This window comes from Pseudomonas sp. A (assembly GCF_056270345.1).
Genome location: NZ_CM149873.1, coordinates 5,632,573 through 5,744,664, shown reverse-complemented (window position 1 = coordinate 5,744,664; position 112,092 = coordinate 5,632,573). Strand labels below are relative to the sequence as shown.

Annotated in this window: 104 protein-coding genes, 1 tRNA gene and 1 pseudogene (2 of these 106 cut by a window edge); 64 read left to right on the top strand and 42 right to left on the bottom strand. The window is 65.3% G+C overall.

The window, feature by feature from the left end; translation table 11 throughout:
- On the bottom strand, positions 1-95 hold the 5' end (the start) of the coding sequence (locus AC0MAZ_RS25635) for a putative antibiotic biosynthesis monooxygenase (protein ID WP_203650577.1). The gene continues 478 nt to the left of window position 1, outside the view; the window shows 95 of its 573 coding nt (coding positions 1-95); the start codon lies at positions 93-95; its stop codon lies beyond the left edge, outside the window.
- Between the two features lie 148 nt (positions 96-243).
- On the bottom strand, positions 244-867 hold the full coding sequence (locus tag AC0MAZ_RS25630) for a hypothetical protein (protein ID WP_203650579.1): 624 nt from the start codon (positions 865-867) through the stop codon (positions 244-246).
- 184 nt (positions 868-1,051) lie between these two features.
- Between AC0MAZ_RS25630 and AC0MAZ_RS25625 the strand changes: the two genes are divergently transcribed.
- Positions 1,052-1,507, top strand: a complete 456-nt coding sequence (locus tag AC0MAZ_RS25625; RefSeq protein ID WP_203650581.1) for a flavodoxin — start codon at positions 1,052-1,054, stop codon at positions 1,505-1,507.
- A gap of 147 nt (positions 1,508-1,654) precedes the next feature.
- Here the strand turns inward: AC0MAZ_RS25625 and AC0MAZ_RS25620 are convergent, their stop codons facing one another.
- Positions 1,655-2,536, bottom strand: a complete 882-nt coding sequence (locus AC0MAZ_RS25620; protein WP_475859645.1) for a LysR substrate-binding domain-containing protein — start codon at positions 2,534-2,536, stop codon at positions 1,655-1,657.
- 100 nt (positions 2,537-2,636) lie between these two features.
- Between AC0MAZ_RS25620 and AC0MAZ_RS25615 the strand changes: the two genes are divergently transcribed.
- The 4 genes from AC0MAZ_RS25615 to AC0MAZ_RS25600 all read left to right on the top strand — a co-directional run bounded on the left by AC0MAZ_RS25615 (position 2,637) and on the right by AC0MAZ_RS25600 (position 5,809).
- Positions 2,637-3,023 carry a CidA/LrgA family protein gene (locus tag AC0MAZ_RS25615; RefSeq protein WP_203650585.1) on the top strand — a complete coding sequence of 129 codons (387 nt, stop codon included), beginning with the start codon at positions 2,637-2,639 and terminating at the stop codon, positions 3,021-3,023.
- Positions 3,013-3,699 (top strand): LrgB family protein, encoded by a 687-nt coding sequence (locus AC0MAZ_RS25610; protein ID WP_203650587.1) that lies wholly within the window; start codon positions 3,013-3,015, stop codon positions 3,697-3,699. The genes AC0MAZ_RS25615 and AC0MAZ_RS25610 overlap by 11 nt, the downstream gene beginning before the upstream one ends.
- 173 nt (positions 3,700-3,872) lie before the next feature.
- Positions 3,873-4,778 (top strand): alpha/beta fold hydrolase, encoded by a 906-nt coding sequence (locus AC0MAZ_RS25605; RefSeq protein ID WP_110736894.1) that lies wholly within the window; start codon positions 3,873-3,875, stop codon positions 4,776-4,778.
- A gap of 116 nt (positions 4,779-4,894) precedes the next feature.
- Positions 4,895-5,809, top strand: a complete 915-nt coding sequence (locus AC0MAZ_RS25600; RefSeq protein WP_475859641.1) for an SDR family oxidoreductase — start codon at positions 4,895-4,897, stop codon at positions 5,807-5,809.
- 543 nt (positions 5,810-6,352) lie between these two features.
- Here the strand turns inward: AC0MAZ_RS25600 and AC0MAZ_RS25595 are convergent.
- Positions 6,353-7,135, bottom strand: coding sequence for an IclR family transcriptional regulator (locus AC0MAZ_RS25595; protein ID WP_232855712.1), 783 nt, complete (start codon positions 7,133-7,135; stop codon positions 6,353-6,355).
- A 189-nt stretch (positions 7,136-7,324) separates the two neighbouring features.
- Here AC0MAZ_RS25595 and hmgA point away from each other — a divergent pair, with 189 nt between their 5' ends.
- The 4 genes from hmgA (at position 7,325) to AC0MAZ_RS25575 (ending at position 12,098) form a co-directional block, all read left to right on the top strand.
- Complete coding sequence (gene hmgA / locus AC0MAZ_RS25590) at positions 7,325-8,626, top strand: homogentisate 1,2-dioxygenase (RefSeq protein WP_203650594.1); 1,302 nt, start codon at positions 7,325-7,327, stop codon at positions 8,624-8,626.
- 3 nt (positions 8,627-8,629) lie between these two features.
- Positions 8,630-9,922, top strand: coding sequence for a fumarylacetoacetase (gene fahA / locus AC0MAZ_RS25585; protein ID WP_475859638.1), 1,293 nt, complete (start codon positions 8,630-8,632; stop codon positions 9,920-9,922).
- Positions 9,923-9,933: 11 nt separating this feature from the next.
- Positions 9,934-10,563: a maleylacetoacetate isomerase gene (maiA, locus tag AC0MAZ_RS25580; protein ID WP_234561633.1), complete on the top strand. Its 630-nt coding sequence runs from the start codon at positions 9,934-9,936 to the stop codon at positions 10,561-10,563.
- A gap of 185 nt (positions 10,564-10,748) precedes the next feature.
- Positions 10,749-12,098 (top strand): MFS transporter, encoded by a 1,350-nt coding sequence (locus AC0MAZ_RS25575; RefSeq protein ID WP_475859636.1) that lies wholly within the window; start codon positions 10,749-10,751, stop codon positions 12,096-12,098.
- Here AC0MAZ_RS25575 and AC0MAZ_RS25570 read toward each other — a convergent pair.
- Positions 12,087-12,893, bottom strand: a complete 807-nt coding sequence (locus AC0MAZ_RS25570) for a SirB1 family protein (RefSeq protein ID WP_475859635.1) — start codon at positions 12,891-12,893, stop codon at positions 12,087-12,089. The two genes, AC0MAZ_RS25575 and AC0MAZ_RS25570, sit on opposite strands and share 12 nt — an antisense overlap.
- Positions 12,894-13,016: 123 nt before the next feature.
- Between AC0MAZ_RS25570 and AC0MAZ_RS25565 the strand changes: the two genes are divergently transcribed.
- The 3 genes from AC0MAZ_RS25565 (at position 13,017) to AC0MAZ_RS25555 (ending at position 15,608) form a co-directional block, all read left to right on the top strand.
- On the top strand, positions 13,017-14,036 hold the full coding sequence (locus AC0MAZ_RS25565) for a Leu/Phe/Val dehydrogenase (protein WP_475859633.1): 1,020 nt from the start codon (positions 13,017-13,019) through the stop codon (positions 14,034-14,036).
- Positions 14,037-14,151: 115 nt separating this feature from the next.
- On the top strand, positions 14,152-14,793 hold the full coding sequence (locus AC0MAZ_RS25560) for an MBL fold metallo-hydrolase (protein ID WP_475859631.1): 642 nt from the start codon (positions 14,152-14,154) through the stop codon (positions 14,791-14,793).
- Between the two features lie 95 nt (positions 14,794-14,888).
- On the top strand, positions 14,889-15,608 hold the full coding sequence (locus AC0MAZ_RS25555; RefSeq protein ID WP_028689530.1) for a YiaD family glycine zipper/OmpA-like lipoprotein: 720 nt from the start codon (positions 14,889-14,891) through the stop codon (positions 15,606-15,608).
- 145 nt (positions 15,609-15,753) lie between these two features.
- Here AC0MAZ_RS25555 and pta read toward each other — a convergent pair whose 3' ends face one another.
- The gene (gene pta / locus AC0MAZ_RS25550) at positions 15,754-17,844 is read right to left on the bottom strand and encodes a phosphate acetyltransferase (RefSeq protein WP_203650604.1); all 2,091 of its coding nucleotides are present in this window, start codon (positions 17,842-17,844) and stop codon (positions 15,754-15,756) included.
- A gap of 32 nt (positions 17,845-17,876) precedes the next feature.
- Positions 17,877-18,179 (bottom strand): DUF3565 domain-containing protein, encoded by a 303-nt coding sequence (locus tag AC0MAZ_RS25545; RefSeq protein ID WP_062572837.1) that lies wholly within the window; start codon positions 18,177-18,179, stop codon positions 17,877-17,879.
- Between AC0MAZ_RS25545 and AC0MAZ_RS25540 the strand changes: the two genes are divergently transcribed.
- Both AC0MAZ_RS25540 and AC0MAZ_RS25535 read left to right on the top strand, forming a co-directional pair.
- Complete coding sequence (locus AC0MAZ_RS25540; protein ID WP_050706853.1) at positions 18,178-18,663, top strand: FKBP-type peptidyl-prolyl cis-trans isomerase; 486 nt, start codon at positions 18,178-18,180, stop codon at positions 18,661-18,663. The genes AC0MAZ_RS25545 and AC0MAZ_RS25540 overlap by 2 nt on opposite strands.
- Positions 18,664-18,809: 146 nt before the next feature.
- Positions 18,810-19,292 (top strand): glutathione peroxidase, encoded by a 483-nt coding sequence (locus AC0MAZ_RS25535; RefSeq protein ID WP_050706852.1) that lies wholly within the window; start codon positions 18,810-18,812, stop codon positions 19,290-19,292.
- Positions 19,293-19,492: 200 nt separating this feature from the next.
- Here the strand turns inward: AC0MAZ_RS25535 and fecA are convergent, their stop codons facing one another.
- From fecA to AC0MAZ_RS25520, 3 genes are all read right to left on the bottom strand, one after another.
- Entirely contained in the window at positions 19,493-21,802 is a 2,310-nt protein-coding gene (gene fecA, locus AC0MAZ_RS25530) for a TonB-dependent Fe(3+) dicitrate receptor FecA (protein WP_475859629.1), read from the bottom strand.
- 148 nt (positions 21,803-21,950) lie between these two features.
- Positions 21,951-22,877, bottom strand: a complete 927-nt coding sequence (locus tag AC0MAZ_RS25525; RefSeq protein WP_475859627.1) for a FecR domain-containing protein — start codon at positions 22,875-22,877, stop codon at positions 21,951-21,953.
- A 214-nt stretch (positions 22,878-23,091) separates the two neighbouring features.
- A complete protein-coding gene (locus tag AC0MAZ_RS25520) occupies positions 23,092-23,586 on the bottom strand; it encodes a sigma-70 family RNA polymerase sigma factor (protein ID WP_232855701.1) in 495 nt (164 codons plus the stop codon).
- A gap of 179 nt (positions 23,587-23,765) precedes the next feature.
- On the opposite strand from AC0MAZ_RS25520, the gene AC0MAZ_RS25515 reads away from it, so the two are divergent.
- The 6 genes from AC0MAZ_RS25515 to AC0MAZ_RS25490 all read left to right on the top strand — a co-directional run bounded on the left by AC0MAZ_RS25515 (position 23,766) and on the right by AC0MAZ_RS25490 (position 30,063).
- Positions 23,766-24,071 (top strand): DUF3649 domain-containing protein, encoded by a 306-nt coding sequence (locus AC0MAZ_RS25515; protein ID WP_186712930.1) that lies wholly within the window; start codon positions 23,766-23,768, stop codon positions 24,069-24,071.
- A complete protein-coding gene (locus tag AC0MAZ_RS25510) occupies positions 24,068-25,630 on the top strand; it encodes a PepSY-associated TM helix domain-containing protein (protein WP_203650609.1) in 1,563 nt (520 codons plus the stop codon). The genes AC0MAZ_RS25515 and AC0MAZ_RS25510 overlap by 4 nt, the downstream gene beginning before the upstream one ends.
- Positions 25,630-25,956, top strand: a complete 327-nt coding sequence (locus AC0MAZ_RS25505) for a DUF3325 domain-containing protein (RefSeq protein WP_475859623.1) — start codon at positions 25,630-25,632, stop codon at positions 25,954-25,956. Before AC0MAZ_RS25510 ends, AC0MAZ_RS25505 begins: the two co-directional genes overlap by 1 nt.
- A 4-nt stretch (positions 25,957-25,960) precedes the next feature.
- Positions 25,961-26,512 carry an RNA polymerase sigma factor gene (locus tag AC0MAZ_RS25500; RefSeq protein WP_244670957.1) on the top strand — a complete coding sequence of 184 codons (552 nt, stop codon included), beginning with the start codon at positions 25,961-25,963 and terminating at the stop codon, positions 26,510-26,512.
- Entirely contained in the window at positions 26,509-27,480 is a 972-nt protein-coding gene (locus AC0MAZ_RS25495) for a FecR family protein (RefSeq protein ID WP_254464510.1), read from the top strand. The genes AC0MAZ_RS25500 and AC0MAZ_RS25495 overlap by 4 nt, the downstream gene beginning before the upstream one ends.
- Before the next feature lie 180 nt (positions 27,481-27,660).
- Complete coding sequence (locus tag AC0MAZ_RS25490; RefSeq protein ID WP_475859621.1) at positions 27,661-30,063, top strand: TonB-dependent siderophore receptor; 2,403 nt, start codon at positions 27,661-27,663, stop codon at positions 30,061-30,063.
- 115 nt (positions 30,064-30,178) lie between these two features.
- Here AC0MAZ_RS25490 and AC0MAZ_RS25485 read toward each other — a convergent pair whose 3' ends face one another.
- Positions 30,179-31,054, bottom strand: coding sequence for a helix-turn-helix domain-containing protein (locus AC0MAZ_RS25485; protein WP_475859619.1), 876 nt, complete (start codon positions 31,052-31,054; stop codon positions 30,179-30,181).
- A gap of 222 nt (positions 31,055-31,276) precedes the next feature.
- Between AC0MAZ_RS25485 and AC0MAZ_RS25480 the strand changes: the two genes are divergently transcribed.
- Positions 31,277-32,179: a DMT family transporter gene (locus AC0MAZ_RS25480; RefSeq protein WP_475859617.1), complete on the top strand. Its 903-nt coding sequence runs from the start codon at positions 31,277-31,279 to the stop codon at positions 32,177-32,179.
- 112 nt (positions 32,180-32,291) lie between these two features.
- Here AC0MAZ_RS25480 and AC0MAZ_RS25475 read toward each other — a convergent pair whose 3' ends face one another.
- Both AC0MAZ_RS25475 and AC0MAZ_RS25470 read right to left on the bottom strand, forming a co-directional pair.
- A complete protein-coding gene (locus AC0MAZ_RS25475) occupies positions 32,292-33,266 on the bottom strand; it encodes a 2-hydroxyacid dehydrogenase (protein WP_475859615.1) in 975 nt (324 codons plus the stop codon).
- Between the two features lie 225 nt (positions 33,267-33,491).
- Positions 33,492-34,439: a LysR family transcriptional regulator gene (locus AC0MAZ_RS25470; RefSeq protein ID WP_028689548.1), complete on the bottom strand. Its 948-nt coding sequence runs from the start codon at positions 34,437-34,439 to the stop codon at positions 33,492-33,494.
- 180 nt (positions 34,440-34,619) lie between these two features.
- Between AC0MAZ_RS25470 and AC0MAZ_RS25465 the strand changes: the two genes are divergently transcribed.
- The 4 genes from AC0MAZ_RS25465 to AC0MAZ_RS25450 are packed head-to-tail and all read left to right on the top strand — an operon-like array spanning position 34,620 to position 39,381.
- Positions 34,620-36,146 carry an efflux transporter outer membrane subunit gene (locus AC0MAZ_RS25465; protein ID WP_475859613.1) on the top strand — a complete coding sequence of 509 codons (1,527 nt, stop codon included), beginning with the start codon at positions 34,620-34,622 and terminating at the stop codon, positions 36,144-36,146.
- Positions 36,143-38,320 carry an FUSC family protein gene (locus tag AC0MAZ_RS25460; protein ID WP_475859611.1) on the top strand — a complete coding sequence of 726 codons (2,178 nt, stop codon included), beginning with the start codon at positions 36,143-36,145 and terminating at the stop codon, positions 38,318-38,320. The genes AC0MAZ_RS25465 and AC0MAZ_RS25460 overlap by 4 nt, the downstream gene beginning before the upstream one ends.
- Entirely contained in the window at positions 38,310-38,510 is a 201-nt protein-coding gene (locus AC0MAZ_RS25455) for a DUF1656 domain-containing protein (protein WP_028689551.1), read from the top strand. The genes AC0MAZ_RS25460 and AC0MAZ_RS25455 overlap by 11 nt, the downstream gene beginning before the upstream one ends.
- Positions 38,511-38,520: 10 nt before the next feature.
- Positions 38,521-39,381 (top strand): efflux RND transporter periplasmic adaptor subunit, encoded by an 861-nt coding sequence (locus tag AC0MAZ_RS25450; RefSeq protein WP_475859609.1) that lies wholly within the window; start codon positions 38,521-38,523, stop codon positions 39,379-39,381.
- A 44-nt stretch (positions 39,382-39,425) separates the two neighbouring features.
- Here the strand turns inward: AC0MAZ_RS25450 and AC0MAZ_RS25445 are convergent, their stop codons facing one another.
- The 3 genes from AC0MAZ_RS25445 to AC0MAZ_RS25435 all read right to left on the bottom strand — a co-directional run bounded on the left by AC0MAZ_RS25445 (position 39,426) and on the right by AC0MAZ_RS25435 (position 40,803).
- Complete coding sequence (locus AC0MAZ_RS25445; protein ID WP_203650632.1) at positions 39,426-39,923, bottom strand: type II toxin-antitoxin system YhaV family toxin; 498 nt, start codon at positions 39,921-39,923, stop codon at positions 39,426-39,428.
- A complete protein-coding gene (locus AC0MAZ_RS25440; protein ID WP_050704328.1) occupies positions 39,920-40,246 on the bottom strand; it encodes a type II toxin-antitoxin system PrlF family antitoxin in 327 nt (108 codons plus the stop codon). Before AC0MAZ_RS25440 ends, AC0MAZ_RS25445 begins: the two co-directional genes overlap by 4 nt.
- 110 nt (positions 40,247-40,356) lie before the next feature.
- Positions 40,357-40,803, bottom strand: a complete 447-nt coding sequence (locus AC0MAZ_RS25435) for a universal stress protein (RefSeq protein WP_475859606.1) — start codon at positions 40,801-40,803, stop codon at positions 40,357-40,359.
- A 241-nt stretch (positions 40,804-41,044) separates the two neighbouring features.
- Here AC0MAZ_RS25435 and AC0MAZ_RS25430 point away from each other — a divergent pair, with 241 nt between their 5' ends.
- The 4 genes from AC0MAZ_RS25430 (at position 41,045) to AC0MAZ_RS25415 (ending at position 46,374) form a co-directional block, all read left to right on the top strand.
- Entirely contained in the window at positions 41,045-41,980 is a 936-nt protein-coding gene (locus AC0MAZ_RS25430) for a LysR family transcriptional regulator (protein ID WP_234561618.1), read from the top strand.
- 237 nt (positions 41,981-42,217) lie between these two features.
- On the top strand, positions 42,218-43,741 hold the full coding sequence (locus AC0MAZ_RS25425) for an MFS transporter (protein ID WP_475859605.1): 1,524 nt from the start codon (positions 42,218-42,220) through the stop codon (positions 43,739-43,741).
- A gap of 27 nt (positions 43,742-43,768) precedes the next feature.
- Entirely contained in the window at positions 43,769-44,830 is a 1,062-nt protein-coding gene (locus tag AC0MAZ_RS25420) for an HlyD family secretion protein (RefSeq protein WP_475859603.1), read from the top strand.
- Positions 44,831-44,979: 149 nt separating this feature from the next.
- Entirely contained in the window at positions 44,980-46,374 is a 1,395-nt protein-coding gene (locus AC0MAZ_RS25415; protein ID WP_232855759.1) for an efflux transporter outer membrane subunit, read from the top strand.
- 75 nt (positions 46,375-46,449) lie between these two features.
- Here AC0MAZ_RS25415 and AC0MAZ_RS25410 read toward each other — a convergent pair whose 3' ends face one another.
- The 15 genes from AC0MAZ_RS25410 to yaaA all read right to left on the bottom strand — a co-directional run bounded on the left by AC0MAZ_RS25410 (position 46,450) and on the right by yaaA (position 65,860).
- Entirely contained in the window at positions 46,450-47,262 is an 813-nt protein-coding gene (locus tag AC0MAZ_RS25410; protein WP_203650642.1) for an SDR family oxidoreductase, read from the bottom strand.
- 134 nt (positions 47,263-47,396) lie between these two features.
- Positions 47,397-47,861, bottom strand: coding sequence for a multidrug transporter (locus AC0MAZ_RS25405; RefSeq protein ID WP_203650644.1), 465 nt, complete (start codon positions 47,859-47,861; stop codon positions 47,397-47,399).
- 166 nt (positions 47,862-48,027) lie between these two features.
- Positions 48,028-49,482, bottom strand: a complete 1,455-nt coding sequence (locus AC0MAZ_RS25400) for a mannose-1-phosphate guanylyltransferase/mannose-6-phosphate isomerase (protein WP_203650646.1) — start codon at positions 49,480-49,482, stop codon at positions 48,028-48,030.
- Between the two features lie 34 nt (positions 49,483-49,516).
- Positions 49,517-50,164, bottom strand: a complete 648-nt coding sequence (locus tag AC0MAZ_RS25395; RefSeq protein ID WP_203650648.1) for an alginate O-acetyltransferase AlgF — start codon at positions 50,162-50,164, stop codon at positions 49,517-49,519.
- Positions 50,165-50,184: 20 nt separating this feature from the next.
- Complete coding sequence (locus tag AC0MAZ_RS25390; protein ID WP_203650650.1) at positions 50,185-51,336, bottom strand: alginate O-acetyltransferase; 1,152 nt, start codon at positions 51,334-51,336, stop codon at positions 50,185-50,187.
- Between the two features lie 10 nt (positions 51,337-51,346).
- A complete protein-coding gene (locus AC0MAZ_RS25385; RefSeq protein ID WP_232855685.1) occupies positions 51,347-52,804 on the bottom strand; it encodes an MBOAT family O-acyltransferase in 1,458 nt (485 codons plus the stop codon).
- A gap of 178 nt (positions 52,805-52,982) precedes the next feature.
- On the bottom strand, positions 52,983-54,086 hold the full coding sequence (locus tag AC0MAZ_RS25380) for a mannuronate-specific alginate lyase (protein ID WP_475859599.1): 1,104 nt from the start codon (positions 54,084-54,086) through the stop codon (positions 52,983-52,985).
- 7 nt (positions 54,087-54,093) lie between these two features.
- Positions 54,094-55,539, bottom strand: coding sequence for an alginate O-acetyltransferase (locus AC0MAZ_RS25375; RefSeq protein WP_203650669.1), 1,446 nt, complete (start codon positions 55,537-55,539; stop codon positions 54,094-54,096).
- A 13-nt stretch (positions 55,540-55,552) separates the two neighbouring features.
- The gene (gene algG / locus AC0MAZ_RS25370) at positions 55,553-57,109 is read right to left on the bottom strand and encodes a mannuronan 5-epimerase AlgG (RefSeq protein ID WP_186712910.1); all 1,557 of its coding nucleotides are present in this window, start codon (positions 57,107-57,109) and stop codon (positions 55,553-55,555) included.
- Between the two features lie 19 nt (positions 57,110-57,128).
- Positions 57,129-58,607 (bottom strand): alginate export family protein, encoded by a 1,479-nt coding sequence (locus AC0MAZ_RS25365; RefSeq protein WP_203650671.1) that lies wholly within the window; start codon positions 58,605-58,607, stop codon positions 57,129-57,131.
- The gene (algK, locus tag AC0MAZ_RS25360; RefSeq protein WP_475859597.1) at positions 58,604-60,136 is read right to left on the bottom strand and encodes an alginate biosynthesis TPR repeat lipoprotein AlgK; all 1,533 of its coding nucleotides are present in this window, start codon (positions 60,134-60,136) and stop codon (positions 58,604-58,606) included. Before algK ends, AC0MAZ_RS25365 begins: the two co-directional genes overlap by 4 nt.
- A 12-nt stretch (positions 60,137-60,148) precedes the next feature.
- Positions 60,149-61,315 (bottom strand): alginate biosynthesis protein Alg44, encoded by a 1,167-nt coding sequence (locus tag AC0MAZ_RS25355; RefSeq protein WP_232855682.1) that lies wholly within the window; start codon positions 61,313-61,315, stop codon positions 60,149-60,151.
- 34 nt (positions 61,316-61,349) lie between these two features.
- The gene (locus tag AC0MAZ_RS25350) at positions 61,350-62,831 is read right to left on the bottom strand and encodes a glycosyltransferase family 2 protein (protein ID WP_203650674.1); all 1,482 of its coding nucleotides are present in this window, start codon (positions 62,829-62,831) and stop codon (positions 61,350-61,352) included.
- Between the two features lie 71 nt (positions 62,832-62,902).
- Entirely contained in the window at positions 62,903-64,219 is a 1,317-nt protein-coding gene (locus tag AC0MAZ_RS25345; protein WP_050704345.1) for a nucleotide sugar dehydrogenase, read from the bottom strand.
- Positions 64,220-65,080: 861 nt separating this feature from the next.
- On the bottom strand, positions 65,081-65,860 hold the full coding sequence (yaaA, locus tag AC0MAZ_RS25340) for a peroxide stress protein YaaA (protein WP_254464519.1): 780 nt from the start codon (positions 65,858-65,860) through the stop codon (positions 65,081-65,083).
- A 149-nt stretch (positions 65,861-66,009) separates the two neighbouring features.
- On the opposite strand from yaaA, the gene AC0MAZ_RS25335 reads away from it, so the two are divergent.
- Positions 66,010-67,128 carry a polysaccharide deacetylase family protein gene (locus tag AC0MAZ_RS25335; RefSeq protein ID WP_475859595.1) on the top strand — a complete coding sequence of 373 codons (1,119 nt, stop codon included), beginning with the start codon at positions 66,010-66,012 and terminating at the stop codon, positions 67,126-67,128.
- A 116-nt stretch (positions 67,129-67,244) separates the two neighbouring features.
- Here AC0MAZ_RS25335 and AC0MAZ_RS25330 read toward each other — a convergent pair.
- Positions 67,245-68,129 (bottom strand): annotated as a pseudogene (locus AC0MAZ_RS25330) (bestrophin family protein); the annotation flags it as partial.
- Between the two features lie 232 nt (positions 68,130-68,361).
- Here AC0MAZ_RS25330 and AC0MAZ_RS25325 point away from each other — a divergent pair.
- Together AC0MAZ_RS25325 and AC0MAZ_RS25320 are read left to right on the top strand one after the other, a co-directional pair.
- Positions 68,362-68,658, top strand: coding sequence for a type II toxin-antitoxin system RelE/ParE family toxin (locus AC0MAZ_RS25325; protein ID WP_475859593.1), 297 nt, complete (start codon positions 68,362-68,364; stop codon positions 68,656-68,658).
- On the top strand, positions 68,655-68,951 hold the full coding sequence (locus AC0MAZ_RS25320) for an addiction module antidote protein (RefSeq protein ID WP_046854241.1): 297 nt from the start codon (positions 68,655-68,657) through the stop codon (positions 68,949-68,951). Before AC0MAZ_RS25325 ends, AC0MAZ_RS25320 begins: the two co-directional genes overlap by 4 nt.
- On the opposite strand, the gene AC0MAZ_RS25315 is transcribed toward AC0MAZ_RS25320, so the two are convergent.
- Together AC0MAZ_RS25315 and AC0MAZ_RS25310 are read right to left on the bottom strand one after the other, a co-directional pair.
- A complete protein-coding gene (locus tag AC0MAZ_RS25315) occupies positions 68,940-69,446 on the bottom strand; it encodes a GNAT family N-acetyltransferase (protein WP_475859591.1) in 507 nt (168 codons plus the stop codon). The genes AC0MAZ_RS25320 and AC0MAZ_RS25315 overlap by 12 nt on opposite strands.
- 407 nt (positions 69,447-69,853) lie before the next feature.
- Positions 69,854-69,938 (bottom strand) — tRNA-Leu (locus AC0MAZ_RS25310).
- Positions 69,939-70,046: 108 nt separating this feature from the next.
- On the opposite strand from AC0MAZ_RS25310, the gene queA reads away from it, so the two are divergent.
- The 6 genes from queA to AC0MAZ_RS25280 all read left to right on the top strand — a co-directional run bounded on the left by queA (position 70,047) and on the right by AC0MAZ_RS25280 (position 76,119).
- Positions 70,047-71,096, top strand: coding sequence for a tRNA preQ1(34) S-adenosylmethionine ribosyltransferase-isomerase QueA (gene queA / locus AC0MAZ_RS25305; protein WP_203650703.1), 1,050 nt, complete (start codon positions 70,047-70,049; stop codon positions 71,094-71,096).
- Between the two features lie 14 nt (positions 71,097-71,110).
- On the top strand, positions 71,111-72,226 hold the full coding sequence (gene tgt / locus AC0MAZ_RS25300; RefSeq protein WP_023629281.1) for a tRNA guanosine(34) transglycosylase Tgt: 1,116 nt from the start codon (positions 71,111-71,113) through the stop codon (positions 72,224-72,226).
- A 43-nt stretch (positions 72,227-72,269) separates the two neighbouring features.
- Complete coding sequence (yajC, locus tag AC0MAZ_RS25295; protein ID WP_110735801.1) at positions 72,270-72,605, top strand: preprotein translocase subunit YajC; 336 nt, start codon at positions 72,270-72,272, stop codon at positions 72,603-72,605.
- A gap of 64 nt (positions 72,606-72,669) precedes the next feature.
- Positions 72,670-74,532 carry a protein translocase subunit SecD gene (gene secD, locus AC0MAZ_RS25290; protein ID WP_203650709.1) on the top strand — a complete coding sequence of 621 codons (1,863 nt, stop codon included), beginning with the start codon at positions 72,670-72,672 and terminating at the stop codon, positions 74,530-74,532.
- A gap of 10 nt (positions 74,533-74,542) precedes the next feature.
- Positions 74,543-75,451, top strand: coding sequence for a protein translocase subunit SecF (gene secF, locus AC0MAZ_RS25285; RefSeq protein ID WP_110735797.1), 909 nt, complete (start codon positions 74,543-74,545; stop codon positions 75,449-75,451).
- Positions 75,452-75,570: 119 nt separating this feature from the next.
- A complete protein-coding gene (locus tag AC0MAZ_RS25280; RefSeq protein WP_050704355.1) occupies positions 75,571-76,119 on the top strand; it encodes a glycine zipper 2TM domain-containing protein in 549 nt (182 codons plus the stop codon).
- 201 nt (positions 76,120-76,320) lie between these two features.
- Here the strand turns inward: AC0MAZ_RS25280 and suhB are convergent, their stop codons facing one another.
- Complete coding sequence (suhB, locus tag AC0MAZ_RS25275) at positions 76,321-77,139, bottom strand: type III secretion system regulator SuhB (RefSeq protein WP_110735793.1); 819 nt, start codon at positions 77,137-77,139, stop codon at positions 76,321-76,323.
- A gap of 151 nt (positions 77,140-77,290) precedes the next feature.
- Between suhB and trmJ the strand changes: the two genes are divergently transcribed.
- The 21 genes from trmJ (at position 77,291) to AC0MAZ_RS25170 (ending at position 96,074) form a co-directional block, all read left to right on the top strand.
- Entirely contained in the window at positions 77,291-78,046 is a 756-nt protein-coding gene (gene trmJ / locus AC0MAZ_RS25270) for a tRNA (cytosine(32)/uridine(32)-2'-O)-methyltransferase TrmJ (RefSeq protein ID WP_203650711.1), read from the top strand.
- Between the two features lie 3 nt (positions 78,047-78,049).
- Positions 78,050-78,838: a serine O-acetyltransferase gene (gene cysE, locus AC0MAZ_RS25265; protein ID WP_028689587.1), complete on the top strand. Its 789-nt coding sequence runs from the start codon at positions 78,050-78,052 to the stop codon at positions 78,836-78,838.
- A 168-nt stretch (positions 78,839-79,006) separates the two neighbouring features.
- The gene (gene iscR / locus AC0MAZ_RS25260; protein ID WP_050704358.1) at positions 79,007-79,498 is read left to right on the top strand and encodes a Fe-S cluster assembly transcriptional regulator IscR; all 492 of its coding nucleotides are present in this window, start codon (positions 79,007-79,009) and stop codon (positions 79,496-79,498) included.
- Between the two features lie 44 nt (positions 79,499-79,542).
- Complete coding sequence (locus AC0MAZ_RS25255; RefSeq protein ID WP_232855676.1) at positions 79,543-80,757, top strand: IscS subfamily cysteine desulfurase; 1,215 nt, start codon at positions 79,543-79,545, stop codon at positions 80,755-80,757.
- 46 nt (positions 80,758-80,803) lie between these two features.
- Positions 80,804-81,190 (top strand): Fe-S cluster assembly scaffold IscU, encoded by a 387-nt coding sequence (iscU, locus tag AC0MAZ_RS25250; RefSeq protein ID WP_007929523.1) that lies wholly within the window; start codon positions 80,804-80,806, stop codon positions 81,188-81,190.
- A 28-nt stretch (positions 81,191-81,218) separates the two neighbouring features.
- Complete coding sequence (iscA, locus tag AC0MAZ_RS25245) at positions 81,219-81,542, top strand: iron-sulfur cluster assembly protein IscA (protein ID WP_023630636.1); 324 nt, start codon at positions 81,219-81,221, stop codon at positions 81,540-81,542.
- Positions 81,543-81,550: 8 nt separating this feature from the next.
- On the top strand, positions 81,551-82,072 hold the full coding sequence (gene hscB, locus AC0MAZ_RS25240; RefSeq protein ID WP_110735787.1) for a co-chaperone HscB: 522 nt from the start codon (positions 81,551-81,553) through the stop codon (positions 82,070-82,072).
- A 43-nt stretch (positions 82,073-82,115) separates the two neighbouring features.
- On the top strand, positions 82,116-83,978 hold the full coding sequence (hscA, locus tag AC0MAZ_RS25235) for a Fe-S protein assembly chaperone HscA (protein ID WP_203650716.1): 1,863 nt from the start codon (positions 82,116-82,118) through the stop codon (positions 83,976-83,978).
- A gap of 3 nt (positions 83,979-83,981) precedes the next feature.
- Positions 83,982-84,323: an ISC system 2Fe-2S type ferredoxin gene (gene fdx / locus AC0MAZ_RS25230; RefSeq protein WP_028689592.1), complete on the top strand. Its 342-nt coding sequence runs from the start codon at positions 83,982-83,984 to the stop codon at positions 84,321-84,323.
- 10 nt (positions 84,324-84,333) lie between these two features.
- Positions 84,334-84,534 (top strand): Fe-S cluster assembly protein IscX, encoded by a 201-nt coding sequence (gene iscX, locus AC0MAZ_RS25225; RefSeq protein WP_028689593.1) that lies wholly within the window; start codon positions 84,334-84,336, stop codon positions 84,532-84,534.
- Positions 84,535-84,623: 89 nt separating this feature from the next.
- Positions 84,624-85,049, top strand: coding sequence for a nucleoside-diphosphate kinase (gene ndk, locus AC0MAZ_RS25220; RefSeq protein WP_011532343.1), 426 nt, complete (start codon positions 84,624-84,626; stop codon positions 85,047-85,049).
- 28 nt (positions 85,050-85,077) lie between these two features.
- Entirely contained in the window at positions 85,078-86,220 is a 1,143-nt protein-coding gene (gene rlmN / locus AC0MAZ_RS25215) for a dual-specificity RNA methyltransferase RlmN (RefSeq protein ID WP_028689594.1), read from the top strand.
- 14 nt (positions 86,221-86,234) lie between these two features.
- The gene (gene pilW / locus AC0MAZ_RS25210; RefSeq protein ID WP_203650719.1) at positions 86,235-86,996 is read left to right on the top strand and encodes a type IV pilus biogenesis/stability protein PilW; all 762 of its coding nucleotides are present in this window, start codon (positions 86,235-86,237) and stop codon (positions 86,994-86,996) included.
- On the top strand, positions 86,993-88,024 hold the full coding sequence (locus AC0MAZ_RS25205) for a RodZ domain-containing protein (RefSeq protein WP_234560413.1): 1,032 nt from the start codon (positions 86,993-86,995) through the stop codon (positions 88,022-88,024). The genes pilW and AC0MAZ_RS25205 overlap by 4 nt, the downstream gene beginning before the upstream one ends.
- Before the next feature lie 3 nt (positions 88,025-88,027).
- Positions 88,028-89,137, top strand: a complete 1,110-nt coding sequence (ispG, locus tag AC0MAZ_RS25200; RefSeq protein WP_011532347.1) for a flavodoxin-dependent (E)-4-hydroxy-3-methylbut-2-enyl-diphosphate synthase — start codon at positions 88,028-88,030, stop codon at positions 89,135-89,137.
- Positions 89,138-89,161: 24 nt separating this feature from the next.
- A complete protein-coding gene (gene hisS / locus AC0MAZ_RS25195) occupies positions 89,162-90,448 on the top strand; it encodes a histidine--tRNA ligase (RefSeq protein ID WP_186712888.1) in 1,287 nt (428 codons plus the stop codon).
- A gap of 38 nt (positions 90,449-90,486) precedes the next feature.
- Complete coding sequence (locus AC0MAZ_RS25190) at positions 90,487-91,128, top strand: tetratricopeptide repeat protein (RefSeq protein WP_203650721.1); 642 nt, start codon at positions 90,487-90,489, stop codon at positions 91,126-91,128.
- Positions 91,103-92,272 (top strand): outer membrane protein assembly factor BamB, encoded by a 1,170-nt coding sequence (gene bamB, locus AC0MAZ_RS25185; RefSeq protein ID WP_189656930.1) that lies wholly within the window; start codon positions 91,103-91,105, stop codon positions 92,270-92,272. Before AC0MAZ_RS25190 ends, bamB begins: the two co-directional genes overlap by 26 nt.
- Before the next feature lie 117 nt (positions 92,273-92,389).
- The gene (gene der / locus AC0MAZ_RS25180; protein WP_203650724.1) at positions 92,390-93,853 is read left to right on the top strand and encodes a ribosome biogenesis GTPase Der; all 1,464 of its coding nucleotides are present in this window, start codon (positions 92,390-92,392) and stop codon (positions 93,851-93,853) included.
- A 293-nt stretch (positions 93,854-94,146) separates the two neighbouring features.
- Positions 94,147-95,295, top strand: a complete 1,149-nt coding sequence (locus AC0MAZ_RS25175) for a pyridoxal phosphate-dependent aminotransferase (protein ID WP_203650726.1) — start codon at positions 94,147-94,149, stop codon at positions 95,293-95,295.
- Positions 95,283-96,074, top strand: coding sequence for an amidohydrolase (locus AC0MAZ_RS25170; RefSeq protein ID WP_203650728.1), 792 nt, complete (start codon positions 95,283-95,285; stop codon positions 96,072-96,074). The genes AC0MAZ_RS25175 and AC0MAZ_RS25170 overlap by 13 nt, the downstream gene beginning before the upstream one ends.
- Before the next feature lie 101 nt (positions 96,075-96,175).
- Here AC0MAZ_RS25170 and AC0MAZ_RS25165 read toward each other — a convergent pair whose 3' ends face one another.
- Positions 96,176-98,731, bottom strand: coding sequence for a PepSY domain-containing protein (locus tag AC0MAZ_RS25165; protein WP_475859583.1), 2,556 nt, complete (start codon positions 98,729-98,731; stop codon positions 96,176-96,178).
- A 216-nt stretch (positions 98,732-98,947) separates the two neighbouring features.
- Positions 98,948-101,227, bottom strand: a complete 2,280-nt coding sequence (locus AC0MAZ_RS25160) for a TonB-dependent receptor (protein WP_203650735.1) — start codon at positions 101,225-101,227, stop codon at positions 98,948-98,950.
- Between the two features lie 222 nt (positions 101,228-101,449).
- Here AC0MAZ_RS25160 and AC0MAZ_RS25155 point away from each other — a divergent pair, with 222 nt between their 5' ends.
- The gene (locus tag AC0MAZ_RS25155) at positions 101,450-102,130 is read left to right on the top strand and encodes a Fe2+-dependent dioxygenase (RefSeq protein ID WP_232855669.1); all 681 of its coding nucleotides are present in this window, start codon (positions 101,450-101,452) and stop codon (positions 102,128-102,130) included.
- Between the two features lie 3 nt (positions 102,131-102,133).
- Positions 102,134-102,892 (top strand): tetratricopeptide repeat protein, encoded by a 759-nt coding sequence (locus tag AC0MAZ_RS25150; protein WP_475859582.1) that lies wholly within the window; start codon positions 102,134-102,136, stop codon positions 102,890-102,892.
- A gap of 163 nt (positions 102,893-103,055) precedes the next feature.
- Here the strand turns inward: AC0MAZ_RS25150 and AC0MAZ_RS25145 are convergent, their stop codons facing one another.
- Positions 103,056-104,219 carry a type III PLP-dependent enzyme gene (locus tag AC0MAZ_RS25145; RefSeq protein ID WP_110735754.1) on the bottom strand — a complete coding sequence of 388 codons (1,164 nt, stop codon included), beginning with the start codon at positions 104,217-104,219 and terminating at the stop codon, positions 103,056-103,058.
- Positions 104,220-104,832: 613 nt separating this feature from the next.
- Between AC0MAZ_RS25145 and AC0MAZ_RS25140 the strand changes: the two genes are divergently transcribed.
- The 3 genes from AC0MAZ_RS25140 to AC0MAZ_RS25130 all read left to right on the top strand — a co-directional run bounded on the left by AC0MAZ_RS25140 (position 104,833) and on the right by AC0MAZ_RS25130 (position 108,827).
- Positions 104,833-105,321, top strand: coding sequence for a sigma-70 family RNA polymerase sigma factor (locus tag AC0MAZ_RS25140; RefSeq protein ID WP_203650742.1), 489 nt, complete (start codon positions 104,833-104,835; stop codon positions 105,319-105,321).
- 17 nt (positions 105,322-105,338) lie between these two features.
- Positions 105,339-106,301, top strand: coding sequence for a FecR family protein (locus tag AC0MAZ_RS25135; RefSeq protein ID WP_475861499.1), 963 nt, complete (start codon positions 105,339-105,341; stop codon positions 106,299-106,301).
- 108 nt (positions 106,302-106,409) lie between these two features.
- Entirely contained in the window at positions 106,410-108,827 is a 2,418-nt protein-coding gene (locus tag AC0MAZ_RS25130; protein WP_475859580.1) for a TonB-dependent siderophore receptor, read from the top strand.
- Between the two features lie 114 nt (positions 108,828-108,941).
- Here the strand turns inward: AC0MAZ_RS25130 and AC0MAZ_RS25125 are convergent, their stop codons facing one another.
- The 4 genes in view from AC0MAZ_RS25125 to AC0MAZ_RS25110 are tightly spaced (at most 13 nt apart) and all read right to left on the bottom strand, a layout consistent with a single transcriptional unit that may run on beyond the window.
- Entirely contained in the window at positions 108,942-110,099 is a 1,158-nt protein-coding gene (locus tag AC0MAZ_RS25125; RefSeq protein WP_234560403.1) for an osmoprotectant ABC transporter ATP-binding protein OsmV, read from the bottom strand.
- Positions 110,096-110,749, bottom strand: a complete 654-nt coding sequence (locus AC0MAZ_RS25120) for an ABC transporter permease (RefSeq protein ID WP_203650748.1) — start codon at positions 110,747-110,749, stop codon at positions 110,096-110,098. Before AC0MAZ_RS25120 ends, AC0MAZ_RS25125 begins: the two co-directional genes overlap by 4 nt.
- Positions 110,746-111,657 carry a glycine betaine ABC transporter substrate-binding protein gene (locus AC0MAZ_RS25115; RefSeq protein WP_475859578.1) on the bottom strand — a complete coding sequence of 304 codons (912 nt, stop codon included), beginning with the start codon at positions 111,655-111,657 and terminating at the stop codon, positions 110,746-110,748. The genes AC0MAZ_RS25120 and AC0MAZ_RS25115 overlap by 4 nt, the downstream gene beginning before the upstream one ends.
- 13 nt (positions 111,658-111,670) lie before the next feature.
- Positions 111,671-112,092 carry the 3' portion of an ABC transporter permease gene (locus AC0MAZ_RS25110; RefSeq protein WP_475859577.1) on the bottom strand. Its footprint extends 292 nt past the window's final position, so 422 of the gene's 714 nt are visible here — the last part of the coding sequence; its start codon lies off the right edge, out of view; its stop codon occupies positions 111,671-111,673.

Sequence of the window (112,092 nt, the reverse complement as noted above, 5' to 3'; positions counted from 1 at the left end):
AGCTGCTCGCCTTCGTGCAGCCAGGCCAGCAGGTCCTGGTAGCGGCCACAGGCGGCGCGGCGCGACACCATCAAGGTGACGGGTGGGGTAGACATCGTGTATCTCCTGGCGACGGGGCTGGCGGGTAGCCGGCCCCTTGGCATGCGGCCCGGGGTGGTGGGCGGCGCAGGCGTGCTTGCAAGAATCGGGCGCAGATTATGCGCGAACACGCATGACCGGTCAGTTTCAGCGGCTGGACGGTCGTCAGAAGGCGGCAGGGGCCTGGGCGTGCAGCTCGGGGTGAGCCTGGCGGTGGGCCTGCAGGATGTACTCGCGCAGGCGTTCGATTTCTTCGGCCGGGCTATGTGACAGGTCATAGGCGGCCAGGCGCGGGCCGATGCGTCGGCGCAGCACGCCGTGCAGGCCGATCGGCGGGATATCCGCGGCGGCGAAGCGCAGCTTGAAGCGGGACGGCGCCTCGCGCTGGCCACGGACTTCCAGCAGCACGCCCTTGAACGAGATGTCCCGCACCCACAGGTCGCTGGCCTGGCCATGGTCGTCGAGCAGGGCGCTCGGCCGCTCCAGCGACAAGCGCCAGGGCCGCAGCATGGGGCCGTCCTCGTAGATGTCCGGCGAGCCCAGTTGCAGGTGCAGGGCGTGGAATTCATCCTCGACCAGTTGCAGAGGGAAGCTCAACTGCTGGTTGTTGAAGCTGGCCTGCAGGGTCACCTGCTCGTTGGCCACCAGGCGGGTGAGCAGGTCCTTCAGACGACGGTCGCCATTGACCAGCAGGCTCGACATGGGGTCGGCCAGGTTCAGCTGGGGCGAATGCTGCATGTCCTGGATGAAATCCAGTTCGTCCTGGGAGAGTAGGGCGTCTGCTTGCATGGTCGAACTCGAAGGGGCGATCGGTAAGGGCGATTTCTTCACGGTGGTGGACAGTGGGCAATACGCTTCGTTCCGGTCATTCGTCGGATAATCCTGAAGTGTGTGACTTTAGGCATAGGCGGCCTTTTGCCACTGTCGAGTGTTAGTATCCTACGTTTTCACTCAGTTTCGGAATCCTCACCCGATGAAAGTCGCCATTATTTCCGGTTCGGTATACGGCACCGCCGAAGAAGTCGCCCGTCACGCCGAGTCGCTGCTCAAGGCCGCCGGCCTTGAAGCCTGGCACGCCGCCCGCGCCACCCTGCAGGACATCGAGGGCTTCGCCCCGGATGCGCTGCTGGCGGTGACCTCGACCACTGGCATGGGTGAGCTGCCCGACAGCCTGATGCCGCTGTACAGCACCATTCGTGACGTGCTGCCGGCGACCTGGCGTGGTTTGCCGGGGGCGGTGATCGGCCTGGGCGACTCGAGCTATGGTGATACTTACTGCGGCGGCGGCGAGCAGATGCGCGAGCTGTTTGCCGAGCTGGGGGTGAACGAGGTGCTGCCGATGCTGCGGCTCGATGCCAGCGAGACGGTGACGCCGGAGACCGATGCCGAGCCGTGGTTGGCGGAGTTTGTGGCTCTACTCAAAGGTTAAACGACCCTTGTAGGAGCGGCCTTGCCGAGGCGTCGGACCGGCCGGAAAGGGGCGCGAAGCGGCCCCTGGTTCTGAGCGTCTGCACATAAATTGCTGGGGCCGCTTCGCGGCCCTTTCGCGGCACAAGGCCGCTCCTACACGTTCGTGTCATTCGTTCTGTTCGCGCAACAACGCCAGCCACGCCTGCGCCGCCCGCGACAGGTAAGCCCCGCGCCGCCAGATGAAGGCGATGTCCCAGCGCAGGTAATCCGGCGCCCGCAATGGCAAACGCACCACCCCGGGCCGCTCCAGCGCCCGCGCGACGATCGCCGGCAGCAACACCACGCCTTGCCCGGCCGCCACCAGCGCGGCAAGAAAGTCCGCCTGGCCGCTGCGTCCGCCTTCCCTGGGCGTGAAACCCTCCTGCTGGCAGGCACTGAGCAACCGATCATTCAACACGAAGCTGCGCTGGTACAGCAGGAACGGCGTGTCGGCCAGTTGCGCCAGGGCGACGTCGGCTTGCCCGGCCAGCGGGTGGCCGGCGGGCAGCAGTGCCTCCAGCGGCTCATTGCAAAAGGGTTGGTAATCGAACGCCGGATCGCTCGGCGTCAGGCTGCCGCCCAGTTCCAGCTCGCCGCTTCTCACCGCCTGCTCGACCATGCGGCTGCCGCCTTCGAGCAGTTGGATCGAGATGTTCGGATGCCGCCGCCGGTACTCGGCGAACAACCCGGCGAACAACGCGTCGCTGCCCAGCAGCGGCAGGCCCAGGCGCAGCTCGCCGCGGGCCATCTGGCTGAGGTCGTCCAGTTCGCTCTGCAGCTCCTGGCGCTGGCGCAACAGCGCCTCGCCCCGCTCCAGGACGATGCGCCCGGCGGCGGTCAGCAGCAATTGCGAACCCTGACGTTCCAGCAGGGGCTGGCCGATAGCCTGTTCCAGCTGGGCGACCTGCTTGCTCACCGCCGACTGGCTGATGTGCAGGGTGGTCGCCGCCTGGGTGAAGCCGCCCTTGTGAACGACCTCGATAAAACTGCGCAGCTGTTTGAATTCCATGATCGCTCGATTCCATTCTGGAATGGCTGTCAGTCTAACAATTCGCTTCTGGCCTAGGTGCGCGACTTCTACAATGGGCACGTTGTCGAGGAACCCCGCCATGAATCCTGAATTGCTGAAGAAAACCCTGCGCCTGCTCGCCGAGCTGACGGTGTTGCTGGGCCTGTTCCTGATCGGTGGCCAGCTGGCCGCCTGGCTGGCCTGGCCGATCCCCGCCGGGGTGATGGGCCTGGCGCTGCTGCTGGTGCTGTTCGCGACCGGCGTGCTCAAGCCGGCCACCCTGCAACTGGGCGCCGGCTGGCTGATGGCCGAGATGTTGCTGTTCTTCATCCCGGCGCTGATGAGCCTGCTGGACTACGGCAGCCTGCTGCGCAGCGAAGGCTGGCGCATCTTGCTGGTGATCGCCCTGAGCACGCTGCTGGTTATGGTCGTTACCGCGCTGACCGTGGAACTGGTGTGCCGCTGGAGGTTGCGCCATGAGCCTTGAACCCATGCCGCTGTTCTGGCTGGCGCTGACCCTGGGCGCCTACCTGGGCAGCCGCTGGCTGTACCGGCGCAGCGGGCGCTACCTGCTGTCGCCGCTGATCCTGGTGCCGGCGCTGCTGCTGGCGGTGGCCGTGCCGCTGCACACCGCCTACGCCGAATATGCCCGCAACACCCACTGGCTGATGGGCGTGCTGGGCCCGGTCACCGTCGCCTTCGCGGTGCCGATCTGGCAGCAGCGGGCACTGCTGGCGCGCCACTGGCCGGCGCTGCTGGTGGGCATGCTGGCCGGCAGCGTGGCCTCGATCGGCAGTTCCTGGGCGCTGGCGCACCTGCTGGCGCTGGACGATGCGGTCAGCCTGTCGCTGCTGCCGCGCTCGATCACCACGCCGTTCGCCATGCCGGTGGCCCAGGACCTGGGCGGCGTGCCGGAGCTGACGGCGGTGTTCGTGATGTTCACCGGCGTGCTCGGGGCGATGTTCGGCGGCATCCTGCTGCGCTGGCTGCCACTGCGCACGCCGTTGGCGCGGGGCGCGCTGTTCGGCGTCGGCGCCCATGGCGCGGGCGTCAGCCGGGCCCAGGAGGTCGGCCGCGAGGAGGGCTCGGTGGCCGGCCTGGTCATGGTCCTGACCGGGCTGCTCAACCTGCTCGCGGCGCCGCTTTTGATGAAGCTGATCTGACCGTTCGTGCCACTGACTCGCACGGTCATCAGGCTGGCTGCCAAGGCGACTTATCACCTTCGTATAGGCTTCTAGACTGAGCCTCGACATAGAGAGCACATGTATGTGCCGAGGTGACATGCAATGAACGCAGCCTTGCCCTCTTCCGACACTTATCCACCGGGACGACCGTGATGCCACTGGCCGAGATTCCATTGTGCGTCTGGCGCACCCGGAGCCAGGGTTTCACCTTCCGGGGCCAGAGCATCCGCTACTGGACGGCAGGGCAAGGAGAGCCCCTGCTATTGCTTCACGGTTTCCCCACGGCCAGCTGGGATTGGCACTACCTGTGGGCACCCCTGACCCAGCGTTTTCGCGTGGTGGCCTGCGACATGCTCGGCTTCGGCGACTCGGCCAAGCCCGCGGACCACGACTACAGCCTGCTCGAGCAGGCCGACCTGCAGCAGGCGTTGCTGGCGCACCTGCACATCGACCAGCCGGTGCACCTGCTGGCCCATGACTACGGCGGCAGTGTCGCCCAGGAGCTGCTGGCCAGGCACCATGAACAGCGGCTGGAGGTGGCCAGTTGCGTGTTCCTCAACAGTGGGCTGTTCCCCGAGAGTTGCCGCGTGCTGCTGGTGCAAAAGCTGCTGCTCAGCCGCCTGGGCTGGCTGGTCGGGCGCTCGTTCGGGCGCGACGACCTGGTGCGCAACGTCACCCAGGTCTACGGCCCCTGCACCCACCCCAGCGAAAGCGCCCTGGACGACTACTGGAGCCTGATCGCCTCCAACCGCGGCCCACGCATCCTGCACCGGCTCATCAGCTTCCTGCCCGAGCGCAGGGCCCAGCGCGAACGCTGGGTCGCGGCGCTGCAACGCCCGGGCGTGCCGCTGCGCTTCATCAATGGCGCGGTGGATCCTTTGTCCGGCGCGCACATGGTCGAACGCTACCGCGAACTGGTGCCGGAGCCCGACACCGTGGTGCTGCAGGGCATCGGCCATTACCCGCACACCGAGGCGCCGGTGCAGGTGCTGCGCCACTACCTGGCCTTTCGTGAGCAACCGATGAGCTATGTGCCGCTGAAGGTCGCCTGGTCCTGACCGGGCGATCATCGCCGGGCGTTATCGGGCGGCATTCGCCACGGTGCGCTTGATTGCCCGGCCCCGGCGGCTGGCGGAGACTGCGTTGCATCCCTTCATTGCCAGGAGCCTTGAGCATGAGCGAACCAGTACGTCTGCAAGATCGAGTGGTGATCGTCACGGGGGCCGGTGGCGGCCTGGGCCGGGCCCATGCGCTGCTGTTCGCCGCGCGCGGCGCGCGGGTGGTGGTCAACGACCTGGGCGGGTCGACCCACGGCGAAGGCGCCAACGCAACGGCGGCCGACCGCGTGGTGGAGGAGATCCGCGCCGCGGGCGGTTCGGCGATCGCCAACCATGACTCGGTCACCGACGGTGCACGTATCGTTGAACAGGCCCTGGACACCTTTGGCCGCGTCGATGTGCTGGTCAACAACGCCGGCATCCTGCGCGACAAGACCTTCCACAAGATGGAGGACAGCGACTGGGAGCTGGTCTACCGCGTGCATGTCGAGGGCGCCTACAAGGTTACCCACGCCGCCTGGCCGCACCTGCGGGCGCAGAACTGGGGGCGGGTGATCTTCACCTCGTCCACCTCGGGCATCTACGGCAACTTCGGCCAGGCCAACTACGGCATGGCCAAGCTCGGCCTTTACGGGCTGACCCGCACCTTGGCCATCGAAGGCCGCAAGCACGGCATCCTGGTCAACGCCATCGCCCCGACCGGCGGCACGCGCATGACCGAGGGGCTGATCCCGCCGCAGGTGTTCGAGCGGCTGCAACCCGAGCTGATCAGCCCGCTGGTGGTGTACCTGGGCAGCGATCAGTGCCAGGACAGCGGCGAGCTGTTCGAGGTGGGCGGCGGCTGGGTCGGCAAGGTGCGCTGGGAGCGCAGCCAGGGCGTAGGGTTCGACCCGCGGGAAGGGTTCACGCCCGAGCAGGTGGCGGACAACTGGGCGCGGATTGGCGACTTTGAGGGTGCCGGGCATCCGCAGGACAGCCTGCAGGCGTTGCAGCAGATGATGGCGAACCTGCAAAAGCATCCGTTGGGTTGAGGCGCGCGTGTCACGGCATGGTCGGATTTGCGTGGGGGCTGGCATGCGTGCGAGCTGGCTTGCGAGCGGGGTATGCGTGGGAGCGGGCTTGCCCCGCGATGAGGCCGGTCCAGGCAACGGCGCCACATGGCACGGGCTTCGCCCGTGATCGCGGGGCAAGCCCGCTCCCACGCAGCCTCGCTCGCATACCCGCTCGTACGCAGCCCCCGCTCGCACGCAGCCCGTACCAAGCCCGCTCTCAACCAGCCCATTCCCACCAGATTTTGCCAAGCGATTCTTGCACAAATAAAAAAGGCCGCTGCAATCGCAGCGGCCAATCGAGACGTTAGATCAAGGAGCTTCAAAATCAACGTCGGTGAACCTGAGCGGGCGCGAAAGGCGGGGGGGAGAGCCCTTCGTGCCGGCCAGTGAGATCAGAATAAGCGCTTGAACCCGCGGGAAAAATAGCCGCTTATGACATTCACCTTTACGTTTCGGGTAAAAGTGCAAGGCGGACTATAGCCAGCCTGTGCAGTGAAAATCCGTAATGCTTTGTAAGCCCTTTCACTGATCCGCGCCGTATCCCATCCGCCAACTGGTGGCCTGGGTGGCGGCGAGCAGGCGTCGGGCGGCCGGGCCGTGCTCGTCGGCATGGAAGATCGAGGTCGGCCCGACCACGGTCATCACCGCGGCGACCTGGCCCATGGCGTTGAACACCGGCGCGGACAGCGCATCCACCCCCGGCATCAGCAACCCGTGCACATGGTGCAGGCCGCGCTGGCGGATCTGCTCCAGCAGGGGCGCATAGTCGTCCGCCTTCTGGCCGAGCGTGGCCAGCTCCTGGTCGCGCAGCTCCACGGTCTCCCGTTCGGGCAGATGGGCAGCGAACACCAGCCCGGTGGACGAGCTCAGCAACGGCAGCACCGAGCCGATCTGGGTCACCACCGTCACCGCCCGCACCGCTGGCTCGATGCTCACCACGGTCGCGCCCTGGTTGCCCCACACGGCGATGAAGCAGCTTTCGTTGAGCTCGTCGCGCAGCTGCGACAGCGGCAGCGCCGCGACCTTCAGCACATCGATGCTGCCCAGGGCCGCCATGCCCACCCGCAACGCCTCGCGCCCGAGCCCGTAGTGGTTGGTGGCCGGGTCCTGCTCGGCGAAGCCGCTGGCGATCAGTGCCTGCAGGTAGCGGTGCACCTTGCTCGCAGGCATCTCGACATGCTCGGCCAGGCGTGACAGCGAGGTGGAGGGGGAGAGTTCGGCCAGGGCCTTGAGGATGTCGGTGCCGACTTCCGCCGAGCGGACCTTCTGTTTGCCGTTGTCGGCACTGCTGCTGGCTTTGGCCATGGGGGGCTTCTATGCAGATTTCATGGAGTGGCGCCTTTATAGCTTGACGCCTGCGCGCGGGCAAATTACGTTATTCGTAATCTGATTACGATAAAAACAATGCAGACGCGCTGCCGCCCTTGGTGCCGGTTTCAGGATCGGGCCCGCAGCCAGCTGCCCGCAACGGCTCCCAGCAGCCCGGAGGCACCGATGACCCGCGACACTTCCCCTGAACTCGAGTACCTGAGCGGCTTCGGCAACGAATTCGCCAGCGAAGCCTTGCCCGGCGCCCTGCCGGTCGGGCAGAACTCGCCGCAGAAGGCGCCCTATGGGCTGTACGCCGAGCTGCTGTCGGGCACTGCCTTCACCATGACCCGCAGCGAACTGCGCCGTACCTGGCTGTACCGCATTCGCCCGTCGGCGCTGCACCCTCGCTTCGAGCGCCTGGAGCGCCAGCCGCTGACCGGCGCGCTGGGCGCCATCAACCCCAATCGCCTGCGTTGGAGCCCCCAGCCGATCCCGTCCGAACCGACCGACTTCATTGACGGTTGGGTGCCCATGGTGGCCAACTCGGCATCGGAAAAGCCGGCTGGCGTGAGCATCTACATCTACCGCGCCAACCGTTCCATGGAGCGGGTGTTCTTCAATGCCGACGGCGAGCTGCTGCTGGTGCCCGAGCAAGGCCGCCTGCGCATCGCCACCGAGCTGGGCGTGCTCGTGGTCGAGCCGCTGGAGATCGCGGTGATCCCACGGGGCATGAAGTTCCGGGTCGAACTGCTCGATGCCCAGGCCCGTGGCTACATCGCCGAGAACCACGGTGCGCCGCTGCGCATTCCGGACCTCGGCCCGATCGGCAGCAACGGCCTGGCCAACCCGCGTGACTTCCTCACCCCGGTCGCCCATTACGAAGAAAGCACCGGCCCGGTGCAGCTGGTGCAGAAGTTCCTCGGCGAACACTGGGCCTGCGAGCTGCAGCATTCGCCGCTGGACGTGGTTGCCTGGCACGGCAGCAACGTGCCGTACAAGTACGACCTGCGCCGCTTCAACACCATCGGCACGGTCAGTTTCGACCACCCCGATCCGTCGATCTTCACCGTGCTGACCTCGCCCACCAGCGTGCATGGCATGGCCAACATGGACTTCGTGATCTTCCCGCCGCGCTGGATGGTGGCCGAGAACACCTTCCGTCCACCATGGTTCCACCGCAACCTGATGAACGAGTTCATGGGCCTGATCCACGGCGCCTACGACGCCAAGGCCGAAGGCTTCCTGCCCGGCGGCGCCTCGCTGCACGGGGTGATGAGTGCCCACGGCCCGGACGCCGAGACCTGCGACAAGGCCATCTCGGTGGACCTGGCGCCGCACAAGATCGACAACACCATGGCCTTCATGTTCGAGACCAGCCAGGTGCTGCGTCCGAGCCGCCAGGCCCTCGAAAGCCCGCAGTTGCAGGCCGACTACGATAGTTGCTGGGCCACCTTGCCGAGCACCTTCAACCCGAACCGGAGATAACCGATGAACCACAACGCCATTGCCCGCAGCTGGGTCGAGCACGCCAACGGGCACCGCGACTTCCCGCTGCAGAACCTGCCCCTGGGCATCTTCAGCCGTCCAGGGCAGGCGCCACGTTGCGGCGTGGCCATCGGCGACGCGATCCTCGACCTCGAGGCCGTGCTGGCCGCCGGCCTGTTCGACGGTGCGGCCAAGGCCGCCGTCGAAGCCACCGCCGGCGGCGCGCTGAACGCTTTCTTCGCCCTCGGCCGTGCGGCCCGTGTGGCCTTGCGCGAGCGCCTGCTGGTACTACTGGGCGAGGGCAGCGAGCACCAGGCTGCGCTGAAGGCCGCGCTGTACCCGGCCAGCGAATGCCAGCTGCACCTGCCGGCGAAGATCGGTGACTACACCGACTTCTATGTCGGCATCGAGCACGCCAAGAACGTTGGCAAGCTGTTCCGCCCGGACAACCCGCTGCTGCCCAACTACAAGCACGTGCCGATCGGCTACCACGGCCGCGCCTCGACCATCCGGGCCTCCGGCGCCGATGTGCGCCGTCCCAAGGGCCAGACCCTGCCGGCGGGCCAGACCGAGCCGAGCTTCGGCCCTTGCGCGCGCCTGGACTACGAGCTGGAACTGGGCATCTGGATCGGCCAAGGCAATGACATGGGCCAGCCAATCCCGGTGGGCGATGCCGCCGAGCACGTGGCCGGCTTCTGCCTGCTCAACGACTGGTCGGCGCGGGACATCCAGGCCTGGGAATACCAGCCGCTGGGCCCGTTCCTGTCCAAGAGCTTCATCACCACGGTGTCGCCATGGGTCGTCACCGCCGAGGCCCTGGAACCGTTCCGTTGCGCCCAGCCGGCCCGTCCGGAGGGTGACCCGCAGCCGCTGTCGTACCTGCTGGACAAGCGCGACCAGGCCGCCGGCGCCTTCGACATCGAGCTGGAAGTGCTGCTGCTGACCGAGCGCATGCGCGAGCAGAACCTGCCGGCTCATCGCCTGACCCTGAGCAGCACCCGCAGCATGTACTGGACCGTGGCGCAGATGGTCGCCCACCACAGCGTCAACGGCTGCCAGCTGCAACCGGGCGACCTGTTCGGCTCGGGCACCCTGTCGGGCGCCGCGCCGGGGTCGTTCGGCAGCCTGCTGGAGATCACCGAAGGCGGCAAGCACCCGGTGGAACTGGCCAGTGGCGAGGTGCGCAAGTTCCTCGAGGACGGCGACGAGATCATCCTGCGCGCCCGTTGCGTGCGCGAGGGGGTGGCCAGTATCGGCTTCGGCGAGTGCCGCGGCACCATCGTCGCGGCCAACTGAGGGGCAGGGCGATGGAACTGTTCACCTACTACCGCTCCACCTCGTCGTATCGGGTACGTATTGCCCTGGCGCTCAAGGGCCTGGATTACCAGGCCTTGCCTGTGAACCTGCTCAAGGGCGAGCAGCGCGGCGCGGACTATCTGGCGCTCAACCCCCAGGGCCGGGTGCCGGCCCTGCGCCTGGAGAGCGGCGAGCTGCTGGTGCAGTCGCCGGCGATCATCGAGTACCTGGAGGAAGCCTTCCCCGAAACGCCACTGCTGCCCCGTGGACCTGAAGCCCGGGCCAGGGTGCGCGGCGTGGCGGCGATCATCGGTTGCGATATCCACCCATTGCACAACGTCAGCGTGCTCAACCAGCTGCGTCAGCTGGGGCACGAAGAGGCCCAGGTCAACCAGTGGATCGGCCACTGGATCAGCCAGGGGCTGGCGGCGGTCGAGCAATTGATCGGCGATGAGGGCTTCTGCTTCGGGGCGACGCCGGGCCTGGCCGACGTCTACCTGATCCCGCAGCTGTACGCGGCCGAGCGCTTCAACATCGACCTTGGTGGTTACCCGCGCATTCGCCGGGTGGCCGCCCTGGCCGAGCAGCACTCGGCCTTCCTCCAGGCCCACCCGGCGAGGCAGCCCGACACGCCCGACTGACCACCAACTCATTTTGTTGGCAGGGGCACTGTGGGAGCGGGTCTACCCGCGAATGCAAGGGTGAGGCCACCGACGCTTTCGCGGGTAAACCCGCTCCCACAGGTACTGCTTCAGCCCGCAGGAGCTAGCTCCTGCAACGACCATCGCGATCCCGTGGCATAACAATAAAAGACAGGTACCTTGCGATGCATAACCAGATAGCCAGCTTTCGCGCGGCGCTCGACGCGCGCCCGGTGTCACCCTACCAATGGCGCCTGCTGCTGCTGTTGATCCTGCTGTTGGTCACCGATGGTTATGACGCCCAGGTGCTGGGCTATGTGATTCCAGCGCTGGCCCAGGACTGGGGGTTGGAAAAGGCCGCCTTCGGGCCGGTGTTCAGCGCCAACCTGCTGGGGCTGACGGTCGGTTCGCTGGCAGTGACGCCACTGGCCGACCGCTTCGGCGTGCGCCGGGTGCTGCTGTGCTGCGTGCTGTTGTACGCCAGCCTGACGGTGCTGATGGTGTTCGCCTCCTCCCTCGACAGCCTGATGCTGGCGCGCTTTCTCTGCGGCATCGGCATGGGCGGCGCCATGCCCAGCGCCATGGCGCTGATGGCCGACTACGCGCCGCCTCGACTGCGCACCCTGATGGTGACCCTGGCGGCCTGCGGCTTTTCCCTGGGCGGAGCGGCGGGTGGTTTCGTCGCTGCGGGCTTCATCGACCATTACGGCTGGCAGGCGGTGTTTCTCGCCGGTGGCGTGGCGCCGCTGCTGTTGTTCCCGTTCCTGGCCTTGTACCTGCCCGAGTCGCTGCCGCGCCTGCTGCGCGATGCGCCGCCGTATGCCCGGTTGCAAAGGATTGCCACCCGCCTGCTGCCGGGCTGGCAGGTGCCGGCGGCACAGGTCGCCAGCGATGAGCCAGCGGACAGCAAGCTCACCATGGTCGCGTTGTTCCGCGACGGTTTCGCCCGGCCGACCTTGCTGCTGTGGGGCACCTTCTACGTCAGCCTGATCCTGCTGTATTTCATGATCAGCTGGCTGCCGTCGCTGCTGCAGGAAAGCGGTCTGGCGCTGAACCAGGCCAACCTGGTCACTTCGCTGTTCCTGTTCGCCGGCACATTCGGCGCGGTGTGCCTGGCCTGGTGCGCCGACCGAATGAAGAACAAGGCCCACCTGTTGGCCGGCGTATTGCTGGGGGCGGCAGTTTTCAGCGTGCTGGTCGGCCTCAACCACGACGACCCGCGCTGGCTGGTGCCCAGCGTGTTCGCCGCAGGCTTCTGCATCATCGGTGGCCAGCTGACGCTCAATGCCTTCGTCAGCAACTTCTACCCGGCCCAGGTGCGCGCCACAGGCACCGGCTGGGCCCTGGGCGTCGGGCGCTTCGGCTCGATCCTTGGACCGCTTGTCGGTAGCTTGCTGCTGACCCTGCACATGCCGGTGGAGCAGATCTTCTTCTTCTGCGCCATCCCGGCATTGCTTGGGGCGCTGCTGGTCAGCCAGGTGCGGGCGCCACGGCCACGTGAAGTGGCGCCCAAGGCTGAAGCGCTAGTGGATTGAGCGCTTGCCGCTGGGCAACTGGCCGATGCGTTCGCTGAGTTTCAGGCGTTGCAGCGGGTCGTCGGTCAGCAGCAGGGCGTGTTCCAGGTCGAAGCGTTCGGCCTGGGGGCAGTCCAGATGCTGGTACAGCGTGGCGCGGGCCAGGTAGTCGTTGACCTGCACCGGACCCAGTTGCATGACCCGTTCGGCATCGACCAGCGCGGCCAGGTCGTTGTCGTTACTGCTGTGCAACTGGCGCAGGTTGCGCGACAGGCGCTGGAGCATCTGCATCGGCGAGGCGCTGCGCAGGTGTTCGGCGGTCAGCGGCATCTGCGGGCCGAACTGGCGGGCGAGCAGTTCGCGGCAGTCGTTGGGGTAGAGGCGACGACCGCCGCAGGGGTCGAGCAGGTGATCGGCGCCGGGCACGCGCAGCAGGAAGTGGCCGGGGAAATTGACGCCTTCCAAGGGAATCGACAGGCGGCGGGCCAGCTCCAGGGCGAGAATGGCCAACAGCAACGGCTGGCCGCGACGGCGTTGCAGCACCTTGTCCATCAAGGCCGCCTGCGGTCGCAGCGGGTGGTACTCGTCCTGCTGGTAACCCAGGGCGTTGAGCTGGCGCAGCAAGGGCTGGGCCAGCTCGTTGAGCGGCAGCATCGGCAGGCTGGTGCTGACGTCGCGTTGCAGTTCGTGTAGCCGGGCCAGGCCGGCCGCGGGCTCGACGCTGCGGTCATGCTCGGCGGCGATCCACAGGGTGGCCTCCAGCAGGGCGACCGGCTCGCGTTCCAGGCAGGCCAGGCAGGCTTGGCGTGGGTTCATGGGACCTCTCCATCACGCTTAACTTGTAGCCCTGGCGCGGCTTTTCGTCCAGTGGTCCGCCCGTGCGGTGTCCGGCCTCGACCTGTTTATACTGGTAGGAGCACCTCGTTGGGGAGCCCGTCCATGTTCGAGCTCATGCAAAGCACCCGCGCCCAGTCACTGCACCTGTTCATCGACCCGCCCACGGGCCTGAAGGCCGTGGTGGTGATCCACAGCGAACAGCTGGGACCGGCCATGGGCGGCTGCCGCTACCTGCCCTATGCCGACGACGAGAGCGCCATGACCGACGCCATCCGCCTGGCCCAGGGCATGAGCTACAAGGCGGCCCTGGCCGGGCTGCCGATGGGCGGTGGCAAGGCGGTGATCGTGCGCAACCCGCACGTGGAAAACCGCGCGGCGCTGTTCGAGGCGTTCGGCCGCTTTGTCGACACGCTCCAGGGACGCTTCATCACCGCAGTGGACAGCGGCACCTCGACCCTCGACATGGACTGCATCGCCCAGTCTACCCCCTACGTGACCAGCACCACCGCCTCGGGCGACCCGTCGCCCCATGCGGCCATGGGCGTGTTCGCCGGTATCCGCGCCACCTCCATGGCCCGGCTGGGCAGCGACAACCTGGAGGGCCTGCGGGTGGCGGTGCAGGGCCTGGGCAACGTGGGCTATGCCCTGGCCGAGCAACTGCACGCGGCAGGCGCCGAGTTGCTGGTCAGCGACCTGGACGCAGGCAAGGTGCGCCTGGCGGTGGAGCAGTTCAGTGCCCAACCGGTGGCCCATGAGGCCTTGATCAGCACCCCGTGCGACATCTTCGCCCCCTGTGGCGTGGGGCCGGTGCTCAACAGGCAGAGTGTGATGCAGTTGCGCTGCGCGGCGGTGGCGGGGTCGGCGAACAACCAGCTGACCACCTTGGAGGTGGCCGACCAGTTGGAGAATCGGGGGATCCTGTATGCACCTGACTACGTGATCAATGCGGGCGGGTTGATCTATGTGGCGTTGACCCATCGGGGGGAAGCCGCTGGCACCATAACCGCGCACCTGGCGCGAATTCCCACGCGGCTGACCGAGGTGTTCGCCCATGCCCAGGCGGAGAAACGCTCGCCGGCAAGGGTGGCGCAGACGTTGGCGGAGCGGTTGCTGTATGGCTGAGGCTCAGACTGGCCGCTTGTGGTGAAGATCGTTCCTCAATACCATCGAAAGGACCTCCGTCTTATTGCGCAGGGCGACTCCGAGCGGTCGTCATCTGTGATGTTTCCAGGTAGACATGAACCCATTACCCACCCTTATCCGCGAAACCTTCCCCGTCGGCCCTTTGCAGTGCAACTGCACCCTGATCGGCGACCCGCTGAGCAAGAAGGCCATCGTCGTCGATCCGGGCGGAGACGAGCAGAAGATCCTCGCCCGCCTGCAGCACCATGGCCTGACCCTGGTGAGCATCATCCACACCCATGCCCACTTCGACCATTTCCTCGCCTCGGGCAAGCTCAAGGAGCTGACCGGTGCCACGCTGCACCTGCACAAGGCCGACCAGCCGCTGTGGGAAAACCTGGAAATGCAGTGCCAGATGTTCGGCATGCCCTACACCCCGGTGCCGTCGCCGGATCGCTGGCTGAGCGATGACGAGGAGCTGGCCTGCGGCTGTGGCGTGGCCTTGCACACCCCAGGGCATACGCCGGGCTCGATGAGTTTCTGGTTCGCCGAGCACAAGCTGCTGATCGCTGGCGATACCCTGTTCCGCCGTGGCGTCGGGCGCACCGATTTGTGGGGTGGCGATCAGCGGGCTATCGTTCGTTCCATCAAGGAACGGCTGTACCGCCTGGATGAGGAAGCCATCGTGGTGACCGGTCATGGTCCGGACACCTGCCTCGGCGACGAGATGCGCGAGAATCCGTTCGTGCGCGCCTGAGGTTTCATGGAATTTTTCCGCCGCGCTGCAATCCAAGGCTGGCATAGATCCGTAGGCGATCCGCTGCACTTTTGAATTTCAGTAGGAGCTTGTCCATGTTCACCATGCGTCGTCTGATTATCGTCGCTACCGCCGCCGCCCTGATGTCCGGTTGTGCCAGCCCCAACCCGTATGACAACCAGGGCCAGGCGCAGGGCTCCACAGGGATGAGCAAGACCGCCAAGTACGGTGGCCTGGGCGCGCTGGCCGGCGCCATCGCCGGTGCCGCCATCGATCACAACAACCGCGGCAAGGGCGCGCTGATCGGCGCCGCCGCGGTGGGCGCCGCCGCCGCCGGCTACGGCTACTACGCCGACAAGCAGGAAGCCGAGCTGCGGGCCAAGATGGCCAACACCGGCGTCGAGGTGCAGCGCCAGGGCGACCAGATCAAGCTGATCATGCCGGGCAACATCACCTTCGCCACCGATTCGGCGAACATTTCCCCGAGCTTCTACTCGCCGCTGAACAACCTGGCCAACTCGTTCAAGCAGTTCAACCAGAACACCATCGAGGTGGTGGGCTTCACCGACAGCACCGGCAGCCGCCAGCACAACATGGACCTGTCGCAGCGCCGTGCCCAGGCGGTCAGCACCTACCTGACTTCCCAGGGCGTGGACTCGTCGCGGGTCAGCGTGCGTGGCATGGGGCCGGACCAGCCGATCGCCAGCAACGCCGACGCCAATGGCCGTGCGCAGAACCGCCGGGTCGAGGTCAACCTGAAGCCGATCCCGGGTCAGCAGTATGACCAGCAGGGGACTGTGCAGCAGTATCCGTAAGTTATAGTTCTGAACTGATGGGGCTGCTTCGCGGCCCTTCGCGGGTAAACCCGCTCCCACAGGGTTTGTGCATGACTTTGGCCTTGCGCGATACCTGTGGGAGCGGGTTTACCCGCGAAGGGGCGCGTAGCGGCCCCATCTGTTTTCAGCGCTCGGTACTGGCCTGGATCGCCGTCAACGCGATGGTATGCACGATATCGTCCACCTGCGCCCCACGGGGCAGGTCGTTGACCGGTTTGCGCAGCCCCTGCAGCATCGGCCCGAGGCTGACGCAGTCGGCGCTGCGCTGTACCGCCTTGTGGGTGGTGTTGCCGGTGTTCAGGTCTGGGAACACGAATACCGTGGCGCGTCCGGCCACCGGGCTCGACGGCGCCAGTTGCCGGGCGATCTCGGGGTTGGCAGCGGCGTCGTACTGCAACGGCCCGTCGATCACCAGGTCGTGCTCGGCCTGTTGCGCCAGGCGCGTGGCCTCGCGCACCTTTTCCACTTCCTCGTCGCTGGCCGCCGAATCGCTGGAATAGCTGAGCATCGCCACCCGTGGCGCGATGCCGAACGACTCGGCGGACTCGGCGCTCTGCCGGGCGATTTCGGCGAGCTCCGCGGCACTGGGGTGCGGGTTCATCACGCAGTCGCCGTAGACCAGCACCTGGTCGGGGAACAGCATGAAGAACACCGACGACACCAGGCTGCTGCCTGGCGCGGTCTTGATCAGCTGCAAGGCCGGGCGGATGGTGTTGGCGGTGGAGTGCACCAGGCCGGAGACCAGGCCGTCCACCTCGCCGAGGGCGAGCATCATGGTGCCGATCACCACCGGGTCTTCCAGTTGCTGTTCGGCCATCGGCGCGTTGAGGTTCTTGCTCTTGCGCAGCTCGACCATGGGTTCGACATAGCGGCCACGGATCAGCTCGGGGTCGAGCACTTCCAGGTCCGGCGGCAGGCTGATGCCCTGGGCGCGGGCCACGGCCTGCACGTCCTCGGGCTTGGCCAGCAGCACGCAACGGGCGATGCCACGGGCCTGGCACAGGGCGGCTGCCTGCACCAGCAGGGGCTCGGCGCCCTCGGGCAGGACGATGCGCTTGTTGGCCTGCTGGGCGCGCTGGATCAGCTGGTAGCGGAACACCGCCGGCGACAGGCGCAGTTCCCGTGGCGTGCCGCAACGCTGGTGCAGCCAGGCGGCGTCCAGCTGGCCGGCGACGAAGTCGGTGATGAACTCGGCGCGCTCGCGGTCGTCCACCGGGATCTCGCGGTTCAGCGAGTTGAGCTGGTTGGCGGTGTCGTAGGAGCCGGTGCTCACCGACAGGATCGGCAGGCCGGCCTGCAGGGCGCCGCGGCACAGTTCGAGGATGCGCGGGTCGGGCTTGCTGTCGCTGGTCAGCAGCAGGCCTGCCAGGGGCACGCCGTTGATCGCGGCCATGCACACGGCGAGGATGATGTCGTCGCGGTCGCCCGGCGTCACCACCAGGGTGCCGGAGGTCAGCAGCGGCACGGTGTTGGCCACGGTGCGGGCACAGATGATGATCTTGCTCATGCGCCGCTGGTCGTAGTCGCCGGCGTTGAGCACCTGGGCACCGAGCAGCTCGGCCACGTCGCGGGTTCGCGGGGCGTTGAGCTCGGCCTGGTAGGGGATGCAGCCGAGCAGGCGGAAGTCGTTGCCACGCAGCAGCGGCGAATGCTCGCGCAGGCGCGTGGCGAAGTCGGCCATGCTTTCGTCGGTGCGCACTTTGTTGAGAATCACACCGAGCACCTTTGGGTCCCGCGGGCCGCCGAACAACTGGGCCTGCAGCTCGACGCGGCCGGACAGCTCGCTCAGTACCTCGTTCTCCGGCGCCGACACCAGGATCACCTCGGCGTCGAGGCTCTTGGCCAGGTGCAGGTTGACCCGGGCGGCATAGCTGGCGTGGCGGGTCGGCACCATGCCCTCGACCACCACCACGTCCTTGCCGACGCACGCCTGCTGGTAGAGGCGGATGATCTCCTCGAGCAGTTCATCGAGTTGGCCGTCACCGAGCATGCGCTCGACATGCCCCAGGCTCAGGGGCGTGGGCGGCTTGATGCCGTGGGTGCGGGCGACCAGTTCGCTGGAACGCTCCGGGCCGGTGTCGCCGGGGTGCGGCTGGGCGATCGGCTTGAAGAAGCCGACCTTGAGCCCCGCGCGCTCCAGGGTGCGCACCAGGCCCAGGCTGATGGAGGTCAGGCCGACACCGAAGTCGGTCGGCGCGATGAAAAATGTCTGCATGCGTGCTTCTCGAAATAAGCGGTGCAAGGAATTCAGCGGCCAAGGGTATCGCTAACCGCCCCTTGCGCGCACCAGCCGCAGGCAAATACCTGGCCGATGCGCCGGGCGCGCTCGTCGGCATCGAGCACCCAGGGCCGCGCCTGCCACGGCGGCTGGTGGCGCAGGTGCTGGGTGTGGCCGCAGGACAGCTCGACCACCCAGTGACCCTCCTCGTCGAGGTGAAAGCCGGTGATCCGACTGATGGGCGGCCCTTGGTCCGAGTCGCGTTCGCAATCGGTCGATGCGTTGGTTACACTTGTCCGTTCTACATTCTTTTGCAAAAGGTCTTGCCCCATGCTGATCGCCGCCAACAAGGCTGTCTCCATCGACTATACCCTCACCAACGACGCTGGTGAGGTCATCGACAGCTCCGCCGGTGGTGCGCCGCTGGTCTACCTGCACGGTGCCGCCAACATCATCCCGGGCCTGGAAAAAGCCCTGGAAGGCAAGCAGGCCGGTGACGAGCTGACCGTTGCCATCGAACCGGAAGAAGCCTACGGCGAGTACTCGGCCGAACTGGTCAGCACCCTGAACCGCAGCATGTTCGAAGGCGTCGACCAACTGGAAGTCGGCATGCAGTTCCACGCCTCGGCGCCGGACGGCCAGATGCAGATCGTCACCATCCGCGACATCGACGGCGACGACGTGACCGTCGACGGCAACCACCCGCTGGCTGGCCAGCGCCTGAACTTCAAGGTCAAGGTTGTCGACGTGCGTGACGCCAGCGAAGAAGAAATCGCTCACCGTCACATCCACGGTGAAGGTGGCCATCACCACTGATTTTCTGCGCTAAGCTCAGAGAGTCGCCAGGCGCTCGGGCAAGCCGGACTTGCCCTCCTCAGGAGGGTGGACGGTTTGGCCGCGCGCCTTTTTAGTGGGCGGGATTCGCCCCAGCGGCAATCGGGAACCTGAGAGGGGATTTCATCATGAGTGCATTTCACGACCTGACGTTGAAGGCGTTGAACGGTGAGGACCTGCCGCTGGCCCCGTTCAAGGGCCAGGTGGTGCTGGTGGTCAATGTCGCCTCCAAGTGCGGGCTGACGCCGCAGTACAAGGCCCTGGAGAACCTGTATCAGGATTACCGGGACAAGGGCTTCAATGTGCTGGGCCTGCCGTGCAACCAGTTCGCCGGCCAGGAACCTGGCAGCGAGAAGGAAATCCAGGAATTCTGCAGCCTCAACTATGGGGTGAGCTTCCCACTGGGCGCCAAGCTCGAGGTCAACGGGCCGCAGCGTCATTCGCTGTATCGCCTGCTGGCGGGCGAGGGCGCCGAGTTCCCCGGCGATATCACCTGGAACTTCGAGAAGTTCCTGGTTGGCAAGGATGGTCGGGTGCTGGCGCGTTTTGCCCCGCGTACCGCGCCGGACGATCCGACCGTGGTGCAGGCGATCGAGAAGGCGCTGGCGTGATTTGCGCTATTTGCCGGACACACGCTCTAGGCCACACCACACCCTTTGTAGGAGCGGCCTTGTGTCGCGAAAGGGCCGCAAAGCGGCCCCAGCAATATTGGCGGCGTAGCTGAAACCCTGGGGCTGCTACGCAGCCCTTTCGCGACACAAGGCCGCTCCTACAGGGGACGGCGAAAGTCGCGATTTCCCGCTCCGGTCTGTCAGAACGCTACCGACGTCTGCACATACAGCGTCCGCGGCTCACCCACGTACTTACCCTTGTTGTTGTCGTCGAACGAACGGGTGTAGTACTCGCGGTTGAACAGGTTCTTCACCCCCACCGCCACCTTCAGGTTCGACAGCGCAGGGCCGAAGTCATAGCCGGCGCGGGTGCTGACCAGCATGTAGCCGGGGATGCGCCCGGTGCTGCCGTCGGCGCTCTCGCCGCCGGTGTTGGCGTTGTCGGCGTACTGGCTGCTCTGGAAGCTGCTGTCCAGGTTCAACTGCCACGGGCCTTCGGTGTAGCCGATCCCCAGCGTGCCCTTGTGGCGGGACGAGAACGGTACCTGGTTGCCCTTGTTCGGGCCGTCCTCGCGGATGGTGGCATCGACGAAGGCATAGCCGGCGTGCACGTCGAAACCGACCAGCGCCGGGCTCAGTCCGTCGAGGGCGTAGCGCACGCTGGTCTCGATGCCCTGGTGACGGGTTTCGCCGCGGGCGATCACCGAGTCGTTGGTCTGGTTGCTTTCGTACTGGTTGTCGAAGTTGATCAGGAATGCGCCGATCTCGGCCTGCAGGTCGCCGTTGTCGTAGCGCGTGCCGACTTCCCAGGTGCGCGCCTTCTCCGGTTTCACCTCGCCGCTGCTGACCCGGTTGGGCATCTGGCTGTACTGCACGCTGCCGAACGAGCCTTCGGTGTTGGCGTAGAGGTTCCAGTTGTCAGTGAGGTGGTACATCACGTTCAGTGCCGGCAGGGCGGTGTTGTAGCTGCCCTGGTACTGCTGGCCATTGAGCTTGTTGCTCTGCTCGGAGTCGATCATCTCGTAGCGGATGCCCGGGGTGATGGTCCAGCGGCCGATGTCGATGCGGTCGTCCAGGTAGATGGCGTGGGCTTCGGTGCTGCCGCGGGTGTCACGGTCGTTGCGGCTGGCGGTGGTCGGCAGGGCGCCGTTGACCGGCTCGCGGTAGCGCAGTTCATGCCCGGCCTCGTTGACGTAGCGGTAGCCGATACCCAGCTCGTGCCAGCTGTCGCCCAGGGCCACGCCCTGCGAGAAGCGGGTCTCGATACCGCGTACCCAGTACTCGCGTGGCGACAGCGAGACGAAGCTGCCCTGGTCGAGGTAGCCGCTGCGCAGGGTCTTGGTGAAGAAGCTGTTGACGCTGAACTGGCGGTCGTCCTGCTTGTAGTCGTAGCCCAGGTTGAACAGCGTGCGACGGCCCCAGAACTTGTCCTTCAGGCGGGTCGACTGGTACGGGTCGGCGTCGAAGTCGGCAGTGCTCAGGCCGCCGGGCATCTCGGCTTCACCCTCGTAGTACTGGGCCATGGCGTGCAGGCTGTTGGCTTCATCCAGTTGCAGCTTGCCCTTGAGCATCAGGTCGTCGATCTGCGTGTCGCTGTGTTCGCGCCAGTCGCTGCCACGGGTGCCGGAGTAGAGCAGGGCGCCGCCCAGGCCGTTGGCGTTGGTGCCGCCGATCAGCAGGTTGGCGCTGTTCTTCAGGCCATCCTGGCTGGACGACGGGCTGATCTGGTTCTGCATCGCCGCCTTGAAGGTGGCTTCTTCAGGGATGGCGCGGGTGACGAAGTTGACGATGCCGCCGACGTTCTGCGGCCCGTAGCGCACCGCGCCGCCGCCGCGCACCACGTCCACGGCGTCCATGTTGCCCAGGCTGATCGGCGCCAGTGACAGCTGCGGCTGGCCGTAGGGGGCGAAGGGCACGGGGATGCCGTCCATCAGCACGGTGGAGCGCGAGGCCAGGCGCGGGTTCAGGCCACGGATGCCGAAGTTCAGCGCCAGGTCATGGCTACCGGTACCGTTGTTTTCCGGGGCGTTAACGCCGGGGATGCGGTTGAGCACTTCGCGGGCGCTGCTGGCACCGCTGCGTTCGAACTCCTCACGGCGCACCACGTCGCGGGCGCCGGCATGTTCGAAGACGTTGTCCTGGCGGGCCTCGGCCAGCCAGTCGCCGACCACGGTCGAGGCGCCCAGCTCGACCGGGGCGTTGCCGCCCATGGCCGGCAGCGGTTGCAGGCTGTAGGCGTTGTCGGTCTCCTGGCGCGCCTGCAGGCCGCTGTCGCGCAGCAGGGCATCGAGCCCCTGGCCGACCTCGTACTGGCCCTCCAGGCCCGGGCTGCTCAGGCCCTGGGTCAGGCCCGGGCTGAACGAGATCAGCGCGCCGCTTTCGCGACCGAACTGGTTCAGGGCCTGTTCCAGTGTGCCGGGCGCGATGTGGTAGGCGCGGGGCTCTCCAGCCAGGGCGAGCGGGGCGGCGAGGATCAGGGCGTAGGCGAGGGGGCTGAGGCGCAGGGGCATGTGACGGAGGTCCTGTGACAAGGGGTTCTGTCTTCTCTGTCACACGAGGTTTGGAAAATGGCTCAACTGATTTGAAATAATTTTGGGTTGGAGCCGATAATCGTGGGAGCGGGCTTGCCCCGCGATGGCCATGTCGGTTGCTTGCCTCTCAACCCGTTGACGCAGCCTCGAGCGACACCCAGTACCGGGTGAACCGCCGCACCTTTACCGGCAGTGTCACTTCCAGCATCTCCAGGATCCGCTCACTGTCTGCCAGCGGATACGATCCGGAAATCTGTAGATCGGCCACCCGCTCGCTGCATCCCAACTGACCGAGTCGATACCGCGACAGCTCGGCGAGAAAGTCACCCAGGCGCATCTGCGACACCACCAGCATGCCCTCCACCCAGGCCGCCCGGTTAGGGTCCAGCGGTGCGATTGCCTGCCAGCCGCCTTGCGCGAAACGTGCCTGATGCCCGGCCAGCAGCGGTGTGCCGGCCACGCTGGCGCTGCCGCTGAACACCGATACCAGGCTGAAACCGTCGAACTGACGGACGTCGAAGCGTCCGCTGTACAGATGCAGCTCGCCCTGGGCCGTGGCCAGGCGCAGCGGACGTGGATCGTTGATCACCTCGAGCAGCAGCTCACCCTCCTGCAAACGCACCAGGCGCTGCCGGCCATCGAAGCGCACGTCGGCGGCGCTGCGGGTGTTCAGGTGCAACTGGCTGCCGTCGTCGAGGGTCAGGCGGCGGCGCTGGCCGACCGGGCTGCGGTAGTCGGCCATCAGCCCGGGCAATGGATTGTGCGGGTGCAGGCCCAGCCCGGCGGCACTAGCCACCCCTGCCAGCAGCAGCGCCTTGAGGGCGCGGCGCCGGGCCGGCGAGGGAGGCGCCTGCAGGGTGGCGTGGACCACCGGGGCGGCGACGCCGCGCAGGCGCTGGTTGACCTGCTGGATATGGGCCCAGGCCCGCTGGTGTTCGCTGTCGGCCTGCAGCCAACGCTCCAGGGCCTGGTGTTGGTCGAAATTGTCGCTCTGCGACTCGATCAGCCAGTGTACCGCCTGTTCGGCGATCTGCGAGGAAAAGGCAGCGTTCACAGGGGCAGCCCTTCCAAAGTGTTGAAAATTGGCGTCCGGTTTGGATTTGCCGGGGCCGCTGTGCGGCCCTTTCGCGGCGCAAGGCCGCTCCTACAGGTGACCGCGCCCCCTGTAGGAGCGGCCTTGTGCCGCGAAAGGGTCGCAAAGCGACCCCGGCAATCTTGAATTGGAGCGTTCATATCCAAAAAATCGCAAAAACCTCGAAAGGCAGGATTCACAAGGCGAAATAGCAGCGCAAGGCTGCCTTGTGCAGGTAGCGCTTGACCGTCGCCAGGGAAATGCCCAGCTCGCGGGCGATATCCCCCTGGCCCAGGCCATCGACCTGGGCCAGCAGGAAGGCACGCTTGACCAGCGGTGGCAGGCTATCGAGCAGGCGGTCGAGTTCGAGCAGGGTGTCGAGGATGATGGCTTTGTCTTCCTCGCTGGGGACCACCTGCTCGGGTAACTGGGCCAAGGCCTCGAGGTAGGCGCGCTCCAGCTCCTGGCGGCGGAAGTGATTGCACAGCACGCGCTTGGCCACGGTGGTGAGGAAGGCACGGGGTTCGATCAGCTGCGGTGCCTCGCGGGCCTGGAGCAGGCGCAGGTAGGTGTCCTGGGCCAGGTCGGCGGCACTCTGCGGGCAGCCCAGGCGTCGTCGCAGCCAGCCGGTCAGCCAACTGTGATGGGCGTGGTAAAGGCCTTCGACGGTGGAAGAGAGGGCACTGGACACCGATACGACTCCGGCGCCGCAAAGCGCAACTGGAAGTAAGAATTGTTCGCATTGTATTCATGCCACCGGTGTTCGGCAATCGCTGCCGACGCAAGGCATGCCTACCGCTGGCGCCGGCATGCTTTGCTTATGAGAATTGAAATCATTAGTATTGCAACCCCAATTCCCGGACCCTCGCCATGAAGAGCAAAGCCGCCGGCCTTCCCCTGAGCTACCGCCTGGCCGTGACCTCACGCAGCCTGGCCGCGTTGCTGGGCGGTTACCTGCTGGCGTCGATGGCCAGTGTCTGCATCACCCTGCTCGCGCCGATGACCCAGGCCGACGCGACGATGACCGGGATGATGCTGTCGTTCGTCTTCTACCTGATCGCCTTCATCTGGTGCTTCGCCTGCCGCAGTGCCTGGCGCGCCTGGTTGGGCGTGCTGCTGCCAAGCCTGGCCCTGGGGCTGATCAACGCGCTGGCCTACTGGATGAACCTGCCATGAAAGAAGGCTTCCGCCAGGCCATGGCCTGGCTGCATACCTGGACCGGCCTGATCTTCGGCTGGCTGCTGTTCGCCATCTTCCTTACCGGGACGCTGTCGTACTTCAAGGAAGAAATCAGCCACTGGACCCAGCCCGAGGTGCAGAGCCATCCGCTTGACCCGGTGAGCAGCCTCGGGCTGGCCCAGCGTTACCTGGAATCCAATGCCGGCCACGCCAGCACCTGGTTCATCCGCCTGCCCAGCGAGCGCGAGGCGGCGCTGAGCGTCAGCTGGCGCGACCCGAACGGCGGCGGGCGCCGCGGTTTCACCGACAAGGAACTCGACGCCCGCTCCGGCGAGGCGGTCGAGGCCCGTGACAGCCGTGGCGGCGAGTTCTTCTACCGCTTCCACTTCCAGCTGCAGATGCCCCACCCCTGGGGCCGCTGGCTGTCGACCTTCTGCGCCTTCATCATGCTGCTCGGGCTGGTCACCGGGATCATCACCCACAAGAAGATCTTCAAGGAGTTCTTCACCTTCCGCCCGGGCAAGGGCCAGCGTTCCTGGCTCGATGGCCACAACGCCATCGGCGTGCTGGTGCTGCCGTTCCACCTGATGATCAGCTACAGCAGCCTGGTGATCTTCATGTACATGGTCATGCCGGCCAGCATCCTGGCCAGCTACGGCGACAGCAGCGGCTACTTCAACGATGTGTTCGGCCGCGACGAAGTACCCAAGACGGCGGCTCAGGCCGCGCCGTTGGCACCACTGACCGAACTGTACGCCAAGGTCCAGGAACAGGCGCCGGGTGCACGCATGGGCTACATCCAGGTGCACAATCCCGGCGACCGCAACGCCCGGGTCACCTTCACCCGCGCCTCGGCCGACAGCGTCGCCTACCAGCGCAGTGCCATCTGGACCTTCGATGGCGTCAGTGGCGAGCTGCTGCGACGTGGCGCGCCGGAAAGCGCGGCGATGACCACCTCCTTCACCTTCGTCGGCCTGCACATGGGCAACTTCGCCGGGCCCTGGCTGCGCTGGCTGTACTTCGTCTTCGGCGTGGCCGGCACGGCGGTGATCGGCACGGGGCTGGTGATGTGGCTGGGCAAGCGACAGCTCAAGCATGCCAAGAGCGAGCGAATGCCTGGCGAGCTGCGCCTGGTCGAAGTGCTGAACATCGCCAGCATGAGCGGCCTGTTGCTGGGGGTGGCGGCGTTCTTCTGGGCCAATCGCCTGCTGCCGACGGCCATGGACGGGCGGGCCGACTGGGAGATAAACGCCTTCTTCCTGGCCTGGGGTGCGTCATTGCTCCACGCCATGCTGCGCAGCGGGCGCCGTGCCTGGGGCGAGCAACTGACCCTGGGGGCGCTGGCGTTCGCCGTGCTGCCGGTGCTTAACGCGCTGACCACCGACAAGGGGCTTGATCACTCCATCGCCGCGGGTGACTGGGCGATGGCAGGTTTCGACCTGACGGCGCTGGCCACCGGCCTGTTCCTGGCCTGGGCCGCCGGCAAGATGCTGCGTGCGCCCAAGCCGGTCGCCAAGCGTGCGCCACGCGCCGCCAAGACCGTGGAGGCGAGCTGATGCTGGGTGTCGCGCTGATGGGCTTCGCCGGTTTCGCCGGCCTGTGCCTGGCCATGGAAAAGCACTTCAACGACCTGCTCGGGCGCAAGCCTACGAGCCGGCAACTGCGAGCCCTGAAGGTCGGGGGCTGGGCGTTGTTGTTGCTGTCGTTGATCCTCGCCGTGCACGGGCGCGGCTGGGCCCTGGGCCTGGTGGAGTGGATCGCCGTGCTGATGGCCGGGGTGACGCTGTGGGTGTTCGGCCTGCCTTACCAGCCGCGCCTGCTGCTCGGCGCGGCGCTCGCCAGCCTGGTGCTCGGACCGCTGCTGGCCGTGTTGGCGGTCTAGGCCCTTGAGCGACTCCGAGGCTGGCGGTGGTCGGGCGCGCTTTCTCCAGGTGTTCCTGGCCCAGCGCGCACGCATGGAGGCGCTGGTCAGCCGGCGCGTCGGCTGCCGCGCCACGGCGTCGGACCTGGTCCAGGACCTGTTCCTGCGTTTCTGGCGGCGCCCCGAGGTGAAGGTCGAGGCGCTCGACACCTACCTGCTGCGCAGCGCCAGCAACCTGGCCATCGATTATCTGCGCAGCGAAGGCAGCCGCGACCGGGCCGCCGAAGGCCTGCACGACCCCGAGGAGCCGCAGGGCAGCCAGGCTCCCGAGCAGGCCCTGGAAGTTGACCACGACCTGCAGCGTATCGAGACGGCCCTGCGGGCATTGCCCGAGCGCACGCGGCAGATCTTCCTGCTCAACCGCATCCATGGCTGCACCTACGGTGAGATCGCCAAGGCCATGCAGTTGTCCCAGAGCGCGGTGGAAAAGCATATGATGCGCGCCCTCGAAGCGTGCAAGGCGAGCGTCGCCGAACCCGCGTCCTCACTGCGCCGGCCAGGGAGCGCCCGTCGATGAGTCTTGAACAGCCAATCACTGCTGCACAGTCCCAGGCCGCCCTGCGCTGGCTGGGGCGCATCCAGCAGCAGCCGGCGCAGGCCGAGGGCGCAGCGTTCAAGCGCTGGTTGCTGGAGAGCCCGGCCCATCGCCAGGCCTATGCCGAAGCCCAGGCGTTGTGGCGCCTGAGCGAGGCACCGGCGGCGCGGCTGGCAGTCGAGGAGCGAGAGGGCCTGCAACAGTACCTGGACGCCATGCGCCGACCCGCGCGCAAGAGGCCGTGGCGCGGCCTGGCGGTGGCAGCGTGTCTTGTGCTGGCGCTGGGATGCGCGGCGGGCTGGCAGCCGCAGTTCTGGCTGCAGGACCTGCGTGCCGACTACACCAGCGGCGCGCAGGTGCGGCAGGTGACCCTGGCCGATCATTCGCAGCTGACCCTGGATGCCGGCACAGCCGTGGCGGTGGATTTCGCCCAGGGCGAGCGGCGCGTGCGGTTGTTGCGCGGCGCCGCGTTCTTCGAGGTGACCCATACCGGCGAGCCGTTCCTGGTGGATGCCCAGGGCGGTGAAGTGCGGGTGCTGGGGACCCAGTTCGAGGTACGCGGGCAGGGCGATGGCGCCCAGGTCACCGTGCGCAGCGGCCGCGTGGCGGTGACAGCGGCCGAAGGGCAGGCGGCCCGCGAGCTGACCGCCAACCAGCAACTGGCCTATGCCGACGGTGTGGCTGGTGGGGTCGAGGCGGTAGACAGCGATAGCCGCCTGGCTTGGCGCCAGGGCTGGCTGAACTATTACCAGGTGCCGTTGGCGCAGGTGGTCGAGGACCTTGGGCGTTACTACCCCGGGCGGATCCTGTTGCTTGACGGTGAGCTGGGGCAGCGCAGGGTCAGTGGCAGTTTCCCGGTGGCGGAACCACTGTCCGCGCTGGATTCGCTGGGCAAGGTGATGGGTTTCTCGCGGCAGACGCTGCTGGGGCGGCTGACCGTCTTGCGTTGACCTGAGCCGACGCCATCGCGGGGGGTGCGCGGTCCCTGTAGGAGCGGGCTTGCCCCGCGAAGACGTCGGTGCAGCAAAAATTTTTCGATCAGGTGATGAGGTATCCCCCCACGGCATCCGTGTAGTGAGTGGAAGTGCGATTCATTCGCAAACGATCATCCCTCTCACAGGTCCGCGTCCATGAAGTTCACCCCGCGTTGCGTCCCGCTCTGGTTCGGCCTCTGCTCCCTGCCCGCTATCGCCATCGCGCCCCAGGCCCTGGCCGCGCAGCAGAGCCAGGTCTACAGCTTTGCCCAGCCAAGCCAGCCGCTGGCCCAGGCACTCAACGCCTTCAGCCGCGCCACCGGGCAGAGCGTGGTCTACACCCTGGTCCTGCCGGATGTGCAGGCCCCGGCGCTGAACGGCACCTTCGACGCCGACCAGGCGCTGCAGCAGTTGCTCGGCAACTCGGGCCTGGCCTGGCGCCGCCTCGACGCCCGCACCCTGACCCTGGAGCCGGTCGACAGCTCCGGCGCGCTGAACCTGCAGGCCACCACCATCAACTCGCAGCTGGACGACTACAGCTACCAGCCGCCGGCCAGCGCCTCGATCATGCGTGGCCAGGGCGCGACGCTGGACATCCCCCAGGCCGTCAACGTGGTCCCGGCCCAGGTGATCCGCGACCAGGCACCGCGCAACCTGGACGATGCCCTGTACAACGTCAGCGGCATCACCCAGGGCAACAACTTCGGCGGTACCGCCGACACCGTGATGAAGCGCGGCTTCGGCGACAACCGCGACGGCTCGATCATGCGTGACGGCATGCCGATCGTGCAGGGCCGCGCCCTCAACGCCAGCACCGAGCGGGTCGAGGTGCTCAAGGGGCCGGCCTCGCTGCTGTATGGCATCCAGGACCCGGGCGGGGTGATCAACGTGGTCAGCAAGCGCCCGCAACTGCAGCAGTACAACGCCCTGACCCTGCGTGGCTCGACCTACGGCAGCGGCAAGAACGGCAGCGGCGGCGGCCTGGACAGCACCGGGGCGCTGGGCGACAGCAACCTGGCCTACCGCTTGATCGTCGATCACGAGGACGAGGACTACTGGCGCAACTACGGCGTGCACCGCGAGTCGCTGGTGGCGCCGTCGCTGGCCTGGTACGGCGAGGACACCCAGGTGGTGCTGGCCTATGAGCACCGCGAGTTTCTCTACCCGTTCGACCGTGGCACCGCCTTTGGCAGCGACGGCCACCCGTTGAACATTCCCGTCACCCGTCGCCTCGACGAGCGGTTCAACGACATGGAGGGCCGGTCCGACCTGTACCGCCTGGAGGTCGACCATCGCCTGGCCGATGACTGGAAACTGCACTTCGGCTACAGCTTCAACCGCGAGACCTACGACGCCAGCCAGGTTCGCGTGACCGGCGTGGATGAAAGCAAGGGCACGCTGTCACGCAGCATCGACGGCACCCAGGGCGCCCTGAGCCGCGACCAGTTCGCCACCCTCAGCCTCAACGGCAGCGTTGAGCTGGCGGGCATGCGCCACGACCTGGTGGTCGGTGTCGACCACGAAGACCGCAAGGTCTACCGCGCCGACCTGATCCGCCAGAATAGCCGCTCGACCTTCAGCTACCTGAACCCGGTCTATGGCCGCGAAGTGGAAGGCACCAGCGTGCGCGCCAGCGACAGCGACCAGACCGACAAGCTGCGCACCGATTCGCTGTTCCTGCAGGACGCCTGGCACCTGGACGAGCACTGGATTCTGGTGGCCGGCGGGCGCTTTCAGCAGTACGACCAGTACGCCGGGCGCGGCCGGCCGTTCAACGTCAATACCGACACCAGCGACCAGACCTGGGTGCCCCATGCGGGCGTGGTGTACAAGGTCGATGACCAGCTGTCGTTGTATGCCAGCTACAGCGAGTCGTTCAAGCCCAACTCGACCATCGCCCCGCTGAGCATCGGCGGTGGCCGCACCCTGACCCTGGACTCAGGTATAGCGCCGGAGGAGGGCAAGTCCTGGGAAATCGGGGCCAAGCTCGATGTGCCGGGGGCGCTGACCGGTACCCTGGCGTTGTTCGACATCACCAAGCGCAACGTGCTGGTGGCCGATGGCGACACCCAGCCGGGCACCATTCTCTACAGCAACGCGGGCGAAGTGCGCTCACGGGGCGTCGAGCTGGACCTGACCGGCCAGCTCAGCGAGCGCTGGAGCCTGATCGGCGCCTACGCCTTCACCGGCGCCGAGGTGACCAAGGACCCGCAGCTCAAGGGCAATCGCCTGCAGAATGTCGCCCGGCACAGTGGTTCGCTGTCGGCGGTGTATGACTATGGCAGCCTGTTCGGCGGCGATCGCCTGAGACTGGGGGCTGGTGCGCGTTATGTGGGGGAGCGTGCGGGGAACGCCACCAATGATTTCGACCTGCCGGCGTACACGGTGGCGGATGCCTTTGCCAGCTATGAAACGAAGTTGGACGAGCACAAGGTGCGGCTGCAGCTGAACGTGAAGAACCTGTTCGACAAGGTGTATTACAGCTCGGCGGTGAACCGGTATTTCGTCGCGGTGGGGGATGCGCGGCAGGTGAGCTTGTCGAGCACCTTGGAGTTCTAGATCGCCGGGACCGCGTTGCGGTCCTTTCACGGCACGAGGCCGCTCCTACAGGGTAACGCGGTCTCCTGTAGGAGCGGCCTCGTGCCGCGAAAGGGCCGCAAAGCGGCCCCAGGATTCAACCGGCGAACGCCGCCCGATACGCCCCCGGCGTCGCCCCCAGCGCCTGCCTGAACCGGTTGCTGAAATGGCTGGCACTGGCAAATCCGCACAACAACGCCACCTCGCCCAAAGGCAACATACCCATGCGCAGCAACCGACACGCCCGCTGCAGCCGCCGGGCCAGCAGGTACTGATGCGGCGGCAGTCCTAAGCTCGCCCGGAACATCCGCGCAAAGTGGTACTCGGACAGGTTGCAGCGCAGCGCCAGCTCCCCCAACGTCAATGGCTGGTCGAGGTTGGCCTCGATGAAGTCCACCAGTTGTCGACGCTGGTGCGGTGCCAGCCCGCCCTTGAGCTTGAGCCCCTGGCGCAGGCCGACCTGGTTGAGCACGGCATGGTCGATGATGTCGTGGGCCAGGCTGCTGGCCAGCAGCCGCTCGCCGGGCTCGGCCCAGTCCAGCCCGATCAGCTCGCGAAAGCGCCGGGCCTGCTGCGGATCGTCGAGGAAGGTCGCTTCGCGCAATTGCATCTCCCGCGGCTCGCGATCCAGCAGGCGGGTGCAGCCGAGGGCGAACTGTTCCTCGGTGATGTAAAGGTGGGCCAGGCGAATCGTGCCGTTGATTACCCAGTTCGACTCATGGCCGGCGGGCATCACGCACAGCTTGTCCGGTGCGCCGCGATCGCTGGGGCGCTGGCGGCGGAAGGTGCCGGTGCCGTCGGCGATGTAGCACGACAGCGTGTGATGGCTGGGCGCCTGGTAGTCGCGGGCATCATCGCGGTTGCTCCACAAGGCCGCCGCCAGCCCGTCGCCCAGCTGCGCGCTCAGCTCCAGCCGGGCGTGGGGCGAGGCGTTCAGGACGTTGAAGACCTGCAGGTGATCGAGTGGGGGCATGGGCGGTTCCTCTGCTGGCCATCGTACTGCGCCGGCACCGGGATGGCAGCTACCCGGGGAGGAAAAGCGCAAGTTTATGCAAGCGCCGAACAGCAATGGCGCAAGAAACTGGGCTCATGGGGTTTTCATCGCGGGGCAAGCCCGCTCCCACCGAGGTCGCATGCGCCCTGTGGGAGTGGGCTTGCCCCGCGATAGGCCTGATACCTGTCGAGGGAGTCCATCATGAACCTGTCGCTCTACCTGCTCACCGTCCTGATCTGGGGCACCACCTGGATTGCCTTGAAATGGCAGTTGGGCGAGGTCGCCATCCCGGTGTCGATCGTCTACCGCTTCGCCCTGGCCGGGCTGATCCTGTTCGCCTTCCTGCTGCTCACCCGCCGCCTGCAACCGATGAACCGGCGTGGTCACCTGGTTTGCCTGGCCCAGGGGTTGTGCCTGTTCTGCGTCAACTTCATGTGCTTCCTCACTGCCAGCCAGTGGGTCGCCAGCGGCCTGATCGCCGTGGTGTTCTCCACCGCCACCTTGTGGAATGCCATCAATGCACGGATCTTCTTCGGCCAGAAGATCGCCGCCAATGTGCTCGGTGGCGGCGCCCTGGGCCTGCTCGGCCTGGGCTTGCTGTTCTGGCCGGAACTCTGGCACCACGCCGCCAGCCGCGAGACCTTGTACGGCCTGGGATTGGGCCTGCTCGGCACGCTGTGCTTCTCGGCCGGCAACATGCTCTCCAGCGTGCAGCAGAAGGCCGGGCTCAAGCCGATGACCACCAATGCCTGGGGCATGCTCTATGGCGCCTCGATGCTGGCGGTGTACTGCCTGGCAAAGGGCATCCCCTTCGACATGGAGTGGAGCGCCCGCTACATCGGCTCGCTGTTGTACCTGGTGATCCCGGGTTCGGTGATCGCCTTCACCGCCTACCTGACCCTGGTCGGACGCATGGGGCCGGAGCGGGCAGCCTATTGCACGGTACTGTTCCCGCTGGTGGCGTTGAATGTGTCGGCATTCGCCGAGGGCTACCAATGGACGGCGCCGGCATTGCTGGGCCTGGTGGCGGTGATGGCGGGGAATGTGCTGGTGTTTCGCAAGCCGAAATCCAGGCCGGTCATAATGACGGCCATGGCCAAGTAGGGCGCTAATCTTCACTGTTTTCTTCGCGGGTAAACCCGCTCCCACACGGCTTGCACAGTCCCTGTGGGAGCGGGTTTACCCGCGAAGAGGCAGAACGGTTGGCAGCAACCTTTCAGTGTTTCCACACCTGCGGATTCACCAGATCTCGCGGCCGCTCACCCAGCAACGCCGCCCGCAGGTTGTCCAGCGCACGGTTGGCCATGGCCTCGCGGGTCTCGGCGGTGGCCGAGCCGATGTGCGGCAGGGTCAGGGCGTTGGGCAGTTTGAACAGCGGCGAGTCGGCGAGCGGCTCTTTCTCGTAAACATCCAGCCCGGCGCCGCGGATCGTGCCGTTCTGCAGCGCCTCGACCAGCGCCGCTTCGTCCACCACCGGCCCCCGGGCGATATTGACCAGAAATGCGCTGGGCTTCATCAACTGCAGTTCGCGGGCGCCAATCAGCTTGTGGGTGGCGTCGGACAGCGGCACCACCAGGCAGACGAAATCGGCTTCGCCCAGCAGGGCGTCCAGGCTGCGGAACTGCGCGCCCAGTTCCTGTTCCAGCGCGGTCTTGCGGCTGTTGCCGGTGTACAGCACCTGCATGTTGAAACCGAAGTGGCCACGACGGGCGATGGCCGCGCCGATGTTGCCCATGCCGACGATGCCCAGCTTCTTGCCGTGCACATCGCAGCCGAACTGCGCCGGGCCGACGGTGGCCTGCCAGTGGCCGGCCTTGGTCCAGGCATCCAGCTCGGCGGTGCGCCGGGCACAGCCCATGATCAGGGCGAAGCCCAGGTCGGCGGTGCTTTCGGTGAGCACGTCGGGGGTGTTGGTCAGGGCGATGCCGCGTTCGTTGAAGTAGTCCAGGTCGTAGTTGTCGTAGCCGACCGAGACGCTGGACACCACCTCCAGCTTGCCCGCGCCTTCGAGCTGCGCCCTGCCGAGCTTGCGGCCGACGCCGATCAGACCGTGGGCCTCGGGCAGGGCTTCGTTGAACTGGGCGCTGATGTCGCCGAGTTTCGGGTTCGGCACGATCACGTTGAAGTCTTGTTGCAGGCGTTCGGCCATGGCTGGCGTGATGCGGCTGAAGGCCAGGACGGTCTTTTTCATCGGGCTGCTTCTCTGCAAGGCGTGGGGTGGACTCGGGCAGAAGAGCGGGGCCGCTGTGCGGCCCTTTCGCGGCGCAAGGCCGCTCCTACAAGTGCCGGGTAACCCTGTAGGAGCGGCCTTGTGCCGCGATGGAGGGCGCAGCCCTCCCATGGCCCTGTCTGCCAGACACTGGAATCGATGGTTAGCAACCTACCATTGTCCCCACCCCCAATGCAGCCGCTTTTTTCAGTTGGCGATCAGCAGCTCATGAGTCTTCAGGTCGGCCTCATGGGCGGCAAGAATCTCCGGCAGCGAATTGCGCAGGTACTCGACCCAGGTCTTGATCTTGGCATCCAGGTACTGGCGCGACGGGTAGATCGCGTACAGGTTCAGCTCCTGCAGGCGATACTCCGGCATGATCCGCACCAGGCTGCCGTCGCGCAGGCCGTCGATGGCCGAGTAGATCGGCAACACGCCCACGCCCATGCCGCTGCGGATCGCAGTCTTCATAGCGTCCGCGGAGTTGACCTGGAACGGCGAGGTGGTGATGTTGACCATCTCCTGGCCTTCCGGGCCGTCGAACAGCCACTTCTCCAGCGGGATCACCGGGCTGACCATGCGCAGGCAGGCATGCTTGAGCAGGTCGGCCGGCTTGTGCGCACTGCCGTGGCGGGCCACGTACTCGGGCGAGGCGCAGACGATGCTGTAGGTGATGCCCAGGCGTTGCGAGACGAAGCCCGAGTCCGGCAGCTCGCTGGCCAGCACGATGGACACGTCGTAGCCCTCGTCCAGCAGGTCGGGCACGCGGTTGGCCATGGTCAGGTCGAAGGTCACGTCCGGGTGCGACTCGCGGTAGCGGGCGATGGCATCGACCACGAAGTGCTGGCCGACACCGGTCATCGAATGCACCTTCAACTGCCCGGCGGGGCGGGCGTGGGCGTCGCTGGCCTCGGCCTCGGCTTCTTCCACGTAGGTAAGAATCTGTTCGCAGCGCATCAGGTAGCGCTTGCCGGCCTCGGTCAGCGCGATGCGCCGGGTGGTGCGGTTGAGCAGGCGGGTTTGCAGATGGGCTTCCAGGTTGGAGACCGCCCGCGACACGTTCGCGGTGGTCGTATCCAGTTGCGCCGCGGCAGCGGTGAAGCTGCCGAGCTGGGCCACGCAACTGAAAGCACGCATGTTTTGCAAGGTGTCCATGGGTCACTCTCGGTTTAGAGGACAAAATTGTGACATGAAGTAACGGAGTTTTGCCTCCGACTAAAGCCGGATTATCGCTGTTTTGGTAACAAAGATTCGCAGGATTATGCGCTTATCGCCAGTGCGGGCGGCCCCTAGAATTGCCCGGCCCCTCCACCTCTTCCTCGGGAAATCGCAGCTGTGCCGCGTCGCCACATCAGAGCGCTCCATGCGTTCAGTGCCTGTGCCCTTTGTCTCACCTTGAGCGGCTGTATCGGAACCTGGGGCATCGCCCCGCAAAGCAAGACCCTCCAAGCCAACCAACTGACCACCGACGCCGCGATCCGCGAGGCCGCGCGCGACGCCCACTGGCCGGCCCAGCAATGGTGGCGCGTCTATGGCGACCCGCAGCTCGACGCCTGGATCGCCCAGGCCCTGGCCGGCAGCCCGAGCATGGCCATGGCCGCCGCCCGGGTGCGGGAAGCCAAGGCGATGGCCGGCGTGGTCGAGTCGGCGGAAAAACTGCAGGCCAATGGCAACGCCGCGCTCAAGCGTCACAACTGGCCCGAGGATCAGTTCTACGGCCCGGGCGCGTTGTCCGGCGCCAACACTTGGGACAACAACGCCGCCATCGGCTTCAGCTACGCCCTGGACCTGTGGGGCCGCGAGCGCAATGCCAGCGAGCAGGCCGTGGACCAGGCGCACGTGAGCGTCGCCGAGGCGCGCCAGGCCCAGCTGGAACTGGAGAACAACGTGGTGCGCGCCTATATCCAGCTCAGCCTGCATTACGCCCGGCGCGATATCGTCCAGGCCGAGCTTGCCCAGCAGGAGCAGATCGTCGGCCTGGCCAAGCGCCGCCTGGACGGCGGCATCGGCACCCATTTCGAGGTCAGCCAGGCCGAGGCGCCGCTGCCGGAAACCCACCGCCAGATCGACAGCCTCAACGAAGAAATCGCCCTGACTCGTAACCAGCTGGCCGCCCTGGCCGGCAAGGGGCCAGGGGAGGGCGCACAGCTGCAACGCCCGACCCTGACCCTCGGCGCGCCGCTGAAACTGCCGTCGAACCTGCCCGCCGAACTGGTCGGCCAGCGCCCGGACGTGGTTGCCAGCCGCTGGCAGGTGGCGGCCCAGGCCCGTGGCATCGACGTGGCCCACGCCGGTTTCTTCCCCAACGTCGACCTGGTCGGCGGCCTTGGCTTCATGGCCACCGGCGGCGGCCCGCTGGAGTTCCTCACCGGGCGCAAGTTCAACTACAACGTGGGGCCGGCCATCAGCCTGCCGATCTTCGATGGCGGCCGCCTGCGCTCGCAGCTGGGCGTGGCCTCGGCCGGCTATGACGTGGCCGTGGCACGCTACAACCAGACGGTGATCGGCGCGCTGAAAAACATTTCAGACCAGCTGATCCGCCGCGAGTCGATGAAGGAGCAGGCGCACTTCGCCGCCGAATCCGTGGCCGCCGCGCAGAAGACCTACGACATCGCCACCGTCGCCTTCCAGCGTGGCCTGACCGATTACCTCAACGTGCTCAACGCCCAGACCCTGCTGTTCCGCCAGCAGCAGGTGCAGCAGCAGGTGCAGGCCGCGCGCCTGACCGCCCACGCCGAGCTGGTCACCGCCCTGGGCGGCGGCCTGGAGGCGGGCAAGGATGTCCCTGAGCAAGAGCGCCAGGCCGCCCCGAAAACGCCGGCCACCCTGGCCATCTTCGACCAGCCGGACCACGCCGAATGAGCACATCGAGCTTGCCCCTGCGCTGGCTGCGGAGCCTGGAATGGCGCCGGGGGTTCTTCGCCTGGGCGCGCACCGACGGGGTCACCTGGGTCTACATCTTCAAGGTGCTGGCCGCCGCGTTCATCACCCTGTGGCTGGCCATGCGCCTGGAACTGCCGCAGCCGCGCACGGCGATGATCACCGTGTTCATCGTCATGCAGCCGCAGAGCGGCCATGTGTTCGCCAAGAGCTTCTACCGGGTGCTCGGCACCCTGGCCGGCTCGGCGATGATGGTCGCGTTGATGGCAATCTTTCCGCAGAACACCGAGCTGTTCCTGCCCAGCCTGGCGCTGTGGGTCGGCCTGTGCTCGGCGGGTGCCATGCGCTACCGCACCTTCCGCGCCTATGGTTTCGTGCTGGCCGGTTACACGGCGGCGATGATCGGCCTGCCGGTGCTGCAACACCCTGACCAGGCGTTCATGGCAGCAGTGTGGCGGGTGCTGGAGATCGCCCTGGGGATTCTCGTCTCGACCTTCGTCAGTGCCGCGATCCTGCCGCAGTCGGCCAGTGCCGCCATGCGCAACGCCCTGTACCAGCGTTTCGGCGTGTTCGCCGGGGTGGTGGTCGAGGCCCTGCGCGGCGACAGCCAGCGCGACCGCTTCGAGACCAGCAACGTGCGCTTTGTCGCCGAGGCGGTGGGCCTGGAGAGCCTGCGCAACGTCACCGCCTTTGAGGACCCGCACATGCGCCGGCGCTCCGGCCGCCTGGTGCGGATGAACAGTGAGTTCATGGCCATCACCACGCGCTTCAACGCCCTGCACCGGTTGCTCGAACGCCTGCGCGCCCGTGGCCCGTTGCAGATCGTCAGCGCCATCGAGCCCGGCCTGGACACCCTGGCCGAGCTGCTGCGGCCCTATGTCGGTCGGGCACTGACCGATGCCGACGCGCTGCGCCTGGCCCTTGAACTGGGCACCTACAAGGAAGGCCTGCAGGCCCAGGTGCGCGGCTTGCGCGCCGAGTACCTGGAGACCAGCCCGAGTGAGTCAGACCTGCTCGATTTCCACACCGCCTTCGAGCTGCTCTACCGCTTCGTCGATGAGATGTACAGCTACGCCGAGACCCATGCCTCGCTGGCCGTGCACAAGCACGAGCGCGAACAGTGGGACGAGCCCTACGTGGCCCAGACCAGCTGGCTGGTATCGTTGGCCGCCGGCGTGCGCGCCTCGGCAGTGCTGCTGTTGCTGGGCAGCTACTGGCTGCTCAGCGACTGGCCCAGCGGCGCCATGATGACCCTGATCGCCACCGTCACCGTGGGCCTGTCGGCGGCCTCGCCGAACCCCAAGCGCATGTCGTTCCAGATGGCCTGCGGCACGGCGATCGGCGCCTTCGTCGGGTTCTTCGAGACGTTCTTCGTGTTCCCCTGGATCGACGGTTTCCCGCTGCTGTGCATGGTGCTGGCGCCGGTGTTCGTATTCGGCGCGTTCCTCGCTTCGCGCCCGGCCTATGCCGGTTACGGCCTGGGCCTGCTGGTGTTCTTCGCCATCGGCTCGGTGCCGAACAACCTGACGGTCTACGACCCCTACACCTTCATCAATGACTACATCGGCATGGTCATCGGCATGTTTGTCTGCGCCGCGGCAGGGGCGATCATCCTGCCGCCCAACAGCCGCTGGCTGTGGAGCCGCCTGGAGCAGGAGCTGCGCGAGCAGGTGCTGTTCGCCATCGGCGGGCGCCTGCGCGGTTTGGGCTCGGCGTTCGAGAGCCGCACCCGCGACCTGCTGCACCAGGCGTATGGGCTGGCAGCGGGCAAGCCGCAGGTGCAGAGCGAGCTGATGGGCTGGATGTTCACCGTGCTGGAGGTCGGCCACGCGATCATCGAGCTGCGCAAGGAGCAGGCCCGTGCGCCGATCCACCCGGCCTACGCCGAGTCGCAGCCCTGGCGCCAGGCCATCCGCGTGATGGGCCGGGCCCTGGCGCGGCTGTTCCTGCAACCCAGCGCCAGCAACCACGAACGCGCGCTGGTGGCGGTGGACCACGCCATCAGCCGCGTGCAGGCCACCGACGAACCCTTCGCCCGGCACTTTGACACCTCGGTGCTGCGCCGGGCGCAGAGCTACCTGCACTTCATCCGTTCCTCCCTGCTCGACCCACAGTCGCCGCTGGCACCGGCGAAAGGAATGCACCATGCCCCGTGAGATCGCCTTCCATGGCGTGTACATGCCCACCATGACCTTGATGTTCCTGTTCGCCCTGGGCCTGGCCTGGGGGCTGGACCGGTTCATCGCAAGCGTTGATGGCTATCGCTTCTTCTGGCACCCGGCGCTGCTGCGCCTGTCGCTGTTCGTCTGCCTGTTCGGCGCCCTGGCGCTGTCGCTCTACTGGTGAGAATCCTGCAATGAAAAAGTTCTTCAGCCTGATCGCCACCCTGCTGGTGCTGGTCGCTGCCGTGGCGATCGGCCGTCAGCTGTGGCTGCACTACATGACCACGCCGTGGACCCGCGACGGCCGGGTGCGCGCCGACATCATCAACGTCGCCGCCGATGTGCCGGGCTATGTGGTGGACGTGCCGGTCAAGGACAACCAGCGAGTGAAGAAGGGCGATGTGCTGATCCGCATCGATGCCGAGCACTACCAGTTGGCGGTGGACCAGGCCAAGGCACTGGTGGCCTCGCGCAAGGCCACTTGGGAAATGCGCAAGGTCAACGCCAGGCGCCGCGCCGATCTGGACAACCTGGTGATCTCCAAGGAGAACCGCGATGACGCCAGCAACATCGCCAGCTCGGCACTGGCCGACTACCAGCATGCCCAGGCCCGGCTGGCGGCCGCCGAGCTGAACCTCAAGCGCACGCAGATCGTCGCCACCGTCGATGGCTACGTGACCAACCTGAACATCCACAAGGGCGACTACGCCCGCACCGGCGAGGCGGTGATGGCGGTGGTGGATGAGCAGTCGTTCTGGGTGTACGGCTTTTTCGAGGAGACCAAGTTGCCCCATGTGAAGGTGGGCGATGTGGCCGAGCTGCAGATGATGAGCGGCGAGCGGATCAAGGGGCATGTGGAGAGCATCGCCCGGGGCATCTACGACCGCGACAACCCGCAGAGTCGTGAGCTGATCGCCGATGTGAACCCAACCTTCAACTGGGTGCGCCTGGCGCAGCGGGTGCCGGTGCGGATCCATATCGATGAAGTGCCGGAAGGATTCCTGCTGGCGGCTGGGACGACCTGTACGGTGGTGGTTAAACCGGGCGAGGAATGATCCGGTTCTTGCGCTGACGCCGTTGATGGATTGGTGGGCAGGTGTCAGCGCTTGAGGGTGGCGTTGAATCGAGCTGTTGCCGCGGTCGCTTCCTGCAACAGTTGGTCCCAGTCATCAGGAGGGTGTCCGCTGCCCAGCATGCGACGGAACACTCTGTAGGCATCGTCACTGCTTTCGTAAGCGTGTTTGCTGTCGTCATCGTTCACCCACGCCAACACGATGATCTTGCTGGAGGCGTGATAGCGATAAAACAAGCGGTATTGCTGGAAGAACTTTGCACGAAACCAGTGCTTGTGTTCCGCGCCCAGTGTGCCGCCCATTCGATGGTCAGCGTTGCCAGGCGCCTGGGCAATGACGTCGAAGGCCAAGCGTCTGACGGCCTTCAATCGTTTTGCCGCATTTTTCTTTACGTAGCCGACCGGATCCTTCTTCTGAAGCACTTCGACTTCATCGATGAGTGCCTCCAGTTTGTCGAGAAAGAGGGGGTGGGCGAACACGCTCCAGCCATGCACGCAAAGAGGTTTGCGCCTCGTTTCAGTCATTCATCATCCGCCGAGAGAGGTTGATCGAGATCGATTTCAACGTCGCCCACCAGTGCATCCAGGCGAGCGACGAGCTCTGCATCGACAACCTTCAATCGTTGCGGATTCGTGGCGATATCCCGGGCCAGGAAATCCAGGAATTGCCCCACGGCGGGGTCTTCCTCGGCTGTCTCTGCGCGGGTCAGTATTACCGCTCCGTCGGGGCGGATCGAGTAGTGAATCTTGTCACGCTTTTTCAGGCCCAATGCGCGGCGAACGGTTTCGGGGACCGTCGTCTGGTAGCGCTCGGTCAGGGTCGACTCGGCTTCGAAGGTAGTGGCCATGATCAGAAGTCCGCGAGGGGATAATATCGATCAAGGTAATGCGAGTGCATTACCTGGTCAATGCAGTTGCATTACCTGGTGTGACCTGCCTGATCAACGGCTTTCCTGGCTCAAGCGGCCCCAACCAGCACTGGGACTTGTACCCGGTCGATCACCTTGGCACTGATTGACGGATCCAGCAGCCTTCCGACCCGCGACAGGTGGCGGTGGCCAATGATGATCAGCTCGCATTCAAGCTCCCGGGCCTTGGTGATGATCGCCTCCACCGGCTGGCCGGCGACCATGCAGCCCAGGCTGTCGAACCCGGCTTCGCGCAGCGTGCCCACGGCGCTGTTCACGGCGTGCTCGGCCAGTTGCTGTTCGTCGCAGGCGGCGGGGTATTCCTCCAGCTCCTCTTCGGTGTAGGCCGTACGGTGGTCGTGCACGGCAAAGGTAGCGTCGATGGCCAGCAGCACGTGCAGGGTGTGTTCACCCGGGCGACAGTAGCGACGGGCGAGGTCGAGCAGGGCGTGGCTGGCGGGGGAGGCGTCGATGGCAATCAGGACCGGGCGGGGCATGGGGGTTCCTTGCAGGGCGGTGACATTCTTAAACGCTGGATCTCCCTATCGCGGGGCAAGCCCGCTCCCACGAGTGTTTTGCGAATGGCGTGGGAGCGGGCTTGCCCCGCGAGAGGGCCGGTACAGGTTGACGCATCGACCGGCCGGGATAAATGGCCCTCCATGCACGGTGCCATTGCGCCTGACGCAATCCACCAACCTGATACCATCGCGTTTCCCACAGCTGTCACGGAAAACGGCCATGCAACTCCCGGACATGAACCTGCTCGTCGCCCTCGACGCCCTGCTCGACGAAGGCAGCGTGGTCGGCGCTGCCCAGCGCATGAACCTGAGCCCGGCGGCCATGAGCCGCACGCTGGGGCGCATCCGCGAGGCCATGGGCGACCCGATCCTGGTGCGCGCTGGCCGTGGCCTGGTACCGACGCCCCGGGCACTGGCCCTGCGCGACCAGGTACGGGCGCTGGTGGAGCAGGCCGGTCTGGTGTTTCGCAGTGGCGACGAGGTCGACCTGCCGAACCTCGACCGGGCCTTCAACATCCGTACCAACGACCTGTTCATCGCCCTGTACGGTGCGCGCCTGCTGCACATGATGCTCGAACAGGCACCGAACACCGTGCTGCGCTTCGTCCCCGAGCACCAGGGCGACGACGACCTGGTGCTGCGCCACGGGCAGATCGACCTGGTGGTCAGTTCGAGCATCGACATGGGACCGGAGATCAAGGTGCAGAGCCTGTTCGACACCTGGTTCGTCGGACTGGCCCGGGCCGACCACCCGATCTTCGACGCCGAGATCACCCCGCAGCGCTTTGCCCGCTACCCGCAGATCAGTGTGTCGCGGCGCGGGCGGGCCAATGGGCCGATCGACGTGGAGCTGGGCGCCCATGGCGTGCAGCGCAGGGTGGCGCTGATCACGCCGAGCTTTCATTCGGCAATGTTCTCGTTGCCGGAGTCGGACCTGATCCTGCCGATGCCGGCGAACATCCTCGGCAGCGTGACCAAGTTCGGCCTGCCGCTGCGCTCGTTCGAGATCCCGGTGCCGCTGGAGCGGGTGCGGGTGATGCAGGCCTGGCATCCGCGGTTCGACAACGACCCGGCGCATCGCTGGCTGCGCCAGACCATGCGCGCCTGCTGCGCGGGCGAGCCCACGCCAGCCTCAAACCCTGCGCGTTCTCGGTAGGAGCGGCCTTGTGCCGCGAAAGGGCCGCATAGCGGCCCCGGATTTCGGCGTTAACGCAAAAATCGCTGGGGCTGCTTTGCAGCCCTTTCGCGGCACGAGGCCGCTCCTACAGGGGATGCGCATTTTTCATGGATTGCGTCTGACGCAACATAAACCTTCCAACAAGTCAGTTTTCGTCAGCATTCGACCTTCATAGACTTGCTCCAGCCCTGAATTTGTTGCTGGAGATGTCTATCCATGAGTTCCCTGACCGCGCCTACTGCCGCGCTGGTCGCCCCTGCGCAGACGGCGTTCGGCCTGCGGGTGGTGGTCGGCCTGTTCGGCGTGTTGCTAGCGGTGCTGTGCGCCGGGCTCAACGAGGCGGTGACCAAGATTTCGCTAAGCGACATCCGTGGTGCCATGGGCATCGGGGCTGACGAAGGCGCCTGGCTGCTGGCGGTGTATGCCGCCGCCTCGGTCTCGGCCATGGCCTTTGCGCCCTGGTTGGCGACCACCTTCTCGTTGCGCCGTTTCACCATGAGCGCCGTCGGCGTGTTCGCCGTGCTCGGCCTGATCCAACCCTTCGCCCCCAACCTGCACAGCCTGATGCTGCTGCGCGTGCTGCAAGGCTTCGCCTCGGGCGCCTTGCCGCCGATGCTGATGAGCGTGGCGCTGCGTTTCCTGCCGCCGGGCATCAAGGTCTACGGCCTGGCCTGCTATGCCCTGACCGCCACCTTCGGACCGAACCTGGGCACGCCGTTGGCGGGCCTGTGGACCGAATACGTCGGCTGGCAATGGGCGTTCTGGCAGATCATCCTGCCGTCGCTGCTGGCGATCGCCTGCGTCGGCTGGGGCCTGCCCCAGGACCCGCTGCGCCTCGAGCGCTTCAGGCAACTGGACTGGCGTGGCGTGTTGCTCGGCCTGCCAGCGATCAGCTGTATCGTCCTCGGCCTGTCGCTGGGCGACCGCTGGGGCTGGTTCGATTCGCCGCTGATCTGCTGGTTGCTCGGCGGCGGCGTATTGCTGCTGGTGCTGTTCATGTTCAACGAATGGTCCGAGCCGCTGCCGTTCTTCCAGTTGCGCATGCTCACGCGGCGCAACCTGAGCTTCGCTCTGGTGACCCTGGCCGGGGTGCTGATCGTGCTTTCGGGGGTGGGCAGCATTCCGTCCGCCTACCTGGCGCAGATCCAGGGCTATCGCCCGGCGCAGACCAGCCCGTTGATGATGCTGGTGGCCATGCCGCAGCTGATCGCCCTGCCGTTGACCGCGGCGCTGTGCAACATCCGCGCGGTGGACTGCCGCTGGGTGCTGGCGACGGGCCTGGCCATGCTGGCGGTCTCGTGCGTGGGCAGCAGCCTGCTGACCTCGCAGTGGATCCGCGGCGATTTCTATCCGTTCTACCTGCTGCAGGTGTTCGGCCAACCCATGGCGGTGCTGCCGCTGCTGATGCTTTCCACCAATGGCATGACCCCGCAGGAAGGCCCGTTCGCCTCCGCCTGGTTCAACACGGTCAAGGGCCTGTCGGCGGTGATCGCCGGCGGTCTGCTCGACGCCCTGGGTACCCTGCGCCGGCATTTTCATTCCAACCACCTGGTCGACAGCCTGGGCAACGCGCCATTGATCGACGACAACGCCGTTGGCCTGGCCAAGCGCATCCATGAACAGGCCCTGGTGCTGACCTCGGCCGACCTTTACCTGGTGATGGCGGGCATCGCCGTCGCCCTGATCTGCCTGATCCCCTTCGTGCCTACCCGGATCTTCCCGCCGCGTGCGGTGGCCTGAATCCGTGGATGAATCCGAGACCTTGAAATGACCAACAACCGCAAGACAATCCTTATCGGCTCGGTGCTCGCCGTGGCCGTGCTGGCCGCCATCGTCGGCCCCTGGATGTTCGGCAGCGACCACCGCCAGAGCACCAACGACGCCTACGTGACCGCCGACTACACCGTGGTCGCGCCGAAGGTGGCGGGCTTCATCAAGGAAGTGCTGGTGGAGGACAACCAGCAGGTGAAGGCCGGGCAGTTACTGGCGACCATCGACCCACGGGACTACCAGGCCGCCCTCGACGCGGCCCAGGCCCAGTTGCTGGTGGCCAGGGCGCAGAGCCTGGATGCCCGCGCCACCCTCGAGCGCCAGGCGGCGCTGATCGCCCAGGCCGAGGCCGCGGTGAAGGCGGCCCAGGCCGAGGCCGCGTTCGCCGATCACGAAGTGACCCGCTACAGCCGCCTGGCCGAGCAGGGCGCCGGCACCGTGCAGAACGCCCAGCAGGCGCGCAGCGGCGTTGACCAGGCCCGTGCCCGGCTGGCCAACACCCAGGCGGCGCTGGTGGCGACGCGCAAGCAGGTGGATATCCTCGACGCCCAGGTGGCCAGTGCCGATGGCCAGCTGAAACGGGCCGAGGCCGGCCTGGAGAAAGCCCGGCTGGATCTGTCCTACACCCGCATTGCTGCGCCGGTGGACGGCATGGTCGGTGAGCGCGCCCTGCGCGTCGGCGCCTACGTCAATCCGGGCGCACGACTGTTGTCGGTGGTGCCGCTGGAGCGCGCCTACATCGTCGGCAATTTCCAGGAGACCCAGCTGACCCACGTTCAGCCGGGCCAGCCGGTGAGCATCAGCGTCGATACCTTCTCCGGCGAGAAACTCCACGGCCGCGTCGAGAGCATCGCCCCGGCCACGGGGGTGACCTTCGCGGCGGTGAAGCCGGACAACGCCACCGGCAACTTCACCAAGGTGGTGCAGCGTATTCCGGTGAAGATTGTCTTTGACGATGGCCAGCCGTTGCTGGAGCGCCTGCGGGTGGGCATGTCGGTGGAGGCGGTCATCGACACCCAGGGCGACAAGTTGGCCGGTAAAGAGGTGACGGCGCGATGAGCAATGTGGTTGAAAAAATTGAGAGTGCCGGGGCTGCTGCGCAGCCCTTTCGCGGCACAAGGCCGCTCCTACAGGCGACCGCGATCCTTTGTAGGAGCGGCCTTGCGCCGCGAAAGGGGCGCGCAGCGGCCCCCTTGCTGCTGGCCGCGATGCTGGCCGGCTGCACCCTCGGACCGGATTTCCAGAGCCCGTCCAGCGAAGCGCCTCGGGATTGGGCCTCGTTGCAAAGTGAGGCAGCGGCCAGCCAGCCGGTAGCCGAACCGCTGGAACTGCGCTGGTGGGACAGCTTTCACGACGCCCAGCTGAGCGCGTTGATCCAGCAGGTCGCCGAACGCAATCTCGACCTGCAGATGGCCAGCGCCCGCCTGCTGCAAAGCCGCGCCTTGCGTAGCACCGTGGCGGCCGACGAGATGCCTTCGGTGGATGCAAACGCAGGCTACAGCCGGGCGCGTAACAGCGCCGAAGGATTGAACGACCCCTCCGGCAAGGCCGGCAAGTCGGCGTATAACTTGTGGCAAGGCGATCTGGTCGCCGGTTGGGAACTGGACCTGTGGGGGCGTGTGCGCCGTCAAGTCGAGGCCGCCGATGCGACCGTGGCGGTCGCCGAGAACGATCGCCGTGGCGTGCTGCTGGCGCTGCTGTCGGAAACCGCCGGCAACTACATCCAGCTGCGCGCCGTGCAGCACACCCTGGACATCACCCAGGACAACCTCAAGGTTGCCCGGCACAGCCTGAAGCTGTCCGAAGGCCGCCAGGCCGAAGGTGTCGCCACCCGGCTCGACGTCGCCCAGGCCAGCGCCCAGGTGGCGTCGATCGAGGCGCGCCTGCCGACCTTGGAGGCCCGCCGCGACGACCTGATCAATGCCCTGAGCCTGCTTGCCGCCGAACCGCCGCGCAGCTTGCAGTCCCAGCTGCTGCAGGGCGGCGAATTGCCCGCGCCGCAGCAGCGCTTTGCCATCGGCGTGCCGTCGGAGCTGGCCGAGCGCCGTCCGGATATCCGCCAGGCCGAGGCCCGGTTGCATGCGGCCACCGCCAGCATCGGCGTGGCCAAGGCCGATTTCTATCCGAGCATCCGCCTGTCCGGAAGTGTCGGTTTCCAGGCCATGCAGTTGTCCGATTTCGGTGCCTGGGATTCGCGCAGGTTCGCCTTCGGGCCGCAGCTGTCGTTGCCGATCTTCGAGGGCGGACGGCTCAAGGGCCAGTTGGAACTGCGCGAGGCTCAGCAGCAGGAAGCGGCGCTGAACTACCGCAAGGTGGTGCTCGGCGCCTGGCATGAGATCGACGATGTGCTGCGCCTGTACAACGCCAGCCAGTTGCGTCGCGATCACCTGGCCGAGGCGGTGCGGCAGAACCGCATCGCCCTGGAGACCGCGCAGCGCCAGTATGTGGAAGGGGCTGTGGACTTTCTCAACGTGCTGACGGTGCAGTCGGCGTTGCTGGCCAGCGAGGAGCAGTGGATCGACAGCTCGGCGGCGGTGTCGCAGGCGCTGGTGGGGCTGTACAAGGCGCTGGGCGGTGGCTGGCAGGCGTTCGACCAGGTCTGAGCAGCATCGCGGGGCAAGCCCGCTTCCACGCATACCTGGGAGCCCCCGTGGGAGCGGGCTTGCCCCGCGACGACGTCAGAGCGGTCGCAACAATCCGAAGCGCTTGCGCAATACCCAATCCAGCAGGCGCTGTGGCAACAGCCGGGCCATCAACGGCAGGGCCGTGCTGCCATTGCCGATACGCACCAGTGCAGGCACAGGCGATTTGCGCGTCGCCGCCAGCAACCCCTGGGCGAACACCGCCGCCGACGTCGGCCGGTCCTGCGACGCTCGCGCCCGCGCCTGTACCTGTTCGCGCAACGGCCACCACGGCGAACCGCTCGCCAGCACCTGCTCGGCCTGCTGCTGCGCATTGCTGGCGAACTGCGAGGCGATCGCGCCCGGCTGCACCTCCATGACCCTGATTCCGAAAGGCGCCAGCTCCAGGCGCAGGGCATCGCTCAGCCCGTGCACGGCGGCCTTGGACGCACAATAGGCACCGGCGAAGGGCGTCACCAGCACACCCGACACACTGCCGATGTTCACCACCAGCCCACGGGAACGGCGCAGCAGCGGGAACAGCGCCTGGGTCACGCCGACCAGGGCGAAGACGTTGGTTTCGAACTGCTGGCGCATGGCTGCGACCCCGCCGTCGAGCAGCGGGCCCATGGCGCCGTAGCCGGCGTTGTTGATCAGGATGTCGAGGCTTTGCAGCTCCTCGGCCAGGCGGGCGAGGGCTTCGGCGTCGTTCACGTCCAGTTGCCGGGCATTGAAGCCGGCAGCGGCCAGTTGTTCGACATCCTGTGCCTTGCGGGCGGTGGCCCAGACTTCATGGCCGGCATCGCGGAAGGCGTCGGCCAGGGCGCGGCCGATGCCGCTGGAACAACCGGTGATCAGGACGGTGGGCATGTAAAGGGCCTGTGATCGATAGATGGAATGGGTCGTCTGTGCCGACCTCTTCGCGGGTAAACCCGCTCCCACAGGGATCACCACAACCCTGTGGAAGCGGGTTTACCCGTGAAGAGGCCAGATCGGGCAACGAATCAATTGGCGAATGTACCTTGCAGATGCTCGGCACGAAACTCCAGGGTTTGTGGCCGATAGCCCGAGCGCAGTGGCGGCAATGGCAGGCAATCGCTCCATTCGGCGCCCGGCTGCAATTCGCCGGGGCCACGATAGCGCGGGGCGGCGTAGGTGTTCTCGGCCAGGTTCACGGTATCGCCAGGCGCATAGGCGCCGACGCGCCAGCGCAGTTCGCTGAGCGGGGCCTTGTTGCCGTTCTTCATGCGCACCTGCAGGACGCGGTCGGCGGGGCACTGCTCGGGGGCGTAGGCCAGGCGGATATCGAGGCGGGCCAGTTGCGAGGCTTCGCGGGTGTCCTGCCAGACCACGTAGAGCGCCACCAGCCCCAGGCCACAAACGGCGGCCATGGAAATCGGCAGGGCCTTGGCCGGGTAGCGCAGCAGCAGGACCAGCCAGGTGAGGACGAGCAGGGCGCCGATGATCATGGTGGGGCAGGCCTTGGTGGCGGGGGTTCGATCATCGTAGCGGGAAATGGGGATTGGCTCAAAAGCGGGAGGGCTTTGCCCTCCTTTCGCGGCACAAGGCCGCTCCTACAGAGGGAACGCAACCTCCTGTAGGAGCGGCCTTGTGCCGCGAAGCGGTTCCAACGTTTTACTGCGCGATGGTCTTCACCGAAACCCCACGTTCCACCGGCGTCGAAGTCCGCCCATACACATCCTCGAAGCGCTCGATATCATCCTCGCCCAGGTAGCTCCCGGACTGCACCTCGATGATCTCCAGCGGGATCTTGCCCGGGTTGCGCAGGCGGTGCACCGAGGCGATGGGGATATAGGTGGACTGGTTCTCGGTGAGCAGGAACACGTTCTCGTCGCAGGTCACCTCGGCGGTGCCGGACACCACGATCCAGTGCTCGGCGCGGTGGTGGTGCATCTGCAGCGACAGGCTGGCGCCGGGCTTGACGGTGATGTGCTTGACCTGGAAGCGCCCGCCCATGTCCACCGAATCGTACGAGCCCCACGGGCGGTACACCTCCAGGTGGTTCTGGGTTTCCGTGCGGCCCTGGGCGTCGAGGGTGTTGACCAGCTGCTTGACCCCCTGAACCTTGTCCTTGTGGGCGATCATCATGGCGTCCTTGGTCTCGACCACCACGATGTTCTCAAGGCCAATCACCGACACCAGCTTGCCGTTGCCGTGGATCATGCAGTTGCGGCTGTCCTGCACCACCACGTCGCCCTTGGTGACGTTGCCGTCGGCGTCCTTCTCGTGCACGTCCCACAGCGACGACCAGCAGCCGACGTCGCTCCAGCCGGCCGACAGCGGTACCACGCAGGCGCGCTGGGTCTTTTCCATCACCGCGTAGTCGATGGAGTTGTCCGGGCAGCAGGCGAAGGTGGCTTCGTCGATGCTCAGCGCATCGGCGTCCTCCTGGCTGCGTTCCAGGGCCAGCAGGCAGGTGTCGTAGATGTCCGGGTCGTGCTTTTTCAGCTCTTCGAGGAAGCGGCTGGCGCGGAACAGGAACATGCCGCTGTTCCAGAAGTAGCCGCCGGCGCGGACGAACTCGTTGGCGCGCTTCTCGTCGGGTTTCTCGACGAACTGCGCGACCCGCGCCACGCCTTCGGGCAGCAGCGCGTCCTGGCTCGAGCGGATGTAGCCGTAGCCGGTCTCGGGTTTGGTCGCCGGCACGCCGAACAGCACCATCTCGCCGCGTTCGGCGGCCACGGTGGCCAGGGCCAGGGCGCGCTGCAGGGCCTTCTGGTCCTCGATCACATGGTCGGCCGGCAGTACCAGCATCAGCTCGTCACGGCCTTCGTTGACCAGTTTCATTGCGGTCATGGCCACCGCCGGCGCGGTGTTGCGGCCGAACGGCTCCATGAGGATGGCCTGGGTTTCCAGCTTCAGCGCGTTCAGCTGCTCCTGGACGATGAACTTGTGGTCCTTGTTGCAGACCACGATGGGGGTGTCCATGCCGTCGAACACCAGGCGCTGGATGGTCTGCTGGAACAAGGTGTGCTCGCCGGTCAGGGCCAGGAACTGCTTGGGGAACTGCTTGCGCGACAGAGGCCACAGGCGCGAACCGCTACCGCCAGAAAGAATTACCGGGATCATGATGTTTCTCCAATAAGGTCGTAAGGGGCAGGAATCAGTTGGTGGCTACGGGACGGGTGACCCACACCGGCGACAGGCTGCTGCCGCTGCCGGTGACGTACAGCACGGCGGCTTCGCCGCGCGCCAGGGCGACGGGTTTGACGTCGCCGACTTTCTTGTCGCCTTGATACAGGGCCAGGTTGACCTTGACCGGATTGATCTCGCGCTCGCCACGGCCCTTGGCGGCCACGGGGCTGACCACTTCGGTCTTGCCATCGGCGGTCTTCAGGGTCAGCGACTGGTCGCTGAGGTTCTGTACCCGCACCAGGGCCTTCTGCTTGTTCTTGAACGGCGGTTCCTCGATCAGCTGAGGGTTGCCGCTGGCGCTGTTGACCAGGGTGTAGTACTTGTCGGCGGCGAGTTTCACCGGGACGCTCTTGCCGCCGACCTGGGCGGTGTAGTCACCGCCGGGCAGGAAGCTGAAGTCGCTGCTGGCCTGGGCGCCGACCTGCTTGATCTGGGTGTTGCCGACCGACGCGGCGGCGGGGCTGCCGGCGGCGTTGTACAGGCGCACGAAGGTCGAGCCCTTCGGCGCGCTTGGGCCATAGAGGGCGGCATCGGCGCCGGCGAAGGCCTGCAGCGAGGCCAGGGACAGGCCGGCGGCGAGGGTGAGGGCTTTGGCAATGGAAGTCTTGGTGGTCATGTGCGTATTCCTCTCTATCTTCAGTGGTCCGTCCGATTGGACGACAGGGCCAGGTTTTCTTCGGATTGACGGGAGTTCTTCAGCTGCGCGATCCACTGCGGATCGAAAGCGCTGAGGTCGTTCTTCATTGGCAGATACCGTTCGGGGAATTCCCACACCACGACCTGTGGCGGGGCGTTCTTGAAAGCGTCGCTTTGCAGGTACTTGAGCATCGGCAGCAGCGGGCCATGGCCGTCCTCGGCGTAATTGGCGACGTCGCTGCGCAACGCCTGCTGCAGGGCGCCGAGGAAGTTCCAGTGCGGGTTGGCGCTGTAGCTGGTGCCCACCAGCGCCACCGGGATCCGGTTGTCGGCGAACAGCGCGTCATCGCCTTCGGCCTGCACCGGGTGAGTCTTGCGCTGCTGCAGGTTGTCCGGGGACGGCAACAGGTTGCTGAACAGCGGGTCCAGCGGCAGGAAGTTGGTCAGGTCGCCCTTGTACGGCGCGGTGGCGCCGGCCTCGGTGATGAACGCCTGGGGTTCGCTGTCGAGCAGGTTCTGGCGGCTGACTGCCTCGGCGATGGACTGCGCGACCACCTCGGCGCCCATCGGCGTCCAGTGAGTGTCGGTACGCAGGAACACCTGGCCGCGGGCCTTGGCCTGCTCCAGCGGCGCCAGCAGGTCGGGGGCGAACACATTGGCCTGGCGCGCCTGGGCGTGGAAGCGGTTGAACAGCTCGTCGTGCAGGCTGGCCGGCGTCTCCTTGCCGATGTACTCGGCGTACAGGCGCGCCTTGGCCGGCACGATCGCCAGCACCAGCTGGCTGCCGTGGCGTTGCAGGGCGTCGCGGATGCCGCGCACCAACGCCAGGTTGTCCTGCATCAGCTGCTCGGCGCCGGCGGTGGGCTTGAACTCCTCGTCGCTGAACAGCCACTGGTCGCGGCCCAGCACCACGCCGGGACGGCCTTCGTTGAACAGCTTGAAGTCCAGCGCGGCCCACAGGTTGGTGCCCAGACGCTTGATCGGGAACTGCTCGTCGTAGTGGGTCTCGGCGGCCTTGGCCAGCTTGCCGTCGAGCAAGGTCATCTGCCCTGTGCGGTTGAAGCTTTCCAGCCCGCCGAGCGAGGCCACTCCCAGGCCGACCAGCAGGCCCATGAACGACAGCGAATAGGTGATGCGAAGTGTCCGGTTCATGATCGGGGCCTCAGAACTGGAAGTAGAGGAACGGTGAGTAGCTCTGCGCCGAGAGCTTGAGCACCGAGGCGGTGAACAGCAGCAGGACCAGGGCGCGGGTCATGATCCGCGTCCAGTCCAGGCCTACCGAGCCGTCGGCGTTGACCTGCACCGGGGTGGCCTTGGGTGCTGGCGTTGCGTTGCGGTAGAAGTCGCGCAGGCCGAAGAACGCCAGGGTCAGGTAGGCGACGATCAGCGTGGCCACCTGCAGGCCGGTGAGGTTGGCGCGGTTGAGCTCCGACAGCTGCCAGTCGCCGAAGCTGAACATGGCGCCGTACATGCGTGCCGCCACGTGCAGGTTCTCGGCGCGGAAGATCACCCAGCCGACCACCACCAGCAGGAACGTGAAGGCCCATTTCACCGGGTTGAAACGCTGCGGGTTGGTGTCCAGGCCCAACGCCCGCTCGATCGCCAGCCACATGCCGTGCCAGGCGCCCCAGATGATGTAGGTGAAGTTGGCGCCGTGCCACAGCCCGCCCAGCAGCATGGTCAGGAACAGGTTGCGGTAGGTGTTGAAGGTGCCTTTGCGGTTGCCGCCCAGGGTGATGTACAGGTAGTCGCGCAGCCAGGTCGACAGGCTGATGTGCCAGCGCCGCCAGAACTCGGTGATCGACTGGCTGATGTAGGGCTGCTTGAAGTTCTCCATGAAGCGAAAGCCCATCATCAGGCCCAGGCCGATGGCCATGTCGCTGTAGCCGGAGAAGTCGAAGTACAGCTGCGCGGTGTACGCCAGGGCGCCGAGCCAGGCGTCACCGGTAGTGGGGTTCTCCAGGGCGAAGCAGTGATCGGCGACCACCGCCAGGGTGTCGGCGATGAACACTTTCTTGATGAAGCCCTGCATGAAGCGGGTGCAGCCTTCGGAGAACTTGTCCAGGGTGTGGGTGCGGTTGTTGAACTGGTCGACCAGGTCCTTGAAGCGCAGCACGGGGCCGGCGATCAGGTGCGGGAAGATCGCCACGAAGGCGGCGAAGTCGATCAGGTTGCGGGTGGCCGGGGTGTCGCCGCGGTACACGTCGATGATGTAGCTGATCGACTCGAAGATGTAGAACGAGATGCCGATCGGCAGCAGCACGTGGGTGAGGATGAACGGCTCCAGCCCCATCGAGGTCATGATCGCGTTGAGGCTGTCGACGCCGAAGTTGGCGTACTTGAAGTAGCCGAGGATGCACAGGTCGACACCCACGCCGAGCAGCAGCCAGCGCTGCGCGGGCTTGGTGCGCACGCCGGCGGCGCCGACCTTCAGGCCGATCCAGTAGTTCCACAGGGTGACCCCGGCGAACAGGGCGAGGAAGTCCACCCGCCACCAGGCGTAGAAGATGTAGCTGGCAACCAGCAGCAGCAGGTTGCGATAGCGGTTCCCGCTCACGTAGTACAAGCCGAGGAAAACCGGCAGGAACAGGAACAGGAACACGTTGGACGAGAAGACCATCCCGGTTCTCCTTGTTGTTCACAGCATCCGGGGCACAGCGCCCCCCAAACCCCCCACCAAAAAAGTGGGAGATACCTAGGTCCCTGTGGGAGCGGGTTTACCCGCGAAGAGGCCGGCACAGGCACCGCACATGGCAGGTCTGGCCCTTTCGCGGGTAAACCCGCTCCCACAGGGTTGTCTATTTCTTCAAAGCAGCGCCCGGGTCATAGACCCGCGTCACATCCCCACCCAGCCTGAAACTGTTGAACGGCTGCATGTCGTGCTTGCGCGCCAAGGTGTCGCCAACGCACTGGTACAGTGCGCACCACGGCTCGAGCCAGGCGTACTTGCTGTCGATCTTCAAATCCTTCAGGTCCTGCTTCACGCCGGCGCGGGTGTTGAAATGAACAGGATCGCGGGCACCGGCCAGCACGCCTTCGCCGAGGCGTTGCAGGGCGAAGTTGTTTTCCTTGCGCAGGTCCACGCCGTTGGCCTGGGCGAAGCTGGCGATCATCGCCAGCGGCGGCAGGGCGTAGTTGTGGTAGGCCAGGGCACGCTGGCGGCGCTTGAGCTCGTTGGGCAAAAAGCCCTGCTCATCGACCTGGTTGGCGCCGACCTTGTATTCCTTCACCGCCCAGTCGAAGAGGTCCTGGCGGTCGGTGGCCACCGCGGTGGCCATCACCGACCAGGCCGCCCAGTAGCTGTGGTTGTTGATCTTCTCCAGCGGCAGGTCGCTCCAGTCACGCACGGTCTGCCGGGCCAGGCGCACGAACCATTTCTCGATCTGCTCGGCCTCGGCCCGGTGCGCCGCCAGTGGCTGCGAGTTGGAGAACTTCAGGCGCAGCCACGACCCGCTCATGCTACCCAGCGCCCATTTGCGCATGGACTTGCCGGTGTGGTTGTAATCGGTGGACATCAGCGCATCGGCGCGCGCCCAGGTGTCGAGCCAGGTCAGTGCGCAGTCCAGTTGCGCCGGGCGGCCATCGCGCATGTACTGGCCGACCATCTTGCTCACGCCCTTCTCGAGGGTGGTGATGTCCTCGGTGGATTTGCGAAAGGCTTTTTCCGAGGCGGCATTGAGCGTCGCCCGGGCCTTGTCCGAGCCTTCGTACTTGCTGCGGAACACCAGCGCGCCGGTATAGGGCTTGGGTGCGGCCTCGCAGCGGAAATTGCCGTCGCCGGTCTTGAGTTTCTCGATGCCCTCGTAGTAACCCTGGGGCGGTACCAGCGCGGCCTGCGCCGCACCGCCGAACAGGGCGAGGGCGAGCAAAGCGGGTGCGGTCTTGCGGTGGATGGAAGTCATGCTTGCCTCACTGGCCGGCCTGCGCGGTGTGCTGCGCGGGGCTGGCGAAGTTGTTGCGTTTGCAGAGTTTGGCTTCGACTTTCTGCGTGCCGCTTTCCGGCCCCTGGACCTCCAGGGCGAGCAGGTTCTGGCCTGCCCAGTCTTCGTCCTCGCGCATCTGGAAGACGAAGCGTCCATCGGTGTCGGAGGTCTCGGGCTTCTCGATCTTGATGTCCTCGTGGCGGCCGTTGAGGTACCACAGAGTGGCCTGCAGCACTTTCACCGAGGTGTCCTCGAACTTGATGTCGAGCTGGTGGTTGCGGTTGACCAGGTCCTTGATCACGCCATTCTTGCCGTTGACCATCAGCTCGTTCTTGCCGGGCTTGAGGGTGGCGCTGGCGCTCATCTGCGCGGGACGGTCGTCGCAGCCGTCGTCGAGCAGGCCGAGGATCTGCCGCCAGATGGTTTCCTGGTCGAGGCGGTAGAGCGGGGAGAACTCCCAGACCAGGATCTTCGGCGGGTTGTTCTGGAACTCCTCGCTGCCCAGGTACTGGATCATCGAACCTTCCAGACCGCCCCCGGGGAAGGCGACGTTGAGCACATCGGCGCCAATGTACTGCTCGAGGAAGCCCGAGAAGTTGTAGTTCTTGCCGCTGTGGCTGGTGCCCACCAAGGTGATCTGCGCGTTGCCCGAATCACCGAACAGGTCGTCGCCGCCGCTGGCGCCGCCCTTGGGCTCGGTGGCGAACTGGTCCATGTACTGCACCGCGTAGCTGGTGCCGCACAGCTGGCCGGCGACGTTGTGCAGGGTGCCGGTCTTGCCCATGCGTCCGGACTTCCTGGTCTCGAATTCCTTGCGCGGGATGCCTTCGAAGGCCGGCATCTGGTGCACGGTGTCGGCGACGATTTTCGCCGCGCGCTCGGCGCCGTAGGGCGTCCAGTGCTGGTCGCCGCGGAAGTAGAAGTCCTTGCCCTGGTCGGCCGCGGCCAATTGCTCGTTGGTCAGCGGCGACAGGTCGGGCACGTTGTAGCCCATCTTGGCGAAGCGCTGGAGCATGGCCTGGTAGTTGCGCAGTGCCTTCTGGTAATCGAAGGCGGCCTTCTCTTCGGGGTTGAGCATGTTGCGGTTCACCAGGCCGCGAGTCGGCTGGTACACCACCACCAGCTCGACGCCGCGCTTCTTGAACGCGTCGTGCACCTGCTGCAGGCGCTTGTAGCCGCCCGGGGTGGTGTCGAATTCGGTGCGCAGGTCTTCGCGGGTACGGAACAGCCAGTCGCCCTGGGCCTGCACCAGAGTGGTGAAGTTCTGCTGGTAGCGCGTGGTGTAGCGGCTGGCGTCGTGGGCTTCGGGGCACAGCTGGCAGCAGGGCTCGGCGCTGAAGGTCGGCGCCTTGACCTCGTCGGCGCGCACGCCCTGGCTGATGGCCAGGAGGGCGGCGGACAGGCCCAGCAGTTTCATCAGGTGTGGAGTCATGGTCTGGGCTTCCTTAGTCGATCATTTCGGTCTGGCGTTCGACCGGGTCGATCAGCACGGCCTTCTGCTGGCGCACCAGCAGGTCGAGGATTTCGTCCTGGCGCTCGCCGAGCACGCCGTTGAAGCTGATGCCGTTGGCCTTGCGCGGCATCAGCATCGACACCTTGTACAGCTCCACCGACAGGGGCGAATCGATCGACAGCGGGCCGGAGCCGTTGGCCGCCAGCTCGCCGCCGACCACGATCAGCGACACCTTGGTGTCGAACGGGTCGAGGGCGATGTCGCGGTCGGTGTCGGAGAGGTCCTTGATGTGTCCGTACACGCCCACCAGACCGTTGGCCATGGCGACGTTCTCGTACAGGCGGATGTTCACGCTGTTGCGCACGCGGATGCCGTGGCGGCGGTTGTTGATCAGCTTGTTGCCCCAGATCAGGTTGTCGCCGCTCTCGTACAGGGTGATGCCGTCGGTATGGTTGCGGTAGATCTCGTTGTAGGCGATCAGGTTGTTGACGCTGTTGCGGTCGATCACCACGCCCGAGAGCTTGTTGTCGTAGCTCTTGTTGTTGATGATCCAGCTGTCGTTGACCTCGCGCGAAACGATGATCCCGTGCTTCTTCTTGGTGCCGTACACGGTGTTGCCGGCGATGATCAGGCGGTGCGAACGGTCGTGGGGGTCGATGCCGTAGACGATGTTGTCGCGGTAGGTCGAGTCCTTGATCACGAAGTCCTGGGTCTCGTAGCAGTAGAAGCCGTACCACATGTCGCTGAACTCGGAGCCGATGATCCAGCCGGTGGGTTCCGGGCGGCCCATCTGCTTGGCCATGTTCGGCGTGTACTGCGAGATGCTCACGCCGTACGACTTGGACTTGGCGTAGCCGAAGCTGGCCATCTTGCTGTTGACGATATAGGTCTCGGTGCCGCCCCAGCTGAGCAGGAACGGGCGGAATTCATCGGGCTTGCGGAAGGTTGCCGGGCCGTTGGCCTGCTCGCGCCAGCCGGTCACCCGGGTATCGCTGACGAACAGCTTGCCGTCGTTGACGATGAACGAGCCGGCCTCTTCGGACAGGCGCAGCTCCTTGACCTTGCCGTCGATCTCCAGCACGCCCTTGCGCCCGACCACGATCGGCAGGCGGGCGAGGTAGACCCCCGGCGCGGTCTCGCGCAGGTACTGGTCGGGCACCTTTTTGCTCAGTTCCACCAGGTCGACATGCCCGTCATCGACGAAGATCGCCTGGGGAATGCCGTGCTGGCGCCGCACCCACTCGGCGCCCTTATTGTCGCCGCCGATGAACTCCTTGAGGGTGTCCTCCTGGAGCATGCGGCGCACGCTGACCTTGCCCTTGTGGCGGCGGTCGATCTTCTTCTGCACGGCCTCGGCGGTGTAGCCGGAGAGGTCGGGCAGCTTGGGCGGGTCCATCAGCAGTGGCTCGATCGGCGCACTGGCAACGGTGTAGGTCTTGGCCTGTTGCAGCCCCTTGGCCATTTCCGGCTCGGCGGCCTGGGCCAGGCCTGCGGCCAGCAGCAGGGCGCTGGCCAGCAGGCTGTGGCGAAGGTTCGGGTGCAGGTTCATGTCAAATCCTCTCCCGGCCTCAGTAGCGCCAGATCACGTCGACGAAGGCGCGGTGCATGTACGAGTCGGCCTCTTTGCCATAGGCGTCGCCCGGCTTGAACACGCCGGCGCGCAGGCGCACCAGGGCCGACGGCTCGTCGATCGACTGGCTGATCGAGGCCGGCAGCAGGCCTTGCTTGAAGTACTTGGTGACGACCACGTCCATCTCCTGGCCGAGGTCTTTCTCACCCTGCACCAGCGGACGGTTGATGCCGCCGTCGTCGACCACCGCGTTGATGCCACTGGAGCCGATGTTCTGCTTGCCGTCGACGCGCCAGAACTTGTGGTAGATGAAGCTGGCGTCGTAGTCGTCGCGCAGCTGCCAGGAGGCGAACAGGGTGGCGGCCTGCAGGTTGCCCAGCTCGCCGCGGAACGCTTCGCCGAAGCGGTGCACCCGCGAGCGGGTGCCGGTGAAGTTGGAGCGGTTGCTCTCAAGGCCGGTCTGCTCGAAGTTGTTCGAACCGTCGCTGCCGCCACCGCCGCTGCCCCGGGCATAGGCCGCGCCGACCTGCCATTGCGGGTCCAGGCGCAGGCGGATGCCGAGGTCGGTGGCCCAGGCGTTGACGTCGCCGCTCTGCTTGCCGGTGGCGACCTGGTCGTTGCCCACCGCCTGGCTGCTGAGGGTGTCGCGATCGCCGGTCAGCCAGGTGACGCTGCCCCAGTAGTTGACGGTGTGGTCGTTGCGCCAGTTGTAGGCATCGCTGTTGGCTTCCAGGCCCAGCCAGGTGAGATCGCCCGTGCGAGTCTTGTCGAGGGCGTCGACGGTTTCGCCTGGGCTTTTCAGGCTGCCGCCGTCATGAGTGTGGTGGGCGCGCAGGCCGACCCAGTGGCCGGGTGTCCACTGCGTGGCGACGTTGCCATAGACGTGGGTGCGGTCCTTGTCCTCCGGGGCCAGCTCGGTGAGGTCGGTGCGGTATTCGCTGAAGCGCTGGGCCACGCCCAGGTCGGCCTTGAGCAGGGTGGTGTCGAAGGTCCAGTTCAGCGCCTCGATGTTGGTGTCGCGCCACATGCCGTCGTCGCTGCGCAGGCGCTGGCGGCCGAAGCGCAGCTGCTCGCCGGGGTAGGGGGTCAGGCCGCTGTAGCCGATCCAGAACTCGCGCATGGCCAGGTAGCTCTTGTCCGGCTTGCGGCTGTCGTCGCCGTTGTCGCTGGTGGTGCCGTCGTCGTTCTGGCGCAGAGTGTCGGTCTCGATGATGTCGGTGGCGGCCACCGCCTGGCCCATGGCGAAGGCGCTCCAGTGGCCGCGCTCACCGTACACCCAGGGTCGCAGGTCCAGGCCCAGGCCGTTGACGTCGCCGCCGGAGCGGGTGCCCAGGTCGCGGTCGTCCTCGGACTGGCCGGTGATCTTCACGTCGAGGCCGAAGTTCTTCTGCGCGGTTTCCGCCGCCAGGGTCGGCATCGACCACAGCAGGGCGAAGCCCAGGCCGATGCCGGCTTTCACGAAGGGGTTGAGCGTCATAGCGAATCCTCGGCGTCTACGTCGTCTTTCTCGTCCTGCAGTGCTTCGATGGCCAGGGTGCTGTTGGCGCCCTGGGTCATGCTGCCGCGTGCCCGCTTCTCCTGCGCCAGCAGGTCCTGCGCCTGGTTGCGCTGGTCGGGCGTGAGCTGCTGGTCGAGCTGTTGCAGCAGTTCGGTCGACTGCGGGGTCGGGTTGACCTGTGACAGCTGGGCGAACACCCAGGCATTGGTCGGTGCCGGGCGGATGCCGTGGCCTTCGCTGAACAGCTGGGCCAGGGCGTAGTCGGCGCTGTTCTGGCCGCCGCGGGCGGCGGCGAGCAGGTGGTCCACGGCTTTCTGCGGCTCGACCTGGCCCAGGTAGCCACGGCGGTAGAGCTGGCCGAGGTAGTAGTCGGCGCTGACCTCGCCGGCGTCGGCGGCGGCCTGCAGGTGCTCCTGGGCCTTCTGCGCGTCGGCGGGTACGGTCTTGCCTTCGTAGTAGAGGCGGCCCAGCAGCAGTTCGGCGCGGGGTTGCTCGGCCTCGCGGCCCTTGTCGATGTAGGCCATCAACTGGTCGGTGTCGCCCAGCTCGGGGAAGTCGTAGAGCAGTTGCGCCAGGCTCACCCACGAGGCCGGGTTGGCCGGGGCGATGTGCTCGAGCAGGTCCTTGGCGGTCTTCTCGTCGGTCTGGCCGAGGCCGCGGTCGGCCAGCACCCGGGCGACGCTGTCGACCCGGGTGGCCGGCACGGCGCCACGGGCATGGGCGGCTTTCAGTTGTTCGAGCAGGGCGGCCTGCTGGTCGGGCTGGGCGCGTTTCTGGTAGACGGTGGCCAGCTCGACGTAGCAGATGTCGGTGCTGGTCAGTGCCGCCTTGCAGATCTTCTCCACATCGCCCAGGTGCTGGTCGTAGGTGCCCTGGGTGCGGTACAGCAGGACCTGGGCAAGGCCCGCCTCGGGGTTGCCGGCGGCGCGCCACTGGTCGATCTGCTGCTGGGCGTTGACCTTGGGGAAGCTCTGCGGGTACTGCAGGTAGAGCATCGCCAGCGGGATCAGGGTGTTGCTTTCGCCCTGTTGTGCGGCGTGCTTGAGCAGGGTTTCGGCCTCCTCGCGTTCGGCCTGGGTGCTGTCGGGCTTGGCCACCAGCAGGCGGCCGAGACGCGCCTGGGCACGGGGCGAGGTGGCGGCGGCGCGGTAGGTGGCTTCGGCCTCCTTGAGTTTCGCCGGGTCGCGGGTGGCGACCTGGATATCGGCCAGGCCTACCTGGGCATCGCTGTAGCCGAGGTCGGCCAGGGCCTTGTAGTTGCGCTCGGCGGTGGCGGTGTCGCCGCGCTTGAGCGCTTCATTGGCCAGGCGCTGGTCGGGCAGGCCGGCGCAGCCGGCCAGGGTGATGGCGGCGGCCAGGGCGCACCATGCCAATGGGCGGGCGCTGCGCACCCGATCGCGGGGCAAGCCCGCTCCTACAGGGTGCGGCGCGGTCCCTGTAGGAGCGGCCTTGTGCCGCGATCCAGGCGACGCCACTCCAGCAGGAGAAAAACCATTCAAAGGTTTCATCGTCCGATCCTCTTACAACCCACGAGCCACGGCCTTGTCGATCAGCCAGTTCAGCGACGGACCACGATCACTGTTGACCGCGGCCGGGCGCCCGGCGAGCTCGGCCGGCAGGCCGCCGTCGGGCTTGATCTGCACGCGGATGTCGGAGGCCAGGTTGTCGGTGTCCAGGCTCGAGCTGCCGGTGATCCGCCCGGTGCGCACTTCGTCCTCGCCGGCGATCTGGAAGTTGACCCGGGTACCCGGCTTCACTTCGTCGAACTGGCGATAGCTGAAGCGCGCCTCGATGGTCGGGACGCTGGTGCGCGGGATCAGCGCGAACACCGGCTGGCCCTTGCTGGCGTACTGGCCGTCATCCACCAGCTGGCGCGAGACCACGCAGTCGCACGGGCTGGTGAGGGTGCCGGAGAGCTGCTTGCCGAACAGCTCCTCGACCTTGGCCGGCTCCAGCTGCGAGTCGTCCAGGTGGCCCTTGAGCAGGTCGAGCATGCTGGTGTTGAAGGTCGCCAGCGGTGCGCCCTTGGCCACGCTCGCGCCGCTTTCCACCAGGCTCTGCAGACTGCCGTCGCGGGGCATGGTGACGTTGGTGGTGGGCACCGCGACCACGCCGGCCTCGGCATGGCTGACGAAGTACAGGCCGTACAGCGACTTGGCGACGAAGCCGAAGGCCACCAGGCCGACCACGAACACCCCGGCGGTCACGGTGACCGCGCGCAGGCGGCCAAAGGCGGAAAGGCCCGAGCCTCCGTCCTTGTGCTTGCGCGCCTTGGTGAAGTTGTCGCGCTGCAGGGTACTGAGCACGTCGCCGACGCTGATCAGCTCGCCGGACAGGTGGCTGGTGATGATGTGGCGCAGGGTGGCGATGTCGCGCGGCTCGAGGTTCTGGAACTCGGCGCCGGTGCGGGCGGTCTCGCGGCTGCTGGTGCGCACCAGCAGTTCGACGTCCATCGACAGGCCGAGGTTGTCGACCACGAACTGCAGGCGACCGCGCAGCACTTCGCCTTCAGGCAGAGGCTTCTTGGCGTGGAAGGACAGGCCCCCGGCGGACAGGTCGTCAACCTTCACCTCGTGCGCTTCGCGGTTGCCGTCCAGGTAGCGCAGCTTGGCGGGGATGCGCACCCGGGCGTGCTGGCGCTGCGCTTCGGATTCATGCACGACATTGACGTTCACGGCGGTATTCATGGCGATATTCGTTCCTGTTGTCCGATCCGGGGGCTCACACGACCATGAACAGCACGGCGACGAAGATGCTCGCGGCCGAGAAGGTCATGGTCCGCGAGGACCAGGTGTTGAACCATTGTTGAAAACTTGCGAGGTCGCGTTTGAGGGCAGTGGGCTGGCGGGTCCAGGACTGCCTGTCGAGGCGGAAGAACACGTAGATCTTCATCACCGCGCCGACGATTTGGTTGTAATAGAGGATCAGCGGGTAGGCCGGGCCGACGTTGTGACCCGAGCACAGCAGCATGATGGTGAGGATCAGGCGGGTGATGCCGATCCACAGCAGGTACACCAGCAGGAACTGCAGGCCGAACTTGAAGCTGGCGATCACCGCCACGGTCAGGCCCAGCAGGCTGGTCCACATCGACACGCGCTGGTCGAGCAGCACGATGCTGGTGAACAGCCCCAGGCGCTTGAGACCCAGGCCCAGGGCGCGGGAGTTCTGCCGCAGGTTGTTGCCGTACCAGCGGTACATCAGCTTGCGGCTGGCCTTGACGAAGCTCTTCTCTGGCGGGTGCTCGACCGTGTTGATCGCGGCATCGGGCACGTAGAAGGTGTCGTAGCCCAGGCGCATCAGGCTGAACCAGCTGGACTTGTCGTCGCCGGTGAGGAACTTGAAGCGGCCCAGGCGCCAGTGCATCAGCGAGTCGCTTTCGACGTCGGCGATGAACTCGGGGTTGGTCACTACGCTTGCGCGGAACATCGACATGCGCCCGGTCATGGTCAGCACGCGCTTGGACAGGGCCATGGAGCACATGTTGATGTGGCGCTGGGCGAAGCGCAGCTTGTGCCACTCGCTCATGATGTAGCCGCCGCGCACTTCGCAGAACTCGTTGGTGGTCAGGCCACCGACGTTGGGGTACAGGCGGAACCATGGCACGGTCTTGCGCACCACGCCCTCGGCCAGCACGGTGTCGCCGTCGATCACCGCCACCACGGCGTTTTCATCCGGCAGCATCCGCGAGATGGCGCGGAAACCATAGGCCAGGCCGTCACGCTTGCCGGTGCCGGCGATACGCACGATGTCGAGGGTCACGTGGGACGGCGGGTTGTACTTGGCCCACAGGCTTTTCACCAGCAACTCGTCGGACTTCTCCACCAGCGAGCAGACCACGGTGGTGGGGAAGCCGCAGTCGATCGCCTCTCGGATTACCGAGCTGTACACCTGGGCGGTTGTCAGTGCCTCGATGCGAAAGCTGGTGACCATCAGGTACACGTGCGACGGGTCGGCGTCCTTGCCGAGTTTCTGCACCTTGCGGCGCAGGTAGGGGTAGACGATGTACAGGAAGATCATGCCGCGGATGAAATGGGTGGCGCCCATGGAGTAGCGCCAGATGCCGACGGCACCGACCAGGAAGATGAAGTGCTTCGACTGCGAGTCGAAGATATCGCTGGGCAGGGCCAGGGCGATCAGCATGAGCAGGCTCATGTAGAGCAGCCAGCCGGCGCATTGCAGCAGCATGGTCTGGAACCTTTGCATGTTCGGCATCCGTCGAGAATTCGGGGGAGGGCGGGCGGCGCGCTGGGGAGGGACGCGCCGCCCGGCCGGGTTTACCAGCAGATACCTTCGGTGCGGCTGGTGGCGCAGGTCGGCTTGCTCATGAAGCCGACCAGGTCGATCACCTGCTTGCCTTCCGGTGCCTGCTGGGCCAGGGCGCGGAACTGCTCGTCACGGTTGCCCAGGATGATGATCTCGGCGTTGTCCACCACCTGCTCGAAGTTGGCGTTGAGCAAGGAGGAGACGTGGGGGATCTTCGACTCGATGTAGTCCTTGTTGGCGCCGTGGACACGGGCGTACTCGACGTTCTGGTCGTAGATGTCGAGCTGGTAGCCCTTGCCGATCAGGCGTTCGGCCAGCTCCACCAGCGGGCTTTCGCGCAGGTCGTCGGTGCCGGCCTTGAACGAAAGGCCGAGCAGGGCGACCTTGCGCTTGTCGTGGCTCTCGATGATGTCGAAGGCGTTCTGCACCTGGGATTCGTTGCTGCGCATCAGCGAGTCGAGCAGCGGCGCGCGCACGTCGAGGCTGGCGGCGCGGTAGGTGAGGGCGCGCACGTCCTTGGGCAGGCACGAGCCACCGAAGGCGAAGCCCGGGCGCATGTAGTACTGCGACAGGTTCAGCGCCTTGTCCTGGCAGACCACGTCCATCACCTCGCGACCATCGACGCCGACGGCCTTGGCGATGTTGCCGATCTCGTTGGCGAAGGTGACCTTGGTCGCGTGCCAGACGTTGCAGGTGTACTTGATCATCTCGGCCACTTCGACCGGCTTGCGGATGATCGGCGCGTCGAGTTCTTCGTACAGGGCCTGCAGCACGTCGCCGCTGGCGCTGTCCAGTTCGCCGATGACGGTCATCGGCGGCTGGTCGTAGTCCTTGATTGCGGTGCTTTCGCGCAGGAACTCCGGGTTGACCGCGACGCCGAAGTCGACACCGGCCTTCTTGCCCGAACAGTCTTCCAGAATCGGAATGACCACGTTCTTCACGGTGCCCGGCAGCACGGTGCTGCGCACCACCACGGTGTGACGGCTGGCCTTGTCGCGCAGCACGTAGCCGATCTCGCGGCACACCGACTCGATGTACTCCAGGCCCAGGTCGCCGTTCTTCTTGCTTGGCGTGCCGACGCAGATCATCGACACGTCGCTTGCGCGGATGGCTTCGGCGAAGTCGGTGGTGCCGCGCAGGCGGCCGTTGGCGATGCCTTGTTGCAGCAGCTCTTCGAGGCCCGGTTCGACGATGGGCGACTTGCCCTTGTTGATCAGGTCGATCTTGGTGCTGGAAACGTCCACACCAATCACTTCATGGCCTCGTGCCGACAGGCAACCTGCACAGACTGCACCCACATAACCCAAACCAAAGATGCTGATACGCATCGCATTCACCTCGTGTGTTTATCACGCCAGCCCTTCAGCGAAGAGCCGACCGGGTTGATTGACCAGCAGTATTCGGGCGCACGGATCCATGGCGAATTGACACTTCACCGAACGCAGGCATGAATAAATCCGGAGCGCAAAAAGTTATGCACTCAAAGTTGGCAGTCATAGGCCAGTATTTAAAAAGGCGTGCCCTGAAATGCAGCCGTCTTTATTGCAATTCACCGTTGGTGAAGTGCTGTGCTTGTTTTTTCAAGTGGATAAATCCTTTGAAATCAACCACTAGGACGAATTTTAGGGGCGCTTGTCTCCTGCATGGATCATGGCTTTTGGCACTTCCTGTACCGCCGTTGAAGTTTTTTGGGCCGGTTGAGAATGGCGGCCCTTTGTCATCTGTAAGTCATTTCTCACGCCGGGCGCTTGAAACTCGTTACGGGTGCTATGAGCCATCTCCCTTGGCAGAAGTTCCGGGGGCGGTTTCGTCACGATGAAAGATTTCTAAATATTTTTTCAGAGGGAAATACTTTCAATCTGATAGCACACGGCAGTTTCGTCCCCGTATATAAAGGGCGAAATCGCAGGGGGATGGTTATAGGCCAGCATGCGAAATTTTTTTTCAATTTTCGTCAAAAAACTACGAACGGTCTTATGGCGTTTTGCAATAAGGATAGGGTGGTTGGTTTTTTGGCGTCTGTTATTTGGCGAATTCGAGGGTGAAAGCGTGCCCCGTTGCAGGGCAAGGGTGGGATGGGGCTGCTTCGCAGCCCTTTCGCGGCGCAAGGCCGCTCCTACAGAGAACAGCGCGGTCCCTGTAGGAGCGGCCTTGTGCCGCGAAAGGGGCGCAAAGCGCCCCCGGGGCCATCAGCCCTCAGCGTGATCGCGCAGGAACACCAGATGATCCGGCTTCGACTGCTCGGCGCTGTAGTAGTAACCCTGCACATCAAAGCGCTTGAGCTGCTCCGGGTCGCTGATCCGCTCCTGGATCACAAAGCGGCTCATCATCCCGCGGGCCTTCTTGGCGTAGAAGCTGATGATCTTGTACTGGCCGTTCTTCAGGTCCTTGAAGTCGACATCGATCACCCGCGCCTTCAGCGCGCTCTTCTTCACCGCGCTGAAGTATTCGTTGCTGGCCAGGTTCAGCAGCACGTCGTCACCCTGGTCGGCCAGGGCCTGGTTCAGCCATTCGCTGATGCGCGTGCCCCAGAAGGCGTACAGGTCCTTGCCGCGGGCATTGGCCAGCTTGGTGCCCATTTCCAGGCGGTAGGGCTGCATCAGGTCCAGCGGGCGCAGCAGGCCGTACAGGCCCGAGAGCATGCGCAGGTGGTCCTGGGCGTAGCTGAAGTCGTCCTCGCCCAGGCTCTCGGCGTCGAGCCCGGTGTACACGTCGCCCTTGAACGCCAGCAGCGCCTGCTTGGCGTTGGCCGGGGTGAAATCCGGGGTCCAGCTGCCGAAGCGGGCGGCGTTGAGGCCGGCGAGCTTGTCGGAGAGGTGCATCAGCTCGGCGATCTGCGCCGGCGCCAGTTCGCGCAGTTGCACGATCAGTTCCTGGGAGTCGTCCAGGTACTGGGGCAGGGTGTGGCGCTGGGTTACCGGCGGGGTGTCGTAGTCGAGGGTCTTGGCGGGGGAAATCACCGTCAGCATCGGGTCGGCTCCTGGAATCGTCGGGCGAATTCTACGGGGCCGCTGGCACAACGCCAAACTATGGCGACGATAGTCACCGAACATCGCCACATTAAACCGCGGGCGGTCGCGCTATAGTGCGCGCCATGCCTTCAAGGAGATTGCTCATCGTGCGTATCGCGTTTGCCCTGTTCGCCGGGCTGCTCAGCCTGGGCGCGCAGGCGGCCCCGGCGGATTTCGTCAGTTTCGACCGTGAGCTTTGGCCCGAGCAGCTGGACAGCCCGACGCTGTTCGACGTGGCGTCGCGGGCGGAGATCCTGTCGTTCGCCCGGGTGCTGCACGAAAGCGAGATGCTCGACGAGCAGGCGCTCAAGACCCGGCTGGGCTTGCGCCAGATCAACCTGCCCGTCGTGCGGGCCGTACGGGCACGTCTGTGGCAGCGCCTGTGGACAAGTTATCAACAGGCGCAGAAGAGTTGCGAGCAGGATGCCTCGTTCTGCTATCCGGTCGAATCAATGGCTGATCTGCGCACGCAGGCCGCCGTTTTCGCCGAGGATGTCGGCACGTTCTACAGCAAATGGGTCGATCCCAGTCAACAGTTTCACACCCGCTACCTGGATGAGCAGTTGCGCAAGGCCGCGCTGTTCCCGCGGACCACCAGCGAGGTGGCCAAGCTGTCCAGCCGCGAGCGCAATGGCGAGGAGCTCAACGACCGGATGTTCCTCCTGACCTTCGTCGGCGGCCCGGGGCCCCAGGGCGGCAGCACCGATGTGATGGCCGACTACCTGCGGCGGCAGAAGCTCGACGGGATTTTCTTCGTGCTCGGCAATCGCCTGCAGCAACGGCGCGACGCCGGCCCGGTGAATGAGCTGTATGCCGGCCAGTGCGTGGGTATCCAGGGTTGGGAGTACCGCTCCCACGCCCAGTGGCAGGACTGGCAGGACTCGCTGCGGCGTAGCCAGGCGCGGGTCCAGGCCGACCTGGCGGAGCAGTATGTGCCCTTGTTCCGCCCGCCCTACGGCCAGCGCCGCGCCGATGGCGAGGCATTCATGGACAGCCAGCAGTTGCGGGTATCGTTGTGGGACATCGACGCCCAGGATGACGGACCGCTGACCGCCGAAGCCTCGGCACAGCGGGTGCTGACGCTGATGCTGCTGTGGCGCAAGGGCGTGATCCAGTTCCGCGACAATCAGCCCAAGACGCAGCCGGCGCTGGAGTGGCTGTTGCAGCACACGGCCCAGAGCGGGATCGGTTGGGAGGATTGTCGGGAGTATGTCCGGCGGGGGTAGGCTTAAGAGCGGTGGGGGCGTTGCGGGGTGTTCGGCGAGATTTCTGCAGCGTCTTTGAGATCGAGCGCCGCCCGCGCGGCGCTCGATCTCACGGATGTGGGAGGACTATCGTCGAACACTTCGCGTCCACATTGCGCCTCCCGCTGCATCGACTCCAGGTTGCGTTCGATCGTCTCGCAGATCGTGTCCATCGGAATCTGGTGCTCACTGAAGCGGAACGGGCTCTGCAAGTCCGTGCCGATCCGCTCGATGGCCAGCAGCATGAAGCCGACCACCGTCGAGGCCAGCGGCGTGAACCAGCCCAGCGACTCCACTAGCCCCACCGGCACGATCAGGCAGAACAGTGTGATGAACAGCCGCGGGAAGTACACATAAGGGTAGGGCAGCGGCGTATTGGCGATCCGCTCCATCCCGCCCTGGGCGTTGGACATGTCCACCAGGGTCGATTCCAGCCGCGCCAGGCGAATGCTGTCCAGTCGCCCGGCCTGGTACTCCTGGGCCAGCAAGGCCGCCGAGCCGCCGAGGATATCGTTGGCGAAGTTGTTCGAACGATTGCGCCGCTCGAACTCCCCGGGCGGTATGAAGGCCATCAGCTCATCCGGGCATTTCTCGCCCTTGAGGTGCGCCGCCAGGCAGTTCACGTAGGCGATATGCCGACGCAGCAAGGTCGCCTTCACCGGGTTCGGCCCGTCGGCCGGGTCGTCGACCAGCGTCAGCACCTGCCGGGCGAAGCTGCGCGAACTGTTCACCAGCGCGCCCCACAGCGTGCGCGCCTCCCACCAGCGGTTGTAGGCGCTGCTGTTGCGAAAGCTCACCAGCACCACCAGCGCCGAGCCCAGCAGGGTGAGCGGGATCAGCGGCAGGCTGAACTTGCTGTTGAAGAACAGCATGAAGTCGATGGTGACCAGCACGTCCCAGATCAGCAGCCAGAACAGCGACCAGCCGATGTAGCCGAAGGTCTTGACCACCAGGCGGTATTTGCGGGCGAGGAGGGCTTTCACGTGGGGGAACCTCGATGCGGGGGATGCAGGTTCCGACGCAGGATCGGGGAGCAAGGTTCCTGAGTGGGGTGTTGCAAAAAATTTTCGAGACTTGGATGACGCGGACTTGGGAAGTCTCCCTGTATTGGATCTGGTGCCACTCCTGCATTGTGAAGGCTCGTAAGGTACCCGACACATGGTTGCCTTCAGTATTGATAGTTAGTATCTACTCGGATACAGTTCGGAGGGCCTGGTGAGCTACGAAGTCGAACAAACGAAAAGCTTTGCCACCTGGTTGGCCAATCTGCGGGACTTGCGTGCGCGAATCGCTATCGCCCGCAGGATTGAACGACTCTCACTGGGTAACCCTGGGGACTTCAAACCCGTTGGTGGCGGTATCAGTGAACTACGCATTGATGTATCAGGTGGATACCGCGTCTATTTCACCAGCAGGCAGGGCAGGTTGATTTTGCTTCTGGTGGGTGGAGACAAGTCCTCGCAGGCGGGTGATATCCTCAAGGCAAAGGCACTGGCGAAGGAGCTGAAATGAACGAGAAACTCGTACCATTTGACATGGCTGATCTGTTGGACAGCGATGCTGCGATCAGTGAGTACCTGAGCCAAGTGCTTGCGGATGGGGACACTGACGAAATTCTTCGTGCGTTGGGTCATATTGCCAGGGCACGTGGTATGTCACAGATCGCCAAGGAGACGGGCTTGGGTCGTGAGAGCCTTTACAAGGCGTTCGGTCCTGGAGCCAAACCGAGATTCGATACGGTACTCAAGGTCATTCGCGCATTGGGAATCGATTTGCAGGCTCAGCCCCACGTCCTACCGCGTTGAGTCGTGAGGCGGCGCCCAGGCTGATGGCAGTTTCATCTGAATCAGCGCCACCCGGGACCCATCCGGCGCCCGCCGCTCCTCGATCCCGAACGGCACAAAACCGAGCTGTGGATAAAGCAGCAGCCCTGCGGTGTTGTGATTGAAACACGACACCCAGACCTCCCGCGCCGCGAAATCTTCGCGAGCCAGAGCGATCATGCATTGCACAAGGTAGCGCGCCACACCCTGGCCTCGCGCGGTCGGGGCCACCACCACATTACCCAGCGCGCAGACGCCGTCATATTCAGCCTTATAGAAATTGGCGAAGCCAACGATCGCCCCGTCAGCCTCGATCACCGTCGAACCGCTGCGCTGGGCGATGGCTTCGCTTAGTTGTGCGGGTGTAAGCGGGTGAGTTGCTTTGGGGAACATATAGAAGAGTTCGTCCGCGCTTTGAGGGAAGCTACAGAGCGTGGCGATGTCGGCAGGTTGGACAGGGCGATGGCTTAGTGGCACGGGGAATGTTCCGATGGGGCTAGAAGCTACTTACCCTGTGCGGCCGGTAACATGAAGTCAATGCTGTGGCTCTACAGTAAATTGCACCAAGTGTGATTTTCTGTGCAGTCAGGAGAGTCGCCAAAGGCTTGGCTAGGTCTGGGAAATGGACTGCTGGGAGTGGGGGAAGCCTTAGAGTACTGGGCCTGAAACGAGCTCGAAGTCGCCAGGCTTGCACGTTTTTTGTAGGAGCGGCCTTGTGCCGCGAAAGGGCTGCGTAGCAGCCCCAGGATCTCGGGCATGGCGCCAAAGTGTCGGGGCTGCGTTGCAGCCCTTTCGCGGCACAAGGCCGCTCCTACAGGGATCGATGCATGGACCAATCGACAGGCACAAAAAAACCGACCATAAGGTCGGTTTCTTCTGGATCTTGGTGCCCCGAGGGAGACTCGAACTCCCACTCCTTTCGAAAACGGATTTTGAATCCGCCGCGTCTACCAATTCCGCCATCAGGGCTTGTGGCGCCGCAGTATAGAGAGGTGCCTTGGGTCGGTCAATCGGCTTTCATGGTCAATTTTCACGCATTGGGCTAAACTTTGCGGCCCTGTCGAACCGAACATCATCATGCGCGTCGCCGATTTTTCTTTCGAACTCCCCGATTCCCTGATCGCCCGCCATCCGCTGGCCGAGCGCCATGGCAGCCGCCTGCTGGTGCTCGATGGCCCCAGCGGCACGCTGGCCCACAAGCAGTTCACCGACCTGCTCGAGTACCTGCGCCCGGGCGACCTGATGGTGTTCAACAACACCCGGGTGATCCCGGCGCGCCTGTTCGGCCAGAAAGCCTCCGGCGGCAAGCTGGAAGTGCTGGTCGAGCGTGTGCTCGACAGCCACCGCGTGCTGGCCCACGTGCGCGCCAGCAAGGCGCCTAAGGAAGGCGCGCAGATCCTCATCGACGGCGGTGGCGAGGCCGAGATGGTGGCCCGCCATGACACGCTGTTCGAACTGCGCTTCAGCGAAGAGGTGCTGCCGCTGCTCGAGCGCGTCGGCCACATGCCGCTGCCACCGTACATCGACCGCCCCGACGAGGGCGCCGACCGCGAGCGCTACCAGACCGTCTACGCCGAGCGCGCCGGCGCCGTGGCCGCGCCCACCGCCGGCCTGCATTTCGACGAAGCGCTGCTGGCGAAGATCGCCGCCAAGGGCGTCGAGCGCGCCTTCGTCACCCTGCATGTGGGCGCCGGCACCTTCCAGCCGGTGCGGGTCGACAAGATCGAAGACCACACCATGCATAAAGAGTGGCTCGAAGTGAGCCAGGACGTGGTCGACGCCGTCGCCGCGTGCCGCGCCCGTGGCGGCCGGGTGATCGCCGTGGGCACCACCAGCGTGCGCTCGCTGGAAAGCGCGGCGCGCGATGGCGAGCTCAAGGCCTTCAGCGGCGACACCGACATCTTCATCTTCCCGGGCCGGCCGTTCCATGTGGTCGATTGCCTGGTCACCAACTTCCACCTGCCGGAGTCCACGCTGCTGATGCTGGTCTCGGCCTTCGCCGGTTACCCCGAGACCATGGCCGCCTACGCGGCGGCGGTCGAGAACGGGTACCGCTTCTTCAGTTACGGTGATGCCATGTTCATCACCCGCAATCCGGCGCCACGCGGCCCAGAGGATCAAGCATGAGTCGCACCTGTCGAATGTCGTTCGAACTGCTGGCCACCGACGGCAAGGCCCGTCGTGGCCGGCTGACCTTCCCCCGTGGCACCGTCGAGACCCCGGCCTTCATGCCGGTGGGCACCTACGGCACGGTCAAGGGCATGCTGCCGCGTGACATCGAGGCCATCGGCGCCGAGATCATTCTCGGCAACACCTTCCACCTGTGGCTGCGCCCGGGCACCGAGGTCATCAAGAAGCACAACGGCCTGCACGACTTCATGCAATGGAAAGGCCCTATCCTCACTGATTCCGGTGGTTTCCAGGTGTTCAGCCTGGGCGCCATGCGCAAGATCAAGGAGGAAGGCGTGACCTTCGCATCGCCAGTGGACGGTTCCAAGGTGTTCATGGGCCCCGAGGAGTCCATGCAGGTCCAGCGCGACCTGGGCTCGGACATCGTGATGATCTTCGACGAGTGCACCCCGTACCCGGCCGAGCACGACGTGGCGCGCACCTCCATGGAGCTTTCGCTGCGCTGGGCCCAGCGCTCGAAGAACGCCCACGGCGACAACACCGCGGCGCTGTTCGGCATCGTCCAGGGCGGCATGTACCAGGACCTGCGCATGCGCTCGCTGGAAGCGCTGGTCAACATCGACTTCGATGGCCTGGCCATCGGCGGCCTGTCGGTGGGCGAGCCCAAGCACGAGATGATCAAGGTGCTGGACTACCTGCCGGCGCAAATGCCTGCTGACAAACCTCGTTACCTTATGGGGGTAGGCAAGCCGGAAGATCTTGTAGAGGGTGTGCGCCGCGGCGTCGACATGTTCGACTGCGTGATGCCCACGCGCAATGCGCGCAACGGCCATCTGTTCGTCGACACCGGGGTGATCAAGATCCGCAACGCGTTCCATCGCCATGATGAATCGCCGCTGGATCCGACCTGCGATTGCTATACCTGCACCAACTTCTCCCGCGCTTATCTGCATCACCTGGACAAGTGCGGCGAAATGTTGAGCAGCATGCTGAATACCATCCACAACTTGCGCCATTACCAGCGCTTGATGGCCGGTTTACGCGAGGCTATTCAACAGGGTAAATTGGCCGCCTTTGTCGACGCCTTCTACGCCAAGCGCGGGCTTCCTGTGCCGCCCTTGGACTGACTGTTCGCATCCATTATTAGAAAACATTCATTAGGAGTGCCCAATGAGCTTCTTGATTCCCGCCGCCTACGCGGACGCAGCAGCCCCAGCCGCCGGCCCAGCCGGTACCGGTTTCGAGTGGATCTTCCTGGTCGGTTTCCTGGTCATCTTCTACCTGATGATCTGGCGCCCGCAGGCCAAACGTGCCAAAGAGCAGAAAAACCTGCTGAGCAACCTGCAAAAAGGTGACGAAGTGGTCACCAACGGCGGCATTGCCGGCAAGATCGTCAAGGTCGCCGACGACTTCGTGGTCCTGGAAGTGTCCGACAACGTCGAACTGAAGTTCCAGAAGGGCGCCATTGCCGCGACCCTGCCGAAAGGTACGCTCAAGGCTATCTGAGTTACCGGTTTCATTTTTCCAGTCGGGGCGCGCAAAGCGCCCCGCGTCTTGAACGGGCGGCGTGATGCTGAACAAATACCCTCTGTGGAAATACCTGCTGATCGTGGTGGTACTGGCGGTCGGCTTCATTTATTCCGCACCCAACCTCTACCCGGATGATCCGGCGGTGCAGATCAGCGGCGCCAGTTCCGCCCTGCATGTCAGCCAGGCCGACCTCGATCGCGTGACCAAGGCGCTGACCGATGCCGGCATCGCCGTCAAAGGCAGCAACCTGGGCGAGAAGGGCAGTGCGCTGGTGCGCCTGACCAACCAGGAAGCACAGCTGCCAGCCAAGGATGTGGCGCGCAAGGCCCTCGGCGACGACTATGTCGTGGCCCTGAACCTGGCCCAGACCACCCCGCAGTGGCTGCGCAACCTGGGTGCCAGCCCGATGAAGCTGGGCCTGGACCTGTCCGGTGGTGTGCACTTCCTGCTGGAAGTGGACATGGACAAGGCCATGACCGCTCGCATGAAAGTCTACGAAGGCGAGGTCAAGACCTTGCTGCGCAAAGAGCGCGTCCGCTACCGCAGCCTGCCCCAGCAGGACGGCGGCATCATGCTGGGCTTCGCCGACGATGCTACCCGCGAACAGGCCCGCAGCCTGATCCGCAAGAATTTCAATGACTTCGACCTGACCACCACCGAGCGCAACGAGCTCGCCGTGCTGCGTCTGGCGCTGACCCAGGCGAAAGTCGCCGAGATCCGCGAATACTCGATCAAGCAGAACCTGACCACCGTGCGCAACCGGGTCAACGAGCTGGGTGTGGCCGAGCCGCTGGTCCAGCGCCAGGGCGCCAACCGCATCGTGGTCGAGCTGCCGGGCGTGCAGGACACCGCCGAAGCCAAGCGTATCCTCGGCAAGACCGCCAACCTGGAGTTCCGCTTCGGCGCCGAGCCGGGTGCGTCCAAGGCTACCACCGAGGTGTTCGAGTTCCGCGAAGGCGGCCGCTCCGCCCCGGTCGAGCGCGGCCTGATCATCACCGGTGACCAGGTCACCGACGCCCAGGCCAGCTTCGACGAGCACGGTCGCCCGCAGGTGAACATCCGCCTCGACGGCCACGGTGGCGAGCTGATGAGCCGCGCCACCCGCACCAACGTCGGGCGCAGCATGGCGGTGATCTTCATCGAGCAGAAGCCGGTCACCCGCTACCAGAAGCAGATGGTCGATGGCGTCGAGAAAGAAGTCGCGGTGCAGACCTTCCAGGAAGAGAAGAAGATCATCAGCCTGGCGACCATCCAGTCGCCGCTGGGCAGCCAGTTCCGCATCACCGGCCTGAACGGCCAGGGCGAGTCGTCCGAGCTGGCCCTGCTGCTGCGTGCCGGTGGTCTGGCCGCGCCGATGTACTTCGCCGAAGAACGTACTATCGGCCCAAGCCTGGGTGCCGACAACATCACCAAGGGTATCGACGCGTCCCTGTGGGGCATGCTGTTCGTCTCGCTGTTCATCATCGCCATCTACCGCGCCTTCGGTGTGCTGGCGACCATCGCCCTGGCGGGCAACATGGTGCTGCTGCTGGCGTTGATGTCGCTGCTGGGCGCCACCCTGACCCTGCCAGGTATCGCTGGTATCGTGCTGACCATGGGCATGGCGGTGGACGCCAACGTGCTGATCTTCTCGCGTATCCGCGAAGAGATCGCCGCCGGCATGTCGGTGCAGCGCGCCATCCACGAAGGTTTCAACCGCGCCTACTCGGCGATCGTCGACGCCAACCTGACCACTCTGCTGGTCGGCGGCATCCTGTTCGCCATGGGTACCGGCCCGGTCAAGGGCTTCGCGGTCACCATGTCCCTCGGGATTTTCACCTCGATGTTCACCGCCGTCATGGTGACCCGCGCACTGGTCAACCTGACCTGCGGCGGGCGTGACATCAAGAAGCTGTGGGTTTGAGGGAGCTGCGATGAAAACCATCAACTTCATGGGCGTGCGCAATGTCGCGTTCGCCATCACCGTGCTCCTCACCGTGCTGGCGCTGTTCAGCTGGTGGCACAAGGGTCTGAACTTCGGCCTGGACTTCACCGGTGGCACGCTGATCGAGCTCACCTACGAGCGTCCGGCGGACCTGGAAAAGGTCCGTACCGAACTGGTCGGTTCCGGCTTCCACGACGCCGTGGTGCAGAGCTTCGGCGCCACTACCGACCTGCTGGTGCGCATGCCGGGCGATGACCCGCAGCTGGGCAACCGCGTGGCCGAGGCGCTGCAGAAGATCGGCGGCGACAACCCGGCCACGGTCAAGCGCGTTGAGTTCGTTGGCCCGCAGGTGGGCGAGGAGCTGCGTGACCAGGGCGGCCTCGGCATGCTCCTGGCCCTGGGCGGCATCCTCATCTACCTGGCCTTCCGCTTCCAGTGGAAGTTCGCCGTGGGCGCGATCATCTCGCTGATCCACGACGTGGTGGTCACCCTGGGCATCCTGTCGTTCTTCCAGATCACCTTCGACCTGACGGTGCTGGCGGCGGTGCTGGCGATCATCGGCTACTCGCTCAACGACACCATCGTCGTGTTCGACCGGGTGCGCGAGAACTTCCGCGTGCTGCGCAAGGCCTCGCTGATCGAGAACATCAACATCTCGACCACCCAGACCCTGCTGCGGACCGTCGCCACCTCGGTGTCGACCTTGCTGGCCATCGCGGCGCTGCTGTTTTTCGGCGGCGACAACCTGTTCGGCTTCTCCCTGGCGCTGTTCATCGGTGTCATGGCGGGTACCTACTCGTCGATCTACATCGCCAACGTGGTGCTGATCTGGCTGAACCTGAGCAGCGAAGACCTGATCCCGCCGGTCAAGACCGAGGGTGTGGACGAGCGTCCGTAAGGCTTGTTCCGCGCCATTTGGCGTAAAGAGAGGCGCGAGTGTTGAACTCGCGCCTTTTTTTTTGCTCCAAGGCAAGGAGAAGGCGGGCCGGAGCCCGCGGGTACGATCAGGAGGTTCACGTGAACAAATCAATGCTGGTGGGTGCGGTTCTGGGTGCTGTCGGTGTGACTGCCGGAGGTGCTGTGGCGACCTACAGCTTGGTGAACAAAGGGCCTGAGTACGCCCAGGTCACCGACGTGCAGCCGATCAAGCAGCAAGTGAAGACGCCGCGTGAGGTCTGCAAGGATGTCACCGTGACGCGCCAGGCGCCGGTCAAGGACCAGCACCAGATTGCCGGTACGGTGGTCGGTGCCATCGCTGGTGGCCTGCTGGGCAACCAGATTGGCGGCGGTACCGGCAAGAAGATCGCCACCGTGGCCGGTGCGGTCGGTGGCGGCTATGCCGGCAACAAGGTGCAGGAAGGCATGCAGGAGCGTGATACCTACACCACCACGCAAACCCGCTGCAACACGGTCAATGACATCAGCGACAAGGTGGTGGGTTACAACGTGACCTATTCCATCGGTGACCAGGTGGGCAAGGTGAAGATGGATCACGAGCCGGGCTCGACCATCCCGCTGGACAAGAATGGCAAGTTGGTCCTGGGGCAGAACCAGCCGGGGCAGTAAGCGGCAAGTGCCCCCCCCCTGTAGGAGCGGCCTTGTGCCGCGAAAGGGGCGCGAAGCGGCCCCGGGATCTTCGGCATATATCAAGATTGCCGGGGCTGCTTCGCAGCCCTTTCGCGGCACAAGGCCGCTCCTGCAGGTCATCGTGCAGGCACAAAAAAAGCACCTCGAGAGGTGCTTTTTTTTGTGCTCGGCAATCGGCGCTTAGCGCTTCATGTGCTCCGGCAGGTGCGGCTGGATAGCAGTCAGCACAGCCTTGAAGCACTTGATGTTGCCCGCGACGATGTGGCCCTTCTCGAGGAAGTCGTGGCCACCGTTGAAGTCGCTCACCAGGCCACCGGCTTCCTGGATCAGCAGTACGCCTGCGGCCATGTCCCACTCGGACAGGCCCGACTCCCAGAAGGCGTCGAAGCGGCCAGCGGCTACATAAGCGAGGTCCAGGCTGGCGGAGCCGGCACGGCGGATGCCGGCGGTCTGGCCGGTCAGGGCGCGGAACATGCCCAGGTAGTTGTCCAGGTCGGCCATCTGGTTGTCACGGAACGGGAAGCCGGTACCCAGCAGCGCGCCTTCCAGGCTGGTGCGCGAGCTGACGCGCAGGCGGCGGCCGTTGATCTGGGCGCCACGGCCACGGCTGGCGGTGAATTCTTCCTGGCGAACCGGGTCGACGATCACGGCGTGCTCGAGGCGACCGCGGTATTTGCAGGCGATGCTGACGGCGAAGTGCGGAATGCCGCGCAGGAAGTTGGTGGTGCCGTCCAGCGGATCGATGATCCACAGGTAATCCTTGCCTTCTTCACCGCTGCCTGCATGCAGGCCGGTCTCTTCGCCCTGGATCGAGTGGTTCGGGTAGGCCTTGCGCAGGGCCTCGACGATGACCTTCTCGGCGGCGCGATCAACCTCGGACACGTAGTCCTTGGACTGCTTTTCGTCGACTTTGATGCTATCCAGGCGTTCGATGGAGCGGAAAATCAGTTCACTGGCGCTGCGAGCCGCGCGCAGGGCGATATTCAGCATAGGCTGCATGGGAAGGTCACCTGGAGATGTTAAAGAGGAAAGCCGATCATTCTAGCAGAAATCTTTGACGACAGAAGTGTCACATTTGCTTTCATGGCGTTACGCTGGTCGGTTCTGTAAGATCGAACCCTCCTGTTTCCGCATCCGAGAGCACGACACCTTGCTGCAAAATATTCGTGTTGTTCTGGTCAATACCAGCCACCCCGGCAACATCGGCGGCGCTGCGCGTGCCATGAAAAACATGGGCCTGTCGCGCCTGGTGCTGGTGCAGCCAAAAGAGTTTCCGGCCGCGGACGCCAGCGCCCGCGCCTCGGGCGCCGACGACGTGCTGGACAACGCCCAGGTGGTCGACAGCCTCGAGCAGGCGCTGGTCGGCTGCAGCCTGGTCATGGGCACCAGCGCCCGTGAGCGCAGCATCCCCTGGCCGTTGATCGACCCGCGCGAGTGCGGGGCGAAGGCCGTGGCCCAGGCCATGGGCGGCGAAGAGATCGCCCTGGTGTTCGGGCGCGAGCACGCCGGCCTGACCAACGAAGAACTGCAGCGATGTCACTTCCACGTGCACATTCCCTCGAACCCCGACTTCAGCTCGCTGAATCTGGCCGCCGCCGTCCAGGTGCTCTCCTATGAGGTGCGCATGGCCTGGCTGGCAGGGCAGGGCGCGGCGGCGAAGGTCGAGAAGGTCGAAGCCAGCGAGCTGGCGACCATGGACGAAATGGAGCTGTTCTACGACCACCTGGAAAAGACCCTGGTGGACATCGGCTTCCTCGATCCCGAGAAACCCAAGCACCTGATGGCGCGCCTGCGCCGGCTGTATGGGCGAAGCTCGGTCGAGCGTCCGGAAATGAGCATTTTGCGCGGCATTCTTACCGAGACCCAGAAGGTCGCACGGGGCGAGCCGCATAAAAGGAAGGACTGACAGATGTTCGAGCGTCTGCGTGAAGATATCCAGAGCGTTTTCCATCGTGACCCGGCGGCGCGCAACGCCTTCGAGGTCCTGACCTGCTACCCGGGGATGCATGCCATCTGGCTGCACCGCCTGGGCAATGCCCTGTGGCGGCGCGATTTCAAATGGCTGGCGCGGCTGGTGTCGAACTTCGGTCGCTGGATGACTGGCATCGAGATCCACCCGGGGGCGACCATCGGCCGGCGTTTCTTTATCGACCACGGCATGGGCATCGTCATCGGCGAGACCGCCGAGATCGGTGACGACGTGACCCTGTACCAGGGCGTCACCCTCGGTGGCACCAGCTGGAACAAGGGCAAGCGTCACCCGACCCTGGAAAACGGCGTGGTGGTCGGTGCCGGGGCCAAGGTGCTGGGCCCGTTCACCGTCGGCGCCGGGGCCAAGATCGGCTCCAATGCCGTGGTCACCAAGGCGGTGCCGGCCGGCGCCACGGCGGTGGGGATTCCGGGACGGATCATCGTCAAGACCGAGGATGACGCCGTCGAGGCCAAGCGCAAGGCCATGGCCGAGAAGATCGGTTTCGACGCCTATGGCGTCAGCGGCGACATGCCCGACCCGGTGGCCCGCGCCATCGGCCAGATGCTCGACCACCTGCAGGCCGTCGACGAGCGCCTGGAGGGGATGTGCGGCGCGCTGACTCGGATGGGCAGTGACTACTGTGCCAAGGAGCTGCCGGCGCTGCCCGACGACGACTTCGCCGCGGCCTGCGCCGAGCTGAAGCAGGGCGACACTCAGTCGCATTGATTGCGCCGGGCCGACACAAGGGGCGTGTGCTTGCGCCCCTTGTCTGCTACACTCGCGCCCGCCTCCCGCATGCATACCCGACTAAAGCACTAGGTCTAATAGTTGACTTAAATGCTCGGGAATCGCATACTCGCACACATCCTGTAACTCCCGTGGTACCCATACGCCATGCGACTGACTACCAAAGGCCGATACGCCGTGACCGCCATGCTTGACCTGGCGTTGCACGCGCAGCATGGGCCGGTGTCTTTGGCCGATATTTCCGAGCGCCAGGGCATCTCCCTCTCTTATCTGGAGCAGCTGTTCGCCAAGCTGCGCCGCAGCAGCCTGGTTTCCAGCGTTCGCGGTCCGGGCGGCGGCTACCAGCTGTCGCGGGGCATGGAAACCATCCAGGTGGCCCAGGTCATCGACGCGGTCAACGAATCGGTCGATGCCACCCGTTGCCAGGGCCTGGGGGACTGCCACGCCGGTGATACCTGCCTGACTCACCACCTGTGGTGCGACCTGAGCCAGCAGATCCATGAATTCCTCAGTGGCATCAGCCTGGCCGACCTCGTCATGCGCCGCGAGGTGCAGGAAGTCGCCCAGCGCCAGGACCTGCGCCGTGTCGCAGGCCGAGTTGCCCAGCTGGACAAGATTGAGACGTCCGCCGTCGACTGAAACCGCAGCGACGAGCGACGCCACCGCCTGATAGGAGATACTCAATGAAGTTGCCGATCTACCTCGATTACTCCGCGACCACGCCGGTCGATCCCCGTGTCGCCCAGAAGATGGCCGAGTGCCTGCTGGTCGACGGGAACTTCGGCAACCCGGCCTCGCGCTCCCACGTGTTCGGCTGGAAGGCCGAGGAAGCAGTCGAGAACGGCCGCCGCCAGGTCGCCGAGTTGATCAACGCCGACCCACGCGAGATCGTCTGGACCAGCGGTGCCACCGAGTCCGACAACCTCGCCCTGAAGGGCGTGGCGCACTTCTATCAGACCAAGGGCAAGCACATCATCACCTCCAAGATCGAGCACAAGGCGGTCCTGGACACCGCTCGCCAGCTCGAGCGTGAAGGTTTCGAAGTCACCTACCTCGAGCCTGGCGAAGACGGCATCGTCACCCCGGCCATGGTCGAGGCTGTCCTGCGCGACGACACCATCCTGGTCTCGCTGATGCACGTGAACAACGAAGTCGGCTCGATCAACGACATCGCCGCCATCGGTGAACTGACCCGTTCGCGTGGCGTGCTGTTCCACGTCGATGCCGCCCAGTCGGCCGGCCGCGTCGAGATCGACCTGCAGAAGCTCAAGGTCGACCTGATGTCGTTCTCCGCGCACAAGGTCTACGGCCCGAAAGGCATCGGCGCGCTGTACGTCAGCCGCAAGCCGCGCGTGCGCCTGGAAGCCATCATTCACGGCGGTGGCCATGAGCGCGGCATGCGTTCGGGCACCCTGCCGACCCACCAGATCGTCGGCATGGGCGAAGCCTTCGCCATCGCCAAGCAGGAAATGGCCACTGAAAACGTGCGCATCAAGGCCCTGAGCGACCGCTTCTTCAAGCAGGTCTCGGACCTCGAGGAGCTGTACGTCAACGGCAGCCAGACCCAGCGCGTGCCGCACAACCTGAACCTGAGCTTCAACTACGTCGAGGGCGAGTCGCTGCTGATGTCGCTGAAGGACATCGCCGTTTCGTCCGGTTCGGCCTGCACCTCCGCTTCGCTCGAGCCGTCCTACGTCCTGCGCGCCCTGGGCCGCAACGACGAACTGGCGCATAGCTCGATCCGCTTCTCCTTCGGCCGCTTCACCACCGAAGAAGAAGTCGACTACGCCGCGCAGGAAGTCTGCAAGGCCGTGAACAAGCTGCGTGAATTGTCGCCGCTGTGGGACATGTACAAAGACGGCGTCGACATCTCCAAGATCGAGTGGGCCGCCCACTAAGCAGTCGCCGGCAAGAGCGGCTCCCTGATGAGGAAGGAATTGCACCATGGCATACAGTGAAAAGGTCATCGACCACTACGAAAACCCACGCAACGTCGGCAAGATGAATGCCGAGGATCCGGATGTCGGTACCGGCATGGTCGGCGCTCCAGCGTGCGGCGACGTGATGCGTCTGCAGATCAAGGTCAACGAGCAAGGCATCATCGAAGACGCCAAGTTCAAGACCTACGGCTGCGGTTCGGCCATCGCCTCCAGCTCCCTCGCCACCGAGTGGATGAAGGGCAAGACCCTGGACGAAGCCGAAACCATCAAGAACACCCAGCTGGCTGAAGAGCTGGCACTGCCGCCGGTCAAGATCCACTGCTCCGTGCTCGCCGAAGATGCCATCAAGGCCGCTGTTCGCGATTACAAGCAGAAGAAAGGCTTGATCTAAGTCGACTGTCGCGAGGTAAGGAGTTCCGATGGCTATCAGCATGACAGAAGCCGCCGCCAACCACATTCGCCGCTCCCTCGACGGGCGCGGCAAGGGTGAGGGCATTCGCCTGGGCGTGCGCACCACCGGCTGCTCGGGCCTGGCCTATGTGCTGGAGTTCGTCGACGAGCTCGCCGCCGAAGACCAGGTGTTCGAGAACCATGGCGTGAAGGTCATCATCGACCCGAAAAGCCTGGTCTACCTCGACGGCACCGAGCTGGACTTCGTCAAGGAAGGGTTGAACGAAGGCTTCAAGTTCAACAACCCCAACGTGCGCGGTGAGTGTGGCTGCGGCGAAAGCTTCAACGTCTGAGGCTGGCCGTGGGTACTCCTTGTCATTTCGCCCTGTTTGAGCTGCAACCCGGTTTTCGCCTGGACCTCGACAAACTGGCTGTTCGCTACCGCGAGCTGGCCCGCGAGGTCCATCCGGACCGTTTCGCCGACGCTTCCGAGCGCGAGCAGCGCGTAGCCCTGGAAAAGTCGGCGGCCCTCAACGACGCCTACCAGACCTTGCGCAGCGCGCCGCGCCGGGCCCGCTACCTGCTGGCCATCGGCGGCCACGAGGTGCCCCAGGAAGTCACCGTGCACGACCCGGACTTCCTGTTGCAGCAGATGCAGTGGCGCGAAGAGCTCGAAGAGCTGCAGGACGAAGCCGACCTCGACGGCGTCGCCGTGTTCAAGAAGCGCCTCAAGGTCGCCCAGGACACGCTGAACGAGGATTTCGCCGCCTGCTGGGATGTTGCTGCAGAGCGTGAGCAGGCCGAGCGCCTGATGCGCCGCATGCAGTTCCTCGACAAGCTCGCCCAAGAAGTGCGCCAACTCGAAGAGCGCCTCGACGATTAACCCCGGCGTTGCCCGTGATGACGCCTAAGGTACTCAGATAAGCATGGCCCTACTGCAGATCGCCGAACCCGGTCAGAGCCCCCAGCCGCACCAGCGCCGCCTGGCGGTGGGCATCGACCTGGGCACCACCAATTCTCTCGTCGCCGCCGTGCGCAGCGGGCGCAGCGAGCCGCTGCCCGATGCCCAGGGTAGTGTCATCCTGCCGTCCGCCGTGCGTTATCTCGACAACGCTGTCGAAGTCGGCCTGGCCGCGCGCGAGGCTGCCCCCAGCGACCCGCTCAACAGCATCCTGTCGGTCAAGCGCCTGATGGGGCGCGGCCTGGCGGACGTCAAGCAGCTGGGCGAGCAACTGCCGTACCGTTTTGTCGGCGGTGAATCGCACATGCCGTTCATCGACACGGTCCAGGGCCCGAAAAGCCCGGTGCAAGTGTCGGCCGATATTCTCAAGGTGCTGCGTCAGCGCGCCGAGCAAACCCTAGGTGGCGAGCTGGTCGGCGCGGTAATCACCGTGCCGGCCTATTTCGACGACGCCCAGCGCCAGGCCACCAAGGACGCCGCCAAGCTGGCCGGCCTCAATGTCCTGCGCTTGCTCAACGAGCCGACCGCAGCTGCCGTGGCCTATGGCCTGGACCAGGATGCCGAAGGCGTCGTGGCGATTTTCGACCTGGGCGGCGGCACCTTCGATATCTCCATCCTGCGCCTGACTGCCGGTGTCTTCGAGGTGCTGGCCACCGGTGGTGACACCGCCCTGGGTGGCGATGACTTCGACCATGCGATCGCTGGCTGGATCATCGAGCAGGCCGATTTGTCCGCCGACCTCGATCCGGCCACCCAGCGCCTGCTGCTGCAGACCGCTTGCGCGGCCAAGGAAGCCTTGACCGACAGTGACGCCGTCGGCGTCCAGCATGGTGCCTGGCAGGGCGAGCTGACCCGTGCCGCCTTCGAAGCCATGATCGAACCGATGATCGCCCGCAGCCTCAAGGCCTGCCGCCGCGCCGTGCGCGACAGCGGCATCGAGCTGGAGGAAGTCGGGGCGGTGGTCATGGTCGGTGGTTCGACCCGTGTGCCGCGTGTGCGCGAGGCGGTCGGCGCGCTGTTCGGCCGTACTCCGCTGACCTCGATCGACCCGGACCAGGTGGTGGCCATCGGTGCCGCCATCCAGGCCGACACCCTCGCCGGCAACCGTCGCGAAGGCGGTGAGCTGCTGCTGCTCGACGTCATCCCGCTGTCGCTGGGTCTTGAGACCATGGGCGGGCTGATGGAGAAGGTGATCCCGCGCAACACCACCATTCCGGTGGCCCGCGCCCAGGAGTTCACGACTTACAAAGATGGCCAGTCGGCCATGATGATCCACGTGCTGCAGGGCGAGCGCGAGCTGATCAGCGACTGCCGTTCCCTGGCGCGCTTCGAGCTGCGCGGCATCCCGGCCATGGTCGCGGGCGCGGCGAAGATCCGCGTGACCTTCCAGGTCGACGCCGACGGCCTGCTCAGCGTCGCGGCCCGCGAACTGGGTTCGGGGGTGGAATCGAGCATTCAGGTCAAGCCGTCCTACGGCCTGACCGACGGCGAGATCGCCCGCATGCTCAAGGACTCCTTCGAGCATGCCGGCTCCGACAAGCATGCGCGCCAGTTGCGCGAGCACCAGGTCGATGCCGAGCGCCTGCTCGAGGCGGTGCAGGGCGCCCTGGACGCCGATGGCGAGCGCCTGCTCAGCAGTGACGAGCGCGACGCGATCGAATTCCAGATGCAAGAACTACGTGATTTGCTGACCGGCACCGATGGCGCCGCCATCGAGCAACAGACCAAGCGTCTGTCGCAGGTGACCGATGCATTTGCCGCCCGTCGCCTTGATTCGACGGTCAAAGCCGCACTGGCCGGGCGCAACCTGAATGAGATCGAGGAGTAACCGATGCCGCTGGTGACATTCCTGCCGCATGAGAAGTTCTGCCCCGAGGGGTTGACCGTGGAAGTGCCGACCGGGACCAACATCCTGGAACTGGCCCACGACCATCACATCGAGATGGAAAGCGCCTGCGGCGGCGTCAAGGCCTGCACCACCTGCCATTGCATCATCCGCAAGGGCTTCGACTCCCTTGAAGAAGCGGACGAGCTCGAAGAGGACATGCTGGACAAGGCCTGGGGCCTGGAGGCGCAGTCGCGCCTGGGCTGCCAGGTGGTCGTCGGCGATGAGGACCTCACCATCGAGATCCCCAAATATTCGCTCAACCACGCCGCCGAAGCGCCGCACTGAGGGCCTGTACATGAGTCTGAAATGGGTTGATGTACTTGAGATCGCCATCCAGCTTGCGGAAAGCAAGCCCGAGGTCGATCCTCATTACGTGAATTTCGTCGATCTGCGCGCGTGGGTCATGGCTCTGCCGGACTTCGATGACGATCCGTCGCGTTGCGGCGAGAAGGTTCTCGAGGCCATCCAGGCGGCCTGGATCGAAGAAGCCGACTGAGCGCACGCCGCAGGTTAGGCAATCCCCTGGAACCCGCGTATAATTCGCGGGTTTAATTTTTCGCAACACTCAATATTCTGGAGTTTTCCATGGCTGTTCAACGTACTTTCTCGATCATCAAGCCTGACGCCGTCGCTAAAAACGTCATCGGCAAGATCACCACTCGCTTCGAAGAAGCCGGCCTGAAAATCGTCGCTTCGAAAATCAAGCAACTGTCCAAGGCCGAAGCCGAAGGCTTCTACGCCGAGCACAGCGCTCGTGGCTTCTTCGGTGACCTGGTTGCCTTCATGACTTCGGGCCCTGTCGTTGTTCAGGTTCTTGAAGGCGAAAACGCCATCGCTCTGAACCGTGAGCTGATGGGCGCCACCAACCCTAAAGAAGCTGCTCCAGGCACCATCCGTGCCGACTTCGCCGAGTCGATCGACGCCAACGCCGTTCACGGTTCGGACTCCGAAGCTGCCGCTGCTCGCGAAATCGCTTACTTCTTCGCTGCTACCGAGGTAACCACTCGCTAAGCGAAAGCTTACGGGTGAGGGTGAATCCATGACGACATCGACTGACAAGATCAACCTGCTGGGGCTGACCCTGGCGGAAATGGAACAGTTCTTCGACTCAATCGGGGAGAAGCGCTTCCGTGCCGGTCAGGTGATGAAATGGATTCACCATTTTGGCGTCGATGATTTCGCCGCCATGACCAATGTCGGCAAGGTCTTGCGCGAAAAGCTCGAGGCCGTTGCCGAGATTCGCGGTCCGGAGGTGGTCAGTGAAGACATTTCCGCCGACGGTACCCGCAAGTGGGTGGTCCGCGTTGCCTCCGGCAGCTGCGTCGAGACCGTCTACATCCCCACCGACGATCGCGGCACCCTGTGCGTGTCGTCGCAAGCCGGCTGTGCCCTGGACTGCAGCTTCTGCTCCACCGGCAAGCAAGGCTTCAACAGCAACCTCACCGCCGCCGAAGTGATCGGCCAGGTGTGGCTTGCCAACAAATCCTTCGGGACCGTCCCGGCCAAGATCGACCGCGCCATCACCAACGTGGTCATGATGGGCATGGGCGAACCCCTGCTGAATTTCGACAATGTCATCGCCGCCATGAAGATCATGATGGAAGATCTGGGCTATGGCATTTCCAAGCGTCGCGTCACCCTGTCCACCTCGGGCGTGGTGCCGATGATCGACGAGCTGGCCAAGCACATCGACGTGTCGCTGGCCCTGTCGCTGCACGCGCCGAACGACGAACTGCGCAACAAGCTGGTGCCGATCAACAAGAAGTACCCGCTGAAGATGCTGCTGGAGTCGTGCATGGGCTACATGTCCACCCTCGGCGGCAAGCGCGTGCTGACCATCGAGTACACCCTGCTCAAGGATGTCAACGACCAGCCCGAGCATGCCGCGCAGATGATCGAACTGCTGCGTGATGTGCCGTGCAAGATCAACCTGATCCCGTTCAACCCGTTCCCGCATTCGGGCTACGAGCGACCGAGCAACAATGCCATCCGTCGCTTCCAGGACCTGCTGCACCACGGCGGCTTCAACGTGACCACCCGCACCACCCGCGGTGACGACATCGACGCCGCCTGCGGTCAGCTGGTGGGTCAGGTCAACGACCGTACCCGCCGCAGCGAGCGCTACATCGCCGTACGTCAGCTGGCTGCCGACGAGCCGCAAGACAGCGCTGCGCGCCCCTGACGAGCACCTGCCCCATGAGCCTGCGCGCCGCGCTGTCGATCCTGACGCTTTCGCTGCTGGCCGGCTGCGTGTCCGGCGGCGCGGGCGACCCCCTGGCCAGCCGCCAGGGGCGTGAGGCGGCGGGGCAGGCCTACGTGCAGTTGGGGCTGGGGTATTTGCAACAAGGTTTGACCGAGCGCGCCAAGGCGCCGCTGGGCAAGGCCCTGGCCCTGGACGCCCGTGACGCCGAGGCTCATGCAGCACTGGCCCTGGTGTTCCAGGCCGAGGATGAGCCCGCATTGGCCGGCGAGCACTTCGCCAAGGCCTTGGCCATCCGCCCGGATGACACACGAATCCGCAACAATTACGGCAGTTTCCTATATGCTCAGGGCCGTTTCGACGAAGCCCGGGCGATGTTCCTCCAGGCTGGGGCCGATACCCTGTATCCTGAGCGTTCCCGCGTGTACGAGAACCTGGGGCTCACCGCCCTGAAGCAGGGGCAGGGTGATCAGGCGCGTGCCTACCTGGAAAAAGCCCTTCGGCTCAATCCGCGGCAACCGAAGGCATTGCTCGAAATGGCTGAGTTGTCCTACGAAAACAGGCATTATGTGCCGGCCCGGGATTACTACGATCGATTCAGCCAGCTGAGTGACCAGGATGCCCGCAGCCTGCTGCTCGGCCATCGCCTGGCACTCGCCCTCGACGAACAGGGCACCGCGACCCGTTTGGGCCAGCAATTACAACGACTTTATCCCGGTACGCCGGAATATCAGCAATACCTGTCGGAGCAACGATGAAAGCCGCGCACACTGAAGTAGCAGCAGCGACTCGCCAGAACCCCGGTGATGTCTTGCGCCAGGCCCGCGAAAAACGCGAATGGAGCCAGGCCGAGGTCGCTCGCAAGCTCAACCTCACGGTATCTTCGCTGAACAACCTGGAAAACGGCGCCTTCGACAAGCTGCCCGGGCACACCTTCGCCCGTGGCTACATCCGCGCCTACGCCAAGCTGATGGACATGGACCAGGCGCCTCTGGTCGAGGCCTTCGACCAGATCACCGGCACCCACGCCCAGGGCAGCGAAGTGCACGCCCTCGGCCGCATCGAAGAGCCGGTGCGCCTGTCGCACAACATCCTGCGGGTGGTCAGCCTGTTGCTGCTGGTCGCGGTGGTCGGCGGTGGTTTCTTCTGGTGGCAGGACCAGAGCAGCCTGCGCGGCAAGGACCTGGCCAAGATCGCCCTGGAGCACGTCGAGGTCGAGAGCGCCGACGGCACCACGCAGATTCATCCGCTGGACGAGCCGGAAGACCAGGCCGTGAGCGAAGGCCAGCAGCCCGAGGGCCAGGCCCTGCCACTGGAGCCGAACGCTACCGAGCAGGCGCCGGTCACCGAGGCCCAGGCGCCAGTTGCGCCTGTGGCACCCGCCGCGCCAGCCACCAGCGCGGCACCGGCACCGACGGCCGCCGCACCTGTGGCACCGGTTGTCGCGCCAGCCGCTCCTGCAGTGGCCGCGCCTGTCGCCGCCGCGCCAGCCGCCCCCGTCGCTTCGAGCGCACCGGCTGCGCCCGCTGAAGTCGCCCCGGCCGGCAGCGCCAAGGTCCATATCCAATTCACCGCCGATTGCTGGACCCAGGTCACCGACGGCAACGGCAAGGTGCTGTTCAGCGCCATCAAGCGCAAGGGCGACAACCTGGAACTGACCGGCAAGCCACCGTTCGCGGTGCGCCTGGGCTTCGCCCGCGGCGCCCAGGTGAGCTACAACGGCCAGGCGGTCGATGTCGCCCCGTTCACCAGTGGCGAAACCGCTCGCCTGAAGTTGGGACAGTAAGTCATGCACGGCGAATCTCCGATCAAACGTCGCGAATCCCGCAAAATCTGGGTCGGCAATGTGCCGGTGGGTGGCGATGCGCCCATCGCGGTGCAGAGCATGACCAACACCGACACCAACGATGTCGCCGCCACCGTGGCGCAGATCCAGCGCCTGGTCGATGCCGGCGTGGACATCGTGCGGGTCTCGGTGCCGGACATGGACGCCGCCGAGGCGTTCGGCAAGATCAAGAAGCTGGTCAGCGTGCCGCTGGTCGCCGACATCCACTTCGACTACAAGATCGCCCTGCGCGTGGCCGAACTGGGCGTCGACTGCCTGCGCATCAACCCGGGCAACATCGGCCGTGAAGACCGTGTGCGCGCCGTGGTCGACGCGGCCCGCGACCGCGGCATCCCGATCCGCATCGGCGTCAACGCCGGTTCCCTGGAAAAGGACCTGCAGAAGAAGTACGGCGAGCCCACCCCGGCGGCGCTGGTCGAGTCGGCGCTGCGCCATGTCGAGCACCTCGATCGCCTGGACTTCCAGGACTTCAAGGTCAGCGTCAAGGCCTCCGACGTGTTCATGGCCGTCGAGGCCTACCGCCTGCTGGCCAAGCAGATCATCCAGCCGCTGCACCTGGGGATCACCGAAGCCGGCGGCCTGCGCTCGGGGACGGTGAAATCCGCCGTCGGCCTAGGTATGCTGCTGGCCGAAGGCATCGGTGACACCATCCGCATCTCCCTGGCCGCCGATCCGGTCGAGGAAGTGAAGGTCGGCTACGACATCCTCAAGTCGCTGCACCTGCGTTCCCGTGGCATCAACTTCATCGCCTGCCCGAGCTGCTCGCGGCAGAACTTCGATGTGGTCAAGACCATGAACGAACTGGAAGGGCGCCTGGAAGACCTGCTGGTACCGCTGGACGTGGCGGTGATCGGCTGCGTGGTCAACGGCCCGGGCGAGGCCAAGGAATCGCACGTGGGCCTGACCGGCGGCACGCCGAACCTGGTCTACATCGATGGCAAGCCATCGCAGAAGCTGAACAACGACAACCTGGTCGACGAGCTGGAAAAGCTCATCCGCCAGAAAGCGGCCGAGAAGGCCGAGGCCGACGCGGCGCTGATCGCCCGCGGCTGAGACACAGATTCGTAAGGACTACTCGTGAGCAAATCGCTGCAAGCCATTCGTGGCATGAACGACATCCTGCCCGACCAGTCGCCGCTGTGGCGCTATTTCGAGGGCACCGTGGCCGGCTTGCTGGACAGCTACGGCTACAGCCAGATCCGCACGCCGATCGTCGAGTTCACCGAGCTGTTCAAGCGCTCGATCGGTGAAGTCACCGATATCGTCGAGAAAGAGATGTACACCTTCCAGGACAACAAGGACTCGCTTACCTTGCGTCCGGAAGGCACCGCCGCTTGCGTGCGCGCAGTGCTCGAGCACGGCATCATCGGTAATGGCCAGGTGCAGAAACTCTGGTACGTGGGCCCGATGTTCCGCCACGAGCGCCCGCAACTGGGACGCTACCGCCAGTTCCACCAGATCGGTGTCGAGGTGTTCAACCTGGCCGGCCCCGATATCGACGCCGAACTGATCATGCTCACCTGGCGCCTCTGGGCGTTGCTGGGTATTCAGGACGCGGTGACCCTGGAGCTCAACAGCCTGGGCACCAGCGAAGCCCGCGCGCGCTATCGTGATGCACTGGTCGAATTCCTGTCCCAGCGCATTGATCAGTTGGACGAAGACAGTCAGCGCCGCCTGAAGAGCAATCCGCTGCGTATCCTCGACAGCAAGAACGAAGGCACCCAGGCCGCCCTGGTGGGCGCGCCGAAGCTCGAAGAGTACCTGGACGAAGAGTCCCGCGTGCACTTCGATGGCGTGAAGGCCCGTCTTGACGCTGCCGGCATCCCGTTCGTGATCAACACCAAGCTGGTGCGCGGCCTGGATTACTACAGCAAGACCGTGTTCGAGTGGGTCACCGACAAGCTCGGTGCCCAGGGCACGGTCTGCGCCGGTGGGCGCTACGATGGCCTGGTCGAGCAGATGGGCGGCAAGCCGACCGCCGGCGTTGGCTTTGCCATGGGGATCGAGCGTCTGCTGCTGCTGATCGAAACCCTGGGCCAGGTGCCTGAGTCGATCAGCCGTACCATCGACGTTTACCTGTGCGCCTTTGGCGAGCAGGCGGAGCTGGCTGGTCTGAAGATCAGCGAGCAACTGCGTGATCGTCTGCCGAACCTGCGCCTGGCAGTCAATGCCGGTGGCGGCAACTTCAAGAACCAGTTCAAGAAAGCCGACAAGAGCGGCGCGCTGTTCGCGCTGATTCTGGGCGACGACGAGCTCGAGAAGCAGCAGATCGGCCTGAAGCCCCTGCGTGGCCAGGGCGAACAACAGAACATTGCCTGGGATGCGCTTGCCGCGCACCTGGAAACCGCGATCGCCCAGGCGTGACGCGGTCTGACAACGAATAGGCGAATAGGAGTATTGGGGTGTCGAGTACCGATGATGAGAGCCTGGCAGCAGCCAAGGACTGGTGGAACCGCAACGGCAAGCCGCTGCTGACCGGCGCCCTGCTGGCCGGCGTGGTGGTGTTGGGCTGGCAGACCTGGCACAAGTACCAGGCCAACCAGTCCCAGGGCGCCTCGGTGCTGTATCAGGCGCTGCTGGAAACCTCGTTGACGCCTGACGGCAAGCCCGACGCGAGCAAGGTTGCCGAGCTTTCCGGCAAGCTCAAGAGCGAGTTCGGCGGTACCGCCTACGCCCAGTACGGCAGCCTGTTCGTGGCCAAGGTCGCGGTCGAGAGCGGCAAGCTGGACGATGCGGCCAGCGAGCTCAAGGGCGTGCTGGACAAGCCGGCCGACGCCACCCTCGGCGAGATCTCGCGCCAGCGCCTGGCCCGCGTGCTCGCGGCCCAGGACAAGGCCGAGGACGCGCTCAAGCTGCTCGACGGCGACACCGACAAGGCCTTCCTGGCCAGCCGCGAAGAACTCAAGGGCGACCTGCTGGTACAGCTGGGCCGCGCCGACGACGCGCACAGCGCCTACGAAAAAGCCAAGGCCGCGCTGTCCGACGACGCCGCGATCGGTGGCCTGCAACTGAAGCTGGATGACCTGGCCAAAGGGGACGCCTGAAGTGAAGGGTTGGAAACAAGCAGCAGTGCTCACCCTCGCCGTGCTGGCGGCGGGTTGCAGCAGCAACAGCAAGAAGGAACTGCCCCCGGCCGAGCTGACCAAGTTCACCGAGGAAGTGGTGCTGAAGAAGCAGTGGAGCCGTTCGATCGGTGACGGCCAGGGTGAGACCTACAACACCCTGGTACCGGCCATCGAGAACGACCGCATCTACGCCTCCGACGTCAACGGCGAGGTCTTCGCGCTGAACCGCATCACCGGCGACGTGGTGTGGAAGAAGGACCTCGAGCTGCCGGTTTCCGGCGCCGTGGGCGTGGGCTACGGCCTGGTCATGCTGGGTACCCTCAAAGGCGAGGTCATCGCCCTGGATTCCAGCACCGGCGAGGAGCGCTGGCGTTCGCGCGTCAGCAGCGAAGTGCTGGCGCCGCCCGCCAACAACGGTGACGTGGTGGTGGTGCAGACCCAGGACGACCGTCTGGTCGGCTTCGATGCCGCCACCGGCGACCGTCGCTGGATCTACGAGAACAGCCCGGCCGTGCTGACCCTGCGCGGCACCGGCGCGCCGGTGGTGACCAACCGCCTGGCCGTGGCCGGCCTGTCCACCGGCAAGGTGGTGGCGGTCGACATCAGCAACGGCGTGCCGGTGTGGGAGAGCCGCGTGGCGATTCCGCAGGGCCGTTCCGAGCTGGACCGGGTAGTGGACATCGACGGCGGCCTGCTGCTGTCCGGTGGTACCCTGTACGTCGGCACCTACCAGGGTCGCGTCGCCGGCCTGGAGCTGGAAAGCGGTCGCGTGCTGTGGCAGCGCGATGCCTCCAGCTACGTGGGTGTCGCCCAGGGCTTCGGCAACGTCTACGTAAGCGAAGCGTCGGGTACCGTGCAAAGCGTCGACGAGCGTTCCTCCAGCTCGCTGTGGAGCAACGACTCGATGGCTCGCCGTCAGCTGTCGGCGCCGGAAGTGTTCTCCAGCTATGTGGCGGTGGGCGACTTCGAGGGTTACCTGCACCTGCTCAGCCAGGTCGATGGCCGTTTCGTCGGCCGTGAGCGTATCGACAGCGATGGCCTGCGCGCCCGACCCCTGGTGGTCGGCGACACCATCTACGTCTTCGGCAACAGCGGCAAGCTCGAGGCACTGACCATCCGCTGAAGCTATGCTTGAGCTCGCTCGCGGGCTCAGGCCGCGGCGCATGAAGCGTCGCCCGAACTCCGGCCGCTGCCTTGCAGCGGCCTTTGCATTTTCAAGAATTCAAGAGTGGAGAGCCGCATGGTTCCCGTAATCGCCCTGGTGGGCCGGCCGAACGTCGGTAAATCCACCATGTTCAACCGCCTGACCAAGACCCGCGACGCCATCGTCGGCGACCTGTCGGGCCTGACCCGTGACCGCCAGTACGGCGATGCCAGCTGGCAGGGTCGTTCCTACATCCTGATCGACACCGGCGGTATCACCGGTGACGAAGTGGGCATGGACGAGAAGATGGCCGAGCAGTCGCTGATGGCCATCGAGGAAGCCGACTACGTGCTGTTCCTGGTCGATGCCCGTGCTGGCATGACCGCCGCCGACCAGATGATCGCCGATCACCTGCGCAAGCGGAACAAGGAAGCGATCCTGGTCGCCAACAAGATCGACAACATCGATCCCGATATCGCCCGCGCCGAGTTCTCGCCGCTGGGCATGGGCAACGCCATTCCGGTGGCGGGCTCCCAGGGCCGTGGTATCAATGCCCTGATGGAGTCGCTGCTCGGCCATATTCCCCGTGACCCCGAGGAAGAAGCCCTCGACGAGGATGTCGCCGAAGGCGAGGAAGCCACGCGCATCCCCGGCCCGAGCGAGAAAGACGGTATCAAGATCGCCATCATCGGCCGCCCCAACGTGGGCAAGTCGACCCTGGTCAACCGCATGCTCGGTGAAGAGCGCGTGGTGGTGTACGACCAGCCGGGCACCACCCGCGACAGTATCTACATTCCGTTCGAGCGTGATGGCGAGAAGTACACCTTCATCGACACCGCCGGCGTGCGCAAGCGCGGCAAGATCCACGAGGAAGTCGAGAAGTTCTCGGTGGTGAAGACCCTGCAGGCGATCAAGGACGCCAACGTGGTGATCTTCGTCATGGACGCCCGCGAAGGCGTGGTCGACCACGACCTCAACCTGCTGGGCTTCGCCCTGGACGCCGGCCGCGCCGTGGTCATCGCCCTGAACAAGTGGGACGGCATGGAGTCGGGTGAGCGCGACTACGTGAAGACCGAGCTGGAACGCCGGCTGTTCTTCGTCGACTTCGCCGACATCCACTTCATCTCGGCGCTGCACGGCACCGGCGTGGGCCACCTGTACAAGTCGGTGCAGGCCGCGTTCAAGTCGGCGGTCACCCGCTGGCCGACCAGCCGCCTGACACAGATCCTCGAAGACGCCATCAGCGTGCACCAGCCGCCGCTGGTCAACGGTCGCCGGATCAAGCTGCGCTATGCCCACCTCGGTGGCGCCAACCCGCCGCTGATCGTGATCCACGGCAACCAGACCGACAAGATCCCCAACTCCTACTCGCGTTACCTGGAGAACACCTACCGCCGGGTGCTCAAGCTGGTCGGCACGCCGATCCGCATCGAGTACAAGGGCGGTGACAACCCGTTCGAGGGCAAGAAAAACACCCTCACCGATCGTCAGGTCAACAAGAAGCGTCGCCTGATGTCGCACCACAAGAAGGCCGAGAAGAAGCGTCGCGACAAGCGTTAACAACCGCTTGGCGTGCCTTCCCAGGCCGTGCGCCCCCTGTAGGAGCGGCCTTGTGCCGCGAAAGGGCTGCGTAGCAGCCCCAGGGTTCAGAATGCGCTGCAAGGAAGCCGGGGCTGCTTTGCAGCCCTTTCGCGGCACAAGGCCGCTCCTACAGGGATGTGCGTAAATCCTGATCTCCCCCTACACGTTGACCCACCGCAATCCCCCTATTGTTTCAACCTTTTTCCTGACTGCTCGATCCGCTATGCTCGGACCTAACCCCGTGCCGGACAAACCCCAGGAAAGAGGGCTCCATGATCCGCAGCAAACTGCCGAACGTCGGCACGACCATCTTCACCACCATGTCGCAACTGGCCATGCAGACCGGTGCGCTCAACCTCTCCCAGGGCTTCCCTGACTTCAACGGCCCCCAGGCCTTGCTCGATGCCGTCGGTCGCCATGTGGCCGCCGGGCACAACCAGTACTCGCCCATGACCGGCCTGCCGGCACTGCGTCAGCAGGTGGCGGCGAAGATTACCCGGCTGTACGGCGCGAATGTCGATGCCGACCAGGAAGTGACCATCACCCCCGGTGCCACCGAGGCGATCTTCTGCGCCATCCAGGCAGTCATCCATGCCGGCGACGAGGTAATCGTCTTCGACCCCAGCTACGACAGCTACGAGCCGTCCGTGGAACTGGCCGGCGGGCGCTGCGTGCATGTGCCGCTGACCGACGGTAGCTTCGGCATCGATTGGCAGAAATTCAGCGACGCGCTCAGCCCGCGCACGCGCATGGTCATCCTCAACTCGCCGCACAATCCCAGCGGCGCGCTGATCAGCCGCGACGACCTGGACCAACTGGCCAGGCTGATCGGTGACCGCGATATCTACCTGATCAGCGACGAGGTCTACGAGCATCTGATCTACGACGGCGTGCGCCATGCCAGCGTGCTGGCCCACCCGCAGCTCTATTCGCGGGCGTTCGTGGTCAGCTCGTTCGGCAAGACCTACCACGTCACCGGCTGGAAGACTGGCTATGTGGTTGCCCCGCCGGCCCTCAGCGCGGAACTGCGCAAGGTGCACCAGTACGTCAACTTCTGCGGCGTGACCCCCTTGCAGTGCGCCCTGGCCGACTTCATGGCCGAGCACCCCGAGCATATCGACGAGCTGCCGGCCTTCTACCAGGCCAAGCGCGACCTGTTCTGCGACCTGCTGCAGGCCTCGCGTTTCACCTTCACCCGTACGCCGGGCACCTATTTCCAACTGGTGGACTATTCGCAGATCCGGCCCGACCTGAACGATGTCGACATGGCCCTGTGGCTGACCCGTGAGCATGGCGTGGCCAGCATCCCGGTGTCGGTGTTCTACCAGCAACCCATCCCCGAGCAACGCCTGGTGCGCCTGTGCTTTGCCAAACGCGAGGAGACGCTGCGCCAGGCAGCGGAGAAACTATGCGCGATCTGAGCCAACTGCCGAACCTGAAAATCGCCCTGGTGCAGACCACCCTGGCCTGGCACGACCGCGAGGCCAACTATGCGCACTTCGAGGAACTGATCGGGCAGGCCGGCGAGGTGGACCTGGTGGTCCTGCCGGAAATGTTCACCACCGGTTTCTCGATGGAGTCCGAAAGCCTGGCGGAGCCTGAGAACGGCCCGACCTACAAGTGGCTCAAGGCCCAGGCCAAGAAAGCCAATGCGGTGATCACCGGCAGTGTGATCATCCAGGCCGCCGACGGCAGCCACCGCAACCGCCTGCTGTGGGCACGGCCCGACGGCGAGATCCTGCACTACGACAAGCGTCACCTGTTCCGCATGGCTGGCGAGCACAAGCACTACACCCCAGGCGAGCGCCAGGTGCAGTTCGAGCTCAAGGGTTGGCGGATCCGCCCGCTGATCTGCTACGACCTGCGCTTCCCGGTGTGGAGCCGCGACGCCCAGGACACCGACTTGCTGCTGTACACCGCCAACTGGCCGGCGGCGCGGCGCCTGCACTGGAACCGCCTGCTGCCGGCGCGGGGCATCGAGAACCTGTGCTTCGTCGCGGCGGTGAACCGGGTGGGCACCGATGGCAAGGGCTTCGCCTATTCCGGCGACAGCCAGGTGCTGGACTTCCAGGGCGAGAGCCTGCTGAGCGCGGGTGAGGCCGACGGGGTATTTACCGTGGTGCTGCGGGCTGCGGAGCTGGCAGCGTACCGGGCGCGGTTCCCGGCGAACCTGGATGCCGATACCTTCGAATTGCACTGATCATCGGTGTCGCCTTCTTCGCGGGTAAACCCGCTCCCACAGGATCTTCGAAACCCTGTGGGAGCGGGTTTACCCGCGAAGTAGGCGACGCCGTTGTGTGATCAATAGACGTCTCGCCGATATCGCCCATCCTCGATCAACTGCTGCACGACAGCTTCACCCAGCATCCCCTGCAACGCCGCATCCACCCCGGCAGCCATCCCTTGCAGGCTCCCACAGACATACACGCAAGCGCCGTCATCCACCCAGCGCTTGAACTCGGCGGCCTGCTGCAACAGCACGTCCTGCACATAGATTTTCTCGGCCTGGTCCCGCGAAAACGCCAGGTCCAGTCGTTGCAGATCGCCGCTTTCCACCCAGCCTTGCAGTTCCTCACCGCACAGCAGATCGTGCGCCCGGTTGCGTTCGCCGAACAGTAGCCAGTTGCGTTGTTCGCCCCCGGCAATCCGGGCCTTGAGCAGGCTGCGCAGACCGGCCAGGCCGGTGCCATTGCCGATCATTACCAAGGGCGCCGACTCGGCGGGCAAATGGAAACCGCTATTGCGACGCAGGCGTGCGCTGACACTGCCTTCCAGCGGCAGGTATTCGGTCAGCCAGCCGGAGCCCAGGCCGAGGTTGCCATCGACGTGACGCTCCTGGCGCACGATCAGTTCCAGCACGCCATCGCTGGCGATGGAGGCAATCGAGTAATCACGGGCGGTGAGCGGGATCAGTGCATCGACCAGTGCCTGGGCATGCAGGCCGACCAGATGCTCGCGGCCGATCGGCAGTTGGCGGCTGGCCAAGGCCTGCGCCAGGGTTTCCTGCAGGCCGCCGAGCTGCACCGGGCTGCGTGGGTCGAGGCCCAGACCGGCAAGGAAGGTATCGACACGAGGCTGGCCGTTGCGCGGCAGGATCTCGATCAGGTCACCGGCTTCCCAGGTCGCGGGCATTTGCGCCTGCAGGCCCAGCAGGTACACCGGCGCGCCCTGGCTGCCCAGGTTGATTCGTTCGCGGCGCGACAGGCGCCAGTTGCCGAAGCTTGGCGGCTGCCAGGCGGCGACCGGGCGGGCGCCAGTGAATTGCGTCAGTTCCTGTTGCCACAGCTGCAGCGCGGCGGGGTCGGCGTTGTCCACCTCCACCGGGCTGAAGGCGCAGGTGGCGCCGCGTTCGCCGAGCCAGGCCTGGAGCCGGCGGGCGAAGCCGCAGAAGTGCGGGTACTGGCGGTCGCCCAGGGCCAGCAGGGCGTAGTCCAGGTGATCCAGCGGCCAAGGTTGGCCGAGCACCTTGCGCTCGAAGCCACGGGCGCTGTCCGGGGCCTCGCCGTCGCCGAAGGTGCTGACCACGAACAGCGCGCGGTTGGCCTGGCGCAATTCGGCCTCGCCCAGTTCGGCCAGCGGGCGTACCTGCACCGGCAAGCCGGCGGCTTGAAGTTGGCCGGCGCTCTGCCAGGCGAGCTGCTCGGCAAAGCCGCTCTGGCTGGCGAAACCGATCAGCCAGCTGTCGCCGTCGTTCGCCTGAGCGGCCAGCGCGCCACGGGCGGTGCGCACCTGGCGCTTCTTGCGCCGACGGTCGAGGTACAGCAGCCAGCCGGTGACGAAGAACAGCGGCATGGTCAGGCTGGCGAGGGTGACGATGATTCGCCCCGGCAGGCCGAAGTAGCTGCCCACGTGCAGGGCATAGACGCTCTGCAGCAACTGGGCCTTGAACGACTTGTCGGTGTAGCGCTCGTGACGCTTGACCTGGCCGGTGGCCGGGTCGAGGGTGAGGGTGTTCAGGGCGCGCTCGTGGTCGGCGCCCTGCAGCAGGTAGAACAGGGTTGCCGGTTGCCCGCCGGCCGGCGGCAGGCGCAGGTTGTAGGTGGACAGGCCGGGGCCTGCCGCGGCCTTGAGATTGGTCCAGATGGCGTCATAGTCGACCACCAGTGGCGGGGCGTTCTTGTCCACCTTGGGCGGGCCATGGCGACCGCCGCGGCCTTCGCCACGCTTCTGCTCGCCCGCCGCAGGCTGGTCGGCCAGCAGGCGATTGAGGCCTTCGCGGTACCACTCGTAGGACCAGAACAGCCCGGTCAGGGCGAACAGCAGGTAGAACACCAGGCACCAGGTGCCGAACACCGCGTGCAGGTCCCAGTTGAAGGCACGGCCTTTCTTCGCCCAGTCCAGCGTCAGCCAGGTCCGCCAGTTCAGTGCCTTGCGCGGCCAGCGCAGGTACAGCCCGGAGAGGCAGAAGAAGATCAGCATCAGGGTGCAGGCACCGGTGATCTGCCGGCCTGTGTCGCCCATGGCCAGGAACCGGTGCAGGTTGAGCATGAGGTTGAAGAAGCCCAGCCCGGCTACATCACCTTTGAGCTCGCCGGTGTACGGGTCGGCGTAGCGCAGCGCACCGCGTCGCTCGCCGGGGGCGGGGGTGAAGAAGATCCGTGCGGCGTTGCCCTCGCGGGTATCGACCCAAAGCATGGAGACCTTGTCGCCTTGCGCGGCCTCGACCCGGCGCACCAGCTCGGCCGGCGGCAGCACGCCTTCCTGGCGTACCTCGACCTTGAGCACCTCGGCGTTGAACGCGCGCAGCAGTTCTTCCTGGAACGACCAGATCGCGCCGGTCACGCCCATCAGCGCCAGCACCAGGCCGGCGGTGATGCCAAAGAACCAGTGCAATTGGAACAGCGTCTTCTTCACCACATCGATCACCTTGTATTGCCGCCAGCAACTGCGCGGCGTGCATTATGCCTTGGTACGCAAACGCCCCGTTCACGGGAATGAACGGGGCGGGGTGTCCTGTGCCGGCCTCTTCGCGGGCAAGCCCGCTCCCACAGGTACAGCACTGACCTTCAGAGCGGTGGCGAACCTGTGGGAGCGGGTTTACCCGCGAAGAGGCCGGTGCAGGCGCCGCTTACATCAGAAGTGCACGCTGGTGGTCAGCAACGCCGTGCGCCCCGCCGCCTGGTTGGCGAAGTGGGTGGAGTACGCCTTGTCGTAGTAGACCTCGTTGGTAAGGTTCTGCACGTTCAGCTGCAGGTCGATGTTCTTGGTCAGCTTGTAGGCGGCCATGGCGTCGTAGCGTACGTAGCTGTCGACCATGGTGGTGTTGGCCACGCTGCCGTAGACGTCATCCACATAGAAAGCGCCGCCGCCGACAGTCAGCTTCGGCGTCAGCTGGTAGGTGGTCCACAGGCTGGCGCTGTTGTTCGGCGTGTTGGGCAACTGGTTGCCGTCGTTCGCCTTGCCCAGCGGGCCACCGTCGATCTGGCGGGCCTGCATGTAGGTGTAGCCGGCGAACACCTGCCACTTGTCGGTCAGCTTGCCGCTGGCCGACAGCTCGATGCCTTGCACACGGGTTTCACCGACGTTCTCGTAGGTGTTGGTGTTGACCTGGACCCGGGCGTTCTCCTTCTCGGTGCGGAACAGCGCCGCAGCCAGGGACAGGCGCTGGTCGAGCAGGTCCCACTTGGTGCCGAGCTCGTAGTTGGTGGTTTCTTCCGGCTCCATGTCACTGCCCAGCAGGTTGCCGGAACGGTCGGTGGTGTTGCCCAGCGGGTTGCCTTCGGTGCCCTCGCCGAGCATGGCGCCAGGCGGCGTGGCGGAGGTGGCGTAGGACACGTAGATGCTGCCGTTGTCCGCCGGTTTCCACACCAGGCCCAGCTGGCCGGTGATGAACTCGCTGGTGTCCGAGCCTTTGGCGGGTACGCCCTTGCTGCTCACCGCAGTACTGCCGTCGGCATTGTAGCCACGGTAATCGGTGTCGAAGTGGTCATAGCGCAGGCCCATGTTCAGCAGCCACTGCGGGGTCAGCTCCAGGGTGTCGAACACATAGAGTGCGCGAGTCTTGCTGTTGGTCCTGGTGCCGGCGTAGTTGCGCGTGACGGTGCCGACCCAGTTGTCGTCCGGGTTCGGGTTGTCCAGCGAGGTGCAGCTGCCGCCACTGCCCGGGCCGGTGCAGGTGAGCTTGCTGTTGGGGGTGACGGTGTAGCTCTGGCGGTCGGACTCTTCCTTGGTGAACTCGACGCCGGTGGAGAAGCTGTTCTTCAGGCCGCCCAGGTAGAACTCGCCGAACAGGTCGGTCTGGTTGGTGGTGGTGGCGGTGTTGCCCACACGGCTGTTGGCGCGACGCCAGACGCCGTTGTTGTTGACGTTGCCGGCGCTGTCGTCGGGCTGGGTCAGCACGTAGTCCTGCATGCTGTTGCCGTGGCGCAGGGTGTTCTTGATGGTCAGCGTGTCGGTCAGGTCGTGCTCGATGGCGAAGGTCGCGATATCGACGCGGGTCTTGCGGAAGTCGCGTCCGGTCAGGCCGTAGAAGTTGTCGCTGTCGCCACCGTCGACTGGTTTGTCCGGATGCGCCGAAGTCCGTGCGGTGCTGCCTGCACGGGGCACGCTGTAGGGGATGCCGGAGTCCGGCAGGTCGTCGCTTTCCAGGTGGTAGTAGTCGAGGTTGACGCGGGTTGGTGTACCCAGGCCGAAGGCCAGCGAGGGGGCGATACCCCAGCGGTCGTAGTTGACCTTGTCGCGACCGGCGACATTGCTTTCGTGGGTCATCAGGTTCAGGCGCCCGGCAACGCTGTCGCTGAACTGGTAGTTGCCGTCGAAGGTGTAGCGTTGAGTCTGGTCGCTGCCCCAGGTCCAGGCGCCGTCCAGCGAGTTGCCCAGGTGCGCGCGCTTGCTCACCAGGTTGATGGTGCCGCCTGCGGCGCCACGGCCACCGACCGCCGAGTTCGGCCCCTTGGCCACTTCGACAGACTCGATGGCGAAGATTTCGCGGGTCTGGGCACCCGTGTCGCGCACGCCGTCCAGGTAGGTGTCGCCCTGGGCGTCGAAGCCACGGATGAAGGGACGGTCGCCTTGCGGGTTACCGCCTTCACCGGCACCGAAGGTGATACCCGGCACGGTGCGCAGAGCATCCTGCAGGGACATGGCGTTGGTGTCCTTGATCACCTGCTGCGGGATCACGGTGACCGACCGTGGGGTGTCCACCAGCGGCGCGGTGTACTTCTGCGACGAGGCCTTGTCGACCTTGTACTCGGTGCTTGCCTGTTCGGCCTTGCCATTGACGCTGGTGGCGTCCAGGGTGATGGCGGTATTGGCGGCCGGGTCGGCGGCATAGGCCGAGGTGGCGGTGATCGCCATGCCGATGGCGGAGGCGAGCAGACGTGGTGAACTCACAGCAGATGGCACGTGACGCATTGTTGTAGACCTTCCCCAAGGTATGAAGGCCGCGGAGCATAATGTAAGTGATTGTAACTAACAATTGAGAAGAGTTTCCATTCGCCATAAATTTACATTCTTTACATTTTCGCCTTACGGTTTTTACGGTCTCATCCGTCGTGCCATGGATAAAGGGCTTGTGGTAGGTAAAAGGGAATCAATATCATTGGCGCTCCTTCAGTCATACCTGGTGCCGCCGCCATGCTGCTTCATATTCCCGGGCTGTTCGACGCCGACGAGATCTCGCGCATTCGCGAGGCCCTGGAGCAGGCCGACTGGGCAGACGGCAAGATCACCGCGGGGTACCAGTCGGCCAAGGCCAAGCACAACCTGCAGTTGCCCGAGGGCCATGCGCTGGCCAAGGAGATCGGCAATGCGCTGATCGAGCGGCTGTGGCGCAACCCGTTGTTCATGTCGGCGGCCCTGCCACACAAGGTGTTCCCGCCGCTGATCAACTGCTACCGCGAAGGGGGCAATTTTGATTTCCACATCGACAACGCCCTGCGCCAGCCCAAGGGCAGCCCGGAGCGGGTGCGTACCGACCTGTCCTCGACGCTGTTCCTCAGCGATCCGGACAGCTACGACGGCGGCGAGCTGGTGATTCAGGACACCTTTGGCGTGCGCGAGGTCAAGCTGGCCGCCGGCGACCTGGTGCTGTACCCCGGCACCAGCCTGCACAAGGTCAACCCGGTCACTCGCGGGGCGCGCTATGCGGCGTTCTTCTGGACCCAGAGCCTGGTGCGCGAGGACAGCCAGCGCACCTTGCTGTTCGAGATGGACAACGCGATCCGCCAGCTCACCGCCGATGTGCCCGAGCATCCGTCGCTGCTGCAACTGACCGGTACCTATCACAATCTGTTGCGCCGCTGGGCCGAGGTCTGAGCCGTGTCCTATCAGTTGCGTCGTGAAGATTTGGTGGATGTTGCCGGGTTGCAGGCGATGCTCGAACACAGTCCGGGCCAGGCCGCCCAGGCGATCCTGGCGGCGGCGGGGCAGGGGGTGGTCGAGGCGCAATTGTTGCTTGGGCAGATCCTGCTCGATGGGCGCGGTATCGAAGAGGATGCCGGCGTGGCCCGCCGTTGGTTCGCCATCGCCGCCCAGGGTGGCAGCGCCATGGCGCACAACATGCTCGGCCGTTGCCTGGAGCACGGCTGGGGTGGCGAGGTGGAGCTCGCGCAGGCGGCCATTCACTATGCCCGTGCGGCCGACGCCGGCCTGGACTGGGGGATGTACAACCTGGCCAACCTGTTGGCCACCGGGCGCGGGGTGCCGGCCGACCAGGCCCAGGCGTTGATGTGCTACGAGAAGGCCGCGCAGCTGGGGCATGCCAAGTCGATGAACCTGTATGGGCGCTACCTGGAGCAAGGTATTGCCACTGCGCCAAGCCCTGCCCGGGCCGTGCGCTGGTATCGGCGCTCGGCCGAGGCCGGGGATTTTCGCGGGATGTTCAGCCTGGCGCTGGTGCTGGTCGAGCGCGGGGAAATCGGCGAGGCCGGGCCTTGGCTGGAGCGGGCCAGGGTCGAGGGCAACCTGAGTTTCCTGCGCAGTGCGCTGGTGACGTTGCAGGGGGCGGGGCCGGCGCTGATGGCCCATGCGGCGCGCTATGCCGAGGAGATCGAACGAAGGCCGGCGCCACCCCTGTAGGAGCGGCCTTGTGCCGCGAAAGGGCCGCGCAGCGGCCCCAGGTTTTCAGCGTTGACGCATCAATCGCCGGGGCCGCTGCGCAGCCCTTTCGCGGCACAAGGCCGCTCCTACAGAGTGGGGCAGGGCGGCAAATGAAAACGGGGCCTTGCGGCCCCGTTGTGCATTACAGGTAGTAGGCCTTCAGCGGCGGGAAGCCGTTGAACTCCACCGCGCTGTAGCTGGTGGTGTAGGCGCCGGTGGACAGCCAGTACAGGCGGTCGCCGATGGCCAGGTTCAGCGGCAGGCCGTACTTGTAGTTCTCGTACATGATATCGGCGCTGTCGCAGGTCGGGCCGGCGATCACCACTTCCTCGGTCTCGCCTTTCTTCTCGGTCCAGATCGGGAACTTGATCGCCTCGTCCATGGTTTCGATCAGGCCGGAGAACTTGCCCACGTCGGTGTAGATCCAGCGCTCGACGGCGGTACGCGACTTGCGCGCCACTAGCACCACTTCACTGACCAGGATGCCGGCGTTGGCGATCAGCGAACGGCCTGGCTCGAGGATGATTTCCGGCAGGTCGTCGCCGAAGTCTTCCTTGAGGAAGCGGATGATTTCTTCGGCATAGGTCTCGAGGCTGTTGGTGCGGGTGATGTAGTTGGCCGGGAAGCCACCGCCCATGTTGATCAGCTTCAGTTCGATGCCGTCTTCTTCCTTCAGGCGCTCGAAGATCACCTTGACCTTGGCGATGGCCGCGTCCCACACGCTGATGTCGCGCTGCTGGGAGCCTACGTGGAAGGAGATGCCGTAGGGTACCAGGCCCAGGTCGCGGGCGAGGATCAGCAGGTCCATGGCCATGTCGGTCTGGCAGCCGAACTTGCGCGACAGCGGCCAGTCGGCGGTGGTGGAGCCTTCGGTGAGGATGCGCACATAGACTTTCGAACCCGGCGCGGCTTTGGCGATGTTGCGCAGGTCCGCTTCGGAGTCAGTGGCGTACAGGCGCACGCCCTTCTCGAAGAAGTAGCGGATGTCCTTGGACTTCTTGATGGTGTTGCCGTAGCTGATGCGATCGGCGCTGACGCCACGGCCCAGCACCTTGTCCAGCTCGTAGATCGAGGCAATGTCGAAGCTCGAGCCTTTTTCCTTGAGCAGGTCGATGATCTCGACCGCCGGGTTGGCCTTGACCGCGTAGTAGACCTTGGCGAACTCGAAACCGGCGCGCAGGTCGTCATAGGCCTGGCTGATCATCTGGGTATCGATGAGTACGAACGGGGTTTCCTGCTTGTCGGCGAACGCCTTCATTTTCTGGAAGGTGTCACGCGCAAAGTAGTCTTCGACCTGGATCGACATGCTCAAGGGCTCCATGGGCAAACTGAAAAGATAAGTGGCAGCAAACTGAACGTCCTCCGTATCCCCACTTTGGTTCGCCTACTTCCCAAGGCATGTCGCCGAAAGCAAAAAGGTCAACCGTGCCGGAAAAGGGCGGCGGGTGACCTTGCTGTCTCGTCGTCAGTACTTGAGCCGGATGGATCGTTTCCAGCATGGACGTTCGGCGCGCACTTTAGGGCGTGAAAACCGCAAGATCAACAGGCGAACCCGGTGGTTTCGCCGTGGATCGATGAGCTGTTACCTGAGTAACCGACCCTCATGGCTGGTAGATGTTCCCCAGGCTTTGGCAAGCGTAAATAATTGTGGAATGGACTGTACTGACCCCTTCGCGGGCAAGCCTGCTCCCACAGGGGGTGGGCGTTTTTCTGTGGGAGAGGGCTTGCCCGCGAAGGGGCCCGGAGTGTTCATATTTATGGCCACGCAGGACGCCCGTCTTTTTTTTCGAAATCGCCATAAATTTTTTGTTACCGACACCGGAAACCACCCTTGGTCGGCTCAGGACTGGGCCGATTGCCGTCATTGATGAGAAGAATTACTATTCGCGACCTCATCTGCCTCCCTGACGACCCCGAACGTGTCCGGACACAAAGGCTTCCTCGACCACTACCATGAGCTGATCGGCACCTGGACGCGCAAGTTGCGCAGTCGTCAGCAGGCCGAGGACCTCGCTCACGACGCCTTTGTCCGGGTTCTGGAAAACCCCAACGAGCAGGTCGAGCAGCCGCGTGCCTACCTGCACCAGACCGCCCGCAACATCGCCGTCGATGGCTTTCGCCGCGAGGACCGTCGCCAGGCGCTGGAACTTGAGGCGTTCGCCGACGGCGCCGCCAATGGCAGCGACCCGGAGGCTTATGTGCATGCCCTGGAACTGGCCGACAGCGTCGAGCGGGCGCTGGCCGAACTGCCGCTGAACTGCCGCCGGGTGTTCATCTGGCAGAAGCTCGAGGGCCTGACCCAGGCAGAGATCGCCGAGCGCATGGGTTTGACCAAGAACATGGTCGAAAAGTATATGATCCGCACGCTCCGACATCTGCGTGAGCACTTGGATGTGTCGGCCAGATGAGTCAGGAGAGCCCATTGATCAGACAGCATGCGCCCGATCCCGTGGGCGAGCAGGCGGCCAGCTGGTTTGCCCGGGCCCAGGAAGCGCCGCATGACAGCGCCGTGCAGCAGGCCTTGCAGGCATGGCTGGCGCAGCACCCACGCCATCGCGAGGAATACCAGCGCCTGGTGCAGCTGTGGCGCGCCGCCGATTTCATCCCCCGACAACGCCTCGAAGCGCTGTGCCAGCCCGAGCCGGTGCGCCAGCTCCCACGCCGCCGCCTGCTGCGCCAGGCATTGGCGGCCGGCGTGGCGGTGGTCGCGCTGGGGCTGGGCTGGACGGGTTGGCAGTATCAGCAGCTCAACCATCAGGACACCTTGACTACAGCCCTGGGCGAGCGGCGTCCGGTCGAGCTGCCGGACGGATCACGGCTGGAACTCAACAGTGCCACCCAGGTGCAGGTGATGTTCTCTTCGGGGCGTCGCCATGTGCGCCTGGCTGCGGGCGAGGCGATGTTCATCGTTGCCCACGACAGTGGCCGACCATTCGTGGTGAGCACCGCACAGGGCGAGGTCACCGTCACCGGCACCCGCTTCGATGTGCGCCAGGAGCCGACCAGCACCCGCGTGGCGGTGGAGCAGGGTTCGGTGAAGGTGCAGGGCGCGGCCGAGTCGCTGGCGCTGCTCGGTGCCGGGCAGGGTTCGCACATCGACGCCCAGGGTAAGGTCGCCGCGCCCTATGTAGTCGACGCCAACGCCGTGACCGCCTGGCGCCAGGGCAAGCTGGTGTTCGACAACGCGCCGCTGAGCGAGGTGGTGGCGGAGGTCTCGCGCTATCGCGCCCAGCCGCTGCATGTGGCACCCGGCAAGGCCGCCGCGCTACGCCTGTCGAGCACCTTCAGCACCGATGACCCGGACGCGCTGCTGCGGGCGTTGCCAAGCATCCTGCCGGTGCAGGTGAACACCCGTCCGGATGGCTCCAGCGAAATTGTTCTGAAATAAATTCAGGTTTTTTTCCGTTCGTTCGTCTTCCCCGCCAGCTGCAACTGCCAAGCATTTACATTTGCATGCGGTTGGCGTTTATCCCGACTCTCAGGACCTCTCGAAGACGTGAACAACAATAAGCCCCTTCTCCAGCTGCGCCGCCTGGCGCTTGCCCTGGCGGTCAGCGCCGCCGCTGGCAACAGCTACGCCGATACCATCCAGATCCAGGCCCAGCCGCTGGCGGGCGCGCTCAAGCAGCTTGGCCAGCAGACCAACCTGCAACTGTTCTTCAGCCCCGAGCTGGTGGACGGCAAGCAGGCCCCGGCGGTGTCCGGCAACCTGGCGCCGGAGCAGGCCCTGCAGCAACTGCTGCAAGGCAGCGGGCTGACCTTCGAGCAGTCCGCGGACACCGTGGTGGTCAAGCCGGCCCAGGCCGCCGGCAGCCTGACCAGCGGCAGCCTGGAGCTGGCGCCCACCGATGTGAAAGTGGTCGGTGACTGGCTGGGCGACGCCCAGCAGAGCGTGGTGCAGAACCATCCTGGCGCGCGCACCGTGGTGCGCCGCGAAGCGATGGTGGAGAAGGGCACGATGAACGTGCGCGACGCCCTGCGCGGCATTCCGGGCGTGCAGGTGCAGGACTCCAACGGCACCGGCGGCAGCGACCTGTCGCTGAACGTCGGCGTGCGCGGCCTTACCTCGCGCCTGTCGCCGCGTTCGACCGTGCTGATCGACGGCATCCCGGCGGCCTTCGCCCCTTACGGCCAGCCGCAGCTGTCGATGGCGCCGATCTCCTCGGGCAACCTCGACAGCATCGATGTGGTACGCGGCGCCGGTTCCGTGCGCTACGGACCGCAGAACGTCGGCGGGGTGATCAACTTCGTGACCCGGGCGATTCCCGAGAAGGCGACCGGCGAGTTGTCCACCACCCTGGAGACTTCCCGCCATGGCGGCTGGAAACATACCGAATCGGCCTTCGTCGGTGGCACCGCCGATAACGGCATGGGCGTGGCGCTGCTGTACACCGGCGTAAACGGTGACGGCTACCGCAGCAGCAACAACGACAACGATATCGACGACGTGATGCTCAAGACCCACTGGGCACCGACCGATGTCGACGAGTTCTGGCTCAACTTCCACTACTACGACGGCCGTGCCGACATGCCTGGCGGGCTGACCCAGGCCCAGTACGATCACGACCCCTACCAGTCGGTGCGCGACTACGACTACTTCAGTGGCCGGCGCAAGGACGTGTCGTTCAAGTGGCTGCGCCAGATCGACGACGCCACCCAGTTCGAGGTGCTGACCTACTACACCGACAGCTTCCGTGGCAGCGCCATCGCCGCGCGCGACATGAAGACCCTGTCGTCGTACCCGCGCAACTACCACACCTTCGCCATCGAGCCACGCCTGTCGCGGATCTTCTTCGTCGGCCCGACCACCCAGGAAGTCAGCGTCGGCTATCGCTACCTGAAGGAAGCCATGCGCGAGCAATCCACGCGCCTGGCCCTGGTCGACAACGTGCCCACCGTCACCCCGACCTCCGACGGCCATGTGTTCCAGGACCGCAGCGGCGGCACCGAGGCCAGCGCCTACTACATCGACGACAAGATCGACGTCGGCAACTGGACCATCACCCCGGGCATCCGCTTCGAGCACATCAACACCGACTGGCGCGACCGCCCGGTGCTGGACGCCAACTACCGCCCGGTGGCGGAGAAGAACCGCAGCATCACCAGCAACGAACCGCTGCCGGCGCTGAGCGTGATGTATCACATGTCCGATGCCTGGAAGCTGTTCGCCAACTACGAGACGTCCTTCGGCAGCCTGCAGTATTTCCAGCTGGGCCAGGGCGGAACCGGCAACAACACGGCCAATGGCCTGGAGCCGGAGAAAGCCAAGACCTATGAAGTGGGTACGCGCTATGACAACGGCGGTTTTGCCGGTGAGCTGACCGCGTTCTACATCGACTTCGACGACGAGCTGCAGTACATCAGCAACGACATCGGCTGGACCAACCTGGGGGCGACCAAGCACCAGGGCATCGAGGCCTCGGTGCGCTATGACCTGGCCGGACTCGATCCGCGCCTGGAAGGCCTGTCGGTCAATGGTGGCTACACCTACACCCGCGCTACCTATGAAGGGGAGATTCCCGGCTTCAAGGGTCGCGACCTGCCGTTCTACTCGCGCCAGGTAGCCACTGCCGGGCTGCGTTACGCCGTCAACCGCTGGACCTGGAACCTGGATGCCTACGCCCAATCCAAGCAGCGCGCGCCGGGGACCGGGATCAATGCCAACGGCAGCTTCAACGGTGACTACATTACCGAGCCGAGTGCCGACGGGCAGTATGGCGATATCCCGGGGTACGTGACCTGGCATGCCCGTGGCGGCTATGACTTCGGGCCGCAGCTGTCGAACCTGAAGCTGGCGGCGGGGGTGAAGAACCTCTTCGACAAGCAGTACTTCACCCGTTCCAGCGATAACAATGCCGGGATCTATGTGGGTGAGCCGCGCACGTTCTATGTGCAGGCCAGTGTAGGATTCTGAATGGGACCGCTTTGCGGTCCTTTCGCGGCACAAGGCCGCTCCTACAATGGAATGCGGTCCCCTGTAGGAGCGGCCTTGTGCCGCGAAGGGGCGCAAAGCGCCCCCGGCTTTCTATCAGGAGGCCACTGCTTCAGCCGGCGACACGATACTGGTCTTGCCACCCCGCGAGCGTCCAGAACTCAGGTACGCCGCAATCGACTCCTGCGTCACCTCCCCCAAGAACATCCCTTCGGCATCCAGCACCGGCAACCATGCCCGGTTGAACTCGTACATCCGCGACAGCAGGATGCGCAAGTGCTCGTCATGGGCCGCGGTGGCATTGAACGTCCGCAGGAAATCCCCGCACGTCCCTTGCTGGCGGTGCATGTCGCGCCTGCGCACATAGCCCAGCGCCTTGTTCTGCCCATCGGTGACCACCACGTAGCGGCGGTCATGCTCGTCCAGCAGTTCCAGCGCGTCGCTCACCGCTGTTTCCGGGCTCACCGATGGCGCGTTGTCCGCGGCATCCTCGGCGCGGACCAGCAGCAGGCGCTTGAGCGTGCTGTCCTGGCCGACGAAGTTGCTGACGAAATCGTCCACCGGATGGGCCAGCAAGGTGTCCGGGTGATCCAGCTGCAGCAGCCGGCCTGCGCGGAAGATGGCGATCTTGTCGCCCAGCTTGATGGCCTCGTCGATGTCGTGGCTGACCATGATCACGGTCTTGTTCAGTGCCCGCTGCATCTCGAAGAACTCGTTCTGGATCATCTCGCGGTTGATCGGGTCGACCGCGCCGAACGGCTCGTCCATCAGCAGCACCGGCGCCTCGGCGGCCAGGGCGCGGATCACGCCGATGCGCTGCTGCTGGCCGCCGGAGAGCTCGCGTGGGTAGCGCTGCAGGTACTGCTTGGGCTCGAGCTTGATCATGTGCATCAGCTCGCGGGCGCGGTCGTGGCAGCGCTGCTTGTCCCAGCCGAGCAGGCGCGGGACCACGGTGATGTTCTCTTCGATGGTCATGTTGGGGAACAAGCCGATTTGCTGGATCACGTAGCCGATATGACGGCGCAGGGTCACTTCGTCCAGCGCGCTGGTGTCCTCGCCATTGATGAACACCTGGCCGGCGGTCGGGGTGATCAGGCGGTTGATCATCTTCAGCGTGGTGCTCTTGCCGCAGCCCGAGGGGCCGAGGAACACGCAGATTTCCCCTTCGTTGACGGTGAGGCTGACCGCGTCGACGGCTTTGACGTCCTTGCCGTTGACGTTGAAGGTCTTGCTGAGGTTCTTCAGTTCGATCATGGGCGCAGTCCTTCCGGAGTCAGGGCACGTTGCAGGGTTTGCAGGAGCAGGTCAGCGATGATCGCCAGCAGGCTGACCAGCACGGCGCCGACCAGCAGCATCGACATGTCGCTGCGGCTGATGGCGGTGAGGATGAGCACGCCCAGGCCGCCGGCGCCGATGGTCGCGGCGATGGTCATCACGCCGATGTTCATCACCACGGCAGTGCGCACGCCGGCGAGGATCACCGGCACGGCGATGGGCAACTCGACCATGCGCAGGCGCTGGCCGAAGGTCATGCCGATGCCGCGGGCGGCCTCGCGGATGCCCGGTTCGACGTTGGTCAGGGCCAGGTAGGTGTTGCGCAGGATCGGCAGCAGTGAATAAAGGAACACGGCGGTGATCGCCGGCAGCGGTCCCAGGCCCTGGCCGAACTTCGAATAGAACGGCAGCAGCAGGCCGAACAGGGCAATCGAGGGGATGGTCAGCAACACCGTGGCGCTGGCCTGCAGGGGGCCGGCGAACACCGGGAAGCGGGTCATCAGGATGCCCAGCGGCACGCCGACGATGATGGCCAGGCTCACCGCGATGCCGACCAGCATGATGTGCTGCCAGGTCAGTTGCAGGACCTGCGCCCAGTCGAGGTGGGCAAAGGTGTCGAGCAGGTTCATGGTTGTACCTCGCCGAGTGAATGCTCACGCAGGAATGCCGCGGCGACCACGGTCGGGCTCTGATGCTCGACATCGACCTGGGCGTTGAGCTTGCGCATGGTCTGGTCGTCGAGCTGATTGGCCAATGGCTCGAGCAGGGTGGCCAGTTGCGGGTGGGCGTCGAGCACCGCCTTGCGCAGCACGGGTGCTGCGGTGTAGTCGGGGAAGTAGTGCTTGTCGTCTTCCAGCAGCTTGAGGTCGAAGGCGTCCAGGCGCCCATCGGTGGTGTAGACCAGGCCGGCGAACACCTGATTGTTGCGCATCGCGGTGTAAACCAGGCCGCCATCCATCTGGCGGATGTTGCGCCGGTCCAGGGGCAGCCCGTACCTCTCGCGCAGGCCGACCAGGCCATCGGGGCGGTTGGCGAATTCGGTGTCCAGGGCCACCAGATGGTTGCGGGTGGGCTCGTCACGCAGCACCTGGTTGAGATCGCTGATGGTGTTGACTTGCGGGTAGGCCGCGGCGACCTGCCTGGGCAGCCCCAGGGCGTAGATGTTGCTGAATTTCGACGGAGTCAGCCAGACCAGTCCTTTTTCTGCGTCGAGTTTTTTGACCCGGGCGTAGGTGGCTTCGGCGCTGGGCATGCGTTCGTCGATATGGTTGTAGGACACCAGCGAAACGCCGGTGTATTCCCACATCAGGTCGAGCTGCCCGGTTTCCTGGGCCTGGCGGGCGATGTTGCTGCCAAGACCGGCGGTCACCCGCACGTCGAAGCCGTTGGCGCGCAGGTATTGGGCGGTGATTTCAGCGAGCACGGTCTGTTCGGTGAACACCCGCGCGCCGATGCGGATCAGCGGTTTGTCCGCTGCCTGGGCAAAGCCTGCGCATAGCAGGGCCGCGCCCAGCAACAGGGCGATTGTCTTCTTCATGGTTTCCCTCTCGTTATCGGGCCAGGCCACGTTCCAGCCAGCGCTTGCTGGAGAAACTCACCAGCGCGTCGAGCGCCAGGGCCAGCAGCGCGGTGCACGCGGCACCCAGCAACAGCTGCGGCTGGTTGTTCAGGGCGATGCCGGGGAAGATCAGGCTGCCCAGGCTGTTGGCGCCGATCAAAAACGCCAGCGGCGCGGTACCGACGTTCAGCGCCAGGGCCACGCGCACCCCGCCGACGATGATCGGCACGGCATTGGGTAGTTCCACCTGCCACAGCTGCTGGCGCGAGGTCATGCCGATGCCGGTGGCGGCTTCCTTGAGCGAGGCGGGGACGTTTTTCAGGCCCTCGTAGGTATTGCGCACGATGGGCAGCAGGGAGGCGAGGAACAGCGCGAAGATCGCAGGACCCGCGCCGATGCCCAGGATACTCAGGG

Excerpts from the sequence above, each read along its gene's own strand:
- AC0MAZ_RS25630 (WP_203650579.1), bottom strand. The coding sequence starts at position 867 with ATGCAAGCAGACGCCCTACTCTCCCAGGACGAACTGGATTTCATCCAG.
- AC0MAZ_RS25625 (WP_203650581.1), top strand. The coding sequence starts at position 1,052 with ATGAAAGTCGCCATTATTTCCGGTTCGGTATACGGCACCGCCGAAGAA.
- AC0MAZ_RS25620 (WP_475859645.1), bottom strand. The coding sequence starts at position 2,536 with ATGGAATTCAAACAGCTGCGCAGTTTTATCGAGGTCGTTCACAAGGGC.
- AC0MAZ_RS25615 (WP_203650585.1), top strand. The coding sequence starts at position 2,637 with ATGAATCCTGAATTGCTGAAGAAAACCCTGCGCCTGCTCGCCGAGCTG.
- AC0MAZ_RS25610 (WP_203650587.1), top strand. The coding sequence starts at position 3,013 with ATGAGCCTTGAACCCATGCCGCTGTTCTGGCTGGCGCTGACCCTGGGC.
- AC0MAZ_RS25605 (WP_110736894.1), top strand. The coding sequence starts at position 3,873 with ATGCCACTGGCCGAGATTCCATTGTGCGTCTGGCGCACCCGGAGCCAG.
- AC0MAZ_RS25600 (WP_475859641.1), top strand. The coding sequence starts at position 4,895 with ATGAGCGAACCAGTACGTCTGCAAGATCGAGTGGTGATCGTCACGGGG.
- AC0MAZ_RS25595 (WP_232855712.1), bottom strand. The coding sequence starts at position 7,135 with ATGGCCAAAGCCAGCAGCAGTGCCGACAACGGCAAACAGAAGGTCCGC.
- hmgA (WP_203650594.1), top strand. The coding sequence starts at position 7,325 with ATGACCCGCGACACTTCCCCTGAACTCGAGTACCTGAGCGGCTTCGGC.
- fahA (WP_475859638.1), top strand. The coding sequence starts at position 8,630 with ATGAACCACAACGCCATTGCCCGCAGCTGGGTCGAGCACGCCAACGGG.
- maiA (WP_234561633.1), top strand. The coding sequence starts at position 9,934 with ATGGAACTGTTCACCTACTACCGCTCCACCTCGTCGTATCGGGTACGT.
- AC0MAZ_RS25575 (WP_475859636.1), top strand. The coding sequence starts at position 10,749 with ATGCATAACCAGATAGCCAGCTTTCGCGCGGCGCTCGACGCGCGCCCG.
- AC0MAZ_RS25570 (WP_475859635.1), bottom strand. The coding sequence starts at position 12,893 with ATGAACCCACGCCAAGCCTGCCTGGCCTGCCTGGAACGCGAGCCGGTC.
- AC0MAZ_RS25565 (WP_475859633.1), top strand. The coding sequence starts at position 13,017 with ATGTTCGAGCTCATGCAAAGCACCCGCGCCCAGTCACTGCACCTGTTC.
- AC0MAZ_RS25560 (WP_475859631.1), top strand. The coding sequence starts at position 14,152 with ATGAACCCATTACCCACCCTTATCCGCGAAACCTTCCCCGTCGGCCCT.
- AC0MAZ_RS25555 (WP_028689530.1), top strand. The coding sequence starts at position 14,889 with ATGTTCACCATGCGTCGTCTGATTATCGTCGCTACCGCCGCCGCCCTG.
- pta (WP_203650604.1), bottom strand. The coding sequence starts at position 17,844 with ATGCAGACATTTTTCATCGCGCCGACCGACTTCGGTGTCGGCCTGACC.
- AC0MAZ_RS25540 (WP_050706853.1), top strand. The coding sequence starts at position 18,178 with ATGCTGATCGCCGCCAACAAGGCTGTCTCCATCGACTATACCCTCACC.
- AC0MAZ_RS25545 (WP_062572837.1), bottom strand. The coding sequence starts at position 18,179 with ATGGGGCAAGACCTTTTGCAAAAGAATGTAGAACGGACAAGTGTAACC.
- AC0MAZ_RS25535 (WP_050706852.1), top strand. The coding sequence starts at position 18,810 with ATGAGTGCATTTCACGACCTGACGTTGAAGGCGTTGAACGGTGAGGAC.
- fecA (WP_475859629.1), bottom strand. The coding sequence starts at position 21,802 with ATGCCCCTGCGCCTCAGCCCCCTCGCCTACGCCCTGATCCTCGCCGCC.
- AC0MAZ_RS25515 (WP_186712930.1), top strand. The coding sequence starts at position 23,766 with ATGAAGAGCAAAGCCGCCGGCCTTCCCCTGAGCTACCGCCTGGCCGTG.
- AC0MAZ_RS25510 (WP_203650609.1), top strand. The coding sequence starts at position 24,068 with ATGAAAGAAGGCTTCCGCCAGGCCATGGCCTGGCTGCATACCTGGACC.
- AC0MAZ_RS25505 (WP_475859623.1), top strand. The coding sequence starts at position 25,630 with ATGCTGGGTGTCGCGCTGATGGGCTTCGCCGGTTTCGCCGGCCTGTGC.
- AC0MAZ_RS25495 (WP_254464510.1), top strand. The coding sequence starts at position 26,509 with ATGAGTCTTGAACAGCCAATCACTGCTGCACAGTCCCAGGCCGCCCTG.
- AC0MAZ_RS25490 (WP_475859621.1), top strand. The coding sequence starts at position 27,661 with ATGAAGTTCACCCCGCGTTGCGTCCCGCTCTGGTTCGGCCTCTGCTCC.
- AC0MAZ_RS25485 (WP_475859619.1), bottom strand. The coding sequence starts at position 31,054 with ATGCCCCCACTCGATCACCTGCAGGTCTTCAACGTCCTGAACGCCTCG.
- AC0MAZ_RS25480 (WP_475859617.1), top strand. The coding sequence starts at position 31,277 with ATGAACCTGTCGCTCTACCTGCTCACCGTCCTGATCTGGGGCACCACC.
- AC0MAZ_RS25475 (WP_475859615.1), bottom strand. The coding sequence starts at position 33,266 with ATGAAAAAGACCGTCCTGGCCTTCAGCCGCATCACGCCAGCCATGGCC.
- AC0MAZ_RS25470 (WP_028689548.1), bottom strand. The coding sequence starts at position 34,439 with ATGGACACCTTGCAAAACATGCGTGCTTTCAGTTGCGTGGCCCAGCTC.
- AC0MAZ_RS25460 (WP_475859611.1), top strand. The coding sequence starts at position 36,143 with ATGAGCACATCGAGCTTGCCCCTGCGCTGGCTGCGGAGCCTGGAATGG.
- AC0MAZ_RS25455 (WP_028689551.1), top strand. The coding sequence starts at position 38,310 with ATGCCCCGTGAGATCGCCTTCCATGGCGTGTACATGCCCACCATGACC.
- AC0MAZ_RS25450 (WP_475859609.1), top strand. The coding sequence starts at position 38,521 with ATGAAAAAGTTCTTCAGCCTGATCGCCACCCTGCTGGTGCTGGTCGCT.
- AC0MAZ_RS25445 (WP_203650632.1), bottom strand. The coding sequence starts at position 39,923 with ATGACTGAAACGAGGCGCAAACCTCTTTGCGTGCATGGCTGGAGCGTG.
- AC0MAZ_RS25440 (WP_050704328.1), bottom strand. The coding sequence starts at position 40,246 with ATGGCCACTACCTTCGAAGCCGAGTCGACCCTGACCGAGCGCTACCAG.
- AC0MAZ_RS25435 (WP_475859606.1), bottom strand. The coding sequence starts at position 40,803 with ATGCCCCGCCCGGTCCTGATTGCCATCGACGCCTCCCCCGCCAGCCAC.
- AC0MAZ_RS25430 (WP_234561618.1), top strand. The coding sequence starts at position 41,045 with ATGCAACTCCCGGACATGAACCTGCTCGTCGCCCTCGACGCCCTGCTC.
- AC0MAZ_RS25425 (WP_475859605.1), top strand. The coding sequence starts at position 42,218 with ATGAGTTCCCTGACCGCGCCTACTGCCGCGCTGGTCGCCCCTGCGCAG.
- AC0MAZ_RS25420 (WP_475859603.1), top strand. The coding sequence starts at position 43,769 with ATGACCAACAACCGCAAGACAATCCTTATCGGCTCGGTGCTCGCCGTG.
- AC0MAZ_RS25415 (WP_232855759.1), top strand. The coding sequence starts at position 44,980 with ATGCTGGCCGGCTGCACCCTCGGACCGGATTTCCAGAGCCCGTCCAGC.
- AC0MAZ_RS25410 (WP_203650642.1), bottom strand. The coding sequence starts at position 47,262 with ATGCCCACCGTCCTGATCACCGGTTGTTCCAGCGGCATCGGCCGCGCC.
- AC0MAZ_RS25405 (WP_203650644.1), bottom strand. The coding sequence starts at position 47,861 with ATGATCATCGGCGCCCTGCTCGTCCTCACCTGGCTGGTCCTGCTGCTG.
- AC0MAZ_RS25400 (WP_203650646.1), bottom strand. The coding sequence starts at position 49,482 with ATGATCCCGGTAATTCTTTCTGGCGGTAGCGGTTCGCGCCTGTGGCCT.
- AC0MAZ_RS25395 (WP_203650648.1), bottom strand. The coding sequence starts at position 50,164 with ATGACCACCAAGACTTCCATTGCCAAAGCCCTCACCCTCGCCGCCGGC.
- AC0MAZ_RS25390 (WP_203650650.1), bottom strand. The coding sequence starts at position 51,336 with ATGAACCGGACACTTCGCATCACCTATTCGCTGTCGTTCATGGGCCTG.
- AC0MAZ_RS25385 (WP_232855685.1), bottom strand. The coding sequence starts at position 52,804 with ATGGTCTTCTCGTCCAACGTGTTCCTGTTCCTGTTCCTGCCGGTTTTC.
- AC0MAZ_RS25380 (WP_475859599.1), bottom strand. The coding sequence starts at position 54,086 with ATGACTTCCATCCACCGCAAGACCGCACCCGCTTTGCTCGCCCTCGCC.
- AC0MAZ_RS25375 (WP_203650669.1), bottom strand. The coding sequence starts at position 55,539 with ATGACTCCACACCTGATGAAACTGCTGGGCCTGTCCGCCGCCCTCCTG.
- algG (WP_186712910.1), bottom strand. The coding sequence starts at position 57,109 with ATGAACCTGCACCCGAACCTTCGCCACAGCCTGCTGGCCAGCGCCCTG.
- AC0MAZ_RS25365 (WP_203650671.1), bottom strand. The coding sequence starts at position 58,607 with ATGACGCTCAACCCCTTCGTGAAAGCCGGCATCGGCCTGGGCTTCGCC.
- algK (WP_475859597.1), bottom strand. The coding sequence starts at position 60,136 with ATGAAACCTTTGAATGGTTTTTCTCCTGCTGGAGTGGCGTCGCCTGGA.
- AC0MAZ_RS25355 (WP_232855682.1), bottom strand. The coding sequence starts at position 61,315 with ATGAATACCGCCGTGAACGTCAATGTCGTGCATGAATCCGAAGCGCAG.
- AC0MAZ_RS25350 (WP_203650674.1), bottom strand. The coding sequence starts at position 62,831 with ATGCAAAGGTTCCAGACCATGCTGCTGCAATGCGCCGGCTGGCTGCTC.
- AC0MAZ_RS25345 (WP_050704345.1), bottom strand. The coding sequence starts at position 64,219 with ATGCGTATCAGCATCTTTGGTTTGGGTTATGTGGGTGCAGTCTGTGCA.
- yaaA (WP_254464519.1), bottom strand. The coding sequence starts at position 65,860 with ATGCTGACGGTGATTTCCCCCGCCAAGACCCTCGACTACGACACCCCG.
- AC0MAZ_RS25320 (WP_046854241.1), top strand. The coding sequence starts at position 68,655 with ATGAACGAGAAACTCGTACCATTTGACATGGCTGATCTGTTGGACAGC.
- queA (WP_203650703.1), top strand. The coding sequence starts at position 70,047 with ATGCGCGTCGCCGATTTTTCTTTCGAACTCCCCGATTCCCTGATCGCC.
- tgt (WP_023629281.1), top strand. The coding sequence starts at position 71,111 with ATGTCGTTCGAACTGCTGGCCACCGACGGCAAGGCCCGTCGTGGCCGG.
- yajC (WP_110735801.1), top strand. The coding sequence starts at position 72,270 with ATGAGCTTCTTGATTCCCGCCGCCTACGCGGACGCAGCAGCCCCAGCC.
- secD (WP_203650709.1), top strand. The coding sequence starts at position 72,670 with ATGCTGAACAAATACCCTCTGTGGAAATACCTGCTGATCGTGGTGGTA.
- secF (WP_110735797.1), top strand. The coding sequence starts at position 74,543 with ATGAAAACCATCAACTTCATGGGCGTGCGCAATGTCGCGTTCGCCATC.
- suhB (WP_110735793.1), bottom strand. The coding sequence starts at position 77,139 with ATGCAGCCTATGCTGAATATCGCCCTGCGCGCGGCTCGCAGCGCCAGT.
- cysE (WP_028689587.1), top strand. The coding sequence starts at position 78,050 with ATGTTCGAGCGTCTGCGTGAAGATATCCAGAGCGTTTTCCATCGTGAC.
- iscR (WP_050704358.1), top strand. The coding sequence starts at position 79,007 with ATGCGACTGACTACCAAAGGCCGATACGCCGTGACCGCCATGCTTGAC.
- AC0MAZ_RS25255 (WP_232855676.1), top strand. The coding sequence starts at position 79,543 with ATGAAGTTGCCGATCTACCTCGATTACTCCGCGACCACGCCGGTCGAT.
- iscU (WP_007929523.1), top strand. The coding sequence starts at position 80,804 with ATGGCATACAGTGAAAAGGTCATCGACCACTACGAAAACCCACGCAAC.
- iscA (WP_023630636.1), top strand. The coding sequence starts at position 81,219 with ATGGCTATCAGCATGACAGAAGCCGCCGCCAACCACATTCGCCGCTCC.
- hscA (WP_203650716.1), top strand. The coding sequence starts at position 82,116 with ATGGCCCTACTGCAGATCGCCGAACCCGGTCAGAGCCCCCAGCCGCAC.
- fdx (WP_028689592.1), top strand. The coding sequence starts at position 83,982 with ATGCCGCTGGTGACATTCCTGCCGCATGAGAAGTTCTGCCCCGAGGGG.
- iscX (WP_028689593.1), top strand. The coding sequence starts at position 84,334 with ATGAGTCTGAAATGGGTTGATGTACTTGAGATCGCCATCCAGCTTGCG.
- ndk (WP_011532343.1), top strand. The coding sequence starts at position 84,624 with ATGGCTGTTCAACGTACTTTCTCGATCATCAAGCCTGACGCCGTCGCT.
- rlmN (WP_028689594.1), top strand. The coding sequence starts at position 85,078 with ATGACGACATCGACTGACAAGATCAACCTGCTGGGGCTGACCCTGGCG.
- pilW (WP_203650719.1), top strand. The coding sequence starts at position 86,235 with ATGAGCCTGCGCGCCGCGCTGTCGATCCTGACGCTTTCGCTGCTGGCC.
- AC0MAZ_RS25205 (WP_234560413.1), top strand. The coding sequence starts at position 86,993 with ATGAAAGCCGCGCACACTGAAGTAGCAGCAGCGACTCGCCAGAACCCC.
- ispG (WP_011532347.1), top strand. The coding sequence starts at position 88,028 with ATGCACGGCGAATCTCCGATCAAACGTCGCGAATCCCGCAAAATCTGG.
- bamB (WP_189656930.1), top strand. The coding sequence starts at position 91,103 with ATGACCTGGCCAAAGGGGACGCCTGAAGTGAAGGGTTGGAAACAAGCA.
- der (WP_203650724.1), top strand. The coding sequence starts at position 92,390 with ATGGTTCCCGTAATCGCCCTGGTGGGCCGGCCGAACGTCGGTAAATCC.
- AC0MAZ_RS25175 (WP_203650726.1), top strand. The coding sequence starts at position 94,147 with ATGATCCGCAGCAAACTGCCGAACGTCGGCACGACCATCTTCACCACC.
- AC0MAZ_RS25170 (WP_203650728.1), top strand. The coding sequence starts at position 95,283 with ATGCGCGATCTGAGCCAACTGCCGAACCTGAAAATCGCCCTGGTGCAG.
- AC0MAZ_RS25160 (WP_203650735.1), bottom strand. The coding sequence starts at position 101,227 with ATGCGTCACGTGCCATCTGCTGTGAGTTCACCACGTCTGCTCGCCTCC.
- AC0MAZ_RS25155 (WP_232855669.1), top strand. The coding sequence starts at position 101,450 with ATGCTGCTTCATATTCCCGGGCTGTTCGACGCCGACGAGATCTCGCGC.
- AC0MAZ_RS25145 (WP_110735754.1), bottom strand. The coding sequence starts at position 104,219 with ATGTCGATCCAGGTCGAAGACTACTTTGCGCGTGACACCTTCCAGAAA.
- AC0MAZ_RS25125 (WP_234560403.1), bottom strand. The coding sequence starts at position 110,099 with ATGATCGAACTGAAGAACCTCAGCAAGACCTTCAACGTCAACGGCAAG.
- AC0MAZ_RS25120 (WP_203650748.1), bottom strand. The coding sequence starts at position 110,749 with ATGAACCTGCTCGACACCTTTGCCCACCTCGACTGGGCGCAGGTCCTG.
- AC0MAZ_RS25115 (WP_475859578.1), bottom strand. The coding sequence starts at position 111,657 with ATGAAGAAGACAATCGCCCTGTTGCTGGGCGCGGCCCTGCTATGCGCA.